We start from the raw sequence: 115,343 nt of genomic DNA on the forward strand, positions 1-115,343 counted from the left end.
AAACCTGAGCCCTATAAAGGTAAGGGTATCCGCTATGAAAACGAGTATGTCCGTCGTAAGGCTGGAAAAGCGGCAAAAACAGGTAAAAAATAGTATAGCAAGGCAGAGTTAAGTTATGGAAAATTCGTTATTCAAGAAGTCTGAAAAAAAGGTTCGTAGGGCTTTAAGAGTGCGTAAAGTCTTGAGAGGCTCTTCTTTGAAGCCTCGTTTGTCTGTTGTGAAAACTAACAAGCATATCTATGTACAATTAATTGATGACTCTATTGGCAAAACTTTGGCTTCTGTCTCAACTATAGCCAAATCCAGTAAGGCTGCCGGGTTAGTTAAGAAGAACCAAGGCGTCGCTAAAGCGTTAGGAGTTCAAATTGCCGAGATAGGGAAAAGTCTTCAAGTAGATCGAGTTGTTTTCGATCGCGGCCCTTTCAAGTATCATGGAATTATTGCCATGGTAGCTGACGGTGCTAGAGAAGGCGGGTTACAGTTTTAATGAAGGTTTAAAGAGATGACGTTATCAAAGAATTCTCACAAAGAAGATCAGCTAGAGGAGAAAGTTCTTGTTGTCAATCGTTGTTCAAAAGTAGTCAAGGGCGGTCGCAAGTTTAGTTTTTCCGCGCTTATTTTAGTGGGTGACGGTAAGGGACGCTTGGGCTACGGTTTTGCCAAAGCTAATGAGTTAACAGATGCTATTCGTAAAGGCGGAGAAGCAGCTAGAAAAAATCTAATCACCATTGAATCTTTGGAAGGTGACTCTATTCCTCATGAAGTTCTAGTTGATCAGGACGGAGCTCAATTGCTTTTGAAGCCTGCTAAGCCAGGAACTGGAATTGTTGCAGGTTCTAGAATTCGTTTGATTTTGGAAATGGCTGGGGTTAAGAATATTGTGGCTAAAAGTTTGGGCTCCAATAACCCTATGAACCAAGTAAAGGCTGCTTTTAAAGCTCTCTTGAGTCTTTCTAGCAGGAAAGACGTTTTAACAAGGAGAAAAGTGACACATGATTAAATTAGAATCGTTACAAGATCCTTCACCACGTAAGAGAAGAACAAAACTCTTAGGCCGCGGGCCTAGCTCTGGTCATGGTAAGACAAGTTGTCGAGGCCATAAGGGTGACGGAAGCCGTTCTGGTTATAAACGTCGCTTTGGTTATGAAGGGGGCGGAGTTCCTCTTTATAGAAGAGTCCCTACAAGAGGATTTTCTCACGCACGTTTTGATAAATGTGTAGAAGAAATCACAACTCAACGTTTGAACGCTTTGTTCAGCGAGGGAGAAGAAATTACTTTAGAAGCTTTGAAACAGAAAAAAGCTATAGATAAGCGCGCGATTAGAGTAAAAGTGATCGTTAAAGGCGACTTAGAAAAAACGTTTATCTGGAAGGACGCTAACGTAGTATTGTCTCAAGGAGTACGAAACCTTATTGGTGTTGCTTAAAGATAAGAATTTTCAGGCCCGACTATGACAACTTTACGACAGATATTTTCCATTGCTGAGTTAAGGCAGAAGTTATTTTTTACATTTGCTTTGCTTGCGGCCTGCCGGATTGGCGTGTTCATTCCTGTTCCAGGAATTAACGGAGAACGCGCTGTAGCCTACTTTAAACAATTACTAGGTTCTAGCCAGAATTTATTTCAGTTAGCTGATATTTTTTCTGGAGGAGCCTTTGCTCAAATGACGGTTATTGCCTTAGGTGTGGTTCCCTACATTTCAGCATCCATTATAGTGCAACTTCTCCTAGTATTTATGCCATCTATACAAAGAGAAATGCGGGAAAGCCCTGATCAAGGTAAAAGAAAGATAGGTAGATTAACTCGTTTATTTACAGTCGGCTTGGCATGTATACAATCGCTGCTTTTTGCTAAGTTCGCTTTAAAAATGAACATGTCGATTCCTGGTATTGTTCTTCCAACTTTGTTGTCATCTAAATTATTCGGAGCTCCTTGGATATTCTATCTGACAACAGTTATTGTTATGACAACAGGAACATTGTTGCTCATGTGGATAGGCGAACAGATTTCTGATAGAGGTATTGGGAATGGTGTCAGCTTAATTATTAGCCTTGGAATTTTAGCTTCGTTTCCATCTGTTTTGGGATCCATAGTAAATAAGCTAAACCTGGGTTCGCAAGATCCTTCTCAATTAGGTTTATTCTCACTCTTGTTGCTGTGCTTGATTTTTGTATTTGTTCTCGTCACAACGATATTGATTATAGAAGGTGTGAGAAAAATTCCCGTGCAATACGCACGTAGAGTAATTGGTAGGAGAGAAATCCCTGGAGGCGGGTCCTACTTGCCGTTAAAGGTTAACTATGCAGGCGTTATCCCCGTTATTTTTGCTTCGTCTTTGCTAATGTTTCCTGCGACTATAGGACAATTCATGTCTTCGGATTCTTCGTGGCTTAAGCGAGTCGCTATGATGTTATCCCCAGGTAGCTGGGTGTATTCTTCATGTTACGTTCTGCTTATCATATTCTTTACTTATTTTTGGACGGCAACACAGTTCCATCCAGAACAAATTGCTTCTGAAATGAAAAAGAATAATGCCTTTATTCCTGGAATTCGACAAGGGAAGCCTACACAAACGTATTTGGAATATACCATGAACCGCGTTACTTTATTAGGAGCGGTGTTCTTAGCTGTTATTGCCATTTTGCCATCTATTTTGGGACGCGTTCTTAATGTAGATGCTAATGTGAGTTATTTTTTGGGCGGTACAGCAATGTTGATCGTAGTTGGTGTGGTTTTGGATACGATGAAACAAGTGGATGCCTTTTTACTTATGCGTCGGTACGATAGTTTTTTGAAAAAAGATCGTTCCAAAGGAAGGCATTGAAAAATAACAATTTTTGACCTAAGATGCTTATACTACTTTAAGGGAGGCCCTGCGTATGCCACGCATCATTGGAATTGATATTCCTGCGAAGAAAAAACTAAAAATAAGTCTTACATATATTTATGGGATAGGGCCAGCTCTTTCTGAAGAGATTATTGCAAAGCTGCAATTAAATCCTGAAGCTAGGGCTGCTGAATTGACGGAGGAGGAAATAGGCCGCCTCAATTCTCTCCTGCAATCAGATTATGTAGTTGAAGGGGACTTGCGACGTCGTGTGCAGTCAGACATTAAAAGATTGATCTCTATTCACGCTTATCGTGGGCAAAGACATCGTCTTTCATTGCCTGTAAGAGGACAGAGAACAAAGACAAATTCTCGCACGCGTAAGGGTAAGCGTAAAACGGTCGCAGGTAAGAAGAAATAATTTTTTTAGGAGAACGTGTTTTGGTTAAACATCAAGCGCAGAAAAAAGGCGTAAAAAGAAAACAGTTAAAGAATATTCCTTCAGGCATTGTTCATGTTAAGGCTACCTTCAACAATACGATTGTGTCTATAACAGACCCTGCAGGGAATACTATCTCTTGGGCTTCAGCTGGAAAAGTTGGATATTCCGGATCTCGTAAGTCGTCTGCTTTTGCTGCAACGGTGGCCGCACAAGACGCTGCAAAAATTGCTATGAATTCTGGCCTTAAGGAAGTCGAAGTGTGTTTAAAAGGCACCGGAGCTGGTAGAGAATCTGCAGTCCGCGCTCTCATAGCCGCTGGTTTAGTTGTTTCTGTCATCCGTGACGAAACTCCTGTTCCTCACAATGGTTGTCGGCCAAGAAAAAGGCGCAGAGTGTAGTTTTAGGGGAGGAGAAAGGGATGTCGGATTGTTCACAAAATTTACTTTACGATAAATTTGAATTGCCAGAGTCAGTCAAAATGATGGCTGTAGAAGGTAGCGGGGGATCAGTTGATAAGCAGGCGAGTTTCATAGCAGAGCCTTTAGAAAGAGGTATGGGTCATACTTTAGGTAATGCTTTGAGAAGAGCTTTGCTCATAGGTTTAGAAGCTCCTGCAATTATTTCTTTCTCTATGACTGGTGTGCTTCATGAGTACATGGCAATTAACGGAATTATAGAAGATGTAACAAATATTATCTTGAATTTGAAGGGAGCTTTATTAAAGAAGTATCCTTTCCAAGACAGTGAAAATGGCCGTTGTACTCAATTATTAAAGTCTAAAGTTTCTATAGACGCTTCTGATTTAGCTGCCTGTGGTGGTCAGAAAGCTGTTACATTGGCTGATTTGTTGCAAGAAGGCGGGTTTGAATCCGTGAACCCCGATTATGTGATTTTCACTGTGACACAGCCTATGCAATTAGATATTACTTTAAGAGTTGCTTTTGGCAGAGGTTATACTACATCTGAAAGAATTGTCCTTGAGGATAAGGGTGTAAATGAAATTGTTTTAGACGCAGCTTTCTCACCCGTTGTCTTGGTAAATTACTTTGTAGAAGATACTCGTGTCGGTCAAGATACAGATTTCGATCGTTTGATTTTGCATGTAGAAACAGATGGTAGAGTATCCCCTAAGGAAGCTTTAGCCTTTTCTACACAAATTTTAACCAAGCATTTCTCCATTTTTGAAAAAATGGATGAAAAGAAGATTGTCTTTGAAGAAGCCATTTCTCTCGAAAAAGAAAATAAAGACGATATTCTTCATAAGTTAGTTTTAGGTATTAACGAGATCGAGTTATCTGTAAGATCCACAAACTGTTTGTCTAATGCAAACATTGAAACCATAGGGGAATTGGTGATTATGCCAGAGCCTCGCTTGCTACAGTTCAGAAACTTTGGTAAAAAGTCTCTCTGTGAGATTAAAAACAAGTTAAAAGAAATGAAGTTAGAATTGGGCATGGATCTTAGTCAGTTCGGCGTTGGTTTGGACAACGTAAAAGAAAAAATGAAGTGGTATGCCGATAAGATTCGGTCTAAAAACGGTAAGGGATAATTAAGTCTATGCAACACGCTAGAAAGAAATTTAGAGTTGGTCGTACTTCTGCGCATAATCGTTGTATGTTAGCTAACATGTTAAAATCTCTAATCCACCAGGAAAGAATAGAAACTACTTTGCCTAAAGCAAAAGAGTTGCGTCGTCATGCAGATAAGATGATTACTTTAGCTAAGAAAAATACATTGGCTGCAAGACGTTTAGCTGTTGCTAGGCTAATGATTCGATACAATAAGTTGACAAGCAAAGAAGCTCGTCAAGCTAAAGGTGGTGACTTGTCGGTGTATAACGTAGATCGTAAGGTGATCAATAAGCTATTCGATGAGTTAGGTTCTCGCTTTGTCTCTAGAAATGGTGGCTACACTCGTATTTTGAAAATGCAAAATAGAGTTGGTGATAATGCACGAAAGTGTATTATAGAATTTTTAGCTAATTAGACTGTTTTTTTTGTAACACTGACTACTAGGGAATAGCGATGAAAGTTGTAATTAACGGTTTTGGTCGGATAGGAAGATTAGTTTTAAGACAATTTCTGAAAAGAAATTCTTCTATCGAAGTTGTGGCTGTTAATGATCTTGTCCCAGGAGAAGCGTTAACATACCTGTTTAAATATGATTCTACTCACGGCCGCTTCCCAGCAGAAGTATCTCATGAAAATGGCTGTCTCGTTGTTGATGGTCGTAGAATTCAATTGTTAGCTCAATCTGACGTTCAAAAGCTTCCCTGGAAGGATCTAGGTGTAGATATTGTCATCGAAAGTACAGGTTTGTTCACTAAAAAAGAAGATGCAGAAAAACATCTCGCTTCTGGTGCTAAACGTGTTTTGATTACAGCTCCTGCAAAAGGTGATGTCCCCACATTTGTCATGGGAGTAAATGAACATAAGTTTGATCCTGAAAAAGATCTAATTATTTCTAATGCTTCCTGTACTACAAATTGTCTCGCTCCCTTAGCTAAGGTTTTATTGGATAGTTTTGGTATAGAAGAAGGTTTAATGACCACCGTGCATGCCGCTACAGCCACACAAAGCGTTGTAGACGGTCCTTCAAAAAAAGATTGGAGAGGTGGTAGAGGCGCTTTTCAAAATATCATTCCTGCTTCTACTGGAGCTGCGAAAGCTGTTGCTCTATGTTTGCCTGAACTCAAGAATAAATTAACTGGGATGGCGTTTAGAGTTCCTGTGGCTGATGTTTCTGTAGTTGACCTTACTGTAAGATTGCAGAAGTCAACCTCATATGAAGAAATATGTAAGGTTGTTAAAGAAGCTTCAGAAGCTCATTTAAGTGGGATTTTAGGTTATACAGATCAAGAAGTCGTTTCTTCTGATTTTATAGGATGTGAATATTCTTCTATATTTGATGCCGGCGCAGGGATAGCCTTAACTGATCGCTTTTTCAAACTAGTTGCTTGGTATGATAATGAGATAGGATATGCAACCCGCATAGTTGATTTATTAGAGTATGTAGCAAAGAACTCTAAATAAAAGGTTAAATTCGTGTATTTTACAAGAGATCCAGTTATTGAAACTGTTATTACTTCGAGGGAAGGGTACAAACTGTCAATTCGTAACACTAAGCAGCTTTCTCAGGATCCTTTTGTTGTTGAAGCAGTTGAAGTGATCTCTTTAGGGAATACGTGTTTTCTCCGCAATTGTGATCATAGCAAACCGTTTATCGTTCCTGCTGGCGATTATGAAGTGATGGAAGTCCGAGATACTAAGATCAATCTTAAAGCTGTAGGTTTAGATCGCGGTATTAAAATTGCAGGAGGTCGAGAAGCTTTAATTAAGTTACCTAAAGCAGCTCCTGTAGCAGTTGTGGAAGAAAGCGTTTCGGAAACCGTTGCAGTTGAAACTCCTCTAGAAACTCCTGCGGCACCTGCTCCTCATTCTACAACGAGAAAAGAGAAAAAGGAGCATAAGGGAGATAAATGGAAAGAGAAGAAAAAACAAGGGCGTAAGAAAACTAATAAAGAAGTATCGGAAGTAGTAGGATCATCTCAAGAGATTATTGACACTGTTACTGAAGAACTTTGGGAAGAATCACAAGAAAATAAGTTAGGTGAGCAGAAGAAGTTTTCGTTACTACCTCCTCCAGAGAAATTAATTTCTGAGATCATTTCTCAAGCCGTCTCTGATCCTACAGCGACCTCCGCAGATTTGGATGAGTCTTTACAAGCATTAGTTACTGAAAGTTCCGATGTAATCAATACTTTATTGTCAGGTGATCAGACGATTATTTTCCCTGAAGAAGAAATAGAGACAGCGAATGCTTGCGAACAGTCTTTGCCCTCTTCTTTCCCAACAGAAGATGAGTAACGATTCTTTAGGATATTTTTACTCGTCTTCTCTTTGAAAACCATTGATCTAGAAAGTAGCATTTGATAAGATTCTAACTTGTATTTTTGGTTTTTTCTTTCAAGTAAAGGTTTCCAGAAATTATAAATTCGAGTCTTTTCATTTATTTAGTTAATAATTGATACGACTCTTCATTATTGCTCAGATGGTGGAATGGTAGACACTAGGGACTTAAAATCCCTTGGGCGCAAGTCCGTGCAAGTTCGAGTCTTGTTCTGAGCAGCTTTTCTTTTTGTTTAGATCTTAACTCATATCTACGTGTTCACCGTTCATATAGAGAAGGTGATTGGCTTTTTTCCCCACAGTGAATTTTTTATGACACTCTAAAGTTTTGTGTTCACACTAGGAAATATAAACTTAGATTTTCTGGATTTTTCTGATTGCTTTTTCTTGGCTGTGAAGTTGAGACAATAACTCTCTCCTGTGCTATAAACCAGAAAAATCTAATTAATATCTTAGAGGTATCCTTTGCGGCGGCTCTTATTGGCAATTAAGCTGCATCTAACTTCTATGTGGTCTAGCAACTCCACCTGTTTTTCTTCAAATCATTACGACATATATTCAAGATCTATGCTTCTGTTGCTCTGTCGATGGAAAGATGCAGACATCATGGAATGGGAATACGCATGTACTGCTTTGGCAGATATTTGTAGCAAAATGAGTGGACAACTTCTCGCCAATAAATCAGAAGTTGTACAAGCAGCGCTTCCTAACGAACAAGATATGCATGCGGAATGGACATATCGATTTTCAGCTTTAGAGAGAGAATTTGCATCTCGAGCTGAGATGAGAAATTCTGAAATTGAGAAGTTGAAAAATGAAAACAATTGGTTACAACATCGCCTTGCTGAGAAGTTGCAACAAGTTCGTCACCAAAATGATATCATTGATGAGTTGAAACGCGATTTGGTGGAAAGTGTGCAACAAACAGAGATTAGTGAAGGAAGGCGTCTCTGTTATGAACATAAAATTAAGATCCTCGAGGAACAGTTAGACAAGGTAACTTTATCTAAGATTCCTGAAACAGATATGTTTGAACAAAGGCATGCAGCATGTCTGTCACAAGAAGATCAAACTACAAAGTATCAAGAAGAAATAGCCAGGTTAAATCTCGAGCTGCAATGCTACAGAAATTCTGATTATACAAATGTAGAAGCAGAAAAGATCGTACAGATTCACGATGAATTAGTACAAAAGAAGAAAGAGATAGCCCTCTTACACGATCTTGTTGAAGAGCAGCACTGCCATATACAGACTCTTAGTAAGCAGTTGGGAGTCGAGGATGTTGTGCATGTGTCTCATTTAAAACAGCTGCTAGGAAGAGATTTGGACTGTAATCCATGTATGCAGGAATCACAATGCGGTTCTTAGAAATCTTACCTAAGAATTTCTAGTTGTAATTATATAGAACTCACATAGAATAAACCCTACACATCCCATTAGGGGAACTTTTTAGAAGCCTGTACACGGATTTGTTTATGACGCAATTGATTATGGGGATAGATCCTGGAACTTTAGTTTCTGGATATGCAATTATCCTTGTTGAGCAGCGTTACAAGATCCGAGCTCATAGCTACGGGGCGATTCGATTATCTTCCAAAGATTCATTAACACAACGTTATAAGCAGCTTTTCCAAACATTATCTGGAGTATTAGATAATGTTACTCCCGATGCTGTTGTGCTTGAAACCCAATATGTTCATAAGAATCCTCAAAGTGCTATAAAGTTAGGCATGGGACGAGGAGTCCTCGTTTTAGCTGCTGCTTTACGAGATATACCCGTCTTTGAATATACTCCCAATGTAGCCAAGAGAGCTGTTGTAGGTAAGGGAAATGCAAGTAAACAGCAAGTGCAACTTATGGTGAGTAAGATTTTAAATATTCCTGATGTTTTAAATTCGGATTGTGAGGATATTGCAGATGCATTTGCATTAGCGATATGCCACGCGCATACTTCTGCATATACTTGTTTGGGAGTTCGATAATGTACGACTATATTCGTGGTGTGCTTACTTATATCAGTTCAAGCACTATGGTGATTGAAAGTCAGGGATTGGGATTTAGTATTTTTGCTCCTGAGAGATGGCTGATCGAACTGTCAAGTCAACTACACCGAGAGCTTATAGTGTATACGTATACTGTTGTTCGTGAAACTGAGCATGTTCTCTATGGATTTCATACTCGTGGAGAACGCGAGTGTTTCCGTATGTTAATCTCCTTTTCAGGAGTGGGACCTAAGACAGGTTTAGCGATTTTAAATACATTTTCTCTTAGCCAATTGTGTTCTATAGCTCGTGCTGAAGATATAAAAGCTATAGCTTCTGTTCCGGGCATAGGTAAGAAAACTGCTGAGAAGCTTATGGTCGATTTAAAGCAAAAGCTTGCAGACTTACTCCCTTTAGATGCACAAATACTCGCTTCTTGGGAACCAGCAAAACCTTCTTGTATGGAAGAAGGAATACAAGCTTTAGCAGCATTAGGCTATCCAAAATCCTCGGCAGAGAGAATGATCGCCGAAGCTATGAGCGAGCTTCCAGATCATGCGTCAGTAGCAGAAATTCTTCCTATTGCTTTAAAAAAGAATTTACAGGGGTTGAACAAGATCTAGACTTTCCTGAAGATCGTGGTATAATTTCCTCCACCATTTACTACATGTTGTTTAAGGAGATTATATATACATGGAACAAACGCTATCAATTATCAAACCTGATTCTGTTGGTAAGGCTCATATTGGTGAGATTATTGCTATCTTTGAAAAATCAGGATTTCGCATAGCTGCTATGAAAATGTTGCATTTATCAGTGAAAGAGGCAGAAGGCTTTTACGCTGTTCATAAATCGCGTCCATTTTTCCAAGAGTTAGTGGATTTTATGATTTCTGGTCCTGTAGTGGTTATGGTTCTTGAAGGGAATAATGCTGTAGCTCGTAATAGAGAAATTATGGGAGCAACAAATCCTCAAGAAGCTGCTCCAGGAACTATCCGCGCTCAGTTTGGTGAGTCTATAGGAATTAATGCAGTTCATGGTTCTGATAGTTTGGAAAACGCTGCGATAGAAATTAACTATTTCTTCAGCAAAGTCGAAATAGTGAATTCTGCTGCTTAATCAGAAATACTTTTACAGTAAGATTGTGGATTTCCTGTGTGGTTTTTCTAAGATGTCTTTCAGTTCATTCTTTGAAAGAGTTTCCCAGACAAAACGACTACTTGCAGAGGTTTTTAACTTATTGAAAAAACTTTCTTTAGTAGGGAACCACGGACGAATAGTCGTCAGAAAATCTTGGTGTAGACGTTGTTTTCTGTATGATGGTTGCTTTTGGGGTATTGGTAAATAACGTGAGAGCTTATTTATATCCATATCCCAGAGAAATGTCGTATGGTGTACCCAACGAGATTTCTGGATATATTGAGCATTACCCGCAATTTTTTTCTCTCCCAGGGTATAATCATTCTCATGTAAAGCAAATGTCTCTGGGAAAATAGGAGCATAGATACCGTAAGACCATTGCATGAGATCTTGAGACTGCGCCATATGCTGGGAATGCATAATCCAAGTGACGAATAAACTGTTGTTATCGATAAATACCGTGCCGCCACCACTGTAGCGCTTAATTATAGGTATATTATCAGATCGTAACTCGGAGATATAAAGGTCTTCACTGGGTTGCCTGGAAATGCCGAGAACTACAGCTTCCGGTGTATTAAAATTAATAATACATACGTTTTCTTTGTAGTTGCGAAGAAGGGCTTCTTCTATTTGCAGTTGCTCAAAGATGGTCTTCCCGGAAAGATTTAAGAAAATACACTTATTGGTGAGCATGTTTTTTTACAGCAACCATCAACACTTGAATATCAGCACAGGCAATTCCTGATATTCTTGATGCAGACCCTATAGTTCTTGGGGTAAATTTCGCTAGCTTTTCTCTAGCTTCTAAACTTAAAGAAGAAATACTTTGGTAGTCTATATCTTCAGGAATAACCATATTCTCTGACTTGGATAGACTATGAATCAAAGCCTTCTGGCGATCTATGTATCCTGCGTACTTAATTTCCATTTCTAATGAAGCATTCAGCGTAGAACCATAGTCCCGAATGTCTTCAGGGAATGCTTCCCTGAGCGTGTCGTAGGATACTTCTGGACGACATAGAGCCTTCGCTAAGGAAACAACAGAGTTCCCATACTTTTTAAATGTCTTGCTTAAACGTAGCTTCTCTTCTTCTATAATTTGTTTTTGATTTTCAAAAATCTCGTAACGCTCTTTACTTAATAATCCTAAATCACGACCGTAGTGAGACAAACGTAAGCAAGCGTTATCTTGCCTTAGAAGAAGGCGGTGTTCTGCTCTCCCTGTGAACATACGGTAAGGCTCGTCCAAGATTTGAGTTGTCAGGTCATCTAACATAACTCCAATATACGATTCTTGCCGCGAAGGAATAAAAGCAGGTTTTTTTAGTACTTTGTTTACCGCATTAATACCAGCGATCAACCCTTGCGCTGCAGCCTCTTCGTAGCCCGTTGTTCCGTTGATTTGTCCGCATAAAAATAAGCCTTCTATTAGCTTACTTTCTAAGGTAGGGTAAATCACGTTCCCATGAACATAATCATATTCAATGGCATAAGCAGGACGCGTGATGATAGCATTTTCTAATCCAAGAACTGAACGGATCATGTCGTATTGTACATCAAAAGGCATAGACGTAGACAGACCGTTTACGTAGACTTCCTGAGTATGAATCCCTTCAGGTTCTATGAAGATATGATGGCGCTCTTTATCAGCGAATTTTACAATTTTATCCTCAATAGATGGACAGTATCGTGGGCCTATACCTTCTATGCGTCCTCCATAAAGAGCGGAACGGTGAATGTTGGCCGCAATAATATCCTTAGTCTTTTCTGTAGTGTGGGTAATGTAACAAGATACTTGAGGTAGGGGAGGAACAAATGGCTCACTTCTGTGCACAAAACCTACGCCGGGATCACCGGGTTGTTCTTCAGTTACAGAAAAATCTATAGAGGAAGCAAGCAAACGCGGAGGCGTGCCTGTCTTTAATCTACTGATTGGGAAACCACGTTCTTTTAATGCTAGTGATAATCCTGTGGCCGCAGGATCCCCAAGACGTCCTCCAGGGAAATTAAGATCCCCAATATGAATTAAACCACGCATAAACGTCCCGGAAGACAGAATCACTGTTTTCCCTAAGTACGTGATACCTTCTTTTGTTGTGACGCCTTGAATAACGTTCTCATTGTCCAGCAAAGACTCCACTGTACCTTGCATGATATGTAGGCCTGGAGAGCTCTCTAATAAGCGTTTCATATGAATATGATACATTTGCTTATCAACTTGAGCTCTTGGCGCACGGACGGCAGGACCTTTGGTCTGATTCAAGATACGAAACTGTATCCCAGACTGATCAGTAACTTCTGCCATGATACCGCCCAGAGCATCGATTTCTCGTACAATGTGCCCTTTCCCGATACCACCAACAGCAGGGTTACAACTTAACTTAGCAATAGTATCTAAGTTTGAAGATAGAATGAGTACGGAGGCCCCCATTTTTGCAGAACAAAATGCAGCCTCGCAACCTGCGTGCCCAGCTCCAACTACAATGACATCGTAATTAATTGGGTGAGTCCACATAAACTAGCAATTATTTATTTTTATGACGGTCTCTTCGGCGTCTTTTGTTACGCTTATGTTTAGCGATTTTAAGTCTTCGTTTTTTTTTAACAGATGACATAGTCTTTTTTTATTGTTAGCGTATGAATATGTGTGTGATAAGATTTTTTCTCAATTAGGAAAAAATCACTAGAATGGCTAGATGCAAACTACAACCATTCCTCGGATACCTAAAGTTAATTAAGCACACTTTGTTTCTCTGTTGTACTTATCCGCAATCTCAACACACTAAGTACATCCTAGGTTTGCGGCATCTATTTTGCTCACAGGAAACAACAGGAAAAATGTTACTACAAAGATATTTTGTGGTCCACTAACGATTTTTGCCCTATCTCGTCAAAGAAATAGAACGAGTTTGTTTCATATTCCTAAATTGGAATTTTTATACAAAATACTTAGCCGAAATTATAAAAACTTTTGTTTTAACCGTTGAATTCAAAAGCAGCGTAGTTTCTAAATCTTGCAAGTTCTTTTTCGAAAACTAAAGGCACAGAACCTATGGAACCATGACGATTTTTAGCCACGATCAGTTCAGCTGTTCCAGGTTTATCATTAGGATCATAGTATTCTCTACGCAATAAGAACATAACCAAGTCGGAATCTTGTTCGATACTTCCACTTTCCCTGAGGTCACTCATCATAGGTCTGTGGTTAGTTCTGTCTTCCACTTTTCTAGATAGCTGGGATAAACAGAGAATAGGAATATTTAACTCTCTTGCCAAAGTCTTCAGCATCCTTGAAATCTCAGAGATCTCAGTTTGACGACTTTCTACAGAACGTAAAGTTCCAGATCCAGAAAGAAGCTGTAAGTAGTCAATAATCAAAAATTGAATATCATAACTTTCTTTCATTCTTCTAGCTCGAGCACGAAGATCAGTCACTTTTAATCCAGGTTGATCATCTATAAGCAAGGTGTGCTGTTGCATTTCATTTACCACAGAAACAATACGTTGAAAATCCTGACCAGATAAGTCACCAACATTGATTTTTCTAGATTCTACTTCAGATCGAGAGCATATGATTCTGTGAATTAGCTGATCCACAGTCATCTCTAGAGAAAAAATTCCTATGGGCAGTTGATTTTGAAAACACATATTTTCTGCAATATTTAAAGCAAGAGCCGTTTTCCCCATAGCAGGTCGAGCTGCAAGAATCATTAAATTCGATGGCGAAAAACCGTTAATCATTTTATCGAGATCGATGAAATGCGTAGGAATACCAGAGATAGGTAAGGCATCGTCACTTTGAGCGTATTGTTGAAAAAACTCTTGCTTCTCTTGTAGCTGTATAAGGAAAGGTTTGTCTTGAGAAGAGGTCAAGCCCTGTAGTTTATCAGCAACGAGAACGTATTGCGAGAGAGAGGTTGTTTGACTGATTTTAAATAAAGCATTTTGAGCTTCATCTAAAGCAACAGCAACGTCTTTTGGTTCTTCTATAGCTTTTTTCTCTATTTCCTTAGCAGTTTGGATCATTTTTCTTAAGATCGATTTAGAAAGAATGATCTGGATATATTCTTCAATATAGGCCGCTGTTCCTGCAAAATCTGCTAAGGTGATTAAGTAGCTAGGACCTCCAATGACCGCGAGTTGATTTCTTCGTTTAAGTTCTTCTCCAGCGAGATGCACATCTATAGGTTTATCATGTTTAAAGGCATCCTGAAGAACTCGGAAAATGATTTTATGTTCAAGATAGTAAAAATCGTCTTCATTTAGCTGGTTGGCTGCTAAGTTAAGATAGTTGACTCCTGTTAACATGCACCCTAGAACAATCATTTCTGATTCTTTAGAATTAGGTGGGCTAGGTAGAGTAGGGGGAGGAGTCTTTTCTATTTGAGTTGACATGATTTTTATGACGTGATCTAAGTGCAAGCATCTTTAGAGATCAGGTTAGGATATCGAAAATATATGCTCAAGTTATAAAGGCTGCGAAACCAATAAAGTTTCCGTTAAGCGTTTAGAGGAAGCTGAAAAATACGCGATAGAAATTACTAGATCACTAATACTAGCTTGCAATAGAATAAGCCTCTTCTTTTAGAACAGAGCTTGGGCTTATCCCGCTCTTTGTCTATGGGATTGAAAAAATAAACCAGAAACCCTAGCCTAAAAGTTCACTTGCTTTCATTAAAGATAGGAATTATTCTACTTTATTGAACAGGAGGACGGTAAGGTTTTTCACTAAGGAACTCTATATACTCCTTGACTTAAGGAAAGATGACTGAGTGGTCGAAAGTACGTCCCTGCTAAGGACGCGTACCCCTAAAGGGTACCGAGGGTTCGAATCCCTCTCTTTCCGTTTTTTTCAACAGAGTTCGTAATAAAATTGACTAGTTGCTCTTTTTCTTTAAAAATTTTCTAAAATATCAAATAGGTGTCCATGTAAGGTAATCTAGCAGGTAGCCGTTAAGGAAAAGAACTCTCTTCTTGCCTGTAGAGTTGGCTTATCCTATAATGAGCTCTTTTAGATTATTTATAAGATTCCTTAATAAAGATCGCGTTAGCCAAAATCATGAGACAATTTTGTAACTTACTTTCTCTATCACGTGTGTGGCTAGCTCTATTCTTTTATCAAGAGAAGATTCATCTACGTCTATTAATCATTTTGGGAGCCATGGCCAGCGATGTGTTAGATGGCTATCTTGCTCGTCGCTACAAAGCGACTAGTCGCTTTGGTTCTATGTTGGATCCTCTTACTGATAAGTTCTTTGTGTTTGTCTGTGTAGCCATTCTTTATTGGGAAAGATCCCTTTCTCCTGAACACCTCCTCCTTATTTTTGCTAGAGATATCTTTCTTGTCTTATTTGGCATTTACCTTTCTGTTGTTAGAGGATGGAAGGGCTACGATTACCGTGCTCTCTTTTTCGGGAAAATCTTCACAGTAGTTCAATTTATTATTTTACTCGGGGTCACCGCGGGTGTACAGATTCCTGTAATCGGGCTAGCACCACTGATTGTCCTTGGGTTTCTGTACTTTCTAGAGAGAGTCATAGATTACAGAAAACAGTGTCTTCATTAGGGGGTTGTGGTAATTCTTTTTTTTAAAGAAGGAGAAAAGAATCTCGAAGGAACAGCTTGTGTTTTAGGCTGTGTTTAGCTACAATGGTCCTTTGCATTTTGTTGTAGTCTTTTAAATATGCCTTGCCGTTTGCTCAGCAACAAGTATTATAAGAACTGTATAAGTTCAAAGTCTTTTAGGCATGATTTACCATCTGTTTACAAATCTTTATGCTCTATAATTTTGGGAAGGAGTTTATGCAGTCATCAGAGATGAAACCCTTTTCAAGACTGCGGGCGTACTTCTGCCCCATATATCGATCAGAATTTCCAAAATTTCTTCCTCTTTTCTGGCTAGCCTTTTTCGTAGGATTTAATTATTGCCTCCTGAAAAGTATGAAAGATACTTTAGTGGTGGTAGGGTCTGACGCGGGTGCGGAAGTTATACCGTTCTTGAAAGTTTGGGGGATAGTGCCTGGAGCCGTTATCGTTACCATGATTTACGGTTGGTTAAGTAATCGGTGTCCAAGAGACACCGTTTTTTATTCCTTCATAGGTACTTTTCTAGGTTTCTTTTTCTTATTCGCCGTAGTGATTTACCCTATGGGGGATGCTATACACTTGCATTCTGTTGCGGATAAATTACAAGAATTACTGCCACAAGGGCTACGCGGTTTTATTGTCATGATTCGCTATTGGAGCTATAGCCTCTACTATGTCATGTCGGAACTGTGGAGTTCAGTAATTCTTTCAACCCTCTTTTGGGGGCTAGCTAATGAAGTCACTAGTATAAAGGAAGCAGGACGGTTTTATGCCCTAATTAATACGGGGTTAAATCTATCTTCCGTATTGGCGGGAGAAATTTCCTATTGGATGGGGAAACACACGTTCTTTGTTTGCCCTTTCGTCAAGGATAAGTGGCACGAGGTTATGCTTAACCTCACCATTTTAATCGTTTTAGCTGGATTAAGTATGATCTGGCTGTATAGAAAAGTTCACCTCCTCACAAAACATACCTACAATTTCTCAGCCTATTCATCTTCAGAATCTATAACAGAAGGATCGTCTCAAGTTGAAGAGAGTGTAGCTAGTGCAAAGGCTAAGAAAAAGACGAAAGCTAAAGCGAAGAATCTCTTCCTTTATCTTATTCGTTCTCGATACTTGTTAGGTCTGGCGATCATAGTGTTATCCTACAATCTCGTTATTCACTTATTCGAAGTTGTTTGGAAAGATCAAGTTAGCCAAATTTATAGTTCCCACGTGGAATTCAATAGCTATATGAGTAGGATTACGACTTTGATAGGGATTGTTTCCGTCTTGGCTGCTATTTTCCTTACTGGACAAAGTATCCGGAAGTGGGGTTGGACAGTAGGAGCGTTGACTACACCAATAGTGATGTTGGTCACCGGCGTGTTGTTCTTTGGAGCGATATTTGCTGTGAAGAAAGATGTTATGATCTTTGGCGGTCTTTTCAATACGGCGCCTTTGGCGATAGCTGCGTGGATAGGTGGTATGCAAAACGTATTTTCTCGTGCCGCTAAATTCACATTCTTTGATCAAACTAAGGAAATGGCTTTTGTTCCCCTGCCAAATGATCAGAAGAACTTGGGTAAAGCTGCTATTGATGGTGTTGTATCTCGGATAGGGAAATCAGGAGGTTCGTTGATTTATCAAGGGCTTTTGATTATCTTTTCCTCTGTTGCAGCAAGTCTCAATGTGATTGCTGTCGTACTTCTTTTAATTATGATTGTTTGGATAGCTGTTGTTGCTTTCATAGGAAGAGAGTACAACATTAAAGAAGCTGATGCCGTTGCTGCCAGTTCAGGTGCAGATTCTATGGTGTCAGATATGGCTATCAGTAAGACTCCTGGAGAAAATTCTAATCAGGAAGAAGTCGCGATACTATGATTTAAAGGGCGTTTACGCCCTTTTTATTCATATTCTTTTTGATCTTTAAGCTTTCCCTCACATACCTTATTATATTTGTTCTATAAATTTTTGACGTTACGGGTGTTTATGAAAACGTTTTGGCATTTTATGTCTAAAGGCTTCCTATCAATTCTAGGTTTATCTCTGGGTGTAGTTCTTGCTTTCTTTGTTACTGTGATGTTGGTTGTTTCTACCTCTGGAATGCACGACTCACAATTTGTGAATATGCCTGATGCTAAGGGAGAAGTCAAAGATGTAGGCAAAGATGCTCCCATTATTGCTGTATTGGAAATGAAGGATGTGATTGCTTCTAGCAAACACACCGCAAAAATCATTCAAGAGGCAATTACAACATTAGATTCCCCACCATACAAAGATAGAGTGAAGGGCATAATCATCGATATGGATTGCCCTGGAGGAGAGGTATTCGAAATTTCTCGAGTCTATTCAACAATTCAGTTTTGGAAACAGCGTACGCAATGTCCTGTTTACGTTTTTGTCAACGGTCTGTGTGCTTCCGGTGGGTATTATGTTGCTTGTGCTGCGGACAAAATTTATTCCACATCGTCTTCTTTAATAGGGTCTATAGGAGTGCTTTCAGGGCCATATTTTAATGTCAAAGAAGGCTTATCTCGTTATGGTGTGCAAAGCGATTTGCTTATCGCAGGGAAAGATAAAGCCCCTATGAATCCTTATACAGAGTGGACAGCTAAAGATCGTGAGATTCGTCAAGAAATTATAGATTATCTTTATGGTCAATTTGTCGATGTTGTGGTCACAAATCGCCCGCTATTAACTAAAGATAAGCTTGTTAGCGTGTTAGGTGCCCGTCTATATTCACCTGAAAAGGCTTTAGAAGAAGGTTACATTGATGTAACGAACGTAACTAAACAACAAGTCTTACAAGATTTAGTCGCCGATTGCAAAATTGAAAATAACTACCGTGTGATTGGTTTAGGCAGTGATGGCTGGTTGAAAAGAGTTATGTCATCAATAACGAACAGCCCTGTAATCACAGGAAAGATTCAACATGAGTTGCTCCCAAGCTTAGATAATTCCATAAGTACATTTTACTACTTAGATTCGTGATTCTGATTCATAGGGCGGAGAGAATTAGTGAGAAAGGTCTTTATTTTAGATGCTTCAGGATTTGTTTTTAGAGCATATTTTGCTCTCCCTGATATGAAAAATTCTTCAGGAGAAGGAACTCAAGCCGTGTTTGGCTTTATTCGTTCTATGAATAAATTAATAAAAGAATTCTCTCCTAAGCATATGGTTGCTGTGTTTGATGGTCCAAACAACAAACAGAGTCGTAGAGAAATTTATGCGGATTATAAAATTCATCGGGAGAAACAAGATGAGAATCTCTACCAACAAATTCCTATAGTTAAAGAATATTGTCATTTACTCGGGTTACGTTATTTAGAAATAGAAGGCGTTGAAGCTGACGATGTTATAGCGAGTATCACAAAGCAGGCAGTTTCAGAAGGATGTGAAGTTTGCCTATGTACCGCAGATAAAGATCTACTCCAACTTGTAGGCCCGAATGTTGTGGCCTGGAATCCTTGGAAAGCTGGACCTCCTATCGATGAAAATAGTGTTGTAGATATCTATGGTGTCCCCCCGAGCAGAATAGCCGATTATCTGGCTTTGGTGGGGGATACCTCAGATAATATTCCAGGAGTCTCTGGTTGTGGACCTCAAAAAGCTACAGCTCTGTTACAAAAATATCATTCTGTTGAAGGTATTCTGGAACATCTTGATGAATTGACAGGTTCCACTCATAAAATGATCTCCGAACAAAAAGATGTATTGTTATTAAGTAAGGACCTCGCTGTATTAGATAACAATGTACCTCTTCCTATGGGCATAAGTGGATTTGCCTTTCCTCTACACGAGGTGCCCCAGGAAGAAATCAATACCTTCTACATGCGTCATGGTTTTAAAACCTTGGTCCAACCAGTCGAAGAAGCGTCAAACATCGATATAGAGATCATTCATAGTTGTCAGCCCTTAGTTCGTGTCTTGTCTACTTTACAGGGAAAGAGTGTCGCTTTTTCTGTAGGGTACAAGGGGAACTTTCTTCCCTCTCTTACGTTAATGGGAGTCGCTTTAGCCTGCGATGAACAAGTGTATTACGTTGATATAGAACATGCCCAAGACGATGTCATCACGCCATTACGCGATTTCTTCAAAAGAAAAGATACTGAATTTTACGGTTATAATATCAAGAGGGATAACCATGCGTTAAAAAATGCTGGCATTCACATTCATAATATAACCCTGGATTTAGCCTTAGCAGAACATTTGATCAACGGTGGAGCGAAGATTTCTTACCAAACACTTCTCGTTGATCATGGGTTAGTAGAGTCTGCAGGTAAGTATGGAAAGGAATGGGGACAATTAAGTCTCCCTATATTGAAATCCCCCGCCAAACCTGCGGAATATTTCGGAGAATTTGTTTCTCATCTGCCTAAAATCAAAAAATCACTGTTAGAAGAATTAAAAGTCAAAGGACTAGAAGATCTATTTTTCAACATGGAAATGCCCCTAGAGAAAGTCCTATTCACGATTGAAAGAAATGGGATGCCACTAGATGTGGAGGATCTTCAAGAGCTTGAGAGAACTTTATCAGAGGAATTAGCAATTCTTACTGATGATATTTATACAGTAGCTGGGACGTCTTTTAATATTAAATCTCCTAAGCAGTTGTCAGATGTTTTATATAATAAATTAGGCCTAACACCTATAGATAAAGCTCGATCAACGAAGGCAGAAGTTTTGGCAGCCTTATTAGGAGAGCACGAAATAGTTGAAAAAATTTTAGCATTTAGAGCTATTGAGAAGTTACTCTCTACCTATGTTAAAGCTTTGCCTAGGCAAATAGATCCTCATACTTCTAGGATACACCCGACATTTAATCAGATGGGGACAGTCACAGGTAGGTTGGCTTGTCAGGATCCAAATTTACAGAGTATTCCTATACGCTCTGAGCGAGGAAGATTGTTAAGAAAAGCGTTCTGTGATACGCGTCAGAATAATTATTTTTTATCTGCAGATTATTCTCAAATTGAGTTAAGATTCCTGGCGCATTTGAGTCAAGATGAGTCGTTGAGGTTGGCGTTCGCGTCGCGAGAAGATGTCCACACATTTACAGCTTCTCAGGTATTTCATGTGCCTTTAGAAGAAGTCACCAAGCAACAGCGCATGCAAGCAAAAACTGTAAATTTTGGTATTATCTATGGGCAACAAGCTTATGGACTCTCTAAGATTTTAAAAATCAGTGTTTCTGAAGCTCAGAAGTTAATAGATGCATATTTTGATCGTTATCCTGCAGTAGCTCGTTTTATTAATGAAACGATAAACGAAGCTTGTGAAAATTTGCGTGTAAAGACGTTACTGGGACGAGAAAGAATCATTGACAATTGGACAGAGTTTTCGAACTCTCGTGCTGCTTCAGGTCGTCTTGCCGTTAATACCCGCATTCAAGGTAGCGCAGCTGAATTGATCAAGTTAGCGATGCTACAGCTTGCTGCTGCGTTGGAAAAACGCAAATTAAGAAGCCGTATGCTGTTACAAATACATGATGAATTGATCTTTGAAGTCCCTGAGGAAGAAAAAGAAGAAGTGCAAACTTTAGTGCGAGATATAATGGAATCTGCAATGATTTTATCTGTCCCATTAGTTGTGAATATCTTAATTGGAAAAAATTGGGCAGAATGTTAGAATTGCTAAAAGTTTCTATTACAGGGGATCTCTCTTCGGGAAAGACTGAGGCGTGTAGGGTTTTTCAAGAGCTGGGAGCCTATGTAATTAGTGCTGATAAAGTTTCGCATAGTTTCCTTGTTCCTCACTCGCACATAGGTCGTCGCGTTATAGATCTCCTGGGACCAGAAGTTGTTATTGACAATACATTTGATAGAAAAGTCATAGCAGAAAAAGTTTTTGGTAATTTAGATCTGCTGCAAGCTTTAGAAGCTATTTTGCATCCTGAAGTTTGTCGAATTATTGAAGAGCAGTATTGTCAAGTCGCTAAAGAGCGAAAGTACCCTCTGTTCATTGCTGAGGTGCCTTTGTTGTACGAAATACATTATGCGAGATGGTTTGATCGTGTAATTCTAATTACAGCTGATGAGAATATTCGTAGGGAAAGGTTTACCAAAAAAACTAATTGTTCTGATTTAAATTTTTATCAGAGATGTGCACGGTTTTCTTCTCATGAGGAAAAAATGATGCATGCCGATATTGTTATCGAAAATAACGGTACTAAAGAAGAATTACGTCATAAAGTTGAAGAATATTTTTACGCTTTAAAGGGAGCACTATGAAAGAAGAACGTTCTTCAGAAGTCTTGCCAAAGGTCAAAGAGAATAGAAAACATGCGTGTCCTGGGTTGCAAGAGAAGTCTTTTGCGGGAGAATGTGCAGTAGTTGCGGATGTAGTTAATGAAAATCAACCTGTAACTATTACAAAAATTGCCAAATTGCAAAGGATGGGAATTGAAGAGCTTAATGTATTGGCTCGTCAATATGGAGTGAAGAACATCGGGTCTCTCACTAAATCTCAAGTGGTATTTGAGATCGTTAAAGCAAAGTCTGAACGTTCAGATGAGCTTTTAATCGGAGAGGGAGTTTTGGAAGTTCTTCCTGATGGGTTTGGCTTTTTAAGATCACCTACCTATAACTATCTCCCTTCTGCTGAAGATATTTATGTTTCCCCAGCTCAAATCCGCAGATTTGATTTAAAGAAGGGAGACACAATTATAGGCACAATACGTTCTCCAAAAGAGAAAGAAAAGTATTTTGCTTTATTAAAGGTAGATAAGATCAATGGATCTACTCCAGACAAAGCTAAGGAACGAGTCTTATTCGAAAACTTGACCCCTCTATACCCAAATGAAAGAATTGTTATGGAAATGGGGAAGGAGCACCTCGCTGAGCGAGTGTTAGATCTTACGGCACCCATAGGGAAAGGACAAAGGGGACTTATTGTAGCGCCTCCACGTTCTGGAAAGACAGTAATTTTACAGAGCATAGCGCACGCTATTGCAGTCAACAACCCGGATATCGTTCTCATTGTTTTGTTAATTGACGAGCGCCCAGAAGAAGTGACCGATATGATTCGACAGGTGCGCGGTGAAGTTGTGGCTTCTACGTTTGATGAGCAGCCTGAAAGACATATTCAAGTTGCAGAAATGGTTATAGAAAAAGCTCGACGTTTAGTTGAACACGGAAAGGATGTCGTGATCCTTCTTGATTCTATTACACGTTTAGCGCGAGCTTACAATACCGTGCAACCACATTCTGGAAAGATTTTAACAGGCGGCGTAGACGCGAGTGCTCTACATAAGCCTAAGAGATTTTTCGGAGCAGCAAGAAATATCGAAGGCGGCGGATCATTAACCATCTTAGCTACTGCGTTGATAGATACCGGTTCTAGAATGGATGAAGTCATTTTTGAAGAGTTCAAAGGTACAGGAAATATGGAACTGGTATTAGACCGTCGTCTTTCTGATCGAAGAACCTACCCAGCAATTGATCTTATTAAGAGTGGGACAAGAAAAGAAGAATTACTTTATCACCCTAGTGAATTGGAAAAAGTTTACCTTTTCCGACAGGCAATTGCAGATCTTACTGCGATTGACGCTATGCATCTGCTATTAGGTAGATTAAAAAAGACAAATAGTAACGCAGAATTTTTACTTTCTTTAAAAGAATAGGCTGAAAGGTCACACTACTTCTATTTTTTAACACCATCTACATGTTAGCTGAGAATCCTGAAGCCTACAGTCTTAACCATAAGACTGTAGATCTTGTTCTCCATATGCGCCTGCTCAAATCCCATTGACGATTTGGCAGATCCTAAGGTGATTGATCTTTGTCAATTACATAGTTTCATCGTCTTTACCCGTATCCAGAGAACATGGCTCTATTGGTGTCATCGGTAATCAAGTACAAACTGCAAAATAGTTTTTTCGATGAGACTTATTTGCCAATGAGAATGTCAGGAAAAACTAGTAGGGAAGTCTCTCCCCCAGAGAGATATTTTTCTGGTAATACTTTCTCTAGAATTTCCTGAGCTTGTTGGTAATATGTAGGGAGTTGTGCAACTGGTAAAGAAGCTTGTGCAGGGCTGTAGATTCCTAAGTATTCTTTTTTTTGAAAGATAGCCACAGTTAAGGGATACTCATGGATGTTCTCTAATCCCTTAGATAGGGGAATACCAAAAAATAAACGAATAAGCATATCTTTGCGCTTATAATGAGAGTTTTTGTATTTTGTCAAAAAAACGAGAGGATACTGGGTAATGATGAGCTTTGAAGAAAAGCAACTCCGTGATCATGCTGTAATGAACCTATATCGTATAGGAGCAATACAATTCGGTGACTTCAATCTCGCCGATGGTCAGACAACTCCTATTTATGTCGATATGCGGCTAGTGATTTCTTGTCCTAACGTTTTACAAACGATAGCTTCTCTGATTTGGTGCTTACGCCCCTCCTTTAATAGTAGCTTATTGTGTGGTGTTCCCTACACTGCCCTTGCTTTAGCTACCTGCATATCTCTGAAATACAATATCTCTATGGTGTTGAGAAGGAAAGAACTCAAACATTCAAGCCAAACAGATAGAATAAAAGTTGAAGGATTGTTTTCCCCAGGGCAAACGTGCTTAGTCATTAACGATGTTGTCGCTTCAGGTCAATCCATTTTAGAAACAGCTAAGGCTTTAGAAGATGAAGGTTTAAATATTCGAGAATCTTTAGTTTTTCTAGATCGACAGGTCGGGGGAGCCGATGCCTTAAAAGATGCAGGGATAAAATTAAGATCCGTATTTACTCTTGAAGAATTAGTGCAGTCTTTACTTTCCAAATGCGAATTAAAAGAAGCGGACGCGGCCATAGCTTCTACACTTTTAAAAAGTTTATAATATGATTCGTTTTTTTATTTTGTTAAATAACAAAAGCTTGGTTTTGTTATTAATTTAATATAATTATATTCTAGTTAGTTTGTGTAGTCTTTTTATTTGATTCTAATTTAAAATTGGAATTACAGAAGGCAGGGCAAATGATAGAAAATGATTTTCAGGGCTATCCCTCAAGTTATCAAGTTTCTCATTTTTATCGAGATAAGGTTGGTGTTATTGTTTTATGCGGTGGAGAAGGAAGAAGATTATCTCCTCTCACCTGTTGGCGTTGTAAACCAACTGTGTCTTTTGGAGGTAGGTACAAATTAATCGATGTGCCTATTTCACACGCTATAGCTTCCGGATTTTCGAAGATTTTTGTGATAGGTCAGTATCTTACATATACCTTACAACAGCACCTCATGAAGACCTATTTTTATCACGGTGTACTTCAAGATCAGATACATCTCCTTGCTCCTGAGGGCCGCGATGGGAGTCAAGTGTGGTATCAGGGGACGGCAGATGCTATTCGTCAAAATCTTCTCTATCTCGAAGATACTGAGATAGAGTATTTTCTAGTTTTGTCCGGAGATCAACTCTACAATATGGATTTCCGTAGGATAGTAGACTATGCTTTGTATGCAAAGTCAGACATGGTCATCGTTGCCCAGCCAATCCAAGAAAAAGATGCCTCAAGAATGGGGGTATTACAAATAGACAAAGATGGAAATCTTTTAGATTTCTATGAAAAACCCCAGGAACAAGAAATCCTAAACCGTTTTCGACTCTCGCCTGCAGATTGTCGTAGACATAAGCTAGATCCTCAATATGGCAATTTTTTAGGCAATATGGGAATCTACCTTTTCCGAAGAGAGAGTCTGTTCCAACTCCTCCTAGAAGAACCAGGGGATGATTTCGGTAAGCATCTTATTCAAGCACAAATACAACGGGGCACCGTAAAAACTTTTCTTTATGATGGGTATTGGACGGATATCGGTACCATCGAATCTTATTACGAAGCCAATATAGCTTTAACTCAAAGGCCAAGACCTCATGTCCGTGGATTGAACTGTTACGACGATAGAGGCATGATCTATAGTAAAAATCATCACCTTCCAGGGACGATAGTTTCTGATTCCATGATTTCGAATTCTTTGCTTTGTGAAGGTGCTGTTATCGATTCTAGTAAGGTATCTCATAGTGTTGTGGGAATTCGTGGTGTGATAGGAAAAAATTCTGTGATCGACCATTCTGTTGTTATGGGGAATGACCGCTATGGGAATACGTTGCAGACTCCTTTAGGTATAGGCGATAATTGTGAGATTTATAAAACAATTATTGATGAGAATTGTAGGATCGGTAACGGAGTGAAATTGACGAATATTAAAGGATATAAAGATTATGATTCTCCGGATGGGAAGCTAGTCGTTAGGGATGGAATTATCATCATTCCTCGGGGAACGAGGATTCCTAATAATTATACATTTTGATCAAAGATTTTTATCATTCACACTATACTTTTCCTGTTTTTCTCTATCGAGATTTTAGCACGATATCCAGTAGAATATCCTTTGACATTCATAGCGCACGGATTGCCCTGATTTATGCAGATATATGGTATAGCAGATTTACATTTGGCTATCGGAGTCCCAGAAAAGACAATGGAAGTGTTTGGTCAGCCTTGGATTTCCTACCACGAAAAAATCCGTGAAAGATGGCAGCAAACAGTCTCTCCCGAAGATATAGTTTTGCTTCCGGGAGACATCTCTTGGGCGATGCATATTGAAGAAGCGAAAGAAGACTTCTCCTTTCTAGGATCCTTTCCAGGAACTAAGTACATGATTCGTGGAAATCATGATTACTGGAGTTCTGCATCAGTAACGAAAATAGCGCAAGTCCTTCCCGAAAGTTTATACTATCTAGCTCAAGGTTTTTCTATAATACAACCGAATATGGCTGTTGTCGGTGTAAGACTTTGGGATAGCCCAACTATAAGAATAGCTTCGCAATGTTTCCAATCTTCACCTCCTGAAAAAGCTCGGGAATATAACGAGAAAGATGAGAAAATTTTCTTAAGAGAACTGGGGAGATTGCAAAGAGCTTTAGAAGCTGTCCCTAAGAATATCGAGCAAATTATTGTTATGACACATTATCCGCCCATCAGTAGTGACGGATCTCCGGGACCCGTCTCACAGATGCTAGAAGCAGATGGAAGAGTGTCTCATTGTCTATTTGGTCATATGCATAAAGTGCGAGCCCCCTTAGAGGGATTCGGACACATTCGTACTATAGAATATAGATTAGTGGCCGCTGATTATATAGATTTTATTCCCCAGGTTATAATTTGAAAATTCTTGCTGGCAAATACAAAGGAAAGTCTTTAAAAACTTTCTCTAATCCTTCAGTCCGTCCTACTTGTGGCGTGGTCAAAGAGGCCGTGTTTAACATCTGTTCTGTCTATGTTGAGGACGCGAGATTTTTAGATCTTTTTGCTGGAGTGGGATCTGTGGGGTTTGAAGCCTTAAGTCGCGGAGCTGCTTCAGTAACTTTCGTAGATTCTTCTGCACAATCTGTCCGATTAATTCGGGCAAATAGCCAACTTTTGCACCCGAATTTGCCAATTACAATTATCAAACAAGAGGCAAGGTCAGCAATTCAACGGTTGGCCAAAAAGAACATGTCGTTTGACCTCATTTACATAGATCCTCCCTATAATCTTGAAGATAGCTATCTTGCCGCCGTATTGCGTGATATCGTGGTCGGTGGGATTTTAGATAAACACGGGTGCTTATTTTTAGAAAATGCTTCTATGGAACCCATCCTTGTTGAAGGTCTAATACGAAAACGTAGTAGGAAACTGGGAGGCACATGTTTATCAGAATATGTTTTCGAAGACAGTTCTAATTAGGATAGTGAAAATTTCTCCATAAAATTCTTAACATTAAACAGCTAGTATGTTTTCTGTTTTGATAAACAGGTTTTTTAGCCCTTAAGCCATTCTTTCGAAAAGTTTTTATTCAAAATTTATCTTGGAGAGCATGCTGGATAAAATTTCTTGTGTAGAATATGATGCGAAAAATAAGTCTGGAATCCGAGGCGTGAGTTAGCGTGAAAATCAAGAATTCCTTAAAGCTGTATTTCCTAGCTCTTTTGTGTTTCCTTCCGTTGGTTTTCTTAGGTTGTTCTAGAGAAAAGAAAGAATTATTAGTAGGAAGAGATACGACTTGGTTCCCTAAACAATTTGGCATTTACACGGCAAATATCAACGGTTTCTTAAATGATCTTGTATCCGAGATCAATTACCGTGAGAACCTGAATATTAATGTTATCAATCAAGATTGGATTCATCTTTTTGAAAACCTTGATGACGAAAAGACTGCCGGAGCTTTCACATCGATACTACCGACAGCAGAGATGCTGGATCATTACCAATTTTCTGAACCCATACTGCTGACAGGTCCGGTACTTGTTGTCGCTGAAGGCTCTCCCTACACATCCATCCAGGATCTGCGTGGCAAACTGATTGGCGTGTATAAATTTGATGCCTCCATACTTGTCGGCCAAGATATCCCTGATGCAGTTTTGACTCCTTATCAACACGTCCCCATAGCTTTAGAAGCTTTATCTTCCGGATGTTATGATGCTTTGCTCGCTCCAATTATAGAAGTCACAGCATTGATAGACACCGCATATAAAGGACGCTTAAAAATTATTTCCCAGCCTTTGAATCAAGACGGCCTAAGATTAGTAGTTCTTCGTGGGGAGAAGAATAACTTGTTGGAAGGTTTTAATATGGGATTAGCGAAAAGCATACGGTCGGGCAAATACCAAACCATTAAACAGCAATACCGTCTTCCTTAGGACATCAAGATTTTATTAAGCTGTGTTTCTCTACATACCGAGTACTCTGAATAATTGTTGCTAATGATTGGACCCATTGAGGAGATTGGTAAATCGCAGGGACACGTAGAGCTTGGTATTTTCTATCTATAAGAATGGCAATGTACTCTTTTTCTATTTCATAAAGAGTTTCTATATGATCTGATGTAAATCCAAAAGGCACAATAAGAACGTATTTTTTATTAGTCTTGAGTGTTTTGCAGACCTCTTTCGTTGATGGTGTTAACCACTTGCCAAGACCGAATTTAGATTGATAACACAGAAAGGTTTCTATATTGGGTAATCTTTCAGAAATGGCTGCAAAGGATTTCTCACATTGTACGTTGTACGGGTCCCCTTTATTCACATATCTCATAGGGAGGCCGTGGGCAGAAAATAATAGACAACAGTCATGAGTAGGGATATCGTGAGATTGTAAAAATTCCAGAATATGATCAATCATACATGAAATAAACTGTGGGTGATTCCCAAAATGCGCTACCCAAGAGATGTTCAGTGATGGTAGGTGGTTGTGGATAAATCGCACAATACTCCCCGTGACAGCATAAGTGAAATGTGGAAATAAAGGAACACCAACAACAGGAAGATCTCCGAGAGTTTTTAACTGTTGTATGGTCTGAGAGTGCGTGTCAGGTAAATAGCGGTGAAAGGTAATCACAGGCGCATCTAAATGCGAAGATAGAGTTTTGGCAAGAGCCTCTGTATCTTGGTATATGGGAGAATATCCACCGATACAATTGTATTGAGGGACAACCTTAGGCGCGCGTTTTTTCGCAATAAATGAAAATAACCGTTTGTGAAGGAAGGAAGGAAGGCATCCTCCGGTAACATCACGATCCGTAAGTAATGAAGTTAAAAAAACTTCAACATCATGAGAATGACGCGGACCGCCAAAATTTGCTAGTAGATAAGTTGAAACCATAACAAGCTTTATTATTTAATAATATTGGAGCTATTGCATTAAAACAATTAGTTGCATAATTTCCCATAAAATTAAGATGAGTTTGTAAAATACATGAAGTTAAATAATGCTCTCCCAACTCTAGAAGCTTTATGTAAAAAAACACACCAAAAATTACGCCAATATCTTATTCGACACAGCTTATTGTTATTTGGATGTTTATTATTAATGAGTGTGGAGTTGGGAGTCTTCCTTTATTTTTTTCTGTTTTCTGGGAAAACTATTGTTCCAGCATTTTGCTTAGCGTGTTTTTTTCTTACCCTATTTGTCTGTCTTGTTGTTCGTTTGTACATACTGTCCGGAAAACCAGATTTTTTTGAAAATCTCGCCACTGACTATTTAAGAAAGGCTCAGACTTTATTCAAGGGGAAGCAGAACATTGTGGAAGAGCAAACACATTTAGCTTCCTCAGCAACCAAGCTAGCTATAGATTTACAAAATCAAGAGTACACACTCTTGTCGAGTATGCTAAATTTTCTTCCTAAGCATGACTTCATGAGAAAATTCAGCTGTTTTTGTTTTTGGAAAGACTACTTTTTGTTCAGGGAATGCTTATTACAGAAAGCCATAGAGGCCTACATCAAAGTCGTCCAATCCATTCCTGTAGATTTAGGAGCTCATGTATCCTTAGCTGATGCTTATGTGGCGCTCTCTGGATTGTATGCAGATCCTAGAAAATACCCCGAATTTGATGTGAGTTACTGGGTACCTCCCGGAAGATATGGAGAAGATGTTCAAGCAAAATTTTTTGCAACGGCTCAGCGTGCTATAGAAGAATTTAAAATTTTAAATGAGTATGCCCCAGGAAATGCCTGGGTCCACACCCAATTGGCCTACAGTTATCATGACTTGCAAATGCCTTTGGAAGAGATTCAAGAATATGAGATGATTCTCAAGCTAAAACCCACAGACGTGGAGACAATGACTAAGCTGGGAATCCTGTATTTTCAACAGGGGATGAATGCAAAAGGCCTGCGTATATATGAAGAATTAAAGAAAAGAGATTACAAGAAATCAAGAAAGCTAATCAAATTCTATGGTATAGAATATAATAGTTATTGATTTTTGTTCTTGTCATTTATAATAGTTCTACTTGTTTATAGAGCATCTTATTTATGAAAAGTATTGATGTAAGTAATAATACAATGATACGCAGTGGTCTTTGTGATAGGATGAGTGTCTCTTGGCGTGCATGCTTTTCTGTTCGCACACGTTATGAAATCGCCAGCGCCGTGGCGATTTTCGGTCTGATATTGGCATTATGCGGATCCGGAGCAGTCTATCTTGCCTTTACGTCTTGTGCCATTTCTGAGATGTTTATTCAAGGATGTGTGTCATTGGGGTTGATGCCCATTCCTGTGGCGATATTTTCTTTACTTTTAGGTATTCTGATACTTCTTTACGGTATCTACCTATTGCCACAACAAAAAGAAGAATAGAGATACTCTTTTTTGCTTATTCCACTTGCTATAGAATAGAGTACACGTACAATCAACCGAACTTAAAATAAAGAGAATACAATGAAAAAACTCATGCTAGCCCTACTTTTACTCACTTCTTGTGCGACACCACGCGTATACAGTTTCGAAGTATCTAACGATAGAATTGCTTACGCAGACGAAGATAAAGAAGAGGGCAGCTGTACAGGGGGTTCTTGCTCTAGAGTAGAGTGTTGGGAAGACTAGAAAACTTTCCAAGATTGCCCGCTGCACGTATTTAGCGTAAAACACAGATATAAAGATCTTCTTAGCTCAAGGTTACTTTCTAAGAGGATCCTTTTTTATTACCACAGGTATAGACCCATCTATCCATGTCCATCAGACTTCTCCTCACATTCCCTAGAGATTTCGAAGATGTGAAATGATTATTGAGTTTGTACATTTTCTGACTTGCTACGCAGAGATTTCCAAAGATTGACAGTCCGCCATGCTTTTGCGGTCTATAGGTAGGAAAACCGACCTAAAAGGGCAAGAGGGGATGCATAGATACGCAGCGCACTTTTCAAGAATGCAGCCTATCTTTTCTAGAGCTATCGTGAGAAGAATGTAGTTTTTTAAATTGTTCGTTATACGTGTTCTTCGTAAAATACCTAGCGGTTTTTATATCAAGCTTACTCTCCGCCTCTGTTTTTAGTTTTCTAGATAGGGTAAGAGGGTGTTTTGTTTGGCGTATACAACAAGGAGAATAGAAATGAAAAACTTCATGTTCAGTTTTTTGTTGGCTTCTGGATGTGCTTGTGGGACCACGATGTTCTCTGATGAAGTGCAAATTTATGAGCACGCGCATTCTACAACGGAATCAGTCGAACAAGAGATTGTCTATGTACATGGTCATGGGTACTACAGGCATAAACCGCTACCTTATAGTGGATAACGAGATTGTATTTACGGTTTCACAAATGCCTTTGAAATAGCCCCTGAAAGCTTTTCCTAAGAGTCAATAAAGCTTAGGTAAAATCTCCCGGTTGCGTTTATAAGATCATGCGGAATGTATTTTGACAATAGTGAAAAGTACATCAATGTGCATCGAAGCGTCAGGGTTTTTTCATTGCGCATTATTCTGATTTTTTCATAGAATCTCTAGAAACCTTTATGCCAGTATTGACTTCCCCCATATTTTTAGTTTTTCTAGATATGGTAGGGGGATGTTTTGTTTGGCGTATACAACAAGGAGAATAGAAATGAAAAAATTAATCTTAGCGCTTCTTTTAGCTTCTTCATGTGCTTATGGAACGACTGCTTTCGCTGATGAAAATGATGAGGTAAAAGTAAGCGAGAATGGTGATCAAGATTCTGAATCTGAAAACAAAGAAAGTGAGAATCACACTGTCAAGCATCATCAGTAAGAGTTCTACTTGTGTTGATGAAACAGGGGGATGCCCCTGTTTCTCGTTGTGAACATCCTCTCAAACGACTTCGCCTAAAGTCTTTTTCACTTGCTCATATTCAATTTAAGACAACTTAATAAGTCCTTGAGCGTCCCGTTTCCGTTTAATAAGTGTCAAATTGCCTGGTATAGATTTGCAAGACTGTTTTCTACAGGTGGGTAGCCCTTGATGGGGATCTCAACCCTATTCTCACCCTATGCATATCCTACTGCCCCCTTAGGTCACGAAAAATAGAATAAATTCACATCCACAATCCGTTTTATTTTAAAATTTTTAAAAGAGGAATAGGATCTCATAGTCTATTACGCATCTGGTTTCCATATGTATTAAATTATTGCATTAATAAAGAAGATTATTTACAACCTTTTCAAAAAGATCGTTCATTTTGTTTAAGATCAGATAAAGTAATATGTTTAGGTTTTTTATTTGATGCATGTTTAATATCGGAAACTTTAATTTGTAAAACCTAATTGGGAATGTATTTTAAACTTTGAAGAAGGAAAGATAGAAAGTCAGTAAACGGTAACGTATTTTGTGCCTAATGTGTACTGCACCACACTTTTGCTCCATCCTGATGGCCATGTGATGCATAGATTATAAGAAAAATTTTACTAGATTTTTGTGATAGTATCCAAGGCAACGCAATGGTATGGATCTAGAAAAAGAAAGAGTTTTGATAAGTAAATCTTGGGTGCTTTTTACGTTTTTTAAAGAAAGTAAATAATTTTTTTGTTGTTTTGATAGAGCTTGTTATCTCAAAAATTTTAGCTGATTTTGTTAGAGTTTGCTACAATAGCCGGGTGATGGAGTCTTGAAAAGCTTAAAGGCTGAAAGACATGTTTTTCAGGAACTGTCAGAGTGCTGTAGTCTTTGGCAGAGGATCTGTTTTATATGAATAAACGGTGTGTAATAGACAAAATTTTAAAGTGTGTAGTCGTTGGCTCTTTGGTTTTGTTATACTGGTCGTCTGATTTGCTTGAAAAAGACATCAAGTTAATCAAAATGAATGTTCGAGATGTACAAGAAGACATCCAAGAATTACTCAGCATCGTGAAGCAAAATCATGCTACGCGATCTCTAAATCCATCATGTTCTTCTTCCTTATCAGCAACTACGTGTTCTGCTTTTGTAGAAGTCGGAGATCCGCGTTATCCTAATCTACTTTCTCCAGACCCTTACATGGAAACAACTTTAACGGAACTTATCGGAGAGGATTTTGTTCCTAAAGGCGTTTTACGTACCGCTCATGTGGGGAAACCAGACAATTTGAGCCCTTTTAACGGGTATGATTATGTCGTAAAAATGTATGATTTGTGTGTTCCTGGGTTAGCCAATACTCATGTAGGGAAACACGAAGAATTTGCCCCCGGTCTGGCCTTAAAAATAGAAGAACGCATGGCCTCAGACGACTCTGGTGATCGTGAGTTTCATATTTATTTACGTCCTAATGTATTTTGGGTCCCCGTTGATCCCTTGCGTTTCCCTAAACATGTACAGCTAGCCGAGCATTTTATGCAGCCACATCCTGTCACGGCTTATGATTTCAAATTTTATTACGATGCCGTGATGAACCCGTATATTGCAGAGATGCGCGCCGTAGCTTTGCGTTCATACCTCGAAGATATCGTCTCTATCCAAGTAGAAAATGATTTAAAATTTATAGTGCGCTGGAAAGCTCATACTCTTGTAAATGAAGAGGGCAAAGAGGAGAAGAAAGTGCTCTACTCCGCTTTCTTTAATACTTTATCTTTGAAACCCCTTCCACGTTTCGTTTATCAGTATTTTGCTAATGGAGAAAAGATCATTAAAAATGACTCTGATCCTGACACCTATCGTAAAGATTCGGTATGGGCGCAAAACTTCTCCTCACACTGGTCTATGAACTATATTGTGAGCTGCGGCGCATTTTATTTTTCTGGAATGGATGATGAAAAACTGATCTTCACGAGGAATCCTCACCACTATAACCCTAAAGAAGCTCTAATTGAGAAGCGTTATGTTTATATTAAAGATAACTCAGACTCACTATTTCAGGACTTCAAATCAGGGAAACTAGACTTGGCTTATTTACCACCAAATCACGTGGATAATCTCGTGAGTTTCATGAAAACTCCGGCCTATAAAAATCAAGCTTCCCGAGGCGAAGCTATTCGTGAGATGATCTACCCAGATCGTTCGTACGCGTACATTGGTTGGAATTGTTACTCATTATTTTTTGAGAACCGTCAAGTGCGACGCGCTATGAATATGCTCATAGATCGTGATAGGATTATAGAAGAGTGTTTAGATGGTCGTGCGCACGTCATTAGCGGGCCCTTCTCGCCTTTTTCTCCTGCCTATAATCAAAAGATCGAAGGCTGGCATTATTCTCCAGAAGAGGCTGCGCGTATTTTAGAAGAAGAGGGATGGATAGATGTTGACGGCGATGGTATCCGAGAAAAAGTCATAGATGGCGTGGTGATTCCTTTTCGTTTCCGCCTTTGTTACTATGTCAAAAGTGTCACCGGCCGTACGATTGCAGAATATGTAGCTACCGTGTGTAAAGAGATAGGTATTGAGTGTAGTTTATTAGGATTAGATACCGCTGACCTATCCCAAGCATTTGAAGAAAAGAATTTCGATGCTTTGCTTACAGGCTGGTGTCTAGGATCGCCTCCCGAGGATCCTCGAGCCCTTTGGCATTCGGAAGGGGCAATGGAAAAAGGCTCAGCTAATGTCGTTGGTTTCCATAATCCCGAAGCTGATAAAATTATAGATCAACTTAGCTATGAATATGACGCCAATAAACGCGTAGATCTATACCATCGTTTTCATGAAGTTATTCATGAAGAATCTCCTTATGCTTTCTTGTACTCCCGTACTTTTTCTTTACTCTATAAAGATTACGTGAAAAACGTCTTTGTCCCCAAACAGAGAACAGATTTAATTCCTGACGCTCAAGACGAAATGGTGAATCTTCATATGGTTTGGTTAGACAGGAAGGAGGAAGAGTGCTTAAGTATATCTTAAAACGTCTGATATTAATTCCTCTGACGCTGTTTGCCATTATTTCCATTAATTTCATTATATTGAACGCAGCTCCAGGAGATGTTATCGAAGAGCAATCCGTGGATGCCTTTGGAGATCCAGGGAAGTCGGATAAGATCCGTACATACAAAGGTCCTGATCGCTATTTACAGTTTCGCGAGCATTATGGCTTAACTCTACCCATTTTTTTTAATACGCGTCCTGCAATTTCACACGCTAAAGTCAAGAGCGGGATAGAAGAAATCGTCGATTGCTTCATCAAGAAGCAATCTTTTTCTAAATTAAAGATTTATTGGGGTGATAGGGCAAAATTTCTTCTGCCCGTATTATTATTTGAAGCTAACGACAATACAAAAACACCTTCCTATCGTCATGTTGCCGCAGACTTATTCATTCGTGGAGCTATCCGTCAGGGAATAGTTGGCTCAGGCCTATCCCCAGAACAATATGCGTATAATGAAAGAGTTTCCAAAAGCAATGCTATGCTTGTGAAGCTTCTTTCTGAAGAAGATATTGGGATTAAGGTAGATTCTTTAAAGGAATGGTTTCGTCAGGAAGGAGGTATGGAAGCCTTTCCCTATAGACACTTTTCTTGGAAGACCTTTTTTTTAGAAACACGTTTTGCTCGCTATATGTCGCGTGTTTTACGTTTGGATTTCGGAACCTTACGTAATGATCCACATAAAACGGTAGTTTCTGAAGTGGTTAAACGTTTGCGTTCTTCGTTAACGCTATCAGTTTTCCCTATGATCCTAGTGTTTATCTTATGTCAAGTATTTGGCATGCTTATGGCGTTAAATAGAAACCGTTGGATCGATCATACACTGAATTTTATCTTCCTGTTTCTATTCTCTGTTCCTGTCTTTGTGGCTGTTCCTTGGATTATTGATAATTTCGTAATTAATAAAACCATCCCATTTACCTCTATTCCTATGCCATACAGCGGCTTACAATCCTCTCCGGAAATTTTCAATCAGTTGAGTTCTTGGGGGAAGATTTTAGATACCTTAGCTCATAGCTTTCTTCCTTTTTGTGCTGTAAGTTATGGGGCATTTGCTTCTCAGTCACGGTTAAGTAGATCGGTCTTTTTAGAAATCCTAGGAGAAGACTATATTTGTGCCGCACGAGCTCGTGGTGTGTCTCGTTATGATATTCTTGTCAAGCACGTAGGGAAGAACGCAGCTTCTTCCTTGATTACTTCACTAGCTTCGTCTTTAGGCGCTATATTGGGAGGGGCTTTAGTTGTAGAAACCCTGTTTGATATCGATGGGTTTGGGAGATTTTTCTATCAGGCCATTTTAAATCGAGATCATAATGTGGTGTTGTTTTCTGTCCTCGTTGGATCCGCTCTATCCCTATTAGGTTATTTAATAGGGGATATTTGCTACGTGCTATTAGATCCGAGGGTACAACTAGGAGGTAAGAGGGTTTAAAATGGAATCCCCGACTTCTTTTTATCGCCGATTCTTTCAGGCATACCATAAGAATTTCCTTGCCTCTCTGTCATGGAAGTTTGTTATCGCATTAGTACTTCTAGGTGTATATGCACCTCTATTTGCGAGTAGTAAACCTATTGTAGTTCAATGGGAGGGGTCTCTATATTTCCCTTTATTTAGATATTTATGGTTCTCAGGTTTTTATACTAAGGCTATAGATCTGTTTTTTAATGTTTTGATGGCAACTCTGCCGTTGTTCTTTATAGCTTGCAAGCTCTTTAAGAGAAGAGCTCGTAGGGCTCTTCTTGGGATTTTAACTCTTGCTCAAGTATTAGGATTTATCTTTGTATACCAAGGGAATATCCAAGATCCCGCTGGAGATGAAAATCTGAAAAAATTGCGAGCAGAGAAAATCCTTTCGCAAATTGCCAATAGCAGAACAGAAAATATCGTTTTACTTCCTAAAGATGTGCGTACTTGGGAATTAGAAAAGACATACATGAGTAAGTACGAGCAGTTGGGAATTTTGATAAAGTCAAAATACCGTAAATTACAGCACGAGAAATTACAGAAGTATTGTGTGGCGTATGAGGGGTACAAAGGTTCACCAATGCCCACGCTGTACTACTCACAGATGAAAAATGAGCAGGTATGTTTGGAGCGTTTACAACAAAGACTAGACAAGTTGCACGCTTCTTACGAATCAGCATTACAAACTTGGTATAAGGCAATAGATGAGTACCGTCCTTTTCTTATGGCGCTCACTCGAGTCGAACATGATTTGAACCTAGCTTTATATAATAAAGATCATAATGAGAGATTACGTTCAGCGTATTCTTCGATAGAAGAAGAAGCGGAACCTTTCCGTAAGCACCTATTAAGTACACGCCGGGTTCTTGAGGAATACAATAAAATCCATAGCGCGATTAACTTTATTCAAGATAAACGTGCGTGGATTAACGAAGAATCTGAAAAACTTCGCATTCTTATCAACCCGTTGCTGAGTTCTTTCCATTGGGAAGATGATGCGGGAGGTTCTCATGAGATGAATAAGTACATACGTTGGTGGCAGCGCACACGAATTAATCGCAAAGATCTTTTAGCCTCTTTAATTTTCGGGATTCGTATTGCTATAGTTGTCGGAGGGATCTCCGTTGCCATTGCTTTGTTTATTGGTACGGTTATTGGTTTAGTTTCTGGGTATTTTGGCGGAACTACGGATATGGTTCTTTCTAGATTTACTGAGATTTGGGAAACCATGCCCATGTTGTTTATTTTGATGCTCGTGGTGTCTATAACGCAGAAAAAATCCTTATTTTTAGATACAATCTTACTTGGATGTTTCGGTTGGACAGGATTTAGCAGATACATCAGAATAGAAACCTTAAAACAACGCAATATGTCCTATGTGTTAGCGGCGACAAATATGTGTTACAGCCATTATCACATTATGGTACATCAGATACTTCCTAATGCGATTGTCCCGGTGATTTCCCTACTGCCGTTTTCTATGATGGCAATGATTAGCTGTGAGGCGGGGTTAACATTTTTAGGTCTCGGAGAGGAAAGCTCTGTGTCTTGGGGAAATCTTATGAAAGAAGGAGTGACAGCTTTTCCTTCGGAAAGTTGTATTCTTTGGCCTCCTGCCATTATGCTGACCGCTTTGCTTATTGCTATAGCATTGATAGGAGATGGTATTCGAGACGCTCTAGATCCTAAATTACAAGACTAACTTATAGACCCCTCAAAATTGAGGAGGATATCTTGGATCTGTTTTCCTGCACAGTAATGGCGTTCGCCATGACTTCCTATGACTCTGTGGCAGGGGAAAAACAAAAGAAAAGGATTCTGCTTACACACTGCTCCTACTGTACGAGGGTGAGTGTCTGTTGCTTGAGCAATATCTCCATAGGTGTGCGTTTGCCCGAAAGGAATCGTAGCCACACAGTTGAGTATCATTTCTTGTTGTTTCTTTAGAATCGATGTATTGATGTAAGAAGAACGTGGCATGTCTATTTTCTGAGAGTATTTCGCACATAGTAAAACGATTTCTTCCATAGCTTTATGAGAGCCGGGACCTAAAAATAAACAAGAAAATACCGGAGATACCGATAACTCAGTTTTTACAACGGCATTGTTTTGAAAATGAACGATGACTTGTAAGGGAGGATATTTGGCTATCTGCAAGCCTTGAGAACAGGCTTGCGATAGAGAAAATTTAGAATCGTCAGAAACTAAGTAAAGATTTTCGGACATGGAAAACTACATTATCCCGCATTATTGAGTCTCTCGAATTTTGTTTTTGAGACTAGGCGTCCACGATGATACCATTCACATTTATACACGCCGGCAGCGTAGATTTTCCTCATACCATGAGGCAAGTTATTTCTCCAAGATACTTCTTCCGCTATGACTTCTTCTTCGTTATAGCGTAATTCACATCCTTCCTTAGCTCCTTTTACAAAAGGAATCTCTGCAGCTTTACAACCGTTTTTAAACACTGTTGTTGTTCCGTCTTGGTAGCCATAGCGCCACTCTTCAATAGTGTTCGGGATCCCCCCAGGAAGATAAGTTAAACGTAAACCATGAGGCTGGCCATTCACATAATGGGTAATCGTTTCCGGATCTCTGGTAGCATAAAAGGTGGTTCTTTTTACCATCACCCCATCGTTGAATATTTCTTCGTAAAGCAGCACATTATTTGGAGAGAAGTTCGAACGAACGCCTTCTCCATTCCGGATAGTGGAGGTGTATTTCCCGTTAAAAGAAGAATAGCTGCCTTCAATTACCCGTCCTTGATAGGTAGTTTCAATAAAATACGGTTCTGTGATGGTGTCGTTACTTTTATTATCCGGCCAGCGAGTCACAGTAAGAGATCCATCTTCTTGGAAGACTTCTTCTTGAGATGGGAGACCATTAGAAAAGAATGTTTTATGAGAAACAAGCCTTCCCTGGTCATAGGTTTTGATTACCGATAGCGTTGTAGAATGGGGGAAGGTGAGTGTGATCTCGCCATGAAGAAGACCTTGAACGTAAGTTTCATAAAGAGTCGATCCATCTTTTAAAACTTTAGTGATTGTTCCATCACAGCCCCGCTTCACCCAATCTCTTCCTGATACGATAATTCCGTAATTATTTCGGAAAGTCTCCTTCATCACCGAAGGATCTTGTTTTAGAGTAGACCCATAGGTAAAGCATGAAAAAGAGAGTGCGCAAATGCAAAAAAGCAGCTGTTTCATGAATCGATTGTTCCTTTTGTATCGTCTAGTTGCTCATTAAGCATAGCAAGTAAACGCTCATGTTCTTCTTCTATTTCTTGATTAGATAATGTTCTTTCCTTGTTTTGGAATACAAGACGTAGGGAAACATTTTTATTTTGTGCGGTAGGGTTCTTATTTTGGTATATACTGATAATGGAAACATTTTCAAGCCATTTAGAAGGGAAACTTAAAAGTTTCTTCCGTAATGCATCTGCTGGGACAGACTCATCAACGGTCAGTGTGATATCCCTGAATGAAGAAGGATAAATAGGGTACGGCTGGTAGCGAGCTATGGCTTTCTTTTGTGTATGTAAAAGAGAGTCCACCGAGAGCTCTGCAAAGAATACAGGATGCTTGATGTGAGCTTTTTTACATAGCTGAGGATGTAATGTCCCAAAGCGTCCTAACAGATGCTTGTGAAGATAGAGATCCGCTTGCTGATAGGGATGAAAACTCGGATGTTCACTAGGACGAATTGTGTAAGTCTTCGAAGAAATATAGAAATGGCGGAATAATCTCTCTAGCCATCCTTTTATTGAATAGAAAGACAAAACACGCTCGTGAAATACCCAAGAGAGTTCTTCTGCTTCCCCTGATAGGATGATGCCTAAACTTTGCGTTTCTTGATATTGGGCATTTTTCTTAGTGTAAATCGTCCCTAACTCAAAAGCATGTACGTAGGGAGCTTGTCTATTTAAATTTGTTGCCGTACTTTTTAATAGTCCAGGCAGCAAAGAATCTCGTAGTACAGTAGCGTGTTTAGAGCCTTGCAGTGCAATATAATCCGTTTCTTGCCTATGTAAGGCTGCAGTCTCCATATCCAAAAGGTCGCAGGTGAAAAATTGTTGCAACCCAGATTGTGCTAAGAAGTCGACAATTTCTCGTTTAAACGCATATAGAGGGCTATAAGTGGCAGGAGCTTTTTTCTTCTCTATTTTCCATGGCTGCGTTCTGCACATCTCTTCAACAAGATCGATTTCCTCACGGATGTCATGACGATACGCAGGCACCTGCACAGAGAGGCTCCCTTGGTCTTGGGGAGTCACAGTAAAGCCTAAAGAGGCAAGTTCTTCATGTACTTGAGAATGACTAAGAGGGACTCCAAGCACGCGTTCTACCATTTCCGTGCGTAAGGTTAGAGTAGGAGATGGTGGTATAGAACCTAAAACATGAATAGGAGCAACCTTAGCCTTGGGGAAAAGCTTTTGTATGTAGTGGATGGCCGCGTAGAGAGAAGGCAAAACATGATCCGGATCGGTACCTCGTGTAAAGCGGTAGGCAGCTTCAGAATGCAGGGGAATACGCATTTGAGAGGCACGGATAGCCTTGGGAAGAAAATACGCAGCTTCTAAAATAATGTCTGTAGTTGTTTCGTTGAAGGAAGAATCCCCACTTCCCATGACACCTGCTAAACCTACAGTATGGTTTTTATCACAGATAATCGCTGTTCCTTGTGGGATCAGAACCTCTTCATTATTTAAGAGTTTTAGACCGTGTTGTTCTTGTGCTTTTTCAGCATGTAAGGAGTCGATATCTACAGTTTTTGCGTCGTAGACGTGGAGAGGTTGCCCCATAGCCAACATGATGTAATTCGTGATGTCTACAATGGTATTAATAGATTTCTGTTTGAATTGGCTGAGAGCCTGTTGTAGCTCTTGAGGAGAGGTTTCCGCACATACTCCAGAAATTTTTACACAGCAGAAAAAGGGACAAATACTCGTGTCATGAGAAGGGCTGTCTTTGGTAATTATTTCTAAAGGAGAAAATGAAAACTCCTGAGGTAGAATAAGGTCGACATGGGTGACATGCGCAATTTCTCTAGCAAGACCTAAAAGGGAGGCGCAGTGGCCAAGATTCGGAGTCAGAGAGAATTCAATCCATGTATCGGCAAGTAAGGCACAGGCACTTTCTCCTAAGGGAGTGTTTGCAGGAAATTCAAATAATCCCCTTTCTGTTTTTTGGAGATGAGAAAATCCTAATTCATCAGCGCCACAGCACATACCTTGGGATTCTATGCCACGCAATTTAGATTTTTTTATTGTATAAGGATTCCCTTCGTGATCGTGGAGTTTTGCTCCTGGAAGAGCTAAAGGAACTATGATATCAGGACGACAATTCGGAGCTCCACAGACGACTTGATGTTCTTGCTTTCCGTCAAAAAGGGTAGCCACTACGAGTTTATCCGCATTAGGATGGGGGAGAGTTTGTATAATCTTTGCTGTGATAATGGAAGAGAATGAGCTACTGAGAAGTGTTTCTATTTCAGTTTCGATACCTATATGATCACAAGCTTCTATAATTTGTTTGATAGACAGGGGAGAAGAAAAAAATCTTTGTAATGAGGATAAAGAAACGCGCATGAATAGTAAAGGTGAGACATTTTTGTGACAGATTTTACGAGGAGGAGTGTATAGTGGCAAGTATTTTAATGCTTAGAGAGGGGCTCGGCTTTCAGAGGTGATCTTTAATGACTTGGCGAAAAACGATTCGGTGGCTGAAGCAAGCTTTAGTTTTAAGCGCAGTATTAAATATTGTTTTTTTACTTTTGTTTTACTCAACTATTTTCAGAAAGGACATTTATAAACTGCGGTTATTTTCAGGTCCTTTAGTAGCTAAGAACTGTCGAGTACAAAAAATCCCTGAAGATTTTTTGGAGAGGCTATCTGAAGCGTCTCTTGAGGAATTGTATCGCTTGTTGGATGAGGATCATTTGCTCTATGGGAGACCATTAAAGTTGTGGGCGTTGAGTGTCGCTATTCATGCTTATGATGTCGATGTGGGAGGAGCTCTTTCTCATCCTTTGACATTCACTCAGTTGCGTAGTCAGGGGAAAACATGGTTGCTTCCGAATATTGATGAGAAAGAGTACGGTTTAGTACGACGTTACTTATCGCGCGAGCGCTATCCTTTCACTACACGAGGGTTGTTTAGGGCGATTTCTACACATTTAGAGCAGGGGGCCGTTGACGAAGATTGTTTGTACCATTTTTGTCATACCCCAGAATTTCTGTATTTTCGCACATTACTTTGTGGTGCTGAAGAGCGTGTATCTTCCGTGGCTTCCTTAGCAAGAATGGTTATACATAATGGGGAGGCGATGTTTTTTTCCTTATGTAATGAGAATCATCGAGCAACAGCCATTTCCCCTGAACAACGACAAAAAGTTTTATTGACCTATACAAGTGTCGGCGAACCTCTAGCAGCTTTATTGCTTCTGGTTTATGATGCAGATTGGGTGTTGCATACATTTACAGATGAGGATTTGAAAACCTTTGTTGCTCTTCTCCCTAAGGAATCTCCTTATACTCAGGATTTTATTCATCGGATTGTCGAGACACCGCGTTCTTTTATTGTTGAAGCCGAGAAGGCTGAGGCGTGCGTGACAGAGGAACCTATTGTTTACGAAGACTATGTTGTAAAAGAGGGGGATTCTTTATGGTTAATCGCACGCCGTTTTGGCGTAACTATTGAAGACATCATGCGTGTGAATCACCTGAGTCATCATCGTTTGTTACCTGGGAAACATCTAAAGCTTCCTCCAAAGTCGTCATAGGGACGAGATCGATTCCCCCTGGGTGCCAAGGCCCACATTTTCCTATTCTTTTTATTGTCAACCAGAGCCCTCGAATACACTTATGATGTTTTAACGCCTGTAAAGCGTACTGCGAACAGGAGGGAAAAAACCTACAAGGGCTTCCTAATAGAGGAGAAATTGTCCATCTGTAAAGATGGATGAGACCACAGCAGAGGTGAGTGGGTAGGTTGTATAGCAGTTGTTTAAATGACATTGAATACGTCTTTCAGTAAAGCTACAGAAACTTCTAGCATAATTAGCCAAATGATCGTCCACTCTAGTGAGGAGGAATGTTGGTGATTGAGTTGGTCATTTAAGATTTCGAGGACATCTCCAAGAATGGTTAATCTATGATTGAGAACATTGATTCTTGCGTTAATATCTAAGCAGTTAAGAACGTCAATATAGATGGGTTGTGTTTCTGGATGCTCCCAGAAAAAGTCGGGTTCATCAAGAATATCCGAATGGAGATTGACAGAGGCTTTGTCTAAAAAAAGTTTGCCTATTTTTTTGGCAATAGCCTTCCTTGGCATAGAAATTTTCCCTTTTGTGGCTAGATCTTGGGGAAGGCGTTTAGAATCCTCTATAGTTTTATAGATGGTCGCTTCAAATATCGTCAGTTTTACTGACTGAGCAAGACCAAAAGATATGGCTAATTTTGTATTGAGTTGCGAATCTGCTAGGATGAGTCTATCTCTACGTATTTGCAATTTTTCCCCATAATGAAAGTTGTAGCAGTCTATTTCTGGTTGGGGGAGGATCTCGGGAGAAGCTGTAACAATAGATTGAAGAATTTTAATTTCTTCGGATTCCTCCCAACCCCAGAAAACAGCCACACCAAAAGGGAAAAATACAGCAATTTTGTCACATTCTTCAGGATTTTCGGAAGATACTAAAACATACTCTCTAGATAAAACCGTAGGGAAGCGAGTTTTCAGTAAATGAAAGAGCACGTGTAAATTATAAGACGAAGCTGTGCAATGGGCAGTACAACGCATGATTCCTAAAAGTTGTTGTTCAAGCTTCCTCTAATGTACTGCATTTTTACTCAGTCGGAAACATTTTTTTTCTTGAGGTAAAGGGGATCCCCTCGTTAAGCTATCTTTTTTTGCGGAAGTGGCGGAATTGGTATACGCACTATCTTGAGGTGGTAGTGGAGCTTTCCTTAGGGGTTCGAGTCCCCTCTTTCGCAATGGAAGTGGCGAATAGGACTCTTCTCCTTGATTTCTTTATCTTGAATTTTCATAGTGAGTATAGTTTCGATTTTGGGGTATAAACCTTGCGGTTTCTTTCTATTTTTCTATTTGTATTTTCGTTTATCACCTCATGCAGTCTCCCCGTTTGTTCCGAGCATTACATCTCTGAAGATGAAAAATTTCATATAGATCGGTTTAATTTTTCTGGAGAGTTTCCGGATATGGAAACTATGGAAATTCATGCGCAACGTAAGAAGCGTGTGCATTTTGATGTGTCTGGAGATTTCCCAAAATTAGAATCTATTGTTTATAACGGGTCCTTTGGATTTTTAAGAGCCAAGTTAACAGGGAGATATCCCAAGTTAACCTCTTTAATGATCTCTTGCTCCTCATGTAAAATGGACTTGGATTTTCGTGGTAAATGGGAGAGAAACGCGACTATCTCCTTGAGTAATGAAGTAGAACCCCTCACGTTGACTTTACCGAAGAATGTCGGTGTGATTGTTCATACCAAAGTGTCTACAAAAGGAAAGGTGGTGTTGGAAGGGGATTTCGAGAAACGTGGTCGAGGAATTTGGAGAAAAACCTATCATAATTCTTTAGTGGGCATTGCTCCTGTGACCCTAGTCTTTGAAGTGCAGAGTAGTTCAGGCGGAACCATTACTCTGCGGTAATTTCTTATGTTTATCTTCATGAAAAACACTATCAAACATGAGGGTAATCTTTTCTGAAAATTCCAAATGGAAATTTGATAGATGTAGAAGATCTTGAAATCTCTTTGCATGCACGAGTGCGTGAAGGATTTTCTCTTCTTCGTTTTCTATCATCACAGCAGATTCTGGGCTGTGTTCTATGCAGAATTTCCTCCCTTTATGACGATAAAAAGATGCAGACAGAATAGTTTTTTTACATGCTGCACATGTTGTTGAGAGATCGAGGATGCCTTCATATTGTAAAAGTTTGAGTAGGAAAGTCGCTGCAAACATTTCGGGATTTTTACTTTCCGGTAAGCGATGGAGAAAATTTAAAAAAAGAGAAAAAAGTTCTTGAGAGGGTTTTTCTTGCCACTGTGATCCTAAAATACTTTGTGTCATTTTCCCTGCAGCTTGTAGTAGGGGAAGTTCAGATTTGATTGTTGTAAAGGTATTTTTTACTTCCGCAAAGAGTAGTTTGCGCATTTTTGGCGGAGAATGATCAAGGTTGTAGACCCCTAAGGAAAGCGGAATGAGAGCCTCTCGAAAATCATAGTATAAAGATTGCCCTTGCTTTGCAAAAAATGTAAGAAGTCCTAGGGGGGAAAATATTGTAGTTATGCAATGGTGTTTCCCTTGAGGAAGAGTTTTGAGAGTAATTGCCGGTGTCAGGGTATGCATATCTTTAGTTTATAGGTTGTACAGAGTTTAGCGTCAGATAGTAGGAGATCAGTTGGGAATAGCACGGTAGTCCTGGATAAAAATCTAAAGTGTGTGTCTTGGGATTGAGAAATCCTGTTTGTTGTTTTTTGTAGCAAACAACAGAGATGCATGGAGATCCGATAATATAGTTGTAGCTTAATAATTGGTTGAGTGTTTGTTGGTTAATTACTCGTGCTTTACATTCAATCAACAGCAGGGGGCGAGGCTCTCCTAAGTTGTAGGTTTTCCCCTCGGCATCCGTATATGTTGCTGGTGTGATCACCAAGAGATCGGGACGACGTCGAGGCAAGCGTATCTCCTTACGAGAAAGAAGAGGAAATAAAGTCTTCAGACCTTTTTCGACAATAATTAGGGACGGCGGGTAGTGCAATTCCTCAACGAGACAAGTAATGAGCTCTTGACGTACCTTTTCTTCAGGTGTCGATGCCAAGATTTTATACCGTATCGGGTCAAAGATGGTGAGAGAATCTGTGTTCGTCGTGACCTGATCATTAAAAGATGTGGAATCCTGGTGCGATAATTGGTTCGATGAGGACATAATTGTCATCGTTTTGTTTGTGGATTAACTGAATCTTATGCTCTTTTTCGTTTAGGAAGACTAGCACTTTATTGTGGGAAGCTTCGAATTTCTTAATCGCCTCATCTTCAGAAAGAATAGGGAGATGAATTTTCTTTCTAGAGAGAACTTTTTTTGCCGATCCGGGAATATAACCATAATATTTTAGAGAGTCCCAGGCATCCATAGTTTCCAAAGGTAATAGATCATCATAGAGATGAATATCCTCTTCAAGCTCAAGGATTTGCTCTTCTTTTTTAGATAGGCCTTTATCGTGTTTCTTCTTGTCTTGGCGGATTTTCTGGTGTTTATTTGCTAACGTACGGATTTTTTTGAAAGCGGCAATGACTGCACTATAGGAATTGTTATGTTGTGTTTTTACCTGGAATGTCTCTTTCCTTCCCATAGCGGTAAGATGTACTTCCGTCCCTTGTTTTTCTTTATGAGAGGTTAACACTATGTGAATCGCGTCTAGTGGAGGTAGCTGACTACTCTTTTCAATGATGAGCTGGCGTAGTGGTTGAGATACGTGAAAGGACTTGCCTGTAATTTCTAGGTTGGCAACCTCATGTTTTGGAGCTTTTTTTCGTTGGGTTGCTCGACGCTGAGGGGTGTGCATGCCGTCTCCTTATGGTGGAAAGATTGATACAACATATGGAGATGAAAAATCAGAAAAAGAAAAAGAGTTTCTCCTATCTGTTATTATAAGAGGGCAAACCTTTATTCTAAAAACTTTTAACGCACCGAAGAGGGCTCGAACCTCTAACCACCTGGTCCGAAGCCAGGTACTCTATCCAATTGAGCTATCGGTGCCTAAGACTCCCTGACGTGCGGGATCGGAGACCTTTGAGGTTGGAGAGCTTAGCAGAAGTTCCTCAGAAACTCAAGAAAAACTCCCCAGGACAGCGTTCCCTATTGTTAGGATAGAGCGAGCATAGTCTCCGTCAGGTAGGTGGGACTTTCTAGGATGACCGCCCTCTCCAATACATTGGAGAGTTCGCGGATATTCCCGGGCCAAGGATAGTCGAGAAGAGCAGATTTGGCGCTTTCCGAAAGTGTTTTCATTGGTTTATTATTTAACCTACAGAATTTCTCTAGGAAGTACTGTGATAAAGGAAGAATATCATCTTTTCTTTCTCTTAGGGGAGGGAGGTACAGGGGAATCACGTTAAGACGATAAAACAAATCTTGTCGGAAAATTTTTTGATCTACAGCTTCTTTAAGGTTGCGATTAGATGTAGCAAGGATACGCACATCTACCGATAAGGTTTTCGTCCCTCCAAGGTGTTCAAATTCTTTCTCTTGAATCGCTCTGAGTAGCTTGGCTTGAAGATTGATAGGCACTTCCGTGATCTCATCTAGTAAAAGGGTCCCGGTGTGTGCGAGCTCAAAACGCCCTGCCTTTTTTCCTGTGGCTCCTGTAAAAGCGCCTTTTTCATGACCAAAAAACTCGGATTCTAACAAGGTTTCCGGAATGGCGGCGCAATTCACCTTGATGTAGGGGCAGGAAGCTCTAGGGGAATTTCTATGAATAAAAAACGAAAGGACTTCTTTCCCGCAGCCAGATTCGCCATGAATAAAAATGTTGGCAGAGCTATCCGCGGCTTTTCTTGCTTTAGATAGTAAATCCTTCATTGCGGGGCTCTCGGCGATTAGAGGATGAGATTCTGAGGAAATTTGCGATTTTAGCAAAAGATTCTCGTTTACAAGGTTTTGTAACTCCTCAGCCTTGGCTATGAAAGCAAACAAGGCTTCCGATGAGAAAGGCTTTGTGAGGTAGTTAAATGCCCCATGATGCATGGCTTTTACAGCATTTTCGATTGTTCCGTATGCCGTGATCACTAGAACAGGTGTATGGGGCGCAAATTCTTTAGAGGTTTTGATGATATCCAAGCCTGTCCCATCAGGCATGTTCATATCTGAAATAATGAGGTCATACTTCTCTGTTTTGATTTTATGACAGCCTTGTTTCACGTTATCAGCAGTAAACGGAGAGAGTCCTCTGGTTAGAAGAAGCTCCGAAAGAAAGTCTCTTAACAGAGGCTCATCATCTACGATCAATACTTTTTCTATAGTCATCAGGCATTTATGAGTTTCTAAGTTAAAAATTCTTATTACCGAATTAAATAAATCTTCGTAAAGGAATATTTAACTAGTTTTATTTTTATATCTATTTCTTAGAAATAAATCTTTTTGAATTGATTTATAGTTATTTAAGGTTGTAAAATCTTTCCACTTACTTTTAATTAGGGCGTTTTTAGTATGACTTCTTCAATACCAAACACCTCAGTTTTTTCGTCACATCCAGAAACTTTGGGTTCTCGTTTATCTTTATTTTCAGACTTAACTCCTTTAGAGAGAGGCGAGGTATCATCCTCCTGGAAAGAAAAATGTCAGAGAGCCTCTTGTATCGGATTATTCTGTTTATCCCTGCTTACCATTTGTGCTGGAGTTTTAGTCCTTACTTTACTTCCAACTACCCCCGTATTTTTGGGTATAGTATTTATCGCTATCGGTAGTGTTTTACTAGTCACGAGTTTGTTACTGCACGCATCACTGCGGCCGAGTAAAAAAATCACCACACAACAAGTCAACATTCGGGACTTACAAACACAGCTTCAAGGGTTGTTAGCCACGACCAATGCGCGTAGTTTAGCCATAAACGGTTTTGACCCTAATGGCAATGCAGAATTAATTATTCAAGAAAGAGAGGCACTTTTAGCAAAATTCGATAGAGATTTGCGTAGGAAGGAAGTGGCTTTATACCGTTTCTTATCTTCTGGCACAGAAAACAGGTACCCTGTTTTATGTGATTTATCCGCATTCCGTGAAATGCAAGAGCGTATTAGTGATGAGCTTGAGCTTTTATATCGTTCTTACAATCATCATATACGAGGAACGGTTGAGGCGAACCCCGATGAACGCTTACTGATCTTACATCAAGAAAGGAATTTATTAATTCAACAGCTCGCTGACATGGGAATTGAAAAAGCCAATCAAACAGAAGCTCTTGTAGATCTACAATCTACTTTAGATGTTCTTAATCAAAACATTAGATTATTAGAGGACCAAATTGCACAGAACTCGAGTCACGGTCAACAACACGCAGGGTTAGTCAGTGGGCTTCAGCCTTTGCTGCAGGAGCGCAATACTTTACTCATCCGGCTTTCTCTGATTTATGAGGCACTCATTTCTTTAGCTAAGCAAGAAGAAGAATTGACAAGCAGGCGTATTGATTTAGATAAGGATATTGAGGTGGTTGTCGAGTCTAGAGCTGAGCGGATCACATTTAACAATGAATACAGAGAAAGGTTCCTGCGTTCTTCAGGAAACATCAATCAGTTAACAAATAATTTACGTGAGAAAGAAGCGACTCTTTTAGCGCTTACTCAGGAAGTGGAAGCACTACATGAGGAAGTGGAAAGACTACGCAATCGTCCTTTTGGTGGAGAATATACCCAACAGGATATCGAACGGTATCGCAATGCATTAACGGTTAAAGAACAAGTTGTCCAGGATCTGGAAGAGCAGGTTGTAAAATATAGGAGGTTTCTTGAGGAAGCTGTTGAGGTGAATAACCGGATCACTTTGGGAATTCAAGAAAGTGAAAGACGTTCCTTAGAGTTTGCGGCTTTAGAACAAAGAGAGAGGGTGTTAAATCACCAGATACAGGTGTTAACAGTTGATCTTCAAAAACACAAAGAAGAACACCAACGTCTACGAGGGGAAAATGACGATTTGCGAGAGCTTGTTTTAACCACCGAGAGTAATCCTGGTTCTGATGCGCAGATAGAAGCTCTTCAAAAGGAAATCCGAAGATTAACAGTGGATTTAGAGACTGTTGTCAATGAGCGGATGAACGTATCTGAAGAACTGGCTATTGTACGTGCAGAGTTAACGAATATGGAACTACGCTACGTTGCAATCAAAGAAGAGATGCTTTCCAGAGATGAGGAAAACGCCACTCTTAAAATGGAAGCGGAGGAATTGCGTGGTTTAGTTGTTCAGAATGAGGAGAATCTCGAAAATTTACAGCATGCTTTAACAAATGAAATGAATTTAAAACATGCCGTGGATGTCTTACGACCGGAGATTGATAGATTAGAACAAGAAAAGCTGAGTCTCAATGCGCGTATGTTAGAAGCTGTTGAGCAAAATCGTATCAACATTGGTCTGCTACAGAAAAACGAACAAGAAAAAGAGAAACTGATTCAAGAGCTGCAAGGTTTACGCTCCCTTCATGCTCAAGAGAAAGAGAGCTTGCAAGAGGAGATTACTAAATTACAAAAGGAGATGCACGAGCGTCATTTACACCATCTGGAAGAGACCTCGCGCTTGAGATTAGAAAATAATCAATTAGAAAGTCTTCTTAAAGATGCACAGAGAATGGGTGAGCACAGTCATGAGGGAGCTTTACGGATGTTAGGCTCTCAGTTAATTGTCTTATCTTCTCACATTAAGCAGCGAAGTAAATCTGAGATACAATCTGCAGGAGATGTCATGGAAATGTTGGCTTTCACATCTCCAAGATTCTTTGGCAACTTGGGGGCAGGAATCTCTTGTAGAAGCCTACGTCCCGGCGTGTATTTAGAAGCAGAACTTCCTGTTGATGCTAGTGATGAGCAAAAACGTGTTGTTATAGAACAGCGTTGCTTGCGTGAGTGGTTCTTCGCTCTGTTAGGACACTTCACTGTGGAACAAATAGAAAGTCTCTCACAAAGAGCTAGGGATCTGGTTCAAGAAGCTGGTGAGCAAGCGAGTGCCCATGAACTGTTCGATCAGTTAGCGAGCGAGTTCTCTGAAATTCGTGATGCTTCCGGAGCTCTTTCTCAGTGGTTATCTACTTGCTATAGCTATGTGACCAATCTCCAGATTTTCAACAACTACTTCGAGTGGTCAGGGTTCCTATTCTCCCTATTGCAGAAAATGCACAAGGGAACTGGGGGCATATTGCATAATTTGTCTGAGGAAGAACAACAGTTCTTCAAGATTGTGTCTAACTTCTCTGGTAGGGTGCCTCTAGTTTTAGGCAGTATCGGCCATAGTGAAGGAACCACACCGGGGGCAGCAAATCCTCTAGGGGATCTCAATTTTGAAAATGTTGGGAATATTACTTGGAGTCGATTTATAAGAATCATAGAGGGGCTACTAGAAGCAAGAAGTAGTCTCAGTGGCCCGATGATTTTAGAGATGAGCGATATCAGAGAGAGTGTGGTACGTACAATCTCTTCTAACGTTTACACCGACATGCTAACCGAGAAATATTCACCGACTACCTGGACGCCTCCGGCTGATCTATAAGGATCTATTTTGGGGTTAGGGAAGTTTTAAAGTAAAAGTGATATGCCCGTTTGCATTCTCTACGTGAATACCACCACCATGCAAACGCATGATCTTTAAGGCTTCTGCTAGCCCCAAACCATTTCCCTGAGCTTTTGTTGTGAAAAAAGGAATAAACAACTTATCCAAAATCTCTTGAGGGAGCTGCCCTGGATTGGTTACGGAAATATCACCTGATTTGTGTAATGTCAACGTGATCGGAGATTCCGTTGCTTCTGCAGCATTTTTTACAAGATTCCATACTACGCTATTCATTCTATCAGGATCTATAGAACGGACTATAGAGGTCGAAGTTTCACGTTCGAATGTACAGAAGGGGAATGTAATCGATAATAGAGGGATCAGTGAAGAGAAAAATTCTTGTAAGTCTATAGCCTTGAGATTGAGTGGCTGTGATTTCGTGTATTCTAGCATGGATGACACTAGTGTATTCAGAGAACGAGTTCCATCAATGATAGAGGCTAACATGCGTTGATGACGTGGAGAGGGGAGTTCTTCTTTTAATAGGGAGGCAAATCCAGCAATACCACTCAGAGGATTGCGAATTTCATGTGCTAAGGTTGCCGTCATTTTCCCTAACTCTGCAATATTTTTATATCTTTCGATAACATTTTCTAATTGTTTATATTCAGAACGATCTCGAATTAATAAGAAGAGGAAACCATTCAAAGGATTTTTTCTTACGAATATCTCTACATCGCGGTCCTGATCGTTTTTTGATAAGGTTAGGCGTAGAGTTTTTGGTGAAGGAAGAGATACGAGAGCTTCGTTTAGGGAAAATCCAAAGAAAGTTTCTGGGAAAAAGTCGGTGAAGGGTTTGTGTAGTATTTCCAGTTCGTCAGGAATACCGAGAATTTCTCGAGCTTGTGAATTGCAAATGAGGATATTGCCTACTTCGGAGATGAGGATAATGCCATCGGGAATCGCTGTGAGAATTGTGTCTGCTTCTTTATACGATTGTGTGATGCGAGATTTGATCTCCATCAGCTCCTGCGTCGAAGAACATGACTTACAATCGTTGTTGCTCATAAATCCCTAACTCTTTTTTTCTCTGTAGATAATTGAGCTTATCCGTATCCAGGATTCTTGTGATGATGCCCCGAATATCGGAGAGCTCATCTTGAATCTCTTGGGGAAGTACCGAAGTGAAATTATGCCGAAATTCTTTAATTTCGTTATCCACCTTGTCTATACAAGATAGGAGGGTTTTTTTCTGCTGCAATACTTTTTCCAGTTCTATAGGAGTGAGCGAAGTCTCAGTTTCTGTAAGATCAAGAATAGCTAAGAAAAAGCCTTTCTTTTTTTTGAGGAGAAGTAGGAGAGCTTGTTCTTTCATAGGAAGCAACAGGTTCGGCACGTAGCTTTTCTTAAAAAAAACTACTAACGAATTTATTAGCAACCTGAAAAAACTCAGAAAAAACTTATGCCGGCGATTGGACTCGAACCAACACCTTATTGCTAAGAGTAGATTTTGAGTCTACCGCGTCTACCATTCCGCCACGCCGGCATAAAGTGAGCCTACACTGTACGGTTTCTTTTCTAATAAGCGCAAGGGAAATCTCTTAAGTTAGGGAGATGGAGGGACTTCTATAGGCCGTAGGGTTTCTAGATCATACAACATTTCTATAGATAAGTAGTTCCCCGTATCCTTGGGTATTAGGGTAATGCGAAACTCCTCATTCCCAATGGTGGTCTGCGTAGTCGTGAAATCTATAGAGCAGGGATAGATAGATTGTTTTTTATACAGAGGACTGAAGATAGAGCGGAGTGTCTCCAGACGGATAGCCTTCTCTGTAAATAAAAGAGCGGCATTCCCAGAGAGATGCTTAGTAGATAGAGATTCTCCAGACGCTGTTAAAAAACGGAAATGTTTATAACAACAGAATCCTTCTACTATAGAGAGCGGGTACTCTTTGTGGAGTAGACGCGTAATGTCAATGATTCTTGGGTGTATAGAAAATTTTTTGCACAAACTATGATGTAATCCATCACAGTCATAGAGAGTTTCCTGTTCTGTTTCCTTAGCACTTAAGGAGCCGCGGCAATGAAATGAGTAAGCGGTAATTACCGATTGTTGTGGAGTCGGCCAGGGGTATTGCGGTAGGGGGGAGTCTTGTATTTCTGGGTAGATAATGACAGAGTGCCCGTGTTGTGATGTAATTCTTCTTGCGCGGATGTGTCTATGTGCTGTTTCTGTTGCCTTAGAACACGCACAGACTAGAGGAAATAACAATAATCCAAAACTTATCTTAATAAGAATCCTCAGCATGGGGTAGAATCCCGCGTAGTTGTTTTAAGAAAGTATAGCCTAACTTCTAAACTGATTTAACTATGTTTTAGATTTGTTATGTGTAGTTAGTGAAAAATACAAGGTGATATGAGTTAAGGTAACCATGAATATCCATGATTATCAGGTGTTCTTTTTTGATTTTGATGGTTTGGTCATTGATACTGAACCTTTATACTACCGAGCATTTTTAACAGCGTGTAGAGAACGCGGACTAGATACCGCTATGGATTTCTCTACATATTACTTATTTTCCATGTTAGGAAGAGAAGTTTTCAAACAGAAGTTTTTAGAGCTGTTCCCCAATACGGAATCTTTTTTCCCACAGTGTTTTTATGATCGCGAACGTATCTATAAAGAGTTAATACAAACTGAAGTTCCTCCGTTACTTCCTGGTGTCGAGGATTTTTTACGGTTCCTATTAGCTGAGCATAAAACTATCGGAGTAGTGACAAATTCTTCCTATGTGCTGACGCAGCGTTTTTGTGAGGCTATACCCATTCTTAATCAGTTTCAATTTTGGGTGACACGCGAAGACTATGACCGGCCTAAGCCGTATCCTGACAGCTATCAATATGCCTATCAGGCTTTTGTTCAAGAAGGAGAAAAGGTTGTGGGGTTTGAAGATAGTGTGAAAGGCTTGCGTGCTCTTGCAGGCATTCCAGCCACGCTGGTTGCTGTGAATGCTATGATGCCATTATCTCGAGACAGTCACCAAGATTTCCGTGATAAAGAGTTCTATTATTTCTCTTCTTTTAAAGAGTTGATGTTACACTCTGGAGTACAGAACCAATGATAAGGTTTAGGGTAACATACGTGGTATAAAGATAAGGCATGGCTAGGAGCTGCTGGCGGCCCTTGCCTACGGTTTTTCTGCATTAATATCTCTTGAATGTATTCAGGAGGATATTTTCCCCTACTAATATCTAATAGAGATCCAACAATATTCCTGACCATTTTATACAAAAATCCGTTACCTCTACAGATGATGGTTACCGTCTCCCCGTGGTCTACAATGTCTAAGTTGAATAATGTTCGTATAGTTGAAGTATAGTCACGTCCATGATTGGCAAAAGAAGCGAAATCGTGCGTTCCTAGTAGGTACTGAGCTCCTTCTTGCATAAGATCTGTTTTTAGATGATGTCGCGGATAATAGGCAAAATATCGTTCCCAGGGGAGCGGCTTAGGAGATCTCGTGAGTACATAGCGGTATTCTTTAGCGATAGCTGAAAATCGCGAGTGGAATTTATCGTCTCCAAGAACAACGTCGCGAATTACGATATCTTTCGGCAAAAGAGCATTAAGCATTTTTTTTATGCTTGAAGCTTGTGAAAATTGTGGGTGGTCAGGTTGTGAAAAATGCGCAACTTGACCAAAGGCATGGACTTCTGCGTCGGTACGGCCGGAAGAGGTCACAGGAATACGCTTCCCAACAACCTGGGCTAAGGAATTTTCTATCACTTCTTGGATGGAGAGATCATTAGGTTGTCTTTGCCACCCAGCATAGGCAGTTCCCTGGTAGGCCAAGAGTATAACGACTTGTGTCATAACAAAGCATGAGCTAAGGTTAGGTCTTCTGGATAAGTCACTTTTATCTGTGGATGTTTATTGAATACTAAAGCAACAGGTAGGTTGAGAAGTTCTGCAGCTTGTGTATCATCAACGAGAGTTATTCTCTCTTGATTAGCCCGTTCGAGGCCCTCTAAGAGGATCTGTGTCTTGATGCATTGCGGTGTATGGACAATAGATAACGCATCGCGGTCTAAAGTTTTTACAGGATCACGTTGTTTGATAGTATAGGGAACGTTAGAAACTAACGTTGCCGCTCCTGTTTGGTATGCAGCTGTGACCAGTTCTGTAACTTCATCGGGATAAATAAAAGGTCGTACACCATCATGAACTAAAACCCAAGGATTTGCGACTTGCTGTAGTCCGGAAAATACAGAATCTTGACGCCGTGTCCCTGGTCGTGCAAATTTTACGGGATAACCTTCAAAAATACTTTCGTAGTTTACATCACAAACAACAATAATTTCTGAGATTTCGGGGATACGCAAGGCCATGTTTAATGCATGGAGGATGAGAGGTTCCCCTCGAAAAGGTAAGTATTGCTTAGGTTGATTTGCTCCAAACCGTTCTCCTTTACCCCCACTAAGTAAAATCAAAGAACACTTAGGATCCATAGACACACCGTACACAACAAATTTCAGGAGGAGAGCAAAAGCGTAACCTTTTAAACCCTCCAAGCCCGCGATTGACATATAATTGTTTTTTTCCTTCCGCAAAGAAGAAATGGCCTCGCGCTAAATCAGGATTTTCTAATCCTGAAGTTTTATTCATTATCTTATGCGCGAACTTCGGCCACGGGATAGAAATTTGCGGTCCATGAGAATGGCCAGAGAATATCATATCCCCAGGGTAATCTAAGAGTCGGTACACAGTATCAGGATTATGAGAGAGAATAATGCCAGGCAAGGTAGGATTATAGTTGAAAAACGCTTTTTCTGGGTCAAATTGTTTAGCAAAAAGATCTCCTAATCCCACGATGTTTAACATATCGGGAATTTGGAGACTTTCATTATGCAGTAGACGAATAGGAGTATTTTTTAACAAATGTAAAAGTTCTGTATTCGGTTCTTGCTTTTCCAGACTCGGGGCGTATGTATAACGTCTAGAACCAAAAAGCCCTTGGCTTATTGAAACGAAAGCTCTTTTTAACGGTTGGCTATTTTCCATCGAAATCACATCTATTTTCCCTTGGCTATTGCGGGAAACGTACGATTGATAGTCGTGATTTCCAAGAACAGCAAATGTTCCTAAAGGGGCATGTAAAGTATGTAAAAAAGCTTCTAGTCGCGGGCGGTCTTCGATTTGTGCTCGACAAAGAAAATCTCCAGAAATCAAAAGAATGTCGGGAGCAAATTTGGACAGCTTTAAAGAAACCTTTTTAAGGAATTTTTTTGGAACAAATTTATGAAAATGTAAATCAGAAATTTGAGCTATGCGCAATCCATGAAGATAAGAGTACTTTTTGGGCAGCTTCCACGTTAACAAGGATGTTTGTAACCAATTCGGCTCTATAAAATTTGCCCATGAAAAGGCAGCTAGAGGAACCCCAACAGCTATGGATAAAGAAGCTAAGACCACAGTAACACTATATACACATTTTCTCCTCGCCCTAGAGGACGAGGATCCTGAAAGAGAGCCAACTCTTGACTTTATTTTACGATATGAGAGGAGAGAGCTTTTGTCATTTGAAACATATCGATAGGGTTCTTAGAACCGAAGACTTTAGCTAGGGCTTCGTCGGGAAGAATATTTCTTTTATTCTTGGGGTCTTGTAGATTACGTTTTTTGATATAGTCCCATACTTTTTTTACAATTTCGGTGCGGGGCATGGGGCCCTTGCCAACAATAGCTGCTAAGTCGGAGGTGATATTGACAGGGTTCATAAAAGCAGAGTTTTTGTTTTTTTGACTCATCGGTTACTCCTAGTAAAGGTGGTACGAAGAGACACAAGCTCTTCATCGCAACTTTTTTATCTTTCAGGAAGGTTTCTCGTCAAAACAAAAAAATAGAATTCACTCCTCTACAACTCGTTGTTAAGGCTTTAGATGCCAATCTGGAGTAGGTTAAGGGAAAGCAAAGAATCGGAAGCAACCAAGAAAGAAATTTTAGAAAAATTCTCGGCGGTAGGACACGTTGACTTTATTGTTTTTGCTTCTCTAGAATTCTAGTATTCAGCCTTTTTGAGGGTAGTGTAATGCATGAAAGTTTAGATAAACGGTTAGAAGGCCTGTTGACTGGGTTGGCATTAGCCGGGAGGTCTCTTTGACCTTGAGGGTAAGAGACAAGAGCTTTCCATTTTAGAAGAACAGACCTTGAAAGAAGACTTTTGGCAAGACGTCACAAGCGCTGGGAAAGTCTCGGAACGCATCGTCTCATTAAAACGACAGATTGCCCATTATGAAGAGTTCAAAGTCAGAGTGGAGAATTTAGCGTTTTTCTTAAACGATGGCGATGTTTCCGCGGATCCGGAACTTCGAGAAGATTTAGAAAAAGAATTCACGATTTGTGAGCATATCCTTTCAGAGTGGGAAACTCAGCGTTTGCTTTCTGGAGAAGTCGATAAAAATCCTTGTTTCTTAACAATTAATGCTGGTGCTGGTGGTACAGAATCCTGTGATTGGGTAGAAATGCTTTTTAGGATGTATTGTCGTTGGGCTGCACAACATCAGTGGAAAGTGGAAGTTATAGATCGTCAAGAAGGCGATGTCGCAGGGATTAAGCACGTCACTGTGAAATTTTCCGGAGACTACGCTTACGGCTATGCTAAGGCTGAGCGCGGTGTGCATAGGCTTGTGCGTATCTCTCCTTTTGATAGTAATGCTAAACGTCATACAAGTTTCGCTTCGGTAGATGTGTATCCTGAGATTGATGATGAGATAGAGATAGACATCCGCCCGAATGATTTGCGTATAGACACTTTCCGATCTTCAGGGGCTGGGGGGCAACATGTCAACGTTACGGATTCTGCGGTAAGAATTACTCATATACCGACAGGAATCATGGTTTCTTGTCAGCGTGAGCGTAGTCAAATTCAGAACCGTGAGAGTTGTATGAAGATGCTACGGGCAAGAATGTACCAACAAATTCTTCAAGAACGTTTAGAAAAGCAGCTTCTCGATAGAAAAAATAAAAAAGAAATTGCTTGGGGTTCGCAAATTCGTAATTATGTTTTTCAGCCTTATACTCTGGTCAAGGATGTACGCACAGGACATGAGACTGGTAATGTTCAGGCTATGATGGACGGAGAATTGCTAGACGATTTCGTCAAAGCGTATTTAGCAGAGTATGGAGAAATCTCATGACAGAGAACAAAGACACAGGAGTCCCTGGATTAGATATACGTTATACACTTCCTAGTGATGCTGTGTATATGCGGCAATGGTTAAATGATCCTAAGATACTTCGAGGGTTTCCTCTAAAGACGGAAGCAGAAATTCATGATAGCGTAAACTTTTGGGTAGGTTTTTATCGTTATCATAGCAGCTTGACTGCTGTGTATGAGGGCGAAGTTGCTGGAGTAGCTACGCTGATTTTAAACCCTTATATTAAAGTGTCTCATCATGCATTAGTTTCTATTATTGTGGGTGAGCCTTATCGAAATCAAGGTGTAGGAACAGCGTTATTGAATAATCTTTGTCACTTAGCAAAGACACGTTTTCACTTAGAGATCCTCTACTTAGAGGTGTATGAAGAAAACCCGGCGATCTCCTTGTACAAACGTTTTGGTTTTATTGAGGTGGGAAGACAAAAGCAGTTTTATAAAGATGAGATCGGCTATCTTGCAAAAATTATCATGGAAAAACAACTTTAGGTGGTTTTTCTAGAATAGATTAGCCAGTCCTAGTGTTGCATGTCGTTTCAGAAAATTCGTAAACTTCTTAAAAATGTTTTTCGAGCGCTTCTTAGCTCTAAATCTTGTTCTATGCATCTGTCAAAATAGGCCGTCCTCAGCTTGTAAGATCTTCTATTCCTGTCGATTATACTCCAGGGAAAGTGTATGATTTAGAGAAAATATACCAAGATTTAAATTTGAGATTATTTGAAGGCTCTTTGGATTTACACATCGGGTGGTTTGGTCGTCAACGGTGTCAGGTCGTGCGCTTAGGGCGGTTTTAGGATCTTATCATGAGGAAGAAAAGTTAATACGCATACACCGTTCTTTAGATCGTGATGATATCCCGTTATTTTTTATGCAATATATTATTTACCACGAAATGGTTCATAGCGTAGTTCCTCGTGAGTATTCTCGTTCTGGAAGAACGATTTTTCATGGGAAGAAATTTAAAGAATGTGAGAAGCGTTTTCCGTTATATGAAAGTGCCATAGCGTGGGAAAAAGCAAATATTTACGTATTGTTGCAAGGATATAAATCAAGAATAGGTAAGGAAGATGGCAGGACATAGTAAGTGGGCAAATACAAAATACCGTAAAGAACGAGCTGATCATAAGAGAGGGAAAATCTTTTCCCGAACGATAAAAGAGTTAATGGCAGCTGTGAAAATGGGTGGTCCGGATCCTAAAACCAACGCACGCTTACGTATGATCATACAAAAGGCGAAAGATCAAAATATCCCCAATGAAAATATTGAAAGAAACCTCAAGAAAGCCACGTCTGCAGATCAGAAGAATTTTGAAAATGTGACTTATGAGCTTTATGGTCACGGAGGTGTGGGGATTATCGTCGAAGCCATGACGGATAATAAAAATCGCACTGCCTCGGATATGCGTATAGCTGTGAATAAGCGAGGGGGATCCCTGGTTGAACCCGGCAGTGTTCTGTATAACTTTGTTCGTAAGGGAGCCTGTTACGTGCCTAAGAGTTCCATAGATGAGGCTGTATTACTCCCTCATGTCATTGATGTAGGAGCTGAAGATCTTGATAATGATGATGATGAGCATTTCCTTGTGCTCTGTGACCCCGTAGAATTAGCCTCTGTAAAAGAGAAGTTAACCGCATTGGGTGTGGCATGCTCTGAGGAAAAGCTGATTTATGTTCCTTTACGTCTCGTAGATTGCGATGAACAAGACGGTGAAGCCAATCTTGCTTTGATTGAATGGTTAGAGAAGATTGATGATGTTGATGAGGTATACCATAATATGGCCTAAGGCTTTTCTAGATTAGAGAAAAGCCTTAGGTATCTATAGTCTACGAGCGCCGTTGTGGGGGTGGGGGAGGCGATCCCGTAGCTTTAGATAACGTTTTGGATAATTGTGTGGTCACGTTTCTTGCTGCATCAGCGAGCTGTTTCCTTTGCGTAGATTCCGTATCGGCGCTATCCAGAGCTTCTTGTAGTAGTCGTGATCCCTGTTCGAACATCTGAATTTTTTTAGCCACATTACTTAACGCTTGTATAACATTTCCAGCTGCTTCGGGAATGCCTGAAGGAGCTTCTCCTTTTGTCAACGTTGCTGTTTCTCTAGATCCTGCTACAGGAGTCGATGAGGCTACCTGTTGTTGTGGAGCCGGAGTGGATACTTGCTGACCCACAGAGGGTGTCGCAGCTTCTAATAAGTTAGATAAACTACTTGCTACATCTCGAGCAGCACCATGGAGATCGGGAGCCTCTCGAGGAGCAACTGTCTCAGCTGTTTGCGCTTGCGGAAGTACGGAAATTGTTGCAGATTGTTGTTGGACAGGTCGGCTCGCGATTACCGTAGATTGGGCAGGCATGGGTGCCACAATACCACCGGATCCTGTCCGTTCTTGGAAGGCTTTAACTAGCTTTCCTACGTTGGTTTTTTGCGGAGTAATCAGGTTCCCTTGCGCATCAAACGATTCATCCAGATGAGCTCGTAGCTGAGGTAATAAATGTTCTAAGCCTTCGGGGCCATCTCCAGATGTCGCTCCCATCAAATTACTTGTACGTGACCCCGTCTCGATTCTGGTATTTGTGCGGGATCCCGTCTCTGTTTTGGAGTTGTTGTTAACGATCTCTCCATTTGCGTCTACATTCACTCGTTTTGCAACGAATATGCCTTCAGGTTGCGTAGGCTTGGGAGTCTTGCCTGCTTCAACGTCTCGAATGACCTCTCCTAGATTTTGATTTACAGGAATTGCCTCTCCATTACCGCCCTCGGGATAAACAACATCCAAGTGCTCACGGACTCGACCCAAGATATTGCCTAATTCGCTGTCTTCATTGTCATTAGATTCTCGCCTTTGGACGCCTCCGCCCCCACTACCTTGGTCCTTATTTAACAATACTGTAGGTTTGTAGGCGCCATTTTCCGATGTTCTGACAACAGTACCCAAATCTTGGTTCCCTTCGTGGTGTTCGCTATTTTGATCATAGACCGTATCTAAATGTTGACGAACATTTTGCAGAACTTGCTGTAAGCTGTCTTTTGGCATTCCTGTAATATTTACACCGCCTTGAGTTGGTGGTGGGGGTCCAGGAGGTGCCGGTTCTAAGCTATCGAAGCCGTTGCCTTCATCAGAGAATTGAATACTATGATCTTCTTGAGTGCCGGTACTTTCTGTCTCTGTATCGTCAAAGTTTGTCTCGTCTACATTTTGGTCATTATCCACACCATTGTCAGAGGTGTCCGTAGGTTGCGTAGTTGTCGAGGTGACGGTAGTCGTTGTTGTTCCACCGGTTACGTTTACACTCGTACTGATGCCTCCCAAGTTCACGTTAATCACAGGTTGAGCATAAGGCACAGGTTGTGGTTGCTGTTGCGTGGGGGAGGAAGTTTCTCTAGAGAATACCATGCCCTCGTTGGGTCTTTGTACGTTATTCCAGTTAATTCCTTTCAGACCACCAACATCGCCCCAGATGGCTCCAGATTCACATTTAGTTCCTCGACGCCATACAGAAGGTGTGTAGTTGCTACTCGATTCCTTGGAATTCCATGGGCCGTAAAGCACAGTGGTTTTAAATTTCATGCTCATAAGCAGGTGATCATAATGACCGGTTTCTCCGGTTTGCCCTGCTATGCGTGGCTGGATGTTGTTTGTCCAATCTGCATGCATAGTTTCGTAGCCTACGCAAAACTTGGCAATACACATCTCAAGGTCTTTAACGTCTGTAATCGGCTCCTTTGTTTTTCCATTTGTTACAGCTATGGATTCTGCAGTACTCCAATCGCCGTTCCTGACGAAAATAAAACTTCCTCGAGCCTCGTCCATGTAAACGATGTGACCAGCTTTTGTCTGTAATTTCGCCTGTACAGAAGGGGTGGATAGGAACTTGATAATCGAGGCTTTATCCGTAGGATCATATTTAGGTAGCGCCATGTCCGGAAGACCACCAGGACCATCAGGTCTTGCCGCCCCATCCGCAGCTTCTGTTCCTCGGAGTCCTTCTAAATCGCCTAAATCTACATCTCCTGAAGTGCTTGTAAGATCTTCTGTACTCCCCACATTCCCCGAGTCGTGCGATGAGGGCGTACTTGAAATATCCGATAAGGCATCGCTATCACTACTGGATGTACTGTCGGTTCTCGATCTTCCAAGTCCAAGAATCTGCGACCCTAATAAATTTGCTGCTGTAGCAGTTGTCCCCACGCTTCCTGTAGAGGGAGATGTTGTGGATACACTTCTTTCCGTTGTAAACACCACAGCTCCTGCGTCGGACTCGGCTTGAGATACGGCTTGCTCTGCTGTTGTGTTCACAGTTTGTGACGTTGTTTCCGCAGCCTCAGTCCCTGTAGTAGAGACAACATGTCCCCCGAAGCTTGTTGACGTCGTTACTACAGGAGTTGTGGTCGTAGTAGTTGTGACATTCGTTATAGGCTGATTATTAATTGGACTCGACATGATTTAACAACTAAATAAAAAAACTCTATTTTAATTAGATTGTAAAACAAATTATTTATTAATATCTCTAGTTTTATTTAAATAATCAAACTAACTTTTGTTTTAATAGTTTTAACTATTGTGAATTAGAGAGATTTGTTTAAAAAAAATGAAAAGTTTGCATAGAAAAATAACTTTGGGTGGAGTTAACGTTTCTTTAAGATAAAGCGAAAGCGATAATGAGGAGTAAGAAATGGCAGCAGCTGAAGTTTTTGGTGGTTGTGTGTTAGAAGGTTCTGTGCGGGTATCCGGGGCAAAAAACTCTACAACCAAGTTGCTTGTTGCGTCATTATTATCGGATCGCAAATGCGTTTTGCGTAATGTCCCTGATATAGGAGATGTACGTTTAACTGTTGAATTGTGCCGTTCTTTAGGTTCTATCGTACATTGGGATAAACAAGCAGAAGTCATAGAAATTCATACGCCTGAGATTCATATGTCCGAAGTATCCGCACAGTTTTCTCGGGTAAATCGTATTCCTATTTTATTATTAGGAGCTTTACTTGCTCGTTGTCCGGAAGGTGTCGTTGTTCCTTGTGTTGGGGGAGATGCTATAGGGGAAAGGACGCTAAATTTTCATTTTGAGGGTTTGGAACAGCTAGGAGCCAAAGTTGCCTATGATGGGCATGGATACCAAGCTGCTGCTCCTAAAGGTCTTATCGGAGCTTATATTACTCTTCCTTATCCTTCCGTAGGAGCTACGGAGAATTTGATACTCGCTTCTGTCCGTGCTCAAGGCAGAACAATCATCAAGAATGCTGCTTTAGAAGTAGAAATCTTGGATCTTATTTTGTTTTTACAAAAAGCAGGAGTGGAGATTACGACAGATAATGATAGGACTATAGAAATTTTTGGTTGTGAGGATTTTTATGAAGTAGATCATTGGGTGATCCCTGATAAGATAGAAGCCGCTTCGTTTGGCATGGCTGCTGTACTTACCGGAGGGCGCGTTTTCGTAGAAAATGCCGAGCAACATCTGATGATTCCCTTTCTTAAAACCTTACGCTCTATAGGAGGAGGGTTTTCAGTCACAGAAACAGGAATCGAATTTTTTTATAACGAACCATTAAAAGGTGGTGTTGTATTAGAAACCGACGTACATCCTGGATTCCTTACAGATTGGCAACAACCTTTTTCAGTTCTTCTCTCCCAGGCAGAAGGATCTTCTGTGATTCATGAAACTGTGCATGAGAACCGGCTAGGGTATTTACGCGGTTTACAGAAAATGGGAGCCAATTGCGAACTGTTCTACCAGTGTTTAAGCTCAAAGGCTTGCCGTTATGCAACAGGCAATTTCCCCCATAGTGCGATCATTCACGGAGTCACACCATTGAAAGCTTCTCAACTTGTTATTCCCGATTTGCGTGCGGGTTTTGCCTATATTATGGCAGCGCTCATTGCAGAGGGCGGCCCATCCTTAATCAAAAACACCCAGTTGTTAGATCGGGGATATTACAATTGGGTAGACAAACTGAACTCTTTAGGAGCAAAAATCCACTTATTGTCTTTAGATCCCGTGGCTTTCTAAACTTACAATCTATCTAAAGTTTGTAGCCCTAATAGATGCATACCCGTAGCTAGGGTCTTCTCAACAAGAGCACAAAGATAGAGACGTTCTTTTTGATGAGGAGATCCTTCAATATGACAGTCTCTGAAAAAAGCATGAAACTTGTTCGTCAGCATATAAAGGTAGTCAGTTAGGAAGTGAGGACAGAGCTCTTTGAGAGTGATATCAATAGCTTCTGGGAAACGTAATAATGCTAAAGCTAATGCCTCTTCGGAAGGCTCTTGAATATTCGCCGCAGACTCTAAGCTAAGTTTTTCAATGCCTAACCGCCGTTTTATTCCTTGGATACGTACATAACCATAAAGAATAAACATGGCTGTATTGCCTTCAAAACGCAGCATCTTCTCAAAAGAGAAAACATAGTCGCTTACACGATGAGAGGAAAGATCCGCATATTTGATAGCATTCATACCGAGAACAGGAGCACGTTCCGTAATTTCTGCATCAGACATCTCTGGGCGGTGCTTCTTTAAAGTTGCCACAGCTTGATCTATAGCTGTGTCTAACAACTCCTGGAGTTTAATATTTTCTCCAGAACGCGTTTTGAATTTTTTCCCTTCAGAATCCAGAACAAGGCCAAAACCTACATGAGAGAAGACGTCTTTATTGGGAAGGTAGCCAGCAGCTAATGCCGTAGCCTCAAGAAGTTGAAAATGTAAAGATTGTCCCATGTCGGTAACAATAATAATTCTATCCGCATGGTCTTGCTCCACACGATAACGCATAGCAGCTAAATCCGTAGTCGCATAGTTGTAGCCGCCATCACGTTTTTGTACCATGAGAGGGATAGAAAAACCTTCATGAAAAACACATTTCGCCTCATCGGAAACCGTGATGAGATTTTTCTTTTCTAAGTCCTCGATAATCTCAGGAAGAAATGGATTGTAGAAAGATTCCCCGCGTTTCTCTATCTGGATGTCTAAAATATTGTAAATCTTTTGGAAAGCTCGCTCAGAAATTTCACAAATGCGCTCCCAAAGTTTTCGTGCTTTGGGATCCCCAGATTGTAAAGCAACAACATTTGTTTGTGATCGTTTCTTAAATTCTGCATCTTCAGCAAAACGCACGTGTGCTTTTTTGTATAGAATCGTTAGATCTTCAAGACTTTCGATATCCTCAGAGGATTCCTCCTGAAGATAAGTAATGAGCATGCCAAACGCTGTTCCCCAATCACCAATGTGATTCAATCTTAAAACGTCATGACCAACAAAAGTAAATATACGAGCTAAACAATCACCGATAATGGTAGAACGTAGATGGCCTACGTGCATGTCCTTAGCAATGTTTGGAGAAGAAAAGTCTATAACGACTTTTTTAGGATCTTGAACACGAAATCCTGAAGATAGATCCCGAGAATATGATTGTAAACTTAGGTTGAGAAATTCTTTTGAAAATGTGAAGTTAATAAATCCAGCACCCGCAATTTCTATAGAAGAAAAATTATTTTTGGAGATCTGCTTCACTATAGATTCAGCAATGGCTCTAGGCGGCATTTTTAATGTGCGGGCAAGTTTCATCGCATCATTACATTGGTAATGGCCGAAAAGCTCTTTTGTTGATTGTGTGATGTCAGGAGAAATTGTCTCTATTTGAGGGAATGCGGATAGAATCGCTTCTCGACATAAAGAAGAGAGATAGGAAAGAAGAGTCATTTAAGGAACCTCTCCAATACAACCATGTTCATACCAAGTTTTTAGCTCTGCGATTTTGCTCATGATCCTATCCGTGGCTATTTGGTAAGCTTCTTTAGAATTTAGAGACTCTTGATCAATCAAATCATCAAAAGTGAGTGGTGTGCCAAAAACACAGGTCACAGTTTTCCAAATTTTAGGAAATTTTTGATAACGATTGAAAATGTCGTAGGTCCCGCCAATATATACAGGAATAACAGGAACGCGAGCTTTGATCGCTATTAAACCCACACCAACTTTTCCAGGAAGTAGCTCTCCGGTTGGGCTCCGCTCCCCTTCAGGATAAATAATGAGCTTTTTTTTCTTTTTTAAAATTTCGAAAGCAGCTTTACAAGCTGCAGCATTTCCCCCCCCTTTTTTGACAGGGTAGCACCCCCATTCTTTATACAACCATCCAGTAAACCGATTACTAAATAATGTAGAACGCGCTAGGTGATATAAACACCCACGAACAGATAGGTGCAAAGCTATGGGATCCAAATAAGAATTGTGGTTTGCAGCAATAATAGCCGCTCCTTTAACAAGATGCTTTTTTACTCCATACACTTTATGTCTATAGAGTAGGGTAAAGGCAACTCGAGTAAGAAATTTACAAACTGTAAATATCATGGCAATTTCGGGGAAATTAAAGCTGAAATTTTCTCTAGAACTTGGCTTATTGTCAAATCTGAAGAATCTAAAACCACAGCTCCTTCCGGAATCACTAGAGGATCGAGAGAACGTTGGCTATCTGTTTCATCACGTTTGATGAGTTGAGCATACACAGCTTCTTTTGAAAGAGAATTATGGGGAAGATCTTTTAATCTTCGCAAAGCACGCACTTCAGCACTCGCAGTAAGAAAGATCTTTACATCCGCATCAGGGAATACCTTAGAACCCATATCTCTTCCTTCAAACACACAATTCCCTAATTCTGCATACTTTCTTTGTAGTTGCTGCATGAAAAAACGTACTTCAGGAAGTTGAGACAATTTCGAAGCCATATTGGCCACTTCTGGAGTCCCAAGCTCTACAGAGAGAAGATTTCCTTCTAAAAAAGCTTCCAAGGGCTGCCCGGAAACAAAGGAAAAAGAAAATGGCGGGTTGTCAATCAGTTCTTGAATCGCGAGGTGTTTCCATGGTTCACACAAGTATGTGTAGGCCAAGGTGCGATACATCGCCCCCGTATTGCAGTAGTTGAAGTTTAAGTCTTTTGCCAAAGCCTTGGCTATTGTGCTTTTCCCTGTTCCTGAGGGACCATCTATTGTAATAATCATTTGAGAAACATAGATTTTTGCGTAATCAAAAGTAGAATATACACAATAGGTGTAGAAAGTAGAAGAGAATCTAAAGTATCTAACGTGCCTCCTACGGCTTTTAATTGGTTGCTATTTTTAATTTTAGCATCACGTTTAAAAATAGATTCTATAATATCACCAAAAAATCCGCTGATTCCAAGAATCACACCCAAAGCAATCAAAATACTGGGCATCGTGATAAAAGCTGAAAACCGCGCAGGAATTTGTAAGAAGAAGACTATGCTGATTAAAGTTGCTCCAATACACCCAGAGACAAAACCGACAATCGTCTTATGAGGACTGATTTCAGGCGTAATTTTCTTTTGACCAAAGGCTTTCCCGAAGAAATATCCAAAGATATCCGCTCCTTTTGTTGTGGCAATAAGAAAACTTGCCCACCAGACCCCTAAAAAGGGTTCCTGAGTATGAATGAAGCCATACAGTATATACAAGAATAGACGTACAGGAATACCTACGTATAGCATAGAAAATAAGGTGATTCCTGAGGTTTCTAAAGGCCCACAGATATTTTTTCTTGATCTAAAGACGTTAATGACAATCCAAACAAATAGGAAACACCAGGGGAGTGTTGAAACAAATTCAGGAAGTACATGATGCCAGCGAATAGCAATAAAGCTGCTTAAAACAAAAATAAAAGATCCAATAGCACTATATAAACGAAATGCATAATACATCTTTACCTTCGCCATCGTCCCGTATTCATACGTCCCTACAGCACTACAAAGCGCAGAGATAAACCCTAAAGCAAACGATGTCAAAGGGAATAGAGAACTATAAAGAAGGAGTACTAAGAAAGTCAGAACCAACGAATGTACAACAACTCGTTGAAAAAGATCTCCATAGAAGGGAGTTTTGAACTTATTCAATTTCAACATGGCTATTTGCCTCCTCGTCGTGATCTGTGTTGGTAAGCTTTAATGGCATCTAGAAGATGATAAGGTTTAAAATCCGGCCATAAAACATCGGTTACATAGAGCTCTGTATATGCTATTTGCCATAAGAGGAAATTACTGACACGCATTTCGCCACCCGTGCGAATTAATAAATCTGGGTCAGGAATTTCCGAAGTGTCTAAATATAAGCGGATTAACTCTTCAGAAACCGAATCTAAAGATATTTTTTTATTTACTAGATCATGATGCAGTTTTTTAAATGCGCGTACCAACTCATCTTTCCCACCATAGTTAATAGCTAAAACAAGCTCCCTCATCCCATGTCTCTGGGTTTCCGATGCTACTTTAGCAATTTGTTGCTGCAAGTCAGGAGGTAGGGCTAACAAATTTCCTATGCAACGTAGCCGGATCTTATTTTCAATAAGGTAGGGAAGCTGCTCATCTAGTTGAGCATGGAAGAGTGAAAATAGTTCTGCAACTTCTTCCGCCGAGCGTAGAAAATTCTCGGTAGAGAAGGCAAATAATGTGAGGACCTCTATACCCAAGGAAAAAGCAGACTCAATAATGTTAGGTAAAACTTTAGCGCCGTAGTAATGCCCAGAAGAGCTCTTGATAGAGCACTGCGCTTGATGTTGCCGATACCAACGCCGATTTCCGTCCATAATGATGGCAACATGCTTCGGTAGAGACTGCATGGATAGACTAGCTTGATCCGCCTGTTTTAAGGTGAGAGACATATCTACATCATTAGTTGTGGAAGTATACGTTATGACTGAACAATAGCAGCTAAACCCCCTCTTAAGCCAAAGTAATAGCCTAAGAGTTTTTGCATTTTCTTCGGGATGTAAAACATCTGAAAATAATTCAAAAAGTTAGAACCTCCGAGAGGCATAGTAGAAGAAACCTCATATCTTGACAAGTTGACATTCTTGAATCGAAAGATATTGAAGAGTACACTGCCACTTTGCACAGACATTTTTAATGAAGATTTCTATGCATTTCCAGCCAGTGCAATGTGCTTGGGAATTGAGGAAGAGTTCGTTAATTTTTTCATTGGCAAAGTAAAGAAATACCAAAGTCATTTGTCAACATATTCCCTAAAACAGACGGTTAGGGAATTTTTTGTTTTCTACGTCTTGGTTATAGAACAAACACCCTGAGACATATAAGTAAAGGATGTTTACAATTAAATAATTATAAAATGACAAGAAATTTTTTAACCTAAAGTTCCTAGAGGTTTTTTATTTCTTTGATTTGTTATACTTTAATTGTATTTTACAGTTATGAGACTAATACTAAAGACTTATAAGGTATTTTAAATGAAATTGCCTCGAATATGTTTTGGGTATGTGCCTAAACTTGCATTTATGTGTACAAAAGAAAAAGGCAATGTTCATTACATTCCTACTGCACGCCACGCAGCTAAAAAGGTTGTTTCGGGAATTTTTGCTGTTTTGGGAACAGCAGCGTTTTCCTGTAGTATACTGGCTGCGAGTATGTGTCAGACCTTTTTCCCATGTATCGGATTATTCATCCTCGGCATCCTCTTGTTTATCGTTGCGTATTGCCAATATGGAGGAGCGTGGACACGTATAGAAATTCCAAAATTACGTTATCGTAAACCTCACGTTTCTTCGATAACAGAGAGAGAATACCTGTCTTTATTGTGGAAGTGGCGTTTTCTGTCTCCAAGTGTATACTGTCATCAAGTAAATAGAAATATTTATATCTGTGAGGGGACTAAGGATAATCTAAAAAAAATTTTAGAAAAGAGATCGGCGAAAAAAAACGGGACAATTTTAATTCAGGAACTGGATTTAGACGCAATTAGACATGATCAGTTAGAAACCGAAACTCAATATCAGGAAGTCTTCCAATTGCCTAAAGCTATGCTCGAAGGGGTGAAAAGCTTTTTGAGAACTTCTTATTCTGAGGACAAAATCATTTCCGCCTCATGGCCAGATCACCCTCCAGGGCCCACGCCTCAAGAAGTTCTGTATACACATATTCCCGGATTGCGACAGGGTGATGAAGCTTATGAGAGTGCTTCTTTGCTCTCAGTCTATACAGAAACATATATTGAAGCTTTCAAAGCAGCAATAGAAAGAGTGGCAGTTTCTCGTCTGGTGAGTCGGGAAGGCATTTGCCTTTTAGTGTCTCCTTTGGGCGTTGTCAAAGGTCTAAGTCCAGAGGCTCTACATGCAACAAAAACCCTTTCTAAAACCGCTTTTCTTCAAGCTGTAGAATCTTTAGCCATGGAAACTGTCATCCCCGAAAGTAAGTCCAGACTTCGAATAACTATAGCTCTTGTTGATCCAGAAAGTGTGGCCCCATTAAGATCCGTAGATACCAACGTGATGTTCCCAAGTAGAGAAAGTTTATCCTTCTCGGATTTTTCTCCTGCAAGTTCTACCTGGTGTCATGTGATTTAATCTACCCTAAAGACACTCTCTTGAGGTAGATTGATTTTTTATGAAATTTAAGTTTATAAGCAGTCATAACTAAAAGAGATGATACCAATTTATAAGTTATAACCTTAAGAATGTAATGCTTTCTTCGTAACAAATTATCTGTTTAAATTTCTAAACAGGTCTTCATTTGACGATATTATTTTCAATTGGTATTTTGGTTCATTTAGTATTTCTATTCAAAATATTCGCTATTTTAAAAGAGCCACGCAATGAAACAGAGATTTGGACGCAATTTAAGTATTATTATTTGTGTTTTTGGATTAGCTCTATACTATGTGTTGCCCACATGTCTGTATTACTCACGACCGCTAAATAAAAAAGTCGATGAGAAAGAAGCTCAACAAATCGTACGGAAGTTAACGAATCAGGTAGCTGAAGTACGTAGCGATATTATTCCCAGAGTTTCTTCTGTACTCTCTGCATTGAAATTACGCGGACATATTGTACAGCACCCAAGTATCCCGGGTGTGGTGAATATTCACTTCAAAGATAATGCAGATGCGTATACGTTTCTTGAAAATATGATTTATGGCGAACCCACCGTCCCTATAAAATCCTCACGTTTATACGTTTTAGGGTATGATAATAAAGATGGCGGGGTTGTTCAAGTTACCGGCACTTTAACTACGGCTTTAACAGAAAATGATTTTTCTTTTGTTTCCTACAATCGAGAAGATGCGGAACCAGCAAAGGAAATGTTAAACGCCGCTCTGTATTTGCTGACTTCAGCTCCTGCTCACGCTTGTTCCTGCGGTTATACCTCAATTTGGAATACAGCCTCCATAGCTAGGGTAGTGCAATTAGCAGAGAACCTTGCAGTCGGTTTAGACATTCTTCCGCATTCAAGGACTGTAGCACTACTGAATTACTTCTTCTCTTCTGAGAAGGATTACTCTGCATTTTTATCACGATTGGAAAATGTAGCGACGCTGTCGGATCTTTCAGAACAACAGCGATCTGTTTTACAATCCGTATACCAAAATTTGAAGTTGAGAGCTCCAAGATGGAAAAAAGCTTTTACGCGTATAGTGGATAATTCTTTAGATTGCAGCGCACTCTCTCCATTCTTTTCTTCCGTAGACTTTTCTCCTAAAGAAAGAAAACTTGTGTTTTGTCTCGATCCTCATGTGGTTGCTAAACGTGATGAGTTGTCTGCAGAACAGCGCCTAGATTTTGATTCATGGTTGGCAAAAGAAAAACAAAGGTTAGCTCGTAAGCTTCAACAACCAGCTCAAGAATCTGTTCAAGGATTTGTGTTTAATCTCAGTGATAAAGAGGCGAGCGGAAAAATCGTACTGCACGGGCAACGTATCTACCAGGGGATAGTCGAGCATTTAGCTACACTCGCTTTGCACAGACCCCCAGCACAATCTTGCGATCTTATCCGCGAGAATTTCCCCATACATTGCCGTTTGCCCAAAGAAAGCGATGCTTATGGGTGTTTTATTTTCTCACCAGAGAAAAGTTGTTCGCATTTTTCTAAAGGGTCTATCTATGTAGTTCTTAAAGGATTACGCTCTGTTGCAGCGAAATATGAGCAAGGGGCAGAAGAAGATGCTAAGATTTTCGATAAGGATTTACACAACTTATACAATTGTTTTGCTCATACAGACGTCACTCCCTGGAGTCTCGGAGAGGATGAAGTTTTAGAAATCCGACAGCCTTTACAAAGATACTTTGATGTTTGGGGAGAAAATTTTGTCGTTGCCAATGAAGGAGCAACTGCAAGTCTTGAAGTGCGCGATATTCGCGATCGTTTAGAAACCCTAAATCGTATTGAAAAACGCCGTCAAGAAGAGTGGGTACGTTGGCACGAGCAATACCGCCAGTCCAGTTGTTCTATGGATCCTCAACAGCGTATACGCGCTGCCGTACCTCATCGAAGCGCTTTTGTGGAAAATCTTAAACTGAACTTACGCAAATACTCCCGAGGAGATAGTGTCCTTCGTCTAGGGATTGATTTTATCGGCGGGAAACAGATCCGCTTAGCCTTCAAGGATCATCAAGGGAAGCAGTTAACAGATAAGGAAGGAATTCTTAAGGTTTCAGATGAACTTTACGCGCGTTTAAATAGATTGGGAGTTTCAGAAGTAGAAATACGCAGAGAGGGGGATAATGTACATTTAAGTGTCCCTGGATCTACCAAAATTTCCTCCGAGGAAATTTTAGGAACTTCTCAAATGACTTTCCACGTAGTCAATGAAAAGTTCTCTCCTTACTCTGCTCTGCGCTATGAAGTCCAAAGATTTCTAGACTATTTATGGTTTACAGCACAAAGTCAAGAGGCGACTTCTCCGGAAGCAGTGAATAAGCTCGCGAGTGATATTTTTAATAATCCAGATTCCCGCTTGCCCTCCAGTGTGCAAGAAGCAGTAGCCAAACTGCAACAGGAAGGTCTTGCTTTCCCAAAAATGGATAACGAGATCGCTTCATCGCATTTAGATACTACCTATTCCATGATCGCTATAGAAAAGGATGTTGAGGGGAAGGCCAACCCCTTAATGATCGTTTTTCGTAACTACGCTCTAGACGGTGCTTCATTAAAAAATATTCGGCCAGAATTTGCCGTAGGCGAAGGTTATATTTTAAATTTCTCAGTAAAAGATACCGGCATAGCTCAAAAAGCCCACGATGTTTCTCCAAGAGAGAGTTTCCACGCCTGGACCTCTACTTACTGTCAGGAAGGCATAAATGGAACGGCAAATGGTCAGCATTCTTCAGGTAGAGGGTGGAGAATGGCTGTGGTCCTCGACGGTTACGTAGTTAGTGATCCGGTATTAAATGCTCCTTTAAAAGATCAAGCTAGCGTCTCTGGGAAGTTTTCCCATCGTGAAGTGCACCGCTTAGCTACGGATTTAAAATCAGGATCTATGTCTTTTGTTCCGGAAGTTTTAAGTGAAGAAGTTATCTCTCCTGAATTAGGAAAACAACAACGTACACAGGGAATCATTTCCGTATGCCTCGGTCTTGCTGTTTTGATCATTTTAATGAGTGTTTATTACAAGTTCGGCGGTGTCATAGCTTCCGGGGCTGTTATTCTTAATCTCCTACTCATTTGGGCAGCTTTACAATATCTCGATGCGCCACTCACCCTCACAGGGTTGGCTGGAATTGTCCTTGCTATGGGCATGGCCGTAGACGCTAACGTCCTTGTTTTCGAAAGAATTCGAGAGGAATATCTGCTATCGCGAAGTCTTACTCAATCTGTAGAGGCAGGATATAAGAAGGCTTTTGGAGCGATTTTTGACTCCAATTTAACCACTGTATTGGCTTCGTTACTTCTTTTAGTTTTAGATACAGGACCGATTAAAGGGTTTGCTCTTACTTTAATCCTGGGAATTTTCTCCTCAATGTTTACAGCCTTATTTATGACGAAGTTTTTCTTCATGGTGTGGATGAATAAAACTCAAGAAACACAGCTACACATGATGAACAAATTCATCGGCATCAAGCATGATTTCCTGAAAGAGTGCAAACGACTCTGGATGGTCTCCGGAAGCGTCATTGCTTTAGGGTGCGTGGCTTTAGGTTTCGGCGCGTGGAATTCTGTTGTCGGTATGGACTTTAAAGGTGGGTATGCCCTGACCTTGAATATGGCCGACCAGACATCTGTAGATGTCACGAAGTTCCGCAGCACATTGGGAGATAAATTTAAGCAAGTAGGGATATCCCCTAGAGACTTTAGAATCAAAACTTTTGGTTCTTCGGATAAGATAAAAATTTATTTCAGTCAGAACGCACTCACACGAGTACAAACTCCAGAAAGACCTGCTACGGACACCGCAGATCCTAACCTATCTATCGTGATGCATATACTTTCTGATACGGGAATCGATATCTCTTCTGAAAGTCTCAAAGATGTTCAGAATTTTTGGTTTAAAGTTAGCGGCCAGTTTTCTAATAAGATGCGACAACAAGCTTTTATAGCATTGATGGGCGCCTTATGCATCATATTACTGTACGTTAGCTTGCGTTTCGAATGGCGTTACGCATTTAGTGCTATTTGTGCTTTGATTCACGATCTTCTGGCTACTTGCGCCGTATTAGTCGCCACGCACTTCTTCTTGCAAAAAATACAAATTGATTTACAAGCAGTAGGCGCTTTAATGACAGTGTTGGGGTACTCATTAAATAATACCCTCATCATATTTGATCGTATTCGTGAAGATCGTCAGGAAAAATTATTTACCCCCATGCCGATCTTAATTAACGATGCACTACAAAAAACTCTAGGAAGAACAGTAATGACCACAGCCACAACGCTATCGGTCTTGTTAATATTATTATTTGTTGGTGGGGGATCAATCTTTAACTTTGCTTTCATCATGACAATAGGTATTCTCTTAGGTACACTATCATCTCTATACATAGCACCACCTCTTCTTCTATTTATGGTTCGTAAAGAGGAAAGAAAACAACAATAACCCTCAAGTTATTGTTGTTTTTGGTTCAGAAGGATGAGAAAATGCTCTTTAGAAAGATAGATTTTTAAAGAGTTTTTACGACGCGAACATCTATGGCAAGTAAAGATAATTCTTCTGTATCTAGTCCTATTTGGATATATCCTAAGCACGATCCTGCTCTACTTTCTTTCATTATAAAGGAGTTCCATCTTCATCCGGTCGCTGCACAAACGTTTATTTCCCGAGGATTCCAAACAATAGATGAAGTCCGTGATTTCCTTTATGTGCATCTATCCAACCTGCATGATCCCGAACTGTTACTCGATATGTCAAAAGCTGTACAACGTTTGCTTCTCGCAAAAGAACGTCGTGAGCATGTCATGGTCTACGGCGATAGTGATGTTGATGGGATCACAGGCGTGGCTCTTCTTGTAGAGTTTTTGAGATCTATAGAAATCAAGGTCAGCTATTGTTTTTTAGGAGCGTTCCTTAAACATTATGGCGAACTTTCTTTGTTGATTGCTAAGATGAAGGAAGAAGGTGTGACTTTGCTGATTACCGTAGATTGTGGAATTACCGCAGGGAAAGAAGTCAGCGATATCAATAAGCAAGGCATTGATGTCATTGTTACAGATCATCATATGCCCACAGGTAAAATTCCTCATTGCGTAGCCACATTAAATCCAAAGCTCAGAGATCATGCTTATCCAAATAAAGATCTCACCGGCGTCGGCGTCGCTTTTAAACTCGCCCGCGGTGTTGTGGACGCCTTACAAAAAAATCATCCCAAACTCAAATTAGATATTCAGCATTTATTAGATTTAGTCTCTTTAGGGACAGTGACGGATGTCGGGACTCTTTTAGGAGAGAATCGTACCATGGTACGCCACGGTATTAAAGAAATTGCTAAAGGGTCACGGTTAGGACTACATAAATTATGCATTTTTTCAGGAGTAAATCCTTCAGAAGTTACCTCTACAGATATTGTTTTGAAAATCTCTCCGAAACTGAATAGTTTAGGAAGACTTGCCGACGCTTCTAAAGGCGTGGAGTTGCTGCTTACCAAAGATCCAGAAGTCGCTGATGACATCATTCAATATCTCGACAAGATAAATAGAGAACGCCAAAAAATAGAAGCAGACGTCTTTCATGATGTGCAAAAAATCTTAAAAAATCATCCCGATATCGTTAAACAAGCAGCTATCGTACTATCATCACAAGATTGGCATTCAAGAGTCATTCCAATTATTTCAGCACGCCTAGCTAAAGCGTATAATAAGCCCGTAGCTATTATTTCTAATCAGGGAGGGGTAGGGAAAGGATCGTTAAGAACAATAGGATCTTTCCCCCTTCTTGGCATATTACAAAAGTGCTCCCCTATGTTCATATCTTATGGGGGACACGATTTTGCCGCAGGCATTATCATTAATGAAGACCGAATAGAAGCTTTTAGGAAAAAGTTCATTCATCTTGTGAATTCATCATTAAAAAAGGAAAAAGCCGTAGTCACCCTTCCCTTAGATGCCCGAGCAGATTTTGATGAGATCGATCACGATTTACTCTCTTCCATCGATCTGTTCGAACCTTTTGGTAAAGGCAATCCCGTACCCATATTTTATACCATAGTACATCAGGTGCGTTACCCAAAGTTATTGCCAGGTAATCATCTGAAACTCTACCTGAATTACGGAGAAAGAAACTTAGAAGGCATAGCTTTTGGATTAGGCGATAGAATCGGCGCTCTGAAAGCAAGTTGGAATCAACCTTTAGAACTTGCCTATACACCACGTTTATCCCAATCTGCTAACGGAGGAGTCATCCATTTGTTAGTGCGTGATTTTCATATTCTTCCACTCAATTACAAGGACACAACAGCAAAGTTTTAATCTTTTGAACATTAAACTTCTGCACCGCGTTTTTCAGATTTCTTAATACTTTTTTCTTGAGTTTTTCTCTAGCCTAGTTTTAAATGATTCACCCAATTTTATTGAAGGCAGGACCTCTCTAAGTTTGTTTCCCCTAATATTTGTGTCAGCGAACATATCTCTGAATATAATCCAAAGTAAACATTTCCTAACTTATTACCCCGTAACAAGAGACGAAGAGATCTGGGGATTCTGGGCAGGTAGAAGAGTAGTTGTCCTGAGTAATTTTCCCGGGTTTTTTATGGAATTCTAAAGATAATTAAAGCAAAGTTTTTTCATAATTTTTATTTTAAATTCGTTCTTCTTAAAAAGAAATATTTAATTTAAGTACATGAATAGGAACATTTTCTTTGTTTTATTCCACATTTTTTTTAAAATGCCCGCTTTTAACTTTTATACTCGTCAGTAGATATGTTTTCAGTCACTCAACCATCTGTTACAGGTAATTCCTTGTGTACGATGAACCCCAAACCTGAAATCCTTATATTTTCTTCCGAAGCTGCTCGTAAGGCATATCAGAGAAGGGCCTGCTGTCCTGTGATTTACAAGTTACTTGATGTTATTAGTGCTATAGTTAAGTTCATTATTCGAGTTATTTTATTCATTCCCCTAGGTTTACTTTGGGTGTTGGGAAAGATATGCCAGAACGTCATGCTTCCTGCTGCAGGTGGGGCCTTCGTCGTGCCTCTGTGTTCCCCCAGAAAGTTATTACAGGAGGCCTTTCAGATCCAAACGAACGGTTTGGTAAACGAGGGTTATGCAAGTTCTGTGACACGTGTGCCGATTCAATGTGATGATTTATTTATTGATGCGATGAAAATCACCTTCCCAGAGGCCAGAACAGATAGGTGGATGCTTGTCTCTTTAGGGAATAGTGAGTGTTTTGAAAATAGAACGGTTCTGCTCTATGACGATGATTGGATACTCAATATCGCCAAACAAACTCAATCCAATGTCTTGGTATTTAACTACCCAGGAGTCATGCATAGTAAAGGGCATATTTCACCCCAATCTTTAGGTAAATCTTACCAAGCTTGTGTGCATTATCTTCGCGATCACCCCGAAGGGCCAAAAGCCACGCAAGTGATTGCCTACGGCTATTCTTTAGGTACCCTAGTACAGGCTCAAGCGCTAAGTAACGAAGTCACTGATGGACGAGACGGTGTTCGCTGGTTTGTCGTTAAAGATCGTGGACCAAAGTCAGTTTCATCCATTGCCCTTCAATGGTTGGGGCAACTAGGAGTGTGGACGATTAAGTTGTTAAACTGGGAGATAAACTCTGCGAAGTTAAGCGAATCTCTTGTCTGCCCAGAATTATTTATACACGGAGTAGATTGCGAATCAAAATTAATAGGGGACGGCTTGTTCACCAGGGATAACTGTTTTGCAGCGCCATTTTTAGATCCCCATGCCCCTGTTCTTCCCGGTAGGAAGATCCCTGTAGGAGAATATCTTCTAGATCATCAAGGTCCTCTGGATAGGAACACTATACAACAGATTGTTGAACACATTAAGGTTCATTTTGATTCGGAAGACTCAACTAATCGAAACAACAGTTGATGCGAGCTAACTTCAACCACACGAAAACGTATTTGTGCCCGGATAGAGAATCTTTTACGTAAAAGGTTCTCTATGGCACTGTTGTCCCTACCCTAGATTTGTCTTCAAAATTAAGGTGCTAATACTCGCATAAAGTAGTCAAAGCATGATCAAAAGCGCTTCAGAGTACTTTATCATAGTTAAAATAGGATTTTAAAATAGAGGGTTGAAATTATTACGATACAATCTGGTTATTTCTGATCTGTCTATTTAATTTTCAGTAGTTGAACTAGTTTTCTAAATAAAAACTTTTGGCTTGGAAAGATCAAAATGAAATCACACAGCTTCTTAAAATCGCTTCCTTGTAAGATGTTTGGGGGGAGTGGCTTGCGTTCAAATGAACTCATTTTGTTAAAACTTCCCTGTTTTAATGTTAAGAAATATTAATAAAAGACAGAGTAGTTTGGTTTTATTAAGTTTTAAACCAAAAACATCAACTTTGTATTAACAAAAAAGCTTGATTAATAAAGCTTTTCTTAGGAAAATGCTTATTTAAAAATTTCTAAAAAACAAGGAAGAACTACTAACTATTAAGGTTGTTTTAATTTTACAATATGTTGAGGGGGGAGGTTTGCTAACGTATGGAATGCATACAACATGAAAGCTGTTTCGATGTAGACGACAGAGAAGATGCGCAGCAAATTAAGGAACAGGAAGGAACCGAGATGGTTTCTATTACACAAGCTGCAAAATTGCATAATGTAACACGTCAAGCGATTTATGTAGCAATCAAACAAAAGAAACTAAAGGCTTCTAAAACAACCCGGTGGGAAATCGATCTAAAAGATTTGGAAGACTACAAACGTAATCGGTATTCACGAAAGAAGTCGCTTTATCAAGGTGAACTGCTCTTTGATAATGATAAGGGTTGTTATTCTGTGAACCAAGTCGCAGATATGTTAGGGATTCCTGTGCAAAAAGTATACTATGCTACACGTACAGGGACTATGCGAGGAGAGCGTAAAGGCGCTGCTTGGGTTATTAGCCAATCAGAGATCGATAGATACAAAAGCGAGTATTTGAATAAGCAAACAGCAAAGAAAGTTAAAGGCGTTGCAGTTGTTGAGCATGCTACAGCGAAAGAAACAGTTTCTTCCGAGACTCTCCTGTTTGAGAACAACTAGTTCATAATTTGTCTTCTTCTGCTTCTTAGCCACTGCTTTTATCTCTTTCGCCTTATTAACATCTCGTGTTTTTTTAATTTTTCTGTTTAGATGTAGATAAATCAGGTCTGTGTGATTTTTCATAAAAACTCTGTAGCTTGATTAGGGATGCAGAGTTTGTTTTTTTTTTCGTCTCTAATTTTGTTGAGACAACCTAGAGAAGGATTTCTCTTGAAGAAATAACTAGGTTCAAGGTATCAAGTCTCTTTCGTCTTAGGATTAAATGAGAATGGCTTGGGAAAACGTACGTGTTAGAGTTGCGCCGTCGCCTACAGGGGATCCCCACGTAGGGACAGCCTATATGGCTTTGTTTAATGCAATCTTTGCAAAACGATTCAATGGGAAGATGATCCTAAGAATCGAAGATACGGATCAAACACGTAGCCGTGATGATTATGAAAAAAATATTTTCTCCGCACTGCAGTGGTGCGGGATTCAGTGGGATGAAGGACCCGATATAGGTGGCCCCTACGGCCCCTATAGACAGTCGGAACGTACTGAAATCTATAGAAAATATGCTGAACTCCTTTTAAAAACAGACTACGCCTACAAGTGTTTTGCTACACCTAAAGAACTTGAGGAAATGCGAGCTGTAGCCACTACTCTAGGATATCGCGGAGGCTATGATCGCAGGTACCGGTATCTTTCTTCTGAGGAGGTAGACGCTCGTACTCGAGAAGGACAACCATACACTATTCGTTTGAAAGTTCCCCTTACCGGGGAATGCGTTCTTGACGATTACTGCAAGGGTAGGGTGGTTTTCCCCTGGGCAGACGTAGATGATCAGGTTTTGATCAAATCCGATGGCTTCCCTACCTACCACTTTGCTAATGTCGTCGATGATCATCTCATGGGCATCACTCATGTCCTGCGTGGAGAGGAGTGGCTGAGTTCGACTCCTAAGCACCTGCTTCTTTACCAAGCTTTTGGTTGGAAAGCTCCTACTTTCCTCCACATGCCACTACTTCTTAATCCTGACGGGACAAAACTTTCTAAAAGAAAAAATCCTACGTCCATCTTCTATTACCGAGACGCTGGTTACATCAAAGAAGCCTTCATGAACTTCCTTACCCTGATGGGGTACAGCATGGAGGGGGATGAGGAGATCTATTCTCTAGAGAAGCTTATCGCAAACTTCGACCCTCGACGTATTGGAAAGTCGGGAGCAGTTTTCGATACCCGAAAACTAGATTGGATGAATAAGCATTACCTCACTCATGAAAGGTCGTCGGAAAGCCTATTAGCTAAACTAAAAGATTGGCTAATCAATGATGAGTTTTTCTTGAAAATTCTCCCACTCTGTCAGTCTCGCATTACCACTCTTGCCGAATTCATCGGATTTACCGGATTTTTCTTTTCCGTTCTTCCCGAATATTCAAAAGAGGAGCTGTTACCTACAACGATTTCTCAGGAGAAGGCGGCTATTCTTCTTTATAGTTATGTCAAATACTTAGAAAAATCCGATCTATGGGTAAAAGACCAGTTTTATCAAGGGTCAAAATGGCTGTCATCAGCTTTCCAAGTACACCATAAGAAGGTCGTTATCCCTTTACTTTATGTAGCGATTACAGGAAAGAAGCAGGGATTACCTTTATTTGACTCTATGGAGTTATTAGGAAAACCTCGTACACGCGCCCGTTTGGTTCATGCGCAAAATCTCCTCGGAGGCGTACCTAAGAAAATCCAAACGACCATCGATAAAGTTCTGAAAGAAGAAGATCTAGAAAGTAAGATTTTCGAGTTTTAAGACTTTTTACCTAGCCATCACTCACAAATGAGATTTTACCCAACAGAACTAGATGTTTTGTGGGTAAGAGGCATGGAAAATGGACTTGGCTACAGAAAAGTCTAGGGAATTCGCTTGCTTAGTTAGAGGGACCCGTCTTTGTGCAAGAATATAGCTACGAGGAGGGGGAGCATAGGAACAGCTAGATACAAAGAGAGATAAAAAGAAAATACCATATACAAAAGAAAATCTTTTCATTTCTCAACTCCCTATTTGTTTAAATGTTAGAATAATTTTCTTTTTATTATCTATTAATTATCAGTAGGACTTTTATAATAAAATCATACATCTATGAATATGAATGATTTAAGGAGAGAAAAAAAAGTTCTTCTTCATCACCATGACCTGAGCAAGTGGCTTATAATCAAGTTCTTCAGGCTTTCTTTATCACACAGTTGTCGCTATACAACTGTCTTTAACCAATCGCGTTAGTTTAACCTTAGTTTTGTTTTTTCTACCGGTAAAACAATTAGTTTAAGAAAAAATATAAAATAGAAAAAAGAATTGATAAAATTTTTATTTTCTATTGTAATATTGTTTATGGGAAAGTGCTTTATTAATTATTAAAAATTGAAAGGGTTTTTAATAAGGAATCAAGCACGTTAAGTTTTCTAATTAGAAAGGAGTTATAAACTTATGAAGAAAGCTGTTTTACTAGCTACAGTATTTTGTGGTGCTCTTGGCTTGACTAGTTGTTGCCGTATTGTAGATTGCTGCTTTGAAGATCCTTGTGCACCTAAGCCATGCAATCCTTGTGGCAACAAGAAAGACAAAGGCTGTAGCCCTTGTGGTACTTATACACCTTCTTGCTCCAAGCCATGCGGCTCTGAGTGCAATTCAGGAGTTCAAGGACCTCAAGCTAAAGGTTGTACATCTCTAGACGGTAGATGCAAACAATAGGTAACAGTTCTTATCTGTTTACTTAAATTGGTTAGGTAGTTAGGAGGTAAAGTATTTCCCTGCTAACTGCCTTTATGAAAAATAAACTTAAATGTTGAGGGTAAGAGTTCACAACTTTCTACCCGATGGCAGAAGAAAAAATAACACACGCGATAGGAGATCCCTATGTCCAAACTCATCAGACGAGTAGTTACGGTCCTCGCGCTAACTAGTATGGCGAGTTCATTTGCCAGCGGGAAGATAGAGGCCGCTGCTGCAGAGTCTCTTGCTACAAGATTCATTGCCAGTACCGAAAACTCAAATGACAATGTTTTGCAAGCAACAGCCAAGAAAGTTAGATTTGGTCGTAACAAAAATCAAAGACAAGAACAAAAACATACTGGCGCTTTCTGTGATAAAGAATTTTATCCTTGCGAAGGTGGTCAGTGCCAATCCGTCGATACTACACAAGAATCTTGCTACGGCAAAATGTATTGTGTCCGTGTTAACGATGACTGTAACGTGGAAATTAGCCAAGCTGTACCTGAATATGCAACAGTAGGATCTCCTTATCCTATTGAAATTCTTGCTGTAGGTAAAAAAGATTGCGTTAATGTTGTGATCACTCAACAACTTCCTTGCGAAGTTGAGTTTGTCAGCAGTGATCCTGCGACAACACCAACCTCAGATAGCAAATTAATCTGGACAATTGATTGCTTAGGTCAAGGTGAAAAATGCAAAATTACCGTTTGGGTAAAACCTCTTAAAGAAGGTTGTTGCTTCACCGCGGCTACTGTATGCGCTTGCCCAGAACTTCGCTCTTATACCAAATGCGGACAACCAGCTATTTGTATTAAGCAAGAAGGCCCTGAGTGTGCTTGCTTACGTTGCCCAGTTTGTTACAAAATCGAAGTTTGCAACACAGGTTCTGCTATAGCCCGTAATGTTGTCGTTGATAACCCTGTTCCCGATGGCTATACTCACGCTTCAGGACAACGCGTTCTTTCCTTTAACTTAGGAGATATGCGCCCTGGGGATTCTAAATGCTTCTCTGTGGAGTTTTGCCCGCAAAAAAGAGGAAAAATTACTAACGTAGCTACCGTATCTTACTGCGGAGGACATAAATGTTCCGCGAACGTAACTACTGTAGTTAACGAACCCTGCGTACAAGTCAATATCTCTGGAGCTGACTGGTCTTATGTATGTAAGCCTGTAGAATACACTATCGTTGTGTCCAACCTAGGGGATCTTAAACTTTACGATGTCGTTGTAGAAGATACCGTACCTTCAGGAGCTACAATTTTAGAAGCCGAGGGAGCTGAAATCTGCTGTAACAAAGCTGTATGGTGCATCAAAGAGATGTGCCCAGGAGAGACTCTACAATTTAAAGTTGTTGCTAAAGCACAAAGCCCAGGTAAATTCACAAATCAAGTTGTTGTCAAAACAAACTCCGATTGTGGAACTTGCACTTCTTGTGCAGAAGCTACAACCCATTGGAAAGGTCTGGCAGCTACTCATATGTGCGTAATCGATACCAATGATCCTATTTGCGTAGGAGAAAATACTGTATACCGTATTTGTGTAACAAACCGTGGTTCTGCAGAAGATACTAACGTTTCATTAATCCTGAAGTTTTCTAAGGAGCTGCAACCCGTTTCTTCTTCAGGCCCAACAAAAGGAACCATTACAGGAAATACAGTCGTATTCGATGCTCTGCCTAAATTAGGTTCTAAGGAATCTGTAGAGTTTTCTGTAACATTAAAAGGGATTGCCCCTGGAGATGCACGAGGAGAGGCTATTCTTTCTTCAGATACTTTAACGGTACCCGTTGCTGATACAGAAAATACGCACGTTTATTAATCTTTTACGTTGCTTATTTTAAAAGATTTGTAAACGAAAAAAGGCCGTCCTAGAGTTGTCTAGGATGGCTTTTTTGTTTCTCTTTGTCACCGTAACGATTTTCTGTAGACCCATCCTGGGAAATAGCACAAAATTAAATTAAAAATTTTAATTAATACCTGACTAGGTTAAACTCTTTTGTCTTAATGTATTTAGAGAAGGAGTTTTCGTATGGCAGGTGAAAGTACAAATAGTGTAGGTAACGATATTACCAGCTTAATCCAACCTGGATTAGATCAGGTAATACAGGATGAAGGGGTACAGGTAACTTTGATTAATTCTATACTAGGTTGGTGTAGAATACACATAATCAACCCAGTAAAATCATCAAAAATCGTCAAATCAAGAGCATTCCAAATTACTATGATCGTACTGGGAATTATCTTACTTATAGCTGGTTTAGCTTTAACATTTGTATTGCAAGGGCAATTGGGAAACAATGCTTTCTTATTCTTGATCCCTGCAGTTATTGGTTTGGTTAAGTTGCTAGCAACCTCAGTGTTTATGGAAAAACCTTGTACCCCAGAAAAATGGCGTCTATGCAAACGTCTATTGGCAACAACTGAAGATATTTTAGATGATGGTCAGATTAACCAATCCAATACGATTTTTACTATGGACAGCTCTGAATCAACAAATGCTGCAGCATCATAGTAAAATACAGACCTATGAATTTTTAATATTTTAAATATTTAGGAGGTGTTTAACCTCCTAAAGACACAGCCGCTTTACGATCCCTTAACAGGATCATATCTTTTAAAATGTTGACAGATTCTTCCATTTGTAAGTCGTTGCTCCCAAAAGGACGGATGGCTTCCGAAGGATCTTTGACTTCTTCTAAAAAGATTTTATAGTTCTTATTTTCACTTAATCTCTGTCTACTATTCTCAGTAAGCTGAGGAAGCATCTCTTTCCACACCGTTTCTTCTTTCTGCAAATTAGGTATGTAGTATTTTTGAAACCAAGGACGCATGTGGGAATCTAGATCCCCTAAATTATCATTCATGACATTGTCACAACTATCCGACGGTAAAGGATGCTCTAAATAACGTTCTCCTAAAGGTTCTGCAAAATAGCGAGAAGCTACATGAATGTCAGAGCGCACACCGCGAAGTTGTGTCGATTTCCCAGAAGGCGAGTAGTATTTCCCCACAGTAACTTTGAAAAATCCTTCTGTATTCGCATCTGCTGTAATCGTTTGATGTTGAATTGTGCCTTTCCCATAAGTTTGCTCATCACCAACAATGATCGCTACACCATAATCTTGTAATGTTTGCGCAACAATTTCAGCAGCAGATGCAGAACTTTTCGAAACAAGAATGGTTAATGGCCCATCATAGAATTTTTTCGGAGAAACCGTACGGTAACGTTTGATACTCCCATCCGCATAACGAGATACAACAACCACACCATTCGTCATAAATAATCCAGAGACTTTAATAGCTTGTGAGAGAAAACCTCCGGTGTTTTCCCGAATATCTAAAACTAAACCTAGGAGGTTCTTTTCTTGTAAGCTTTGAATCGCCCGTTTTAGATCTTGTTCACTGGAAATCTGGTTGTCCCCTTCATAGAAAGAATGCAGAGTAATCTTCCCAATGATCCCATCACCGTAAGCTTCATAAGAAACATCAACGCGACGATCATCCAAACTGATTTTTTCGCGTTTTAACTTCACTGTACGGTTCCCATCTTTACTATGGACGTCTAAGATTACTTCAGAACCCTGAGAGCCTCTAAGACAATCTAACACAGCTCTAAAGGGGAGGTTCTCTATGCTTCTACCATCAACACGATAAATCACATCGTCAACATGCAACTCTCCAGTTTTTTCCGCAGGTCCTCCAGGAATAATCTCTTTTACAATGACCCCATCAATGTCTTCCTTTAAGATGACGCCAATCCCACACATACCCTTTTCTAATTGAATACGCATAGCTAGAGCTTCTTCCTTACTAAAATAGGTGGTATGCGCATCTAAACTATGGGCCATAGCCTTCACGACACGCACATGGAAGTGATGCGATTCCTCTTGAGGCAACATCGGTTCCCCATAATCATTAATCCCTAAATAAGGATTCTCATAGGCTTCAAGTTGACGTGCACAAAGTTGGGTTAAAGAAGCTTCCTTCCCCAAGTACCTATCTTTAGCACTGTCCGATAAATACACAGAAATATACGAGAGGAGTAATGCACGTTGTCTCTCTTTTGCCTCTTCCATAGAGCGGGCCCATTGGTTGGGTTTCTTCATAAGAGAATGCGAAGCAGCTTCCTTGACCAAAGCTTCTGGATCGGATAACCATTCCGCTCGCCATTGACGTGCTCGAGTAATGCTTTCTTTAATTACACGATTCAAATTCTGATAAATAGAAAAATTATTCGTTTTATAATTTTTTAACAGGCGCTTTTTAATATCTGCAGAATAGATAAAATTATTTATCTCTTGTTCTGTAAGATAAGCTTTGTGGGGATCAAAAGATTGAGAGTACCCTAGTAAGGAACGGACCAAAATATCCGAAGATATATCTTGAATATCTACATGATACTCAATCAGCTTATCAACAGTTTTTCGTATGTCTTCTTCATGAAGTAATTCAGACGCAAAAGAGAAACTAGGAAAGCATGTTAGAACAAGAGCGCAAAGACGTAGTATTTTTATCATTACAAATATCTTTGTTGATCGTAGATACTTGTAACATCGACATAAAATGCTCAGGCTTGAGCGAAGATTTTTGCTCCGAAGAAAAACTTATTCAGAATAAACAGGTTGGTAAGAAAAATATTCTTTCTTAAGATACCAGAGATGGGGCACATAAATAATCTTTCATATCACAAAGTACATTGATCAATAATATGCCTATGGCAATGAAAACTAAGAAAGAACCTATGATAAAATAAGCCCCTGAAAAAGGTAGTGTCGCTTGTGGTAGGAAACTTAATCCCGATAAAAGCAAATCAAGAACAAAGAACACCATAGCCAGCGCAATCATCACAACATTACGTGAAGAAGCGTACGCCTGCTGTTGAAAATGCCCATGTAAAAAACTTACCGGAATTTCCGTAGTCATAGGTTCCCTTGGACTTAAAAAGAAAACATTATAAAAAAAATAGGATAAGAAAACACTTAAATAAAAGTTTTCAATCTATTGTTGTGATTTAGATTCTTTTATGTATTATCTTTGTTTTTTCATATTGATAACTTCTTTTTTAACAGGTCACGCTTCTCCTGTGGCCTCCTCTGAAGTTTTCCCCTGGATAGCACCGAAATCTCTTACCGTGCTCGGTAGCCCATTTATCGATGTGATCCTCGAAACCCCTAAGGAATTTATTGAAAAATGTGATGTGAAAGTAGGTGAGATACAAAACATCAACAGCTCAGATATAAAAAAGATTTTTTTGATGTATAGGGAAACCTTTCCCGAAAATCCTATCACAGTAACCAGGAAAGAACCTCTAAGCCTTACAGAAGATCAACTAGCCAATCTAGGTTGTATAAGTTTATTAAACAAGCCGCCTTATCTTCATTACGGAAAACAGGCAGAATACGGGCCAGCTCTGCAGGCATGGGATCATCTCCGACTGATTCTTCGTTGCCCAAACCAAGAAGATACCTTCTGCTATTTTCTTGAAGAAACTCCCAAATCCTTGGCAGAACTCTCTTTATCCTCGGATGTGGGATATACCTTGATTGATAGCGATTTATTGATCTACGGTTGCTACATAGAAAGTTTTCTAAAAAAAGCACGCGGTCCTAACCATAAAATCCTATTCGATCTTAACAATCCTCATATTGTCCAGCACTATAGAGACCGCGTTTGGTCTCTGTTGCCCTATATCGATGTTCTCTTTCTATCAGAAGAGTCAACAAAGTCGTTAACAGGGATGTCGAACGCAAGTTTAGGTAGACGTTTGCTTTCCCACATGATTCCGACCGTGTTTGTACAAAATACAGCAGAAGAGAAGGCTCAGATCTATTTTATCCAACATGGTAAAGAAACCGTGTATTCCGCCACACAGGAATTACAACAAATAGTCTTAGCGTTTCTCTTCGGTTATATTCACGATAATGTCATCGATTATTGTTTTCATGCAGGGGATCTCTTGTTAGAGTACGCCTAATTTCTTCTCGATCAGTTCAGGAAGCCGTTTTTGTAATTCTAAAACTGAAAAATATCTTTTCGATATTAGAATAATTTTTTTGAATATCAGATGATTATACTCTAATTCCCTTCTAAAAATAAGCCCTTGCAAACAAAGGGATCCTTACTCTATATTTTCCCCCTTATAGTAGTTAGGTTGAATTGAGAAGGATACATGCCAACCATTAATCAATTAATACGTAAAAAGCGTCAATCTAGCGCGTCTAGAAAGAAATCTCCAGCCTTGCAGAAATGCCCGCAACGACGTGGTGTGTGTCTACAAGTGAAGACAAAGACTCCTAAAAAGCCGAACTCAGCTTTACGTAAAGTCGCTTGGGTGCGCTTGTCTAATGGCCAAGAAGTTATCGCCTACATTGGGGGTGAGGGCCATAATTTGCAAGAGCACAGCATCGTGTTGGTTCAAGGTGGCAGGGTTAAAGATTTGCCTGGTGTCCGTTATCACATCGTTCGCGGAGCTCTAGATTGCGCTGCTGTCAAAAATAGAAAACAAAGCCGTTCTCGATACGGGGCAAAGCGTCCTAAGTAGGACTATTCTTTATTTAGGAATGAGAAGTTAGAGGTTAATTTATATGTCAAGACGACATGCCGCTGAGAAAAAAATAATCCCAGCAGATCCTATCTATGGAAGTGTGACTCTAGAAAGGTTCATCAATAAAGTTATGATGCACGGCAAAAAAAGCATCGCTAGAAAAATTGTTTATAACGCTTTGGAAAGATTTGCTAAGAAAGTAGGCGCTGAGAATGTTTTAGAAGCTTTTGAAGAAGCTTTGGAAAATGCCAAGCCTTTGCTTGAGGTGCGCTCTCGTCGTGTTGGAGGGGCTACATATCAGGTTCCCGTAGAAGTTGCCGCAGGCCGTAGAGATTGCTTGGCTATGCAATGGATTATTAAATTTGCTAGGGCAAAGCCAGGGAAATCCATGGAAGTAGGGTTGGCAACTGAGCTTGTTGATTGTTTCAATAAGCAAGGAGCTACTATCAAGAAGCGTGAAGATACTCATCGTATGGCTGAAGCAAATAAAGCGTTTGCTCATTATAAGTGGTAAAATAATATTTAATCTCGGTTCGAAAGAGGCGTAACAAGTTCATGAGTGATCAAGAATTCGATTTAAGCAAGATTAGAAACATCGGTATCATGGCACATATCGATGCAGGAAAAACGACAACTACAGAAAGAATTCTTTATTACGCTGGAAGGACTCATAAAATAGGTGAGGTTCATGAGGGCGGAGCCACCATGGACTGGATGGAGCAAGAGCAAGAAAGAGGTATCACCATTACCTCTGCGGCAACAACCGTTTTCTGGTTAGACTGCAAAATTAATATTATCGATACTCCAGGTCACGTCGACTTTACCATTGAGGTTGAGCGGTCTCTACGCGTTCTAGACGGTGCTGTCGCTGTGTTTGATGCCGTATCAGGAGTCGAACCTCAGTCAGAGACGGTATGGAGACAGGCGAATAAATACGGTGTTCCTCGGATTGCTTTTGTCAATAAAATGGATCGTATGGGTGCAGATTACTTTGCAGCCGTAGAGTCCATGAAAGAGAAACTTGGCGCTAATGCTGTTGCTGTGCACTGTCCTATTGGCTCAGAGAGTCAGTTTGTAGGGATGGTCGATCTTATTTCTCAAAAAGCTCTTTACTTCTTAGATGAAACTCTAGGAGCGAAATGGGAAGAGCGTGAAATTCCTGAAGAACTTAAAGAAAAGTGTGCCGAACTTCGTTACGCCCTTCTCGAAGAGCTAGCTACGGTAGATGAGAGCAACGAAGCTTTCATGATGAAGGTTCTTGAGGATCCAGACGCTATTACAGAAGAAGAAATTCATAGCGTTATGAGAAAAGGGGTTATTGAAAATAAAATCAACCCCGTGTTGTGCGGAACCGCCTTTAAAAACAAAGGAGTGCAACAACTCCTTAATGTTATCGTCAAGTGGTTGCCCTCTCCTAAAGACCGCGGAACAATTCACGGAATTAACCTAAAAAATAATGAAGAAGTCTATCTAGAACCTAGAAGAGACGGACCTCTAGCCGCTCTTGCGTTTAAAATTATGACGGATCCTTACGTCGGGCGTATTACCTTCATTCGTATTTACTCAGGTACTCTTAAAAAGGGTTCAGCCATACTGAATTCTACTAAAGATAAGAAAGAGCGCATCTCTCGTTTGTTGGAAATGCACGCGAATGAAAGAACAGATAGAGACGAATTCACAGTTGGTGATATTGGAGCTTGCGTAGGTTTAAAATATTCAGTAACAGGGGATACACTTTGCGAAGAAAATCAAGAAATTGTTCTTGAACGTATCGAAATCCCTGAGCCTGTGATTGACATGGCTATTGAACCTAAGTCCAAGGGAGATAGAGAGAAGTTAGCTCAAGCATTAAGCGCTCTTTCCGAGGAAGACCCTACTTTTCGTGTAACTTCAAATGAAGAAATCGGACAGACAATTATCTCCGGTATGGGCGAGCTACATTTAGATATTCTTCGTGATCGTATGATCCGCGAATTTAAAGTAGAAGCTAATGTGGGTAAGCCGCAAGTTTCTTATAAAGAAACGATTACTACAAGTAGCAACAGTGAAACAAAGTATGTAAAACAGTCTGGGGGTCGTGGTCAATATGCTCACGTTTGCCTAGAGATTGAACCAAATGAACCAGGCAAAGGAAATGAAATTGTCAGTAAAATTGTTGGCGGTGTCATTCCTAAAGAATATATCCCAGCCGTTATGAAAGGTGTGGAAGAAGGATTAAATACAGGTGTTCTTGCCGGCTATGGTTTGGTCGATGTTAAAGTGAACATTGTATTCGGGTCATATCACGAAGTGGATTCTAGTGAGATGGCGTTTAAGATATGTGGTTCTATGGCAGTGAAAGAAGCTTGTAGAAAAGCTGCTCCAGTGATCCTAGAACCTATTATGAAAATTGCAGTAATTACTCCTGAAGATCATCTAGGAGACGTTATTGGAGACTTAAATCGTCGTCGTGGAAAAATCTTAGGTCAAGAATCTTCTCGAGGTATGGCACAAGTAAATGCCGAAGTACCCCTAAGTGAAATGTTTGGGTACACAACATCTTTAAGATCCTTGACTTCCGGAAGAGCAACATCAACAATGGAACCTGCCTTCTTTGCTAAGGTTCCTCAAAAAATTCAAGAAGAGATTGTTAAGAAGTAAGGAATATATGAAGCAGCAAAAACAGAAAATCCGTATTCGTCTGAAAGGATTTGATCAAGGGCAACTAGATCGATCAACTGCAGATATTGTTGAGACTGCTAAAAGAACAGGCGCTCGTGTAGCAGGTCCTATTCCGTTGCCTACAAAGAGGGAAGTGTACACTGTGCTACGTTCTCCTCACGTAGATAAAAAATCTAGAGAGCAGTTTGAAATTCGTACTCATAAACGTTTGATCGATATCCTAGATCCTACAGGAAAAACTATAGATGCTTTAAAAATGTTAGCTCTTCCAGCAGGAGTTGATATTAAAATCAAAGCTGCATAAATTCATCTGACTCGGCTATGCATTTGTTAGAGAAATTTAAAGCTCAGAGAGTGTCTCTTCTCTCAAGAGAGCTCATTTCTTGTTGCGATCCTGCTATTGCTTCTTCTGATGCAGGCCACGTTTATCAATTGCTCTTTAACACAACAGGCTCTAATCTGTCCTATAAGGTAGGGGATTCTCTTGGTGTATTTCCAAAGAATCCCGTGCATGTTGTTGAGAAGATCCTTGAGTGTCTAAGTTATTCTCCAAAACAACTCGTACAATCTCGAGAATCTTCTCAGATTTCCCTCTACGACTTCTTAAGATGTCATACCAATATCAATAAAGTTCCCCCAAAGCTGAAGTCTTTTTTCCCCGACCTAGAAGAGACTATGACTTTCTACGATGCAATACAGAAATACCAACCCCATATCCCTGTGGAATTGTTTGTAGAGAGTGTCTTGCCCTTATTGCCACGGTTTTATTCTATAGCTTCAGCTCCCCATCCTCATGAGAATCAGATAGAACTCTTAGTCAGGCTCGTGAATTATTCTGGAGAATATGAGCAACGCTACGGTGTCTGCTCTTTCTTTTTGTGCAGGGAATTAGAATTAGGCAAAAGTTGTCATGTATTCGTACAACCAACCAAACACTTTACTCTTGCAGAGCATGTACAAAATCAACCTATTGTAATGATTGGTTCAGGAACAGGAATCGCTCCTTATAAAGCATTCGTGCAACAGCGTATCTACAATAACGATTCCGGTATGAACATACTCTTTTTTGGCGAACGTTTCGAAAAAGCAAATTTCTATTATCAAGATTTCTGGAAAAAAGCCGTCGAAAATGAGTTGTTAAAGCTATTTTTAGCGTTTTCTCGCGACGGCGATCGTAAACTTTATGTGCAAGATCTACTCAAACAACACGCAGACCTGGTTCTAAAAGCTTATCAAAAAGGCGCCTACTTCTTTGTATGCGGAAGTAAAGTACTAGGAAATGAGGTAAAAAAGACACTAGAAGATATTCTAGGAAAGAATAAGCTCTCCCAATTAAAGGAAGAGCACCGTTATGTCGCTGATGTGTATTAACCGCAGTACTCCATAATGGTAAGTATACAAAAACATTGCACACCATCACCACAACCAAAATCACTCAATCCCTCTCCTGAAGTCGCAGTAATGCCTACAGATCCTAAGGGAATGTTCAAGGCTGAAGCAATACTTTGTCGCATCGCAGAGAGCTTTGGAAGGAATTTCGGGCGATTTCCCTCAATAGTAATGGCCGCATGAGAAATCATCTGGTTCGATTTTAAAGATTTTATAGCTTCAGATAAATACACGCTACTGTCTGTAATGCCACGAGTATGGAGAAGCTCGTCAGCCACTTCTCCTAGTATAATTCTATGCGTGACAGAAGAAATAGCATTGCAAATAGCATGGAAAATAATGTCCCCGTCAGAATTAGCTTGGAAACCAGGACTATTTTCAAAGATAACTCCAGCTAAAATGCAGGGTTTAGCAGAACTTTCAGAGAGGAAACGATGGCTATCTTGCCCGATTCCTACACGGTAAATCCACTGCGGTTTAGGCAAGGAAGAGTCATTTTCTGCGTTCATACTTGTTGTACCGTTTTTCATATTCTTTTATTGAGAAACAACCACCTTGAATCTAAAGCATTTACGCATACCTAATCTTCAAGATTTTAATACAGTTGAAAATCTCTTTGAGCACTATACAAAATCACTAGAATTCACGCACCTAACATATATAAAAAATTATTCTATTAAACCATATGCACTGTCAATAAAGATAAAATGTTAATTAAAAAACAATTTGTTTTTTAAATTCAAATCATGAATTATATTACAGTTTTTATTTTTAATAAGAGATTTATCCATGAAGATAGGATACCAAACAAATGAAGAATTCGATCAAAGGATCAGTGAAGCGTTCCCAAGACGAATCCAGATGATATTCCCTAGAGATGATGAAGGCATTTGGGATATCACCTGTGACTGGGATCTCAAGAACCCCATAGCCCGTAGAAATTCTCTGCTCGCAGCATTCCCTCTAGTCGGTTCTATCATGGGGTTGACGAAACTGTTTAGCGTATGGTCCGTAAATCTTAGAGAAGATAGCATAAAGAAAATTTTTGTATACACTATCACAGGACTCATGGAATTTTGTGGTCTAGGCATCGTCACCCTAGCATTAAAACTTGTCTATACATTCGTACTCTATTGCTATCATTGTTGCCAATCACACCCCAGAAACCCTCTCACTCTCCACATCGCTGAAAGCAACTAGAATTCATACCCTAGCGTTCTGAGCTCACTTTTGTGTAAACTCTTTGATTAGAGTTCATGTTCTTAGAAATATCATTGCTTTAAAGCGAATATTTCCCTATGATAACCTACTGAAAATGGCTGGATAGCTCAGTTGGTAGAGCAGAGGATTGAAGATCCTTGTGTCGTCGGTTCGACCCCGGCTCCGGCCATACTCGGTTAAAATTCCATGTGGCTAGTTTTTTTGAAAAACTAAAATTAAGGACTTTGTATTTTTTATAATTTTACGGTTTGCTAAAGTATTTAGCAGTATCGAGTCCTGATCACAGAATAAAGAATCATAAGGGAAGATTTAATGAAGTCTTACGCAATAATTCAGACCGGAAGCAAGCAATACCAGGTTTCTGAAGGAGATATAATTGACGTCGAATTATTAGACGGTGTTTCCGAAGGACAAGAAATTGTTTTCGATCAAGTGTTGTTTACTTTTGATGGGTCTAAAGTTTCTTTAGGGACTCCTACAGTAAAGAATGCTGTAGTCAAAGGTGAATTGTTATCTCGAGTTCGTGGAGAGAAAGTCATTGCCTATAAGTATAAAAGACGTAAAAATTATCATCGTAAGATCGGTCATCGTCAGAACTATCTTAGGGTAAAAATTAGCAATCTAGTGATGTAATCGGCTAGTGGAAAACTAAAGGATTTTGAAATGGCACATAAGAAAGGTCAGGGAGCAAGCCGTAACGGTCGCGATTCAGAGTCAAAGCGTCTCGGTATGAAAGTAGGCGCAGGGCAAAGGGTTTCCACGGGAAGTATTCTTGTAAGACAAAGAGGCACTAAGTGGCATCCTTCGAAAAACGTAGGTAGAGGTCGTGATGATACTCTATTTGCTTTAATCGATGGTATCGTTGTCACTAGGAAGACAGATCGTACGTATATTTCTGTTCTTCCAGAATAAGTCTTACAGGCTCTTCAAAAACTAAGTTTGTCTAGCAAGCTCTATTTTTTGCTTATGCATAAAATGGGGCTTTTCTATTTTTAACAGCGTCTGCGATTTAGGGGATAAATACACCATGTTTTTAGATCAGATTACCATAGAGTTGCGTGCTGGAAAAGGCGGTAACGGTGTTGTCGCTTGGAGAAAGGAAAAATATCTTCCCAAAGGTGGCCCCTATGGCGGTAACGGTGGTGTCGGTGGATCTATCATTATAGAGTCAGCTACACATGTGTACTCTTTTGAATCCTATAGAAATATACGCTTTTTAAAAGCTGAAGACGGACGACCAGGAGCCACAAATAACCGCTCGGGAAAGAACGGTAAAGACCTCGTCTTAATCGTTCCCGAAGGAACTTTACTCAGAGATGTAGAGACTAAAGAAATTCTCTATGACTTTGCTAAAAGCGGAGAGCGTTTAGTCGTTTGTCGTGGAGGTAAAGGAGGTAAGGGGAATACGTTTTTCAAAACGTCTACAAACCGCGCTCCTACCAAAGCCACTCCCGGCAAGCCTGGAGAAATACGCCAGGTAGAGCTTGAGCTCAAGCTGATCGCTGATATTGGCCTTGTGGGTTTCCCTAATGCAGGAAAATCTACATTATTCAACACTCTTGCAAGAACAGAAGTCAAGGTCGGGGCTTATCCCTTCACTACACTGCAACCTGTATTGGGTCTTGTTCCTTGCCAGGAAAAATTGTACCAGAAACCCTGGATTATAGCAGATATTCCCGGGATCATAGAAGGAGCTCACCAAAATCGTGGTTTAGGGCTGGATTTCTTAAGACATATTGAGCGTACCAGATTATTGTTGTTTGTGATTGATATTTGTGGATGCGAGAGATCCTCCCCAGAAGAAGATCTACGTATTCTTATGGACGAGCTTGTACATTATAGAGAAGATCTCGCAGACAAGAATCGGATTATCGCTTTAAACAAGATCGATGATCTTCTTCCCGATGAAAGGCAAGAACGTCTAGAAAGTTTTCAAAAACTCTTTCCTTCTGAGACGTTTGTATTAGTATCCGGACTTACTGGAGAAGGAGTCGATTTACTCAACAGTCTTTTCACAAATAAACTAGCCGTGTAAACACCACCCATCAAGATCGCAATTGTTGGCCCTGCAGGGAAATCTACAGCATAGGCAAGGATAATCCCGGAAAATGAGCATAAGATGTTCAAGAGAACAGAAATCATCATAATCCGGACCATTTTATAGGAAAACCTGCAAGCTATCGATATCGGCAAAACTAGCATGCTAAGCATTAAAATTACGCCCATAATGTAAATTAACATGACGATAGTAATTGCCGCGAGAATAACCAGCAGAAAGTACCAAGTTTGCACAGAATACCGGCTAAGCATCATGTATTTCTCATCGAAACATAAGGAAAGAAAACGGGTATGGCAGAGCGCTACCATGGTAAGAACAATAACGTCTAAAATGCCTAGTCTAAAGAGATCCGAGGTGGTGACCCAAAGAATATTGCCAAAAAGGAAATTGACCAATTCTGAGTTAAACGCAGGAAGTTGCGAAATGAAGATAATACCAATAGCCATACCTACAGACCAAATCATGGCAATAAGAGCATCTTCTCTTTCTTGATATTTGAGATGGATTTTCCCAATACACAGGGCGAGGATAATCGCTCCGATAATCGCGCCATACATCGGGGGAAACTCAATATTCAAGCGGTACTGGATCCATAAGGTCAGGCCAATCCCTCCTAAAATAGAGTGGGAGATACTTCCACTAATGGAAACAATACGTTTGACTACGATGTATGTTCCTACAACACCGCCAGCAATGGAAGCTCCTAAAGCCGCCAGTAAAGAAGGAAGAAGTAGAGAAGGTAAGATATGATTAAAAAAAGAAATCATAGATCAGCCTTTTTTTCGAAGGAATCACAACAGAACTCTTGGGGTATGGTAGGCATATTCGTTAGAGTCGTTAAAGTCCTGCTCATGTAAAATACTTTATTGAAATTACTGGTTGTATGATGCAAGTCATGAGTGATCATGAGAATAGTACATTGCGTATTCAGTTCTTTTAGAATTTGTAGAATGCGCTGTTGGTTTTCGGGATCGATATTGGCTGTGGGTTCGTCTAGAATCAGCAATTTAGGTTGTGAGGCCAAGGCTCTAGCTAACAGTACCCTTTGTATTTGCCCCCCGGATAGATGAGAAAAGCACGCATCTTTGTGATGTAAAAGATCCACGGTTGTGAGAGCTTGTTCAGCAAGTGCATGATCGTGTTTCGAATATTTCCCATGCCAACGTAGAAAAGATAACCTTCCAGAAAGAACCACCTCTTTTACAGAAATAGGAAAAGAAAAATCATAAGAGAAGTGCTGTGGAACCCACCCAATGGTCAGCCCAGATGTTTGTACACATGAGGGCAATGTGTTTAATGTGCCTGTAGTCGGTTGCAATAAGCCTAACAGAAGTAGGGCTAAGGTTGTTTTTCCCCCACCGTTCGGACCTATAATGCCAATAAAGTCCCCTTCATGAACGGTGAAGGAGACGTTATTGATAATCCAAGAGCTTTTCGGTCCATAGCGAAATGAAAGATCCTTAACGAGTATTTGTACTGTCATAAATTAGCAAAAGTTGTCGCTATAGTTTTTAGATTATTTATCACGTTTTCTTCATATGGATCTAAGTTTACTGTAGCCATATGAAAGCGTTCTGCTAGCATAGCACTACTACGCTTCCCAGCATGACGGAGTAAAATCATAGAAGAAATGCCATGCTTGCGAATGCTCTGAGCAGCGCGTACAATATCTTTAGGCGAGGGCTCCATGTGGTTACTTTTCTCAATGACGTGTTGGAAAAAGTTGTAATCCCTACAGAAATAAGCAAAGGCTCCATGCGCAACTAAAATATGCCGCTGCTTAGCAGCTGCTGTGATTTCTTGAATTTCTACATCTAAGTTTTCTAAGGTTTCGAGTAGCTTGGCTCCGTTACTTTGGTATAGTGCGGTATGCTCCGGGAAATGTAGACATAAAGCTTCTGTGATAGCCAGGACTTGTATTTTTAGATTTTTCGGGCTTAGCCAAGTGTGCGTATCGAAGCTGTGGAATCGGTGAGTACATCCTGTATGCCCAGAAATGATCTCAATATTTTTTGTCAGATCCACTTGAGGGCAGGAAATATTTTTTTCACAGGACTTTTCAAAATTTTCTCCCATACGAAACCATAGTTGCGCACGCACAATTTTTTCCATGTGCCTAGGGGATAACTCATAGGTATGCGGATCGTAGTTATTGGTCACTATAGAACATACCTTGCAGGTGTTCCCCGTTATCTGTTCAACTAAAAATTTATACGGGGCTATACTCACAAGTACGTGTTTTTCTTCTGATTTAGAGTCTCCAAAGATAGGAGAACAAGAAAAGAAGAACAAAAGAAAGAGGAATATTCTATACATGATTTAGTTAGATTAATGAATTCGATCATTATCCTATTGATCAGTAATTTTAATAAAGAGTGAATTCAAAGTCGCTTGGTTGATTTTTTTAAAATCCCTTGTATTCAGACGAATCTTGATAAAAATGGATATATTGAGATATCTTCAAAGCGGGCTATTGCTAAAGAATATCCTTAATATGGCTTTCTGGAGAGATGTCCGAGTGGCTTAAGGAGCACGCTTGGAAAGCGTGTGTGCGTTAACGCGTACCGTGGGTTCGAATCCCACTCTCTCCGCCAGTTTGCCGAAAGCTTGTTTTTCCCCTGAACCACATCAATTTGTTAAGTAAAAATAAAAGTTGAGAAATATCCCTACGTATTTTTTATTCTTGTATAACAAGGATATTTACTTTAACTTATCCTAATTTTTTAATTCTCTAGAACCTCTAAACGTATGCATCTTTGCTGTTTAGATGAAAAAAGTTCTTAGAACCTGCTCGAGTTAATACTTGCCAAGAGAGTTGCGTTCATTTTTGTTCTTAAGGGTTTTCTTTAGGGATAGTTCATAACCTCTTCTCTCTTGCGTAAACGTGTGCATATGTAGGGGGAAAACCTTTGGAAGAAAACTTTTTCAAACTGATTCTCATCACCAATAAACAACAGATTTCGGTAGAGGAGTATCTCGATTTCGTTTGTGCTTGTGTACAATCTGGAGTGACCTCGGTGCAATTGCGTGAAAAGGAACTTTCATACAGAGAGTTGTTGGGTTTTGGAGAAGCATTAAAGTCTATTTTAGATCCTTTGGAGATACCTTTAATTGTCAGTGACAGCGTGTCGGTGTGTTTAGATTTGGATGCTACAGGTGTCCACTTAGGACAGACAGACGGTGATGTTATCGAGGCTAGGGAGCTTCTAGGTTCTGATAAAATCATCGGGTGGAATGTCAATACCCTGGATCAACTGCTCAATGCGAATACTCTGCCTATTGATTATTTGGGATTGAGTGCCATGTTTGCTACGCAGAATAAACCCGATGCAACGAATCTTTGGGGTTTCTCTGGTTTAGAACAAGCGGTTTCTCTTTGTGAGCATCCTATTGTCGCTATTGGTGGTATTGACGAAAGCAACGCATCTAAAGTCATTGACGCTGGCGCTGCAGGTATAGCAGCTATAGGAGTATTCCATAGCGCACAAAACCCCAGCTCAGTAACGAAAGCTCTACGGGAAATTGTTGATCGAGGACTGAGATGCTAGAACGCATGCAAGAAGCGTTGCAACGCTTAAGAAAGGAAAGGCCCGTAATTTTAAACACCACGAATTATGTTTCTATGGATTTCCTAGCGAACTGTTTTCTAGCCATCGGAGCGTCGCCTATTATGAGCGTGTCCGATTTAGAGTTGGAAGAGTTAATAGAGTTGAGTTCGGCCGTGTATATTAACATTGGCACTCTCGATCATTTATTTATTCAACGAGCGTACAGAACTGTAGACCTGGCTGTAAGACAAAATAAACCTGTGATTTTTGACCCTGTGGCTGCAGGAGCTACAAAGATTAGAACAGAGGTGTCTCATCACTTACTGGCCCATGCGACAATCGTTCGAGGAAATGCTAGTGAGATCCTTTCTTTCGGGGATGTCACGATGAAAACACGTGGTGTAGATTCTACTCACTCTACCCAAGACGCTAAAGATGTGGCCACCGCTCTAGCGAAAGAATGTTTGTGCGGTTGTGCTATTGCTGTTTCCGGAGCTATAGATTTTATTACTGACGGGCAGCGTCATACAACTGTGGAGCTTGGCGATCCGTTCATGTCTTATGTTGTGGGCATGGGATGTTCTTTAACCGGAGTATTCGCTGCGTTCAGATCGGTCATAGACGATTCTTTTGAAGCCACGAAATTAGGTATAGAATACTTCACTCTGTGCGGCATGCTGGCTCGTGAGCGCTGTGAAGGCCCTGGATTGTTTAAGGCTTATCTCCTTGACGAGTTGTATGCTTCCGACTTTAGTAGGATGCGTCAATACTACGATCGATAAACGCTATATCAAATAGAGAACTGAATCTTGTTGAGTTGTGTAATTGTAGAACCTAAATCTAGATTCTCAATTACACAACATGGTCTCTACAAAAAGCGCGCCTTCTCTGAGCTGGCGACTTAGAATATCATACGTGCACCGCAGTTAGCCATCTGGACTAATGAAGACATGCCTGCTTCTACAGTGTATGTACCATATAACGTCCAGTAAGAGCCAAGATAGAGTTGTGAGCTATATTCCACTCTTCCAGTGTTTCTGGTGGGAATGACACCATACACTTGTCCAGTTTGTCCTGTAGAGTTCACTCTGTAATTACATTTAGGCTTGTTTCTGTAAATCACAGGTACATAAGCAAGGGATAATTTGTTATACATAAGAATATTATATTGCATTAATGCACCTTCAAACACGAAACCTAAAGGTATAGAAAGATTTCTATAAGCGAAGGAGTCGAATGTTCTAGGATCATAGTCCAGCTCTGTAAATTGCTTTTGACGTACTCCTGTGTACTCAGCTTCAGAGTAGAAAGAAAATCTCGTTGTAGAGTTTTGTGAAGGCTCTTTTAAGTCGAGAATCATACGGATATCAAACAACCAACCAAGATCTTCCCAATTTCCAAGATTGCGCTCATGAATGGATGGGTAATAGGTAGTTGTATCATGCTTCATATAGCCATAGGTCATGACCCCTTGCAGCAATATAGGTTGAGGGGATTGCGTACGTCTATAAGGCAAATAGAAAGATTTTCCGGCGTATAATGTCCCTTGGAAGGAGTGGTCAGAACCTTTATGCTTGTAATTATCTACAGCTTTTTCTGATTTCGAGTGACCGAACACCTGGCTAAACGAGGCTCCAAGGATAAACTCAGGGCGTGGTTTAGCATCGATAGCCAATGAATACCCTCGGCTATGATAGGAGAAGGACCTGGATTCTTCTCCTTGTTCTTTTTGTAAGAACGAGCCTATACCACATAACCAAAGGTTATTATAAGCCGCATCATCAAAACGTGCATTGTTTAGCATGTTGTTCACAATACCCTGCTTTACAGCAATGAGGGAGTTTTGAGAACCGAGGATAGAGTTCACGTAGAAGTAGTTATCTCTAGGGATATAAATCCAGCGGCGGTACTCTTCAAACTTCCAATTGGCTTTGAGCGTTCCGTTTTGATCACCTGGTCCTAGTGTCCAGGAGCCAATATACCCTTTTAGAGGTTTGGTATCTCCTTCTAGAGTTAAGTCAGAGATCTCTACTTTGCCACTTTCTGGGAGCTTAAGTAACTCAATCTGACGATCTTCGCCTAAGTAAGGATTTTGGTAAAAAGTTCCCGCAGGGTCGATAAGAGTAATTGTGCCTGTTAAATAGACTTTTTCTTTAGTTACATCTGGATTGGATACATCTGCCCTTGGAAGAACGTTGTTTCTGGCAACATGAGCTCTAGCTCCTGCTGCTGCCGCTGCAGGAGCTACACCTAATTTTAACGCAGGAGGGGTGGCTGTTCCATCTTCTGAGACAATATCACTAAAATCAATAGTGAGGTTGTTGATCGCAATGCCTCCAGTTGCCCCTGATGATCCTCCAGTCTTTTGCTGAGTGGAAAGTACCGCTCCTGGTCCCATCACAAGTGAAGATCCAGCTTTTTGATCGAAAGACACCACATTTAACTCTGTATTTTTCCCTAAGATTAAGGTCCCGTCATGTAAGACAACCTTTTGGGGGATGACCGATTTATTCTCATGGTATTCTGAAGAGAATAATACCGTTCCTGTGTACTTGGGAGGATTACCTTCACTTGATGTTTTATTAATATCCAAAGTTGTGTAGTTGCTACCAGAAGACTGCACTGTTTGGGTTCTTACAGCATCATAGAAATTAATGGATTGATTTGCAGCAGCGTTAAGAGTGAGTTTAACTTTTCCTGTAATACTGCAAAAAGATGGATTGGATTTTTTCCCCTGAGGTGCGCATTGGTTATTTTTAAATGTAATGCTACCGCCTAGGGCCGTAAGATTTAATTCCGCATCAGTGCTATTTCCTTCCCCATAGATCGCTGCACCTAGGTTGTTAACCTGAGAGCGTTGTTTATCGGAAGTTTGAGCTAGAGTGACCTTGTTATCTAGGAACAGAATAGAAGCCGCTGCTGTGATGTCTGCCTTTTTTGTGAAGTAAATTGCACTACCGTCGTTCGCAGAGCTATTGTTCGAGAAGTTCATGTATCCTTGAGGAATAGATAACGTATCTGCGTAGATAGTCCCACGGTTTTTCGCTATATTCCCTTCAAACGAGCAGAACACAGCGTCAGAGAACGTTACTGTGCCATTGGAACCATTTTTACAACCAATAGCTGAGCCGTTATCTGCAGAGTTCTCTTTGAAAAATAGTGCTTGGTTCCCTGTAAATGTAATGCTGGTTGTTCCTGCAATGGCTCCACCAAAGGTTGCCTTTGGCGCAGGATCTTCGGCAGGAGGCTGTTCTGCTGGAGTGCATAAAGCAGAATTGCCTACAAAGCTTATGGGTTGTGAACAATTTTGAATTGTTACAGTAGGAGAATAAATCGCTCCACCGGCTACTTGTCCTGTTGTAGAGGATCGTTTTGTTGTTGCCGAGTTTCCTGAGAAGGTTAAACTGCCTGAGCTATTTTGAAGTGTAAGGCTCGTCTTGGCATAGAGGGCCCCACCTTGAATATTAGGATCAGTAGGATCAGAAGATAGACTAGCTGTGTTGTTGTCAATGGCTGCGTTCCCAGAGAACGTACAATTTCCTTGCAACTTTTCTAAGATCAACGTTTCAGCAGAGAAAGCACCACCTGTGATAGCGGTAGGAATACTAGCTTTTTGCGGTGATGATGTAGTAGTTGAGGTAACTTGCGCTTTGTTATTGCTTACAGTAAGTCCATCAGGAAAGTTAGTGCAGGTAAGTGCTTTGGCATAGATAGCTCCACCGGATTCTTTTGCAGTATTATCGGAAATCTTGGAAATTTCTATACCTTCAAGAGTCAGTTTTTCCGTGAAATACAGCCCTCCACCGGATTTTCCTGCAGAGTTCCCGGTAATATTTAGGTGGTCTAGACGAGAGATTTTTCCTTTTTTCCCATAAACGCCCCCACCACTTTCTGTAGCGTTGTTTTTTGTTACGTTGGCTGTAACGACATAATCAACTTTAAAGTCTAACTCTTCTTCTCCTATTGCTGCAACACCTGCTGCTGGCGCGCTTGTAGTACACAGCCCGGCACCATTTTTCGCAGAGTTTTGACCAATATCGATGGATTCTAGGTTAGTCAAGGCAGCTTTAGTTGTGTACACACCGCCACCATTTTCTTCGGCTTTGTTGCCAGTGATCACAGCACTTCCAAAGACAGGTACTGTAGCTGGTGTTGTAGAAGAGACAGTATCCGGATTGGAGAAGGTAAAGGAAAGCGCTTTAGGAATATATGCTCCACCACCACTTTTGCTTGTGGTATTGTTGACTAAACAAAAGTTCTCTAAGTTGGATAAGGTAAGGGATTTAGTGTCAGCTAGACAGATACCCCCACCATTTTCTTCGGCTTTGTTGCCTTGAAAGAGTGTTTTCCCAGTGAGGTTGGAGAAGGTCACATCGCTTTCGCAATACAGACCGCCCCCAGATTTTTTTGAGGTGTTTGTAGTAAATTGTATTCTGTGAGAATTGCTATAATTTAATGCTCCTTTGACGTACGCACCACCACCATGATCTGTGGCTTGGTTATTGATAAATTCTAAAATAGAAGTCACATGAGAGACGGTGAAAGCTTTCTCGACGTAGATACCACCGCCTTTCCCTAAAGGAGGTTCGATAGGTACGGGAGCTTTTTGTTCTTCGACTACGGAAGACAGTACGTGAGCAGTAGATGCTTCTTTGCCTGGAATAGTAATTTTGAGATCGTAGTTTCCAGCTTTGTTAACACCAAAACGGACTTGAGAGAGGTTGCTTAGCGTGACGTTCCCTAGGCAATAGATAGCTCCACCACCTGTTTTCCCACTGTTTGCATTAAATTGTGTGAGTACGGTGGAATCTTGTATTGTAAGATTCCCTTTTGCATAAATTGCTCCGCCTCGCGTATCTGCGGAGTTGCTTTGGAACCTTAAGTTCGCAATGTTATTTAGGGAGATGTCCTTATCTCCATAAATGGCACCTCCAGCTCCGGTAGCAGTATTTAATATAAAGAGGGTGTCTTCAGAGCCATCACGAATGGTAATGGTATCCAAGCCAAAAATGGCGCCTCCAGAGCCTTTAATCACAGGAGGAGCCTCTCGTACTTGCTGTTTAGCTACATCTGCAGAGGCATGAATCTTTTCAGAAGCTGAGGGTAATGATGCTGCTTTTTTCTGCGCATCAATTTGTTCTTTAATTACATCAATAATGAGGGGAAATTCTGCAGAGTTGCTTCGGAAAGTCATATCTTTGTAAGTAGAGATGACAATAGCGCCTTTAGCAAAAATGGCGCCTCCATTCCCTGCAGTTTCTGTCGTGTAGGTGGGGAATATAGATGTTTGACTCTCTGCATCTTGCACTTTTATTTCTTGAGAGAAGTATCGAGGCAAGAGATGCGTTTCCTTGAGTTTAGGAGGAACTAAACCACCAACTCCAGCTCCAGGAGCTGATTTTGCTGGTAGAACGGGAACCAGAGGGATAGGAACACGAGCAGAGTTATTTGTAAACTCAATAGAGTCGAGGATATTCCTAATTGTCAGTGTAGAGTCGGTAAATAAAGCACCACCCGCTTGTTGGGATAGATCATCCCGGAATGTAAGGTTTTCTAATCCATCAAAAGATATCGGACCTTTGGAGTATATAGCCCCACCTTGTCCTGTCATTCTAATTAGGGTGCAGGATAAGGATCCTGGGTTGCCTGCATGTGTAATGAACGTTATAGGACCAGCTTTGTCATTGTAAAAAGCACCTCCTCCTTTAGGAGCAGGAGTAGAAGTAGACGCATCTGTTGTGGAGGTAGAGACGGCATGAGAAGATGAAGATAATGAGAAACTTAGAGGGTGAGATTTTTCATCTGCGAACTTTCCTATGTCAGAAATTGCTTGATTTCCCTCTACCACATGCGAAGCAAATGATGTAACATGCAGATCATCAGGGCCATGATACAACGTTTCTTGAGGTTGTGTAACAGTATTCTCATACCCTGTGGAAAGGCTTGGCTTACTCTCGCTCTTTGGTTTGCTTGAGACAGTATTACTTTGCGTATCGGGAGCTGGAGCAGGGGCAGGATCAGGTTCTACTGTTCTAGGTTTAGGATCAGGAATATTCGTGAAGTTTCTGAAAGAGACATCCCCAGTAATTGTGTATGTTGTTCCGCTGTCATCTTGTGTTTGCTGCGTGAAATTCTTTGATGCAGAATCTGAAGCACTTAATCCCGATCCTCTGTAGCTGGAGTTTAATTCTTTCGAAAGAGGTTCTCCAAATACTGTAATCGAGGGGAGTACGGCAGCAAAAACAGCTGTAGCTGATAGCCACTTCATAGAACAAAAACCTACTGAGAATATTCACTGTCTAGATATGCGTTAGATAAATCAGAAAGGCAAATTAGGCAAGGGATAATAAAAAACAGCACAAGAAAGATCAAGATATTAGAGATAAGCTTTAGGGAGACAGGAGCCCATCTATAATACCTTGATGCATGCTATTCTTAATCCTTAGCAAAGTTCATAGTCAAGGAAAAATTAGAAACTTAGAGATATACCACCAAAAGCATCGCCAGAGAAGCTGTTCCCTTCGCGTTGCATGGTGGAGATGCCTAAGTATGCCTTAGCAAGTTTACATTTGAAGGTGGTGCGGAATTTCAGGTTGAGTGCTTCTTGTCCCATAAAGACACCGCCAACTTTCCAGGAATGCTGATTCAGTATTAATGAAGCTGTAGCTAAAGGATCTTCTCTGAATAAGTCCTTAATGTAGGCCATGCTAAATTCCGATAAAAGGGAATATTTGGCTCCGAAGAAACGTAGTTCTAGAGAGACACCTGTAGGAAGAGCAAGGTTATTTAACCGTGAAGAAGTAAAATACCGAGGATCGTATCCTGTTTCTATGAAAGGATTTTGGTTAATTGTCGTATATTCAAGATTGACAAAAGGCGTGATTTTGAGACAGCGGATTCCCTTGGGATAGGCATAGGATAAACCTACACAGCCCCGAATTCCTTGGTTTTTCCACGCCCCACGGGTGATGTCCTTTTTAGAAAATTGATGTTTCATCACATGAGATTCTTCTGCATAGCTGATAGAAAAACGAAAAGATAAAGCTTTCCAATTTTTAAAAGCCGCCACCGTACCCATCAACATGTGCGAACGACTTTTCCCAGGAATCTGATCTTGAGAACTGGAACCGTGCAGTTGTGAAAATGTAGCACAAACCACCGTATTTGGAGAAAATGGGAGCTTAATCCCAAGATTGTGACCCGCTTGTGTCGTAGAGAAGTGGTTATCGTGATTAGTATTCTGCTCCAGAATACTAGAGACAACACCACCAAAAATACACATATGCTTGATGGGAAACAGAGTGTTATTATTTAAGTAGTTATCAAGAATGGCATCATTGGACGCGCGCATACCGGAAAATGTTGACCATACAGAAGAGGGAACCAAAGAACCTTCCTTCTCAGGATTTAAAACGAACGTCCCGGTAGGAATCCATAACGCTCTTAATGTTTTGTGTTTTTTTGAATCTCCTTCAGACCAGTGAAATTTCCATATCCCTTGATAGCCATAGGTATTTTGTTGTATGGCAATTTCTTCAGAAACAAATTTTTCCGTATGAATGCCTTTGTCAGATTTGAAAATGATTTCCATCTGATATGGCTGGGATGCCAAACTATGGTTGTCATAGAATATATTGTCAGGATCATGAATTTGCGGAGATCCCGATAATTTGATCACGGCATTTCCTGAGCGGATCTCAGCAGGAAGATGCGAGTGGGCAGTATCTAAACCAAAATTAATGTTGGAAATGACTACATCTTTGCCCAAACTGTTGTAACTGGTTAACATCGACCCGGGGCTAAGATTTAACACCCCACCAAATTGCTTGAATTCCTGAACAGCAAGAATCGCTCCACCTGTAATGGACAGAGTCCCATTATGCAAATAGACAGGTTGGTTAAAGATCGACGTTTTATTAGTTTTATCTTGACGATCTAAAGGGAGTTTCTCCCCAGAGAAAATCACAGAACCACAGTGAAAAATATTGTCACCCGAGTTGATGTTTATAGGATGTGCACTTGGTGACGTCGCAAGAAAGGGATCATAGAAAATAATGGATTGGTTTTCATTGGCAACGAGCCGAATGTTTTCAGGGGAACCTTTGATCGTAATCGCATTATTGTGTAGGCCTGAAGAGTGCTTGGTAGATACCCTAGCCACATTGCCTATAAATATAATGTCTCCCGCTTGTGCATGTAAATAGAGTTGTGGTTGCGGCCCACCTAAATAAATCGCACCACCCCCAAGATTCCCCGCAGAATTTTCAGAAAAGATAATGGGCTGGGAAGCTATAAGGTGACAACTGCTCGCGGTTATAGCTCCACCGCCTTCTGCGGAGTTTTCGCTAAAGAAAATAGCCGCGTCATTATTTTTCACGATCGTCTGATGGGAATGGATAGCCCCACCAAAGTAGTCAGCCCTATTTTTTCTGAAGTACACCGGAGCAGATTGTGTATTTATACTGCAAAGATTCGCACAAATGACACCCCCAGATTCTAAAGCGTAATTTTCTGTGAAGGTAATTGTGTTTCTATTCTTACTAAACTCTACAGATCCTTGGGCATTGTAAATGCCACCACCAAATTTTGCCTGGTTTTTCTGAAATAGAATTTCCTGATTTCCGTCGAAGAGAATAGTAGATCCAGCAACTTCGCTACTGATAGCCCCACCATTTCCTGAATGGGAAATATTTTGTACTACTTCTGCTTGGTTATTGATAAAGGAAATCCCTCCGCGTTGCTCACTAAACACTACGCGGTTTGGTTGGGTTCCTGTCAGTAGGATTGCTCCTCCAGGACCACGGCTGACATTGTTTTCAAAGAGGAGTTGCGTGTTCTTGGTGAAAAACATATCTTGCCTAGAAGTAATCACTCCTCCGGTACTTTGATTGTTTTGCACGCGTAGCGTTTTCAAATTTTCGAAGTTCAGCAGGGATTTAGAAAATATGCCCGCTCCCTGACTCCCTAGTTGTAAATTAGTGAAGTTTAATACCGCTAAGGGAGAGCTCCCTGTAAATGTGAGATTTCCTTCTAAGTTTCGGAAGGCTCCTCCAGGTTTATGGATACTGAGACCTAGAAAATCTTTAAGGGTAAACTCACCACGTAGTGTGTATTGAGTTCCTTGAGGCGATGTCGTTAACATCGTAAATAATTCAGGATCTTCACCCGTATGTATTCCAGATAAAGGAAGAACTACTTCTGTAGCGGATAATTGAGTCAGTGGTGCGAGTGAAGAAAGAAATACAAGTTTCCAAAAGAACGTCTGCTTCATGTTCCAGAATCCTAGTCGTTTCTCAGTCTAGAGTAAGAGATCTAACTTACATAGAAGAATAAAATAAATACACGGAAATAAAAAGTTGACCCAAGCCTGGGTTAATCAGCATGGAACAGTTAAAGTCTACGGTATTTTTTTTCACTGTATTGAGAATAGGCCTCTAAAGATGCTGGTAGCATTCTCTTTAGAGGCTATAGGGGGGATGGATAAAACGAAATTAATCTTTCGTTTCTTCGATCATTGCTTTTGTGAAATCCTTGATTTCTTTAGTTAGATTTTTCGCTAAGGTTTTTGTTTGCTGTGCAAAGGCTTTAGTATGTTCTTTAGAATGTTTAAACAGGGTTTTGCCTTTTTTGGTTCCTGACGTTTTTACTCTTGAGAGTTTTTTTCTTAACTGTACACCACTTTTCGGAGTGAATAAACAAGTCAGCAATGTAGCGATAAACCCTCCGAAGATTACGCCCCTGAGCCAACGCCAACGCTTACAAGTTTTCTTATTGTGCTTGTGATTTCTGAACATACCTTATTTCCCCCCTAAGACAGATTAATCTTTTTTGCGGAATATGCACCAAACAAGCATAGCAACAGCTGCCCACTTTGCTCCTTTGCAGATCTTCCCCATCCAGTTGCTTTTACTTCCCTCACAGATGAAATCTTCAATATCTTTTGGTAAATGCTTGTTACGTTTACGTAACCAACCGAAAATCAGCTTTTTCCCTAGTAATAAAGGCGTTAGGATCTTAGCTTCAAAATTTAAAATCGTCGTGATCTTACTGATATTTTTCACTATCTTATTCAGCCTGTGTAACAAGCTGATAGTTAAAACAAATACTGTGACCATGCACGTGGATAGCAAGATACAACAGAAAATTATCGCTCCCGTGAGGTAAGTATTCATATAAAGCGAACAAACAATTTTATTTTTTATTATTTAATTTCACTTTTTATTTTCTGTTTATTTTAAAAAAAATTAAAGAAAATACTTTTTAATAAATAAGTTAAAGTCGAAGAAAAGAAAATCCCTAATAAGAATTAGGGATATGAGGTTGGTAATGAGCGCGATACGAAAAAAGGACGGCGTACGCTCCCGGGAAATGCTTATTTGGCAGAGGTGGGGAGCTCGATAGCTTTATCCGCCCTGGGGAATTCTACCTCTTTCCTCATGAGGAAGACCCCAAATAGGTTGAAGCAGAGGAGAAGGGCTCCCGATACCGACATGACCAACAAAGCGGTATTTTGCGAGAGAAAGCAAAATGCCGGCAGGATCGTAGCTCCATAAATCGTGTAGATTTTGGATCCACCCTTTCCGTAAAGAAACTTTGCACATTTTTTCCCTACGAGGAAATACGAAATAATCGTCGTATAGCCTGTGACGAAAAAGAAGGTGGGGAGTAGGATCTTCACCAGAGGGAAGTAGGTCGCTAAGGCGTGCTCCACAGCTTGAGAAGCGTTGTCGAGACCCAAAGACCAGGACCCTGAGGCAAGGACCATCAGTAAGCTTAGAGTACAGATAAGATTATCTATGGCAAGACCTATAATGCTGAGCTGAGCTTGCGTTTCTGGTTTTTTTACAGAACTTTCACTTTGAATAATGGAGTCAAATCCAATACCGATGTCTCCAGAGTAAGCAGCTCTAGAGATGCCTTGGTGGATAGTCGTGGCTACAGTACATCCCGCAAACCCTCCGATAGCCCCATGTCCTGTAAATGCTGATGAAAATACTGCAGAAAATAGGGAGGGGAGCTGGTGAAACTCTTTCACAAGTATGTATAGGGATAACACACAGTATAGAGTAAGGAAAAAGGGAAGTACACAAGCACAGATTTTGCCAATACGTTGTAATCCTCCTTGCACTGCGTAGAGAACAAGAAATAACAGACCAAAAATCGTCAAGAATTTCGGAATGTTCCAGCAGTGAGAAATGGTGTCCGCAATCACAGAGAATTGATAAATCTCTACACCATAAATACAGAGTAAAATCGCTACAATGATCGGTACGATTTTTGTTCCATAGGCTTTATCCAGGAAGTACATAGGCCCACCCTGATAAATACCTTCGTTATCTACTTTACGAAACTTAATTCCCAAATACACTTCAGAGTATTTGACGATAGAACCTAAAATTCCAGCGACCCAAACCCAAAACAATGCTCCAGGACCACCAATACACGCAGCTGTAACAATCCCTACAACGTTGCCAATACCGATATTCCCACTTGCAGATGCAAAAAATACCTTTAATGGATGCACTCCTCTTTCTTCTGTCTTATTTTTAGACGACCCCTGAGAGTATTGGTAAAATAGCCTGCAGAATTGAGGAAACTGAGTGAATTGAGCAAAACGCGATTTCCATGAAAAGCTTATCCCCAATAAGAGAATCATGAGAAAAGCCACGTATGACCAAAAGAAGTCATCGAAAGTTGCGAGTAAAGACAGGATTGCATTCATTGTAAAAAATTTTTTAAATATTTTAAATAGAGCTCTTTATTCAGAAGATAAGGCAACTATTATCTCTATTTTATCTTTTGTTTAGTAGGAAAATAAAGCTTGTATATGAAGATTAAAGTTCCTAAAGAGATAAAAATATCCGCGAAATTAAATGTTGGGAAAAACCAACGTTTATAACCAATAGAAATAAAGTCTACGACATGTCTGTAGAATACAATATCCCCAACGTTGCCAATAGCTCCAGAACAAAGGAGAATTAGGGAAAAACGGATAGCAGGGGAGGAGGTTTTCTTCCTTAAGAAAAGGAAGGCTAGAATACCTAAAATAATTGTTATACGTATAAAGAATAAGAAATATTTATATTTTGCAAACAACCCAAAAGCTGCACCCTCGTTAAAAGTAGGGCAAATACAGAAAAGGAGCTTTCCCCAACTATATTGATATAGTATGGGGTTAGCATCAGGCAGATTCCCTAGATACAGCAAAACAGCTAATTTAGTCACCCAATCAATAAGGACAAAACAGGCAATAGCAAGAAAAGTAGATCGGGAGCGACTAGACATTAGGGTTAGTTTCCATAAAGTAGGCCTTTCTCAAACTGTGATTGGGCTTTGACTGTCATTGTAGCGTAGGGGATGGCCATTAACCGTGCCAAAGGAATTTCTTCGCCACTGACATCACAGATACCGTAGGAAGACTCCTCAATTTTTTCTAAAGCTCGATTGATTTGTCGTAACAACTCATACTCTTTAGTTGTGACCTCTAAGCTGATTGTTCTATCGAAAGTATCGGTACCCTGATCAGCCTGGTGTTGAGAATATCCAGTAGCTTCGTTAGGTTTTTTGACTTCTTGAGCATTGCCTTCTAGCGTATGCGATAGCTTATATTTCATCTCTAGAAGCCTTTGTTTAAAGTTAGCTATTTCGTCCTCAGACAACGGCATAGTTTGTTCTCCTTAACCTTAAAATAATAACTATTTTTCCATATCCGGAGTTGCAGATAGCAAAACTTCCATTAATTCGCCAACATCTTTGAATCTTCTGTAGACGCAAGCAAATCTAATGTAAGCAATCATGTCTGCCTTTTTTAGATATTTCATTACTAGTTCGCCAATTTCTTTGGTAGAGATTTCCCTATTTTGTTTGCCTAATAACTCAGATTTTACGTTAGAGGCTATTGCGTGCACTTGATCTTGACCTATACGCGTATGACTAGAGGCAGCATTTAATCCATTAATGAGTTTAGATTCTTGGAAATTCTCGTAACGACCATCACGTTTTAGTACCTGCAAAGTTAACTCAACAGTTTCAAAGGTGGTAAACCTTTGTCCACAATTTAAGCATTCTCTTCGGCGTTTGATCGCGTTAGCCTCTGGTGCATTTCTTGAATCTATAACTTTTAATTCCCCATGATTGCAAAAAGGACACTGCACAGGAGCTACCTCCTAAGGTTAAGGTAGTCTAAGAAAACAATAATTTTAGTGCAGAATAAATCTACGCGACTATAAGTTGCAAATTTTTTTTCCTGATTTATAAAATTAAAAACCGCGAAAGACAGATTGCTTGATATAGTTTCGCTACCTTGGCGAAACGACAGCATTTTGTCGGAAAGCTGTTTTATTGTAAATACTAGATGCTCAGGATTTAATAATGTTTTCTGGAATAGTGCAAGAACTCGGTAAAATATTTAGTATAGAACCGAGAGATGAAGGTTTAACGATAGGCGTGGAGGTTTCTTCCTCCTGTATTTCAGGACTCGAAATCGGTTGTAGTGTTGCTATCGATGGCGTCTGTCTTACTGTAGTTAAACTTGAAGAGGGCGGTAAAATGTTTTTCGACATTATTCCCGAGACTCTTGCCTGTACGACAATAGGCGAGAAGGTAATAAATGATCGTGTAAATGTCGAACGATCTTTAAAAGTGAGCGATGAAATTGGTGGGCATAGCGTCTCTGGTCATGTTTCTGGTGTCGGAGAGATTGTGCTTATAGAGAAAAATCGGTATTATTTTCGTGTGCCAAGTTCCTTATCTGTATACCTTTTTGAAAAAGGATATATTGCTATCGATGGCATTAGTCTGACTATCGTCACTGTAGAAGAGGATGTGTGTTCGGTCGGATTGATCCCCGAAACATTATTTCGAACAACCTTAGGATATAAACGAGAAGGATCCAAAGTAAATATAGAGCCGGATATGGCGACCAAAACACAAGTGGATACGTTAAGGCGTCTCTATCTTCGATAAACAAACAAATATATGACTTATAAGTTACTCGATAGCGGTGAAGGGAAAAAGTTAGAAAGCTTTGGCCCCATAACTCTTATCCGCCCCTCTTGTACGGCAATTTGGCCGAAGACAACACCGTCTTTATGGAAAAAGGCTCATGCGGAATATGTGCGATCTGGAGAGGAGGGACAATGGCGTTGTGCAGTCTCTATTCCTGAAAGTTGGCGCATCAACCTGGACATTGTGGATTGCACGCTAAAGCTCACCTCTTTCGGTCATATAGGGATTTTTCCAGAGCATAGCGGATTTTGGCCAGAATTGCAATTGAGCATAGAACGGCATTCGGCATACCGGGTGTTAAATTTATTTGCCCATA

The 115,343-nt window shown here is 40.2% G+C and carries 108 protein-coding genes, 7 tRNA genes and 1 pseudogene (2 of these 116 cut by a window edge); 71 read left to right on the forward strand and 45 right to left on the reverse strand.

Features of this window, described 5'->3' with window-relative positions; genetic code table 11:
- The 16 genes from rplF to ndk form a co-directional block, all read left to right on the forward strand.
- Window positions 1–93, forward strand: the 3' portion of a protein-coding gene (gene rplF / locus CHAB577_RS00570; RefSeq protein ID WP_045071713.1) for a 50S ribosomal protein L6. 459 nt of this gene lie to the left of the window's left edge; the window shows 93 of its 552 coding nt (coding positions 460–552); its start codon lies off the left edge, out of view; it ends in the stop codon at window positions 91–93.
- A 22-nt stretch (window positions 94–115) separates the two neighbouring features.
- Window positions 116–487, forward strand: a complete 372-nt coding sequence (gene rplR / locus CHAB577_RS00575; protein ID WP_006343778.1) for a 50S ribosomal protein L18 — start codon at window positions 116–118, stop codon at window positions 485–487.
- Window positions 488–502: 15 nt separating this feature from the next.
- Window positions 503–1,000, forward strand: a complete 498-nt coding sequence (rpsE, locus tag CHAB577_RS00580; RefSeq protein WP_006342784.1) for a 30S ribosomal protein S5 — start codon at window positions 503–505, stop codon at window positions 998–1,000.
- Entirely contained in the window at window positions 993–1,427 is a 435-nt protein-coding gene (gene rplO / locus CHAB577_RS00585; RefSeq protein ID WP_011096833.1) for a 50S ribosomal protein L15, read from the forward strand. Before rpsE ends, rplO begins: the two co-directional genes overlap by 8 nt.
- Window positions 1,428–1,451: 24 nt before the next feature.
- On the forward strand, window positions 1,452–2,825 hold the full coding sequence (gene secY / locus CHAB577_RS00590; protein WP_011096834.1) for a preprotein translocase subunit SecY: 1,374 nt from the start codon (window positions 1,452–1,454) through the stop codon (window positions 2,823–2,825).
- A 55-nt stretch (window positions 2,826–2,880) separates the two neighbouring features.
- Entirely contained in the window at window positions 2,881–3,249 is a 369-nt protein-coding gene (rpsM, locus tag CHAB577_RS00595; protein WP_006342787.1) for a 30S ribosomal protein S13, read from the forward strand.
- 20 nt (window positions 3,250–3,269) lie between these two features.
- Window positions 3,270–3,668, forward strand: coding sequence for a 30S ribosomal protein S11 (gene rpsK, locus CHAB577_RS00600; protein ID WP_011096835.1), 399 nt, complete (start codon window positions 3,270–3,272; stop codon window positions 3,666–3,668).
- 20 nt (window positions 3,669–3,688) lie between these two features.
- The gene (locus CHAB577_RS00605; protein WP_006343782.1) at window positions 3,689–4,819 is read left to right on the forward strand and encodes a DNA-directed RNA polymerase subunit alpha; all 1,131 of its coding nucleotides are present in this window, start codon (window positions 3,689–3,691) and stop codon (window positions 4,817–4,819) included.
- Between the two features lie 8 nt (window positions 4,820–4,827).
- Window positions 4,828–5,256, forward strand: coding sequence for a 50S ribosomal protein L17 (gene rplQ / locus CHAB577_RS00610; RefSeq protein ID WP_006342790.1), 429 nt, complete (start codon window positions 4,828–4,830; stop codon window positions 5,254–5,256).
- 38 nt (window positions 5,257–5,294) lie between these two features.
- Window positions 5,295–6,302, forward strand: coding sequence for a type I glyceraldehyde-3-phosphate dehydrogenase (gene gap / locus CHAB577_RS00615; protein ID WP_011096836.1), 1,008 nt, complete (start codon window positions 5,295–5,297; stop codon window positions 6,300–6,302).
- Between the two features lie 12 nt (window positions 6,303–6,314).
- Window positions 6,315–7,136 (forward strand): GrgA family transcription factor, encoded by an 822-nt coding sequence (grgA, locus tag CHAB577_RS00620; protein ID WP_011096837.1) that lies wholly within the window; start codon window positions 6,315–6,317, stop codon window positions 7,134–7,136.
- A gap of 178 nt (window positions 7,137–7,314) precedes the next feature.
- Window positions 7,315–7,397: transfer RNA gene (locus CHAB577_RS00625), tRNA-Leu, on the forward strand.
- A gap of 387 nt (window positions 7,398–7,784) precedes the next feature.
- Window positions 7,785–8,546 carry a hypothetical protein gene (locus tag CHAB577_RS00630; RefSeq protein ID WP_173024168.1) on the forward strand — a complete coding sequence of 254 codons (762 nt, stop codon included), beginning with the start codon at window positions 7,785–7,787 and terminating at the stop codon, window positions 8,544–8,546.
- Between the two features lie 107 nt (window positions 8,547–8,653).
- On the forward strand, window positions 8,654–9,160 hold the full coding sequence (gene ruvC / locus CHAB577_RS00635) for a crossover junction endodeoxyribonuclease RuvC (RefSeq protein ID WP_011096839.1): 507 nt from the start codon (window positions 8,654–8,656) through the stop codon (window positions 9,158–9,160).
- A complete protein-coding gene (gene ruvA / locus CHAB577_RS00640; RefSeq protein ID WP_011096840.1) occupies window positions 9,160–9,783 on the forward strand; it encodes a Holliday junction branch migration protein RuvA in 624 nt (207 codons plus the stop codon). The genes ruvC and ruvA overlap by 1 nt, the downstream gene beginning before the upstream one ends.
- A gap of 70 nt (window positions 9,784–9,853) precedes the next feature.
- A complete protein-coding gene (ndk, locus tag CHAB577_RS00645) occupies window positions 9,854–10,279 on the forward strand; it encodes a nucleoside-diphosphate kinase (RefSeq protein ID WP_006343788.1) in 426 nt (141 codons plus the stop codon).
- A 12-nt stretch (window positions 10,280–10,291) separates the two neighbouring features.
- Here the strand turns inward: ndk and CHAB577_RS00650 are convergent, their stop codons facing one another.
- The 4 genes from CHAB577_RS00650 to dnaB form a co-directional block, all read right to left on the reverse strand.
- The gene (locus CHAB577_RS00650; RefSeq protein WP_011096841.1) at window positions 10,292–10,993 is read right to left on the reverse strand and encodes a lipoate--protein ligase family protein; all 702 of its coding nucleotides are present in this window, start codon (window positions 10,991–10,993) and stop codon (window positions 10,292–10,294) included.
- On the reverse strand, window positions 10,980–12,815 hold the full coding sequence (mnmG, locus tag CHAB577_RS00655; protein ID WP_011096842.1) for a tRNA uridine-5-carboxymethylaminomethyl(34) synthesis enzyme MnmG: 1,836 nt from the start codon (window positions 12,813–12,815) through the stop codon (window positions 10,980–10,982). Before mnmG ends, CHAB577_RS00650 begins: the two co-directional genes overlap by 14 nt.
- A 10-nt stretch (window positions 12,816–12,825) precedes the next feature.
- Window positions 12,826–12,915, reverse strand: coding sequence for an AURKAIP1/COX24 domain-containing protein (locus CHAB577_RS05350; RefSeq protein WP_072667724.1), 90 nt, complete (start codon window positions 12,913–12,915; stop codon window positions 12,826–12,828).
- Between the two features lie 361 nt (window positions 12,916–13,276).
- Window positions 13,277–14,695 (reverse strand): replicative DNA helicase, encoded by a 1,419-nt coding sequence (dnaB, locus tag CHAB577_RS00670; RefSeq protein WP_041461304.1) that lies wholly within the window; start codon window positions 14,693–14,695, stop codon window positions 13,277–13,279.
- Window positions 14,696–15,058: 363 nt separating this feature from the next.
- Between dnaB and CHAB577_RS00675 the strand changes: the two genes are divergently transcribed.
- The 7 genes from CHAB577_RS00675 (at window position 15,059) to rho (ending at window position 23,492) form a co-directional block, all read left to right on the forward strand.
- A tRNA-Ser gene (locus CHAB577_RS00675) sits at window positions 15,059–15,146 on the forward strand.
- 213 nt (window positions 15,147–15,359) lie between these two features.
- Window positions 15,360–15,866 carry a CDP-alcohol phosphatidyltransferase family protein gene (locus CHAB577_RS00680; RefSeq protein ID WP_011096844.1) on the forward strand — a complete coding sequence of 169 codons (507 nt, stop codon included), beginning with the start codon at window positions 15,360–15,362 and terminating at the stop codon, window positions 15,864–15,866.
- A 236-nt stretch (window positions 15,867–16,102) separates the two neighbouring features.
- On the forward strand, window positions 16,103–17,752 hold the full coding sequence (gene npt2 / locus CHAB577_RS00685; RefSeq protein WP_011096845.1) for an NTP/H+ exchange transporter Npt2: 1,650 nt from the start codon (window positions 16,103–16,105) through the stop codon (window positions 17,750–17,752).
- Between the two features lie 108 nt (window positions 17,753–17,860).
- Entirely contained in the window at window positions 17,861–18,862 is a 1,002-nt protein-coding gene (locus CHAB577_RS00690) for a S49 family peptidase (protein ID WP_041461305.1), read from the forward strand.
- 27 nt (window positions 18,863–18,889) lie between these two features.
- Complete coding sequence (gene polA / locus CHAB577_RS00695; RefSeq protein ID WP_086393199.1) at window positions 18,890–21,499, forward strand: DNA polymerase I; 2,610 nt, start codon at window positions 18,890–18,892, stop codon at window positions 21,497–21,499.
- Window positions 21,493–22,101 carry a dephospho-CoA kinase gene (gene coaE / locus CHAB577_RS00700; RefSeq protein WP_041461306.1) on the forward strand — a complete coding sequence of 203 codons (609 nt, stop codon included), beginning with the start codon at window positions 21,493–21,495 and terminating at the stop codon, window positions 22,099–22,101. The genes polA and coaE overlap by 7 nt, the downstream gene beginning before the upstream one ends.
- Window positions 22,098–23,492: a transcription termination factor Rho gene (rho, locus tag CHAB577_RS00705; protein ID WP_006342805.1), complete on the forward strand. Its 1,395-nt coding sequence runs from the start codon at window positions 22,098–22,100 to the stop codon at window positions 23,490–23,492. Before coaE ends, rho begins: the two co-directional genes overlap by 4 nt.
- A 265-nt stretch (window positions 23,493–23,757) precedes the next feature.
- Here the strand turns inward: rho and CHAB577_RS00710 are convergent, their stop codons facing one another.
- Complete coding sequence (locus CHAB577_RS00710) at window positions 23,758–24,018, reverse strand: hypothetical protein (protein WP_006343797.1); 261 nt, start codon at window positions 24,016–24,018, stop codon at window positions 23,758–23,760.
- Window positions 24,019–24,079: 61 nt separating this feature from the next.
- Here CHAB577_RS00710 and CHAB577_RS00715 point away from each other — a divergent pair, with 61 nt between their 5' ends.
- From CHAB577_RS00715 to CHAB577_RS00735, 5 genes are all read left to right on the forward strand, one after another.
- Window positions 24,080–24,700: an orotate phosphoribosyltransferase gene (locus CHAB577_RS00715; protein ID WP_035395243.1), complete on the forward strand. Its 621-nt coding sequence runs from the start codon at window positions 24,080–24,082 to the stop codon at window positions 24,698–24,700.
- Between the two features lie 137 nt (window positions 24,701–24,837).
- Window positions 24,838–26,166, forward strand: a complete 1,329-nt coding sequence (gene glgC, locus CHAB577_RS00720; RefSeq protein WP_041461307.1) for a glucose-1-phosphate adenylyltransferase — start codon at window positions 24,838–24,840, stop codon at window positions 26,164–26,166.
- Window positions 26,167–26,280: 114 nt separating this feature from the next.
- Entirely contained in the window at window positions 26,281–27,024 is a 744-nt protein-coding gene (locus CHAB577_RS00725; protein ID WP_011096851.1) for a metallophosphoesterase, read from the forward strand.
- Window positions 27,021–27,584, forward strand: coding sequence for a 16S rRNA (guanine(966)-N(2))-methyltransferase RsmD (rsmD, locus tag CHAB577_RS00730; protein WP_011096852.1), 564 nt, complete (start codon window positions 27,021–27,023; stop codon window positions 27,582–27,584). Before CHAB577_RS00725 ends, rsmD begins: the two co-directional genes overlap by 4 nt.
- A gap of 200 nt (window positions 27,585–27,784) precedes the next feature.
- Window positions 27,785–28,537, forward strand: a complete 753-nt coding sequence (locus tag CHAB577_RS00735; protein ID WP_006343802.1) for a transporter substrate-binding domain-containing protein — start codon at window positions 27,785–27,787, stop codon at window positions 28,535–28,537.
- 4 nt (window positions 28,538–28,541) lie between these two features.
- On the opposite strand, the gene hemH is transcribed toward CHAB577_RS00735, so the two are convergent.
- Window positions 28,542–29,498, reverse strand: coding sequence for a ferrochelatase (gene hemH, locus CHAB577_RS00740; protein WP_011096853.1), 957 nt, complete (start codon window positions 29,496–29,498; stop codon window positions 28,542–28,544).
- Window positions 29,499–29,591: 93 nt separating this feature from the next.
- Here hemH and CHAB577_RS00745 point away from each other — a divergent pair, with 93 nt between their 5' ends.
- The 8 genes from CHAB577_RS00745 to CHAB577_RS00775 all read left to right on the forward strand — a co-directional run bounded on the left by CHAB577_RS00745 (window position 29,592) and on the right by CHAB577_RS00775 (window position 38,619).
- Complete coding sequence (locus CHAB577_RS00745) at window positions 29,592–30,599, forward strand: tetratricopeptide repeat protein (protein WP_011096854.1); 1,008 nt, start codon at window positions 29,592–29,594, stop codon at window positions 30,597–30,599.
- A gap of 53 nt (window positions 30,600–30,652) precedes the next feature.
- Window positions 30,653–30,976 (forward strand): hypothetical protein, encoded by a 324-nt coding sequence (locus CHAB577_RS00750; RefSeq protein WP_086393198.1) that lies wholly within the window; start codon window positions 30,653–30,655, stop codon window positions 30,974–30,976.
- An 81-nt stretch (window positions 30,977–31,057) separates the two neighbouring features.
- Window positions 31,058–31,222, forward strand: a complete 165-nt coding sequence (locus CHAB577_RS05170; protein ID WP_167382211.1) for a hypothetical protein — start codon at window positions 31,058–31,060, stop codon at window positions 31,220–31,222.
- A gap of 505 nt (window positions 31,223–31,727) precedes the next feature.
- Window positions 31,728–31,910 (forward strand): hypothetical protein, encoded by a 183-nt coding sequence (locus tag CHAB577_RS00760; RefSeq protein ID WP_035395245.1) that lies wholly within the window; start codon window positions 31,728–31,730, stop codon window positions 31,908–31,910.
- 307 nt (window positions 31,911–32,217) lie between these two features.
- The gene (locus CHAB577_RS05175) at window positions 32,218–32,382 is read left to right on the forward strand and encodes a hypothetical protein (RefSeq protein WP_167382212.1); all 165 of its coding nucleotides are present in this window, start codon (window positions 32,218–32,220) and stop codon (window positions 32,380–32,382) included.
- Between the two features lie 933 nt (window positions 32,383–33,315).
- Window positions 33,316–35,433 carry an ABC transporter substrate-binding protein gene (locus CHAB577_RS00765; RefSeq protein WP_011096856.1) on the forward strand — a complete coding sequence of 706 codons (2,118 nt, stop codon included), beginning with the start codon at window positions 33,316–33,318 and terminating at the stop codon, window positions 35,431–35,433.
- Complete coding sequence (locus CHAB577_RS00770; protein ID WP_006343808.1) at window positions 35,415–36,884, forward strand: ABC transporter permease; 1,470 nt, start codon at window positions 35,415–35,417, stop codon at window positions 36,882–36,884. The genes CHAB577_RS00765 and CHAB577_RS00770 overlap by 19 nt, the downstream gene beginning before the upstream one ends.
- A gap of 1 nt (window position 36,885) precedes the next feature.
- On the forward strand, window positions 36,886–38,619 hold the full coding sequence (locus CHAB577_RS00775; RefSeq protein ID WP_011096857.1) for an ABC transporter permease: 1,734 nt from the start codon (window positions 36,886–36,888) through the stop codon (window positions 38,617–38,619).
- On the opposite strand, the gene CHAB577_RS00780 is transcribed toward CHAB577_RS00775, so the two are convergent.
- From CHAB577_RS00780 to pheT, 3 genes are read right to left on the reverse strand one after another with little or no spacing between them, the layout of a single operon-like run.
- Window positions 38,616–39,143: an MGMT family protein gene (locus CHAB577_RS00780; RefSeq protein ID WP_006343810.1), complete on the reverse strand. Its 528-nt coding sequence runs from the start codon at window positions 39,141–39,143 to the stop codon at window positions 38,616–38,618. The genes CHAB577_RS00775 and CHAB577_RS00780 overlap by 4 nt on opposite strands.
- An 11-nt stretch (window positions 39,144–39,154) precedes the next feature.
- Entirely contained in the window at window positions 39,155–40,126 is a 972-nt protein-coding gene (locus tag CHAB577_RS00785) for a toxin-antitoxin system YwqK family antitoxin (protein ID WP_011096858.1), read from the reverse strand.
- A complete protein-coding gene (gene pheT / locus CHAB577_RS00790) occupies window positions 40,123–42,507 on the reverse strand; it encodes a phenylalanine--tRNA ligase subunit beta (RefSeq protein ID WP_011096859.1) in 2,385 nt (794 codons plus the stop codon). The genes CHAB577_RS00785 and pheT overlap by 4 nt, the downstream gene beginning before the upstream one ends.
- 107 nt (window positions 42,508–42,614) lie before the next feature.
- Here pheT and CHAB577_RS00795 point away from each other — a divergent pair, with 107 nt between their 5' ends.
- Window positions 42,615–43,700 carry a LysM peptidoglycan-binding domain-containing protein gene (locus tag CHAB577_RS00795; RefSeq protein ID WP_011096860.1) on the forward strand — a complete coding sequence of 362 codons (1,086 nt, stop codon included), beginning with the start codon at window positions 42,615–42,617 and terminating at the stop codon, window positions 43,698–43,700.
- On the opposite strand, the gene yidD is transcribed toward CHAB577_RS00795, so the two are convergent.
- Window positions 43,624–43,935, reverse strand: a complete 312-nt coding sequence (gene yidD, locus CHAB577_RS00800; protein WP_006343814.1) for a membrane protein insertion efficiency factor YidD — start codon at window positions 43,933–43,935, stop codon at window positions 43,624–43,626. The genes CHAB577_RS00795 and yidD overlap by 77 nt on opposite strands.
- The gene (locus CHAB577_RS00805; protein WP_006343815.1) at window positions 43,925–44,719 is read right to left on the reverse strand and encodes an RMD1 family protein; all 795 of its coding nucleotides are present in this window, start codon (window positions 44,717–44,719) and stop codon (window positions 43,925–43,927) included. The genes yidD and CHAB577_RS00805 overlap by 11 nt, the downstream gene beginning before the upstream one ends.
- A 112-nt stretch (window positions 44,720–44,831) precedes the next feature.
- Here CHAB577_RS00805 and CHAB577_RS00810 point away from each other — a divergent pair.
- Window positions 44,832–44,913 (forward strand) — tRNA-Leu (locus CHAB577_RS00810).
- An 87-nt stretch (window positions 44,914–45,000) separates the two neighbouring features.
- On the forward strand, window positions 45,001–45,591 hold the full coding sequence (locus CHAB577_RS00815) for a hypothetical protein (RefSeq protein WP_011096861.1): 591 nt from the start codon (window positions 45,001–45,003) through the stop codon (window positions 45,589–45,591).
- Here the strand turns inward: CHAB577_RS00815 and recO are convergent.
- The 5 genes from recO to CHAB577_RS00840 form a co-directional block, all read right to left on the reverse strand.
- Window positions 45,565–46,290: a DNA repair protein RecO gene (recO, locus tag CHAB577_RS00820; RefSeq protein WP_011096862.1), complete on the reverse strand. Its 726-nt coding sequence runs from the start codon at window positions 46,288–46,290 to the stop codon at window positions 45,565–45,567. The genes CHAB577_RS00815 and recO overlap by 27 nt on opposite strands.
- A gap of 4 nt (window positions 46,291–46,294) precedes the next feature.
- On the reverse strand, window positions 46,295–46,870 hold the full coding sequence (locus CHAB577_RS00825; RefSeq protein WP_041461308.1) for a type I restriction enzyme HsdR N-terminal domain-containing protein: 576 nt from the start codon (window positions 46,868–46,870) through the stop codon (window positions 46,295–46,297).
- Window positions 46,824–47,507: an HPF/RaiA family ribosome-associated protein gene (locus tag CHAB577_RS00830; RefSeq protein WP_011096864.1), complete on the reverse strand. Its 684-nt coding sequence runs from the start codon at window positions 47,505–47,507 to the stop codon at window positions 46,824–46,826. The genes CHAB577_RS00825 and CHAB577_RS00830 overlap by 47 nt, the downstream gene beginning before the upstream one ends.
- Window positions 47,508–47,627: 120 nt before the next feature.
- Window positions 47,628–47,701: transfer RNA gene (locus CHAB577_RS00835), tRNA-Arg, on the reverse strand.
- A gap of 105 nt (window positions 47,702–47,806) precedes the next feature.
- The gene (locus tag CHAB577_RS00840) at window positions 47,807–48,967 is read right to left on the reverse strand and encodes a sigma-54-dependent transcriptional regulator (RefSeq protein ID WP_086393197.1); all 1,161 of its coding nucleotides are present in this window, start codon (window positions 48,965–48,967) and stop codon (window positions 47,807–47,809) included.
- A gap of 183 nt (window positions 48,968–49,150) precedes the next feature.
- Here CHAB577_RS00840 and CHAB577_RS00845 point away from each other — a divergent pair, with 183 nt between their 5' ends.
- Complete coding sequence (locus CHAB577_RS00845; RefSeq protein WP_011096865.1) at window positions 49,151–52,189, forward strand: coiled-coil domain-containing protein; 3,039 nt, start codon at window positions 49,151–49,153, stop codon at window positions 52,187–52,189.
- 15 nt (window positions 52,190–52,204) lie between these two features.
- Here CHAB577_RS00845 and CHAB577_RS00850 read toward each other — a convergent pair whose 3' ends face one another.
- The 4 genes from CHAB577_RS00850 to CHAB577_RS00865 all read right to left on the reverse strand — a co-directional run bounded on the left by CHAB577_RS00850 (window position 52,205) and on the right by CHAB577_RS00865 (window position 54,497).
- Window positions 52,205–53,212 carry a two-component system sensor histidine kinase NtrB gene (locus tag CHAB577_RS00850; protein ID WP_173024169.1) on the reverse strand — a complete coding sequence of 336 codons (1,008 nt, stop codon included), beginning with the start codon at window positions 53,210–53,212 and terminating at the stop codon, window positions 52,205–52,207.
- Between the two features lie 25 nt (window positions 53,213–53,237).
- The gene (locus CHAB577_RS00855) at window positions 53,238–53,564 is read right to left on the reverse strand and encodes a hypothetical protein (RefSeq protein ID WP_173024151.1); all 327 of its coding nucleotides are present in this window, start codon (window positions 53,562–53,564) and stop codon (window positions 53,238–53,240) included.
- A gap of 88 nt (window positions 53,565–53,652) precedes the next feature.
- Window positions 53,653–53,735 (reverse strand) — tRNA-Leu (locus CHAB577_RS00860).
- Window positions 53,736–53,795: 60 nt separating this feature from the next.
- Window positions 53,796–54,497 (reverse strand): hypothetical protein, encoded by a 702-nt coding sequence (locus CHAB577_RS00865; protein ID WP_045071736.1) that lies wholly within the window; start codon window positions 54,495–54,497, stop codon window positions 53,796–53,798.
- A 124-nt stretch (window positions 54,498–54,621) separates the two neighbouring features.
- On the opposite strand from CHAB577_RS00865, the gene CHAB577_RS00870 reads away from it, so the two are divergent.
- Complete coding sequence (locus tag CHAB577_RS00870; protein WP_011096869.1) at window positions 54,622–55,311, forward strand: HAD family hydrolase; 690 nt, start codon at window positions 54,622–54,624, stop codon at window positions 55,309–55,311.
- Here CHAB577_RS00870 and truA read toward each other — a convergent pair.
- The 4 genes from truA to CHAB577_RS00890 form a co-directional block, all read right to left on the reverse strand.
- Window positions 55,257–56,063: a tRNA pseudouridine(38-40) synthase TruA gene (truA, locus tag CHAB577_RS00875; RefSeq protein WP_011096870.1), complete on the reverse strand. Its 807-nt coding sequence runs from the start codon at window positions 56,061–56,063 to the stop codon at window positions 55,257–55,259. The genes CHAB577_RS00870 and truA overlap by 55 nt on opposite strands.
- Complete coding sequence (gene ispD, locus CHAB577_RS00880) at window positions 56,060–56,698, reverse strand: 2-C-methyl-D-erythritol 4-phosphate cytidylyltransferase (RefSeq protein WP_035395250.1); 639 nt, start codon at window positions 56,696–56,698, stop codon at window positions 56,060–56,062. Before ispD ends, truA begins: the two co-directional genes overlap by 4 nt.
- Window positions 56,688–57,662, reverse strand: a complete 975-nt coding sequence (gene lpxG / locus CHAB577_RS00885; protein WP_011096871.1) for a UDP-2,3-diacylglucosamine diphosphatase LpxG — start codon at window positions 57,660–57,662, stop codon at window positions 56,688–56,690. The genes ispD and lpxG overlap by 11 nt, the downstream gene beginning before the upstream one ends.
- A 71-nt stretch (window positions 57,663–57,733) precedes the next feature.
- Complete coding sequence (locus CHAB577_RS00890) at window positions 57,734–57,997, reverse strand: SWIB/MDM2 domain-containing protein (RefSeq protein ID WP_006342840.1); 264 nt, start codon at window positions 57,995–57,997, stop codon at window positions 57,734–57,736.
- A 281-nt stretch (window positions 57,998–58,278) separates the two neighbouring features.
- On the opposite strand from CHAB577_RS00890, the gene prfB reads away from it, so the two are divergent.
- The 4 genes and pseudogenes from prfB (at window position 58,279) to CHAB577_RS00910 (ending at window position 61,190) form a co-directional block, all read left to right on the forward strand.
- Window positions 58,279–59,386, forward strand: a protein-coding gene (gene prfB / locus CHAB577_RS00895; RefSeq protein WP_011096872.1) for a peptide chain release factor 2 whose coding sequence is annotated in 2 segments (ribosomal slippage) — window positions 58,279–58,347 and window positions 58,349–59,386 — 1,107 coding nt in all. Because the reading frame shifts where the segments join, the coding sequence is not laid out codon by codon here.
- A complete protein-coding gene (locus CHAB577_RS00900; protein WP_006343830.1) occupies window positions 59,383–59,895 on the forward strand; it encodes a GNAT family N-acetyltransferase in 513 nt (170 codons plus the stop codon). The genes prfB and CHAB577_RS00900 overlap by 4 nt, the downstream gene beginning before the upstream one ends.
- Window positions 59,896–59,934: 39 nt before the next feature.
- Window positions 59,935–60,487 (forward strand): annotated as a pseudogene (locus tag CHAB577_RS00905) (hypothetical protein).
- A complete protein-coding gene (locus tag CHAB577_RS00910; protein ID WP_006343832.1) occupies window positions 60,474–61,190 on the forward strand; it encodes a YebC/PmpR family DNA-binding transcriptional regulator in 717 nt (238 codons plus the stop codon). The pseudogene CHAB577_RS00905 and the gene CHAB577_RS00910 overlap by 14 nt, the downstream one beginning before the upstream one ends.
- Window positions 61,191–61,230: 40 nt before the next feature.
- Here the strand turns inward: CHAB577_RS00910 and tarP are convergent, their stop codons facing one another.
- Window positions 61,231–63,843 (reverse strand): type III secretion system actin-recruiting effector Tarp, encoded by a 2,613-nt coding sequence (gene tarP / locus CHAB577_RS00915; protein WP_011096873.1) that lies wholly within the window; start codon window positions 63,841–63,843, stop codon window positions 61,231–61,233.
- 232 nt (window positions 63,844–64,075) lie between these two features.
- Here tarP and murA point away from each other — a divergent pair, with 232 nt between their 5' ends.
- Window positions 64,076–65,410 (forward strand): UDP-N-acetylglucosamine 1-carboxyvinyltransferase, encoded by a 1,335-nt coding sequence (murA, locus tag CHAB577_RS00920; RefSeq protein WP_011096874.1) that lies wholly within the window; start codon window positions 64,076–64,078, stop codon window positions 65,408–65,410.
- 2 nt (window positions 65,411–65,412) lie between these two features.
- Here murA and argS read toward each other — a convergent pair whose 3' ends face one another.
- From argS to CHAB577_RS00945, 5 genes are read right to left on the reverse strand one after another with little or no spacing between them, the layout of a single operon-like run.
- Window positions 65,413–67,101, reverse strand: a complete 1,689-nt coding sequence (gene argS, locus CHAB577_RS00925) for an arginine--tRNA ligase (RefSeq protein WP_011096875.1) — start codon at window positions 67,099–67,101, stop codon at window positions 65,413–65,415.
- The gene (locus CHAB577_RS00930) at window positions 67,102–67,749 is read right to left on the reverse strand and encodes a lysophospholipid acyltransferase family protein (RefSeq protein ID WP_011096876.1); all 648 of its coding nucleotides are present in this window, start codon (window positions 67,747–67,749) and stop codon (window positions 67,102–67,104) included.
- Complete coding sequence (gene cmk / locus CHAB577_RS00935; protein ID WP_006343837.1) at window positions 67,746–68,396, reverse strand: (d)CMP kinase; 651 nt, start codon at window positions 68,394–68,396, stop codon at window positions 67,746–67,748. Before cmk ends, CHAB577_RS00930 begins: the two co-directional genes overlap by 4 nt.
- Window positions 68,393–69,313 (reverse strand): phosphatidate cytidylyltransferase, encoded by a 921-nt coding sequence (locus CHAB577_RS00940; protein ID WP_011096877.1) that lies wholly within the window; start codon window positions 69,311–69,313, stop codon window positions 68,393–68,395. The genes cmk and CHAB577_RS00940 overlap by 4 nt, the downstream gene beginning before the upstream one ends.
- 2 nt (window positions 69,314–69,315) lie before the next feature.
- On the reverse strand, window positions 69,316–70,068 hold the full coding sequence (locus tag CHAB577_RS00945) for an isoprenyl transferase (protein ID WP_011096878.1): 753 nt from the start codon (window positions 70,066–70,068) through the stop codon (window positions 69,316–69,318).
- Between the two features lie 582 nt (window positions 70,069–70,650).
- Here CHAB577_RS00945 and CHAB577_RS00955 point away from each other — a divergent pair.
- The 6 genes from CHAB577_RS00955 to gltX all read left to right on the forward strand — a co-directional run bounded on the left by CHAB577_RS00955 (window position 70,651) and on the right by gltX (window position 82,639).
- Complete coding sequence (locus CHAB577_RS00955; protein ID WP_011096879.1) at window positions 70,651–71,763, forward strand: hypothetical protein; 1,113 nt, start codon at window positions 70,651–70,653, stop codon at window positions 71,761–71,763.
- 248 nt (window positions 71,764–72,011) lie between these two features.
- Window positions 72,012–76,226: a protein translocase subunit SecDF gene (locus CHAB577_RS00960; RefSeq protein ID WP_011096880.1), complete on the forward strand. Its 4,215-nt coding sequence runs from the start codon at window positions 72,012–72,014 to the stop codon at window positions 76,224–76,226.
- A gap of 92 nt (window positions 76,227–76,318) precedes the next feature.
- Complete coding sequence (gene recJ, locus CHAB577_RS00965) at window positions 76,319–78,091, forward strand: single-stranded-DNA-specific exonuclease RecJ (RefSeq protein ID WP_011096881.1); 1,773 nt, start codon at window positions 76,319–76,321, stop codon at window positions 78,089–78,091.
- A 498-nt stretch (window positions 78,092–78,589) separates the two neighbouring features.
- Window positions 78,590–79,690, forward strand: coding sequence for a CPn0927/CPn0928 family alpha/beta hydrolase fold protein (locus CHAB577_RS00970; RefSeq protein WP_173024170.1), 1,101 nt, complete (start codon window positions 78,590–78,592; stop codon window positions 79,688–79,690).
- Between the two features lie 620 nt (window positions 79,691–80,310).
- Window positions 80,311–80,853 carry a helix-turn-helix domain-containing protein gene (locus CHAB577_RS00975; protein ID WP_011096883.1) on the forward strand — a complete coding sequence of 181 codons (543 nt, stop codon included), beginning with the start codon at window positions 80,311–80,313 and terminating at the stop codon, window positions 80,851–80,853.
- Between the two features lie 268 nt (window positions 80,854–81,121).
- Window positions 81,122–82,639: a glutamate--tRNA ligase gene (gene gltX / locus CHAB577_RS00980; protein ID WP_011096884.1), complete on the forward strand. Its 1,518-nt coding sequence runs from the start codon at window positions 81,122–81,124 to the stop codon at window positions 82,637–82,639.
- Window positions 82,640–82,687: 48 nt separating this feature from the next.
- Here the strand turns inward: gltX and CHAB577_RS00985 are convergent, their stop codons facing one another.
- On the reverse strand, window positions 82,688–82,876 hold the full coding sequence (locus CHAB577_RS00985) for a hypothetical protein (protein ID WP_041461309.1): 189 nt from the start codon (window positions 82,874–82,876) through the stop codon (window positions 82,688–82,690).
- A gap of 438 nt (window positions 82,877–83,314) precedes the next feature.
- Here CHAB577_RS00985 and CHAB577_RS00990 point away from each other — a divergent pair, with 438 nt between their 5' ends.
- The 3 genes from CHAB577_RS00990 (at window position 83,315) to CHAB577_RS01000 (ending at window position 86,110) form a co-directional block, all read left to right on the forward strand.
- Window positions 83,315–83,578: a small cysteine-rich outer membrane protein gene (locus CHAB577_RS00990; RefSeq protein ID WP_006343847.1), complete on the forward strand. Its 264-nt coding sequence runs from the start codon at window positions 83,315–83,317 to the stop codon at window positions 83,576–83,578.
- A 165-nt stretch (window positions 83,579–83,743) separates the two neighbouring features.
- Window positions 83,744–85,417: an outer membrane complex protein OmcB gene (gene omcB, locus CHAB577_RS00995; RefSeq protein ID WP_011096885.1), complete on the forward strand. Its 1,674-nt coding sequence runs from the start codon at window positions 83,744–83,746 to the stop codon at window positions 85,415–85,417.
- Window positions 85,418–85,627: 210 nt separating this feature from the next.
- A complete protein-coding gene (locus tag CHAB577_RS01000; RefSeq protein ID WP_011096886.1) occupies window positions 85,628–86,110 on the forward strand; it encodes a cysteine-rich outer membrane protein in 483 nt (160 codons plus the stop codon).
- A 49-nt stretch (window positions 86,111–86,159) separates the two neighbouring features.
- On the opposite strand, the gene tsp is transcribed toward CHAB577_RS01000, so the two are convergent.
- Together tsp and CHAB577_RS01010 are read right to left on the reverse strand one after the other, a co-directional pair.
- On the reverse strand, window positions 86,160–88,115 hold the full coding sequence (gene tsp / locus CHAB577_RS01005; RefSeq protein WP_011096887.1) for a tail-specific protease Tsp: 1,956 nt from the start codon (window positions 88,113–88,115) through the stop codon (window positions 86,160–86,162).
- 127 nt (window positions 88,116–88,242) lie between these two features.
- The gene (locus CHAB577_RS01010; protein ID WP_006343851.1) at window positions 88,243–88,521 is read right to left on the reverse strand and encodes a hypothetical protein; all 279 of its coding nucleotides are present in this window, start codon (window positions 88,519–88,521) and stop codon (window positions 88,243–88,245) included.
- Window positions 88,522–88,621: 100 nt separating this feature from the next.
- On the opposite strand from CHAB577_RS01010, the gene CHAB577_RS01015 reads away from it, so the two are divergent.
- From CHAB577_RS01015 to CHAB577_RS01040, 6 genes are all read left to right on the forward strand, one after another.
- Window positions 88,622–89,572, forward strand: a complete 951-nt coding sequence (locus tag CHAB577_RS01015) for a carbohydrate kinase family protein (RefSeq protein WP_006343852.1) — start codon at window positions 88,622–88,624, stop codon at window positions 89,570–89,572.
- Window positions 89,573–89,767: 195 nt separating this feature from the next.
- On the forward strand, window positions 89,768–90,139 hold the full coding sequence (gene rpsL / locus CHAB577_RS01020) for a 30S ribosomal protein S12 (RefSeq protein WP_006342868.1): 372 nt from the start codon (window positions 89,768–89,770) through the stop codon (window positions 90,137–90,139).
- Between the two features lie 43 nt (window positions 90,140–90,182).
- Entirely contained in the window at window positions 90,183–90,656 is a 474-nt protein-coding gene (rpsG, locus tag CHAB577_RS01025) for a 30S ribosomal protein S7 (protein ID WP_006343853.1), read from the forward strand.
- Between the two features lie 41 nt (window positions 90,657–90,697).
- Window positions 90,698–92,782, forward strand: coding sequence for an elongation factor G (fusA, locus tag CHAB577_RS01030; RefSeq protein ID WP_011096888.1), 2,085 nt, complete (start codon window positions 90,698–90,700; stop codon window positions 92,780–92,782).
- 7 nt (window positions 92,783–92,789) lie between these two features.
- Entirely contained in the window at window positions 92,790–93,107 is a 318-nt protein-coding gene (gene rpsJ, locus CHAB577_RS01035) for a 30S ribosomal protein S10 (protein WP_006342871.1), read from the forward strand.
- A gap of 17 nt (window positions 93,108–93,124) precedes the next feature.
- On the forward strand, window positions 93,125–94,174 hold the full coding sequence (locus tag CHAB577_RS01040) for a ferredoxin reductase domain-containing protein (protein WP_011096889.1): 1,050 nt from the start codon (window positions 93,125–93,127) through the stop codon (window positions 94,172–94,174).
- Here CHAB577_RS01040 and ispF read toward each other — a convergent pair.
- Complete coding sequence (gene ispF, locus CHAB577_RS01045; RefSeq protein WP_006343857.1) at window positions 94,171–94,701, reverse strand: 2-C-methyl-D-erythritol 2,4-cyclodiphosphate synthase; 531 nt, start codon at window positions 94,699–94,701, stop codon at window positions 94,171–94,173. The genes CHAB577_RS01040 and ispF overlap by 4 nt on opposite strands.
- Before the next feature lie 280 nt (window positions 94,702–94,981).
- Here ispF and CHAB577_RS01050 point away from each other — a divergent pair, with 280 nt between their 5' ends.
- From CHAB577_RS01050 to obgE, 5 genes are all read left to right on the forward strand, one after another.
- A complete protein-coding gene (locus CHAB577_RS01050; RefSeq protein WP_041461310.1) occupies window positions 94,982–95,392 on the forward strand; it encodes a hypothetical protein in 411 nt (136 codons plus the stop codon).
- Between the two features lie 117 nt (window positions 95,393–95,509).
- A tRNA-Phe gene (locus CHAB577_RS01055) sits at window positions 95,510–95,582 on the forward strand.
- A gap of 143 nt (window positions 95,583–95,725) precedes the next feature.
- Window positions 95,726–96,046, forward strand: a complete 321-nt coding sequence (rplU, locus tag CHAB577_RS01060) for a 50S ribosomal protein L21 (RefSeq protein ID WP_006343859.1) — start codon at window positions 95,726–95,728, stop codon at window positions 96,044–96,046.
- 30 nt (window positions 96,047–96,076) lie between these two features.
- A complete protein-coding gene (gene rpmA, locus CHAB577_RS01065; RefSeq protein ID WP_006342876.1) occupies window positions 96,077–96,325 on the forward strand; it encodes a 50S ribosomal protein L27 in 249 nt (82 codons plus the stop codon).
- A 115-nt stretch (window positions 96,326–96,440) separates the two neighbouring features.
- A complete protein-coding gene (gene obgE / locus CHAB577_RS01070; protein WP_011096890.1) occupies window positions 96,441–97,448 on the forward strand; it encodes a GTPase ObgE in 1,008 nt (335 codons plus the stop codon).
- Here obgE and CHAB577_RS01075 read toward each other — a convergent pair.
- From CHAB577_RS01075 to CHAB577_RS01085, 3 genes are read right to left on the reverse strand one after another with little or no spacing between them, the layout of a single operon-like run.
- A complete protein-coding gene (locus CHAB577_RS01075) occupies window positions 97,346–98,239 on the reverse strand; it encodes a metal ABC transporter permease (protein ID WP_011096891.1) in 894 nt (297 codons plus the stop codon). The genes obgE and CHAB577_RS01075 overlap by 103 nt on opposite strands.
- Window positions 98,236–98,955, reverse strand: a complete 720-nt coding sequence (locus CHAB577_RS01080; protein WP_011096892.1) for a metal ABC transporter ATP-binding protein — start codon at window positions 98,953–98,955, stop codon at window positions 98,236–98,238. Before CHAB577_RS01080 ends, CHAB577_RS01075 begins: the two co-directional genes overlap by 4 nt.
- Window positions 98,952–99,788, reverse strand: coding sequence for a metal ABC transporter solute-binding protein, Zn/Mn family (locus tag CHAB577_RS01085; RefSeq protein ID WP_006343863.1), 837 nt, complete (start codon window positions 99,786–99,788; stop codon window positions 98,952–98,954). Before CHAB577_RS01085 ends, CHAB577_RS01080 begins: the two co-directional genes overlap by 4 nt.
- A gap of 188 nt (window positions 99,789–99,976) precedes the next feature.
- Here CHAB577_RS01085 and CHAB577_RS01090 point away from each other — a divergent pair.
- The 3 genes from CHAB577_RS01090 to thiM all read left to right on the forward strand — a co-directional run bounded on the left by CHAB577_RS01090 (window position 99,977) and on the right by thiM (window position 101,802).
- A tRNA-Ser gene (locus tag CHAB577_RS01090) sits at window positions 99,977–100,066 on the forward strand.
- 315 nt (window positions 100,067–100,381) lie between these two features.
- Window positions 100,382–101,020: a thiamine phosphate synthase gene (gene thiE, locus CHAB577_RS01095; protein WP_006343864.1), complete on the forward strand. Its 639-nt coding sequence runs from the start codon at window positions 100,382–100,384 to the stop codon at window positions 101,018–101,020.
- Window positions 101,014–101,802 carry a hydroxyethylthiazole kinase gene (gene thiM / locus CHAB577_RS01100; protein WP_011096893.1) on the forward strand — a complete coding sequence of 263 codons (789 nt, stop codon included), beginning with the start codon at window positions 101,014–101,016 and terminating at the stop codon, window positions 101,800–101,802. Before thiE ends, thiM begins: the two co-directional genes overlap by 7 nt.
- 119 nt (window positions 101,803–101,921) lie before the next feature.
- On the opposite strand, the gene CHAB577_RS01105 is transcribed toward thiM, so the two are convergent.
- The 8 genes from CHAB577_RS01105 to nrdR all read right to left on the reverse strand — a co-directional run bounded on the left by CHAB577_RS01105 (window position 101,922) and on the right by nrdR (window position 114,174).
- Window positions 101,922–107,288 (reverse strand): polymorphic outer membrane protein middle domain-containing protein, encoded by a 5,367-nt coding sequence (locus tag CHAB577_RS01105; protein WP_011096894.1) that lies wholly within the window; start codon window positions 107,286–107,288, stop codon window positions 101,922–101,924.
- Between the two features lie 201 nt (window positions 107,289–107,489).
- A complete protein-coding gene (locus CHAB577_RS01110) occupies window positions 107,490–110,291 on the reverse strand; it encodes a polymorphic outer membrane protein middle domain-containing protein (RefSeq protein ID WP_011096895.1) in 2,802 nt (933 codons plus the stop codon).
- A gap of 220 nt (window positions 110,292–110,511) precedes the next feature.
- Complete coding sequence (locus tag CHAB577_RS01115) at window positions 110,512–110,814, reverse strand: YtxH domain-containing protein (RefSeq protein WP_006343868.1); 303 nt, start codon at window positions 110,812–110,814, stop codon at window positions 110,512–110,514.
- 24 nt (window positions 110,815–110,838) lie between these two features.
- Window positions 110,839–111,192, reverse strand: a complete 354-nt coding sequence (locus CHAB577_RS01120) for a hypothetical protein (RefSeq protein ID WP_011096896.1) — start codon at window positions 111,190–111,192, stop codon at window positions 110,839–110,841.
- A gap of 200 nt (window positions 111,193–111,392) precedes the next feature.
- The gene (locus tag CHAB577_RS01125) at window positions 111,393–112,742 is read right to left on the reverse strand and encodes an amino acid carrier protein (RefSeq protein WP_011096897.1); all 1,350 of its coding nucleotides are present in this window, start codon (window positions 112,740–112,742) and stop codon (window positions 111,393–111,395) included.
- A 65-nt stretch (window positions 112,743–112,807) separates the two neighbouring features.
- On the reverse strand, window positions 112,808–113,305 hold the full coding sequence (gene lspA / locus CHAB577_RS01130; protein WP_011096898.1) for a signal peptidase II: 498 nt from the start codon (window positions 113,303–113,305) through the stop codon (window positions 112,808–112,810).
- A 5-nt stretch (window positions 113,306–113,310) separates the two neighbouring features.
- Window positions 113,311–113,685 (reverse strand): TraR/DksA family transcriptional regulator, encoded by a 375-nt coding sequence (locus CHAB577_RS01135; RefSeq protein WP_006342889.1) that lies wholly within the window; start codon window positions 113,683–113,685, stop codon window positions 113,311–113,313.
- Between the two features lie 30 nt (window positions 113,686–113,715).
- Window positions 113,716–114,174, reverse strand: coding sequence for a transcriptional regulator NrdR (gene nrdR, locus CHAB577_RS01140; protein WP_006342890.1), 459 nt, complete (start codon window positions 114,172–114,174; stop codon window positions 113,716–113,718).
- Between the two features lie 217 nt (window positions 114,175–114,391).
- Here nrdR and CHAB577_RS01145 point away from each other — a divergent pair, with 217 nt between their 5' ends.
- Both CHAB577_RS01145 and CHAB577_RS01150 read left to right on the forward strand, forming a co-directional pair.
- Window positions 114,392–114,985, forward strand: coding sequence for a riboflavin synthase (locus CHAB577_RS01145; RefSeq protein WP_011096899.1), 594 nt, complete (start codon window positions 114,392–114,394; stop codon window positions 114,983–114,985).
- Window positions 114,986–114,997: 12 nt separating this feature from the next.
- On the forward strand, window positions 114,998–115,343 hold the 5' portion of the coding sequence (locus CHAB577_RS01150; protein WP_011096900.1) for an RsmD family RNA methyltransferase. The gene runs 479 nt beyond the window's last position; only the first 346 of its 825 coding nucleotides appear in the window; the start codon lies at window positions 114,998–115,000; the stop codon falls past the right edge of the window.

It is taken from the genome of Chlamydia abortus, from assembly GCF_002895085.1.
Taxonomy (GTDB): domain Bacteria; phylum Chlamydiota; class Chlamydiia; order Chlamydiales; family Chlamydiaceae; genus Chlamydia; species Chlamydia abortus.

Coding starts and splice junctions, on each gene's coding strand:
- CHAB577_RS01050 (WP_041461310.1), top strand. CDS start 94,982: ATGAAGATAGGATACCAAACAAATGAAGAATTCGATCAAAGGATCAGT.
- CHAB577_RS00780 (WP_006343810.1), bottom strand. CDS start 39,143: ATGTCCGAAAATCTTTACTTAGTTTCTGACGATTCTAAATTTTCTCTA.
- CHAB577_RS00900 (WP_006343830.1), top strand. CDS start 59,383: ATGACAGAGAACAAAGACACAGGAGTCCCTGGATTAGATATACGTTAT.
- CHAB577_RS00650 (WP_011096841.1), bottom strand. CDS start 10,993: ATGCTCACCAATAAGTGTATTTTCTTAAATCTTTCCGGGAAGACCATC.
- rplU (WP_006343859.1), top strand. CDS start 95,726: ATGAAGTCTTACGCAATAATTCAGACCGGAAGCAAGCAATACCAGGTT.
- CHAB577_RS00910 (WP_006343832.1), top strand. CDS start 60,474: ATGGCAGGACATAGTAAGTGGGCAAATACAAAATACCGTAAAGAACGA.
- CHAB577_RS01105 (WP_011096894.1), bottom strand. CDS start 107,288: ATGAAGTGGCTATCAGCTACAGCTGTTTTTGCTGCCGTACTCCCCTCG.
- CHAB577_RS00785 (WP_011096858.1), bottom strand. CDS start 40,126: ATGAAACAGCTGCTTTTTTGCATTTGCGCACTCTCTTTTTCATGCTTT.
- rpsG (WP_006343853.1), top strand. CDS start 90,183: ATGTCAAGACGACATGCCGCTGAGAAAAAAATAATCCCAGCAGATCCT.
- CHAB577_RS01010 (WP_006343851.1), bottom strand. CDS start 88,521: ATGACTACGGAAATTCCGGTAAGTTTTTTACATGGGCATTTTCAACAG.
- CHAB577_RS05170 (WP_167382211.1), top strand. CDS start 31,058: ATGAAAAAACTCATGCTAGCCCTACTTTTACTCACTTCTTGTGCGACA.
- CHAB577_RS01125 (WP_011096897.1), bottom strand. CDS start 112,742: ATGAATGCAATCCTGTCTTTACTCGCAACTTTCGATGACTTCTTTTGG.
- CHAB577_RS00805 (WP_006343815.1), bottom strand. CDS start 44,719: ATGCGTTGTACTGCCCATTGCACAGCTTCGTCTTATAATTTACACGTG.
- CHAB577_RS01015 (WP_006343852.1), top strand. CDS start 88,622: ATGTATTATCTTTGTTTTTTCATATTGATAACTTCTTTTTTAACAGGT.
- lspA (WP_011096898.1), bottom strand. CDS start 113,305: ATGTCTAGTCGCTCCCGATCTACTTTTCTTGCTATTGCCTGTTTTGTC.
- omcB (WP_011096885.1), top strand. CDS start 83,744: ATGTCCAAACTCATCAGACGAGTAGTTACGGTCCTCGCGCTAACTAGT.
- CHAB577_RS05350 (WP_072667724.1), bottom strand. CDS start 12,915: ATGTCATCTGTTAAAAAAAAACGAAGACTTAAAATCGCTAAACATAAG.
- CHAB577_RS01120 (WP_011096896.1), bottom strand. CDS start 111,192: ATGAATACTTACCTCACGGGAGCGATAATTTTCTGTTGTATCTTGCTA.
- CHAB577_RS00960 (WP_011096880.1), top strand. CDS start 72,012: ATGAAACAGAGATTTGGACGCAATTTAAGTATTATTATTTGTGTTTTT.
- recJ (WP_011096881.1), top strand. CDS start 76,319: ATGGCAAGTAAAGATAATTCTTCTGTATCTAGTCCTATTTGGATATAT.
- CHAB577_RS00795 (WP_011096860.1), top strand. CDS start 42,615: ATGACTTGGCGAAAAACGATTCGGTGGCTGAAGCAAGCTTTAGTTTTA.
- CHAB577_RS01075 (WP_011096891.1), bottom strand. CDS start 98,239: ATGATTTCTTTTTTTAATCATATCTTACCTTCTCTACTTCTTCCTTCT.
- CHAB577_RS00710 (WP_006343797.1), bottom strand. CDS start 24,018: ATGCTTATTCGTTTATTTTTTGGTATTCCCCTATCTAAGGGATTAGAG.
- rpsE (WP_006342784.1), top strand. CDS start 503: ATGACGTTATCAAAGAATTCTCACAAAGAAGATCAGCTAGAGGAGAAA.
- tsp (WP_011096887.1), bottom strand. CDS start 88,115: ATGATAAAAATACTACGTCTTTGCGCTCTTGTTCTAACATGCTTTCCT.
- CHAB577_RS00765 (WP_011096856.1), top strand. CDS start 33,316: ATGAATAAACGGTGTGTAATAGACAAAATTTTAAAGTGTGTAGTCGTT.
- thiM (WP_011096893.1), top strand. CDS start 101,014: ATGCTAGAACGCATGCAAGAAGCGTTGCAACGCTTAAGAAAGGAAAGG.
- CHAB577_RS00850 (WP_173024169.1), bottom strand. CDS start 53,212: ATGGAGATCAAATCTCGCATCACACAATCGTATAAAGAAGCAGACACA.
- argS (WP_011096875.1), bottom strand. CDS start 67,101: ATGACTCTTCTTTCCTATCTCTCTTCTTTATGTCGAGAAGCGATTCTA.
- CHAB577_RS00970 (WP_173024170.1), top strand. CDS start 78,590: ATGAACCCCAAACCTGAAATCCTTATATTTTCTTCCGAAGCTGCTCGT.
- CHAB577_RS01110 (WP_011096895.1), bottom strand. CDS start 110,291: ATGAAGCAGACGTTCTTTTGGAAACTTGTATTTCTTTCTTCACTCGCA.
- tarP (WP_011096873.1), bottom strand. CDS start 63,843: ATGTCGAGTCCAATTAATAATCAGCCTATAACGAATGTCACAACTACT.
- rpsM (WP_006342787.1), top strand. CDS start 2,881: ATGCCACGCATCATTGGAATTGATATTCCTGCGAAGAAAAAACTAAAA.
- CHAB577_RS00930 (WP_011096876.1), bottom strand. CDS start 67,749: ATGATATTTACAGTTTGTAAATTTCTTACTCGAGTTGCCTTTACCCTA.
- CHAB577_RS00830 (WP_011096864.1), bottom strand. CDS start 47,507: ATGCACACCCCTCAGCGTCGAGCAACCCAACGAAAAAAAGCTCCAAAA.
- CHAB577_RS01080 (WP_011096892.1), bottom strand. CDS start 98,955: ATGACAGTACAAATACTCGTTAAGGATCTTTCATTTCGCTATGGACCG.
- CHAB577_RS00990 (WP_006343847.1), top strand. CDS start 83,315: ATGAAGAAAGCTGTTTTACTAGCTACAGTATTTTGTGGTGCTCTTGGC.
- rpmA (WP_006342876.1), top strand. CDS start 96,077: ATGGCACATAAGAAAGGTCAGGGAGCAAGCCGTAACGGTCGCGATTCA.
- CHAB577_RS00855 (WP_173024151.1), bottom strand. CDS start 53,564: ATGAAAGAACAAGCTCTCCTACTTCTCCTCAAAAAAAAGAAAGGCTTT.
- rplQ (WP_006342790.1), top strand. CDS start 4,828: ATGCAACACGCTAGAAAGAAATTTAGAGTTGGTCGTACTTCTGCGCAT.
- CHAB577_RS00690 (WP_041461305.1), top strand. CDS start 17,861: ATGAAAACGTTTTGGCATTTTATGTCTAAAGGCTTCCTATCAATTCTA.
- CHAB577_RS00985 (WP_041461309.1), bottom strand. CDS start 82,876: ATGAAAAGATTTTCTTTTGTATATGGTATTTTCTTTTTATCTCTCTTT.
- secY (WP_011096834.1), top strand. CDS start 1,452: ATGACAACTTTACGACAGATATTTTCCATTGCTGAGTTAAGGCAGAAG.
- truA (WP_011096870.1), bottom strand. CDS start 56,063: ATGACACAAGTCGTTATACTCTTGGCCTACCAGGGAACTGCCTATGCT.
- recO (WP_011096862.1), bottom strand. CDS start 46,290: ATGCATACCCTGACACCGGCAATTACTCTCAAAACTCTTCCTCAAGGG.
- CHAB577_RS00630 (WP_173024168.1), top strand. CDS start 7,785: ATGGAATGGGAATACGCATGTACTGCTTTGGCAGATATTTGTAGCAAA.
- CHAB577_RS01115 (WP_006343868.1), bottom strand. CDS start 110,814: ATGTTCAGAAATCACAAGCACAATAAGAAAACTTGTAAGCGTTGGCGT.
- gap (WP_011096836.1), top strand. CDS start 5,295: ATGAAAGTTGTAATTAACGGTTTTGGTCGGATAGGAAGATTAGTTTTA.
- yidD (WP_006343814.1), bottom strand. CDS start 43,935: ATGTCATTTAAACAACTGCTATACAACCTACCCACTCACCTCTGCTGT.
- rpsJ (WP_006342871.1), top strand. CDS start 92,790: ATGAAGCAGCAAAAACAGAAAATCCGTATTCGTCTGAAAGGATTTGAT.
- cmk (WP_006343837.1), bottom strand. CDS start 68,396: ATGATTATTACAATAGATGGTCCCTCAGGAACAGGGAAAAGCACAATA.
- CHAB577_RS00975 (WP_011096883.1), top strand. CDS start 80,311: ATGGAATGCATACAACATGAAAGCTGTTTCGATGTAGACGACAGAGAA.
- obgE (WP_011096890.1), top strand. CDS start 96,441: ATGTTTTTAGATCAGATTACCATAGAGTTGCGTGCTGGAAAAGGCGGT.
- CHAB577_RS00605 (WP_006343782.1), top strand. CDS start 3,689: ATGTCGGATTGTTCACAAAATTTACTTTACGATAAATTTGAATTGCCA.
- hemH (WP_011096853.1), bottom strand. CDS start 29,498: ATGGTTTCAACTTATCTACTAGCAAATTTTGGCGGTCCGCGTCATTCT.
- ruvA (WP_011096840.1), top strand. CDS start 9,160: ATGTACGACTATATTCGTGGTGTGCTTACTTATATCAGTTCAAGCACT.
- CHAB577_RS00940 (WP_011096877.1), bottom strand. CDS start 69,313: ATGTTGAAATTGAATAAGTTCAAAACTCCCTTCTATGGAGATCTTTTT.
- CHAB577_RS00775 (WP_011096857.1), top strand. CDS start 36,886: ATGGAATCCCCGACTTCTTTTTATCGCCGATTCTTTCAGGCATACCAT.
- ruvC (WP_011096839.1), top strand. CDS start 8,654: ATGACGCAATTGATTATGGGGATAGATCCTGGAACTTTAGTTTCTGGA.
- rplR (WP_006343778.1), top strand. CDS start 116: ATGGAAAATTCGTTATTCAAGAAGTCTGAAAAAAAGGTTCGTAGGGCT.
- CHAB577_RS00680 (WP_011096844.1), top strand. CDS start 15,360: ATGAGACAATTTTGTAACTTACTTTCTCTATCACGTGTGTGGCTAGCT.
- CHAB577_RS01085 (WP_006343863.1), bottom strand. CDS start 99,788: ATGTATAGAATATTCCTCTTTCTTTTGTTCTTCTTTTCTTGTTCTCCT.
- CHAB577_RS00945 (WP_011096878.1), bottom strand. CDS start 70,068: ATGTCTCTCACCTTAAAACAGGCGGATCAAGCTAGTCTATCCATGCAG.
- CHAB577_RS00760 (WP_035395245.1), top strand. CDS start 31,728: ATGAAAAACTTCATGTTCAGTTTTTTGTTGGCTTCTGGATGTGCTTGT.
- dnaB (WP_041461304.1), bottom strand. CDS start 14,695: ATGTCAACTCAAATAGAAAAGACTCCTCCCCCTACTCTACCTAGCCCA.
- ispD (WP_035395250.1), bottom strand. CDS start 56,698: ATGGATCCTAAGTGTTCTTTGATTTTACTTAGTGGGGGTAAAGGAGAA.
- mnmG (WP_011096842.1), bottom strand. CDS start 12,815: ATGTGGACTCACCCAATTAATTACGATGTCATTGTAGTTGGAGCTGGG.
- CHAB577_RS00715 (WP_035395243.1), top strand. CDS start 24,080: ATGATGAGCTTTGAAGAAAAGCAACTCCGTGATCATGCTGTAATGAAC.
- CHAB577_RS00750 (WP_086393198.1), top strand. CDS start 30,653: ATGAAAAGTATTGATGTAAGTAATAATACAATGATACGCAGTGGTCTT.
- CHAB577_RS00865 (WP_045071736.1), bottom strand. CDS start 54,497: ATGCTGAGGATTCTTATTAAGATAAGTTTTGGATTATTGTTATTTCCT.
- CHAB577_RS00870 (WP_011096869.1), top strand. CDS start 54,622: ATGAATATCCATGATTATCAGGTGTTCTTTTTTGATTTTGATGGTTTG.
- CHAB577_RS00955 (WP_011096879.1), top strand. CDS start 70,651: ATGAAATTGCCTCGAATATGTTTTGGGTATGTGCCTAAACTTGCATTT.
- ispF (WP_006343857.1), bottom strand. CDS start 94,701: ATGAACGCAGAAAATGACTCTTCCTTGCCTAAACCGCAGTGGATTTAC.
- pheT (WP_011096859.1), bottom strand. CDS start 42,507: ATGCGCGTTTCTTTATCCTCATTACAAAGATTTTTTTCTTCTCCCCTG.
- CHAB577_RS00845 (WP_011096865.1), top strand. CDS start 49,151: ATGACTTCTTCAATACCAAACACCTCAGTTTTTTCGTCACATCCAGAA.
- CHAB577_RS01040 (WP_011096889.1), top strand. CDS start 93,125: ATGCATTTGTTAGAGAAATTTAAAGCTCAGAGAGTGTCTCTTCTCTCA.
- CHAB577_RS00890 (WP_006342840.1), bottom strand. CDS start 57,997: ATGAGTCAAAAAAACAAAAACTCTGCTTTTATGAACCCTGTCAATATC.
- rpsL (WP_006342868.1), top strand. CDS start 89,768: ATGCCAACCATTAATCAATTAATACGTAAAAAGCGTCAATCTAGCGCG.
- CHAB577_RS00725 (WP_011096851.1), top strand. CDS start 26,281: ATGCAGATATATGGTATAGCAGATTTACATTTGGCTATCGGAGTCCCA.
- CHAB577_RS05175 (WP_167382212.1), top strand. CDS start 32,218: ATGAAAAAATTAATCTTAGCGCTTCTTTTAGCTTCTTCATGTGCTTAT.
- CHAB577_RS00840 (WP_086393197.1), bottom strand. CDS start 48,967: ATGACTATAGAAAAAGTATTGATCGTAGATGATGAGCCTCTGTTAAGA.
- CHAB577_RS00745 (WP_011096854.1), top strand. CDS start 29,592: ATGAAGTTAAATAATGCTCTCCCAACTCTAGAAGCTTTATGTAAAAAA.
- glgC (WP_041461307.1), top strand. CDS start 24,838: ATGATAGAAAATGATTTTCAGGGCTATCCCTCAAGTTATCAAGTTTCT.
- murA (WP_011096874.1), top strand. CDS start 64,076: ATGGCAGCAGCTGAAGTTTTTGGTGGTTGTGTGTTAGAAGGTTCTGTG.
- CHAB577_RS00825 (WP_041461308.1), bottom strand. CDS start 46,870: ATGTCCTCATCGAACCAATTATCGCACCAGGATTCCACATCTTTTAAT.
- rho (WP_006342805.1), top strand. CDS start 22,098: ATGAAAGAAGAACGTTCTTCAGAAGTCTTGCCAAAGGTCAAAGAGAAT.
- coaE (WP_041461306.1), top strand. CDS start 21,493: ATGTTAGAATTGCTAAAAGTTTCTATTACAGGGGATCTCTCTTCGGGA.
- CHAB577_RS01000 (WP_011096886.1), top strand. CDS start 85,628: ATGGCAGGTGAAAGTACAAATAGTGTAGGTAACGATATTACCAGCTTA.
- npt2 (WP_011096845.1), top strand. CDS start 16,103: ATGCAGTCATCAGAGATGAAACCCTTTTCAAGACTGCGGGCGTACTTC.
- CHAB577_RS01135 (WP_006342889.1), bottom strand. CDS start 113,685: ATGCCGTTGTCTGAGGACGAAATAGCTAACTTTAAACAAAGGCTTCTA.
- fusA (WP_011096888.1), top strand. CDS start 90,698: ATGAGTGATCAAGAATTCGATTTAAGCAAGATTAGAAACATCGGTATC.
- CHAB577_RS01145 (WP_011096899.1), top strand. CDS start 114,392: ATGTTTTCTGGAATAGTGCAAGAACTCGGTAAAATATTTAGTATAGAA.
- rplO (WP_011096833.1), top strand. CDS start 993: ATGATTAAATTAGAATCGTTACAAGATCCTTCACCACGTAAGAGAAGA.
- gltX (WP_011096884.1), top strand. CDS start 81,122: ATGGCTTGGGAAAACGTACGTGTTAGAGTTGCGCCGTCGCCTACAGGG.
- ndk (WP_006343788.1), top strand. CDS start 9,854: ATGGAACAAACGCTATCAATTATCAAACCTGATTCTGTTGGTAAGGCT.